Origin of the sequence: Clavibacter sp. CT19, from assembly GCF_027858075.1 — a bacterium.
In the GTDB taxonomy this organism is placed as follows: Bacteria; Actinomycetota; Actinomycetes; order Actinomycetales; family Microbacteriaceae; genus Clavibacter; species Clavibacter tessellarius_A.
The window spans coordinates 57,672-169,480 of record NZ_JAQHYR010000007.1 but is presented as its reverse complement, the minus strand read 5'-3'; the positions used below and the strand labels follow the sequence as shown (position 1 = coordinate 169,480).

Below are 111,809 nucleotides of genomic sequence, written 5' to 3'. Positions count from 1 at the left end.
AGCGGCGGATGCCCAGGCGCGCGATCAGGGCGCGGTAGCGCTCGATGTCGACGTTGGACAGGTAGCCGAGGAGACGACGACGCTGGCCGACCAGGAGGAGCAGGCCACGACGCGTGTGGTGGTCGTGCTTGTGCTCCTTGAGGTGCTCGGTGAGGCCCGTGATCCGCTTGGTGAGGAGCGCGATCTGCACCTCGGGGGATCCGGTGTCACCGGGGTGGGTCGCGTACTCGTCGATGATCGCCTTCTTGACGTCTGCTTCCAGAGCCATGTGATGATCCCCTCTCGTGTTCGTTGCGCGGCGCCCGTCACAGGATGTGCGAGCTCTCTTGATCCGCGGCCGTTCAGACGGCAACCGCACGAGCATACCAGAGGGCGGGGAGCCGATCCGCGGCCGGACGGCCCACGACGGGGCGGCGTCGGCGATCTCGGCTAGCGTGGAAATCCACCCTACAGAGACGACGCAGCGACACGTGAGCATCCCGCCCGAGACCTCCCCCATCCCGATCCCCGACGAACGGCAGGTCCGCGGCAGCCACTTCGTCGACCTGACGCCGCTGAGGGAGAGCCCCGCCTTCGCACGGCTCTGGGCGGGCAACGCGATCGCCGGCATCGGCAGCCAGATGACCATCGTCGCGATCGGGCTGCACGTGTACGAGCTCACGGGATCCACGGGCGCCGTCGCGCTCGTGGGCGTGCTGTCGCTCGTGCCGATGATCCTCGCGGGCCTCTACGGCGGCATGCTCGCCGACGCGTTCGACCGACGGAAGGTCGCGCTCATCGCGTCGTGCGCCGCGTGGGGCTCGACCATCGCGCTGGCGGCGCTCGCGTGGACGCACGCGGAGACGGTGTGGTCGCTGTACGCGCTGAGCATCCTCAACGCGGTCGCGGCGACGGTGATCGGCACGAGCCGGCAGGCGATCCTCCCCCGCATCCTCCCGCCGCACCTCCTGCCCGCGGCCAGCGCGCTGGGCGGGATCAGCCTCGGCGTGATGGTGACGGTGGGCCCGGCGCTCGCGGGCGTGCTCGTCGCGTCGGTCGGGTTCCAGTGGACCTACACGGTCGACGCCGTGCTCTTCCTGGCGGCGTTCACGGGCGTGCTCGCGCTGCCGCGGATCGCGCCGGAGGGCGAGGTGCAGCGGCCGGGGCTGGCGTCCATCAGGTACGGGCTCGGGTTCCTCAAGACCGCGCCGAACATCCGGATGTCGTTCATCGTCGACATCATCGCGATGACCCTCGGCCAGCCGCGCGTGCTCTTCCCCGCGGTGGGGGCCGTGGTGCTCGGCGGCGGGCCGGTGACCGTCGGGATCCTCACGGCGGCCGGCGCCGTCGGCAGCCTCGTGAGCAGCGTGCTGAGCGGATCCGTCGGGCGCGTCACGCGGCACGGGCGGGCGATCCGCCTGGCCATCGTCGCGTACGGGCTCTCGACGGCCGGGTTCGGGCTGGTGCTGCTGTTCGCGTCGCGGCCGGGGGTGCTGCACGGCATGGGGTCGCGGATCGAGGACGCGAGCGTGCCCGGCATCGTCGCCGCCTCCGTTCTGCTCGCCTGCACGGGCGCGGCCGACAACATCTCCTCGATCTTCCGCAACACCATGCTGCAGACCGCGGTGCCCGACAACATGCGCGGGCGGTTGCAGGGCATCTTCATCGTCGTCGTCACGGGCGGGCCTCGGCTCGGCGACGCGTACGTCGGCATCGTCACCGCGTTCGCGGCGCTGTGGGTGCCGTCGCTGGTGGGCGGGCTGCTGATCGCGGTGGTGGTGTGGATCCTCATCCGCGCGCTGCCGTCCTTCGAGCTCTACGACTCCCGGAACCCCACCCCGTGACGCGGCGGAGGAGGCGGCGGACGCCGGTGCTCGTGACCCTGGCGGCGCTCGTGATCGTGATCGTCGCGGGTCTCGTGCAGTGGCACGGGGATCCGGGGACGGGCGCCGGGAACGCGGAGGACGCCGGGAGAGCCGAGGACGCCGGGCGTGGATCCGGGACCGGGCCCGGCGCGGAGCCGGCCGCGCCCGGATCCGCGCGGCTCGCCCTCGAGGGGCTCGAGGTGCGGACGGAGGAGCGGGTCGCCGGCTACGACCGCGAGTCGTTCGCCTGGCGCACGGACGTGGACCGCAACGGCTGCGACACCCGCAACGACGTTCTGCGACGCGACCTCGCCGAGACCATGATCCGCGGCGGGACGCGCGGGTGCGTCGTGCAGTCCGGCGTGCTGACCGACCCGTACTCGGGCGAGCGCATCCCCTTCGACCGGTCGCGGGACCCCGAGGCGGTGCAGATCGACCACGTCGTGTCGCTGTCCGACGCGTGGTCCTCCGGCGCGTGGCGCTGGGACCCCGCCTACCGGGCGGCGTTCGCGAACGACCCGCTGGAGCTCGTCGCCGCGTCCGCCGCGGAGAACTCGGCGAAGTCGGACGCGACCGTCGACGAGTGGCTGCCCGAGCATCCGGACGACGCGTGCGCCCTCGTGGTGCGGCAGGTGTCGATCAAGGTGCGCACGGAGCTCAGCGTGACGCGCGCGGAGCACGACGCGATGGCGCGCGTGCTCGACGGCTGCGGGGACCTGCCGCTGCTGTCGTCCGACGACGTGCCGTGGCCGCCGCCCGTGCGATGACGCCGGGTGGTGCGGCCGGGTGGTGACACCGGGCGGTGACGCCGGATCTGCATCGTGGGCGAACCGATCGTTCGCTCGCTCCGAAGAGACCGCAATGCGCCGGACCCCAGAGACGCGATGCACCACGGGTCCGGATGTCATGGGGAGAGCGGTCGCACGGACGGCGCATGGAGAGGGGTCTCGGCGCCGGGACCACGACCGCAGGGCCGGCCCGTCATCGGGTCGGCCCATCTCCATGCCGGGGTGCTGTGCGCCGAGGCGACGAGCGACCGTCAGCCGGTGTCAGGATCCCCGTCATGGCCGTCTTCCCGCCCCGGACGCCGGAACGCGACAGGGTCGGGCCCGTCGTCTTCTCGCAGCTCCGGACCTCCTTCCTCCTCGCCGACAGGGGGACCGTGCAGATCACCGGCGAGATCGCGGACATCAGCACGAGCCGTACGCGCTTCGACCTCGTGGACACCTCCGGGGTCCTCGACGCCAGGACCCGTTCCATCCCCGTGATCTGCCGGCCGGAGACCGTCCGGGGGCTGCTCGTCGGCGATGTCGTCGAGCTCCGAGGCGCGTTCGACCTCCTCGAGCAGGACTGCCTGCTGGTGCTGCGACCGATGCGGGTGACCAAGAAGGAGCGCAGGGGCCGGCTGCCTGCCGCCGAGCAGCGGGCCGGCATCGCCCGTGATCCGCGGACGTGCGCCGCAGCGCGGGACCGGCTGCGACGCCGCACCACCCCGCCGCCCCGGCTGCCGGTCCGCGCGGGGGCGCCGGGTTCCCTTCGAGTGACGTTCATCGGTCCGCTCGGCGATGTCGCGCAGGCGGACATCACGGCGGGCCTCCGGCTCGACAGGCTGGAGCCCCGATGGCGTGGCATCCCGTTCCACGACAGCCAGGCGATCGCGGACGTGATCAGGTCGGTGTCCCCGGAGGACACCGACCTGATCGTCGTGTACCGAGGCGGCGGCAGATGGCGGGACGGGGTCGCCCTCAACGACGTGCGGGTCGTCAATGCCGTCGCCGAGGCGGCCGTCCCCGTCGTCACGGCCATCGGCCCCACCGCGACGGAGGCAGCGGTCGCGTGGGTGGCCGACGGCGCCTTCCGGACGCCGACCGACGTGCGGAAGGCCCTCAACGCGCATCAGCACGTGGGCAACCCCGATCCCGACCACGTGCGCCGACCGCGACACGGCGCGCGAGGCAGGGGCTCCTCGACGACGGTGGCGTCCGCGTGCGCCGCGGAGGGTCCGTCCGACCCGGAGTCGTCGTCCGCGCATCCGGACGCGCACGTGGTGGCCGCCCGGGCGGAGGCGGCCTCCGCTCGACGGGCGCTGGTCGAGGCCGAGCGGACCTTCGCCCTCCACCGCATCCGGGTCCGGGCCGTGGTCCTCGGCTCCACCGCCGCGATGGCGACGATCCTCGCGACGGTCAGCCTCCGCGCGTGGATGGCCGGCGCGCCCTGGTACGCGGTCGTCGGCAGCGGCCTCGGCCTCCTGATCGCCGGGTCGGCAGGGTCGGTGTTCCTCTTCCGCGGACGCTCACGTGCGCTGCGTCCTCCTCGACGCGTCCGCGTGGGCACGCCCCAGGTGGGCGAGGACGCCTGGTTGTCCGCGATGCGCCACGCCTCCGCTCCCCGGCGGTACCGCCGCCTCCACGGAACCGCGGACGGAGGATGACGGTCAGGAGAGCAGCCCGAGCACGCCCATCCACGCCGTGCCGACGACGCCCCAGATGACGATGAGCACCACGGCCATCACGAAGCCGACGCGGAACCACTCCCTGGTCGTGACGTAGCCGGATCCGAAGACCACGCCCGACGGCCCCGACGCGTAGTGCGAGATGCCGCCGAACAGGTTGCCGATGAAGCCGAGCACGAGGGCCGCGAACAGCGGCGGCGTGCCGGTCGCGACCGCGGCGCCGAGGAACACCGCGTACATCGCGACGATGTGCGCCGTGTTCGACGCGAACAGGTAGTGCGAGAAGAAGTAGACGAGCGCGAGCACCGCGAACGCCCACGGCCAGGGCAGGCCGCCGACGGATCCGGAGACGGCGCCGCCCACGAGGTCGATGACGCCGAGCGCGTCGAGCTGGTCGGCCATGCCGACGAGCACCGCGAAGAAGATGAGCGTCGACCACGCGGACGCGTTGGCCGCGAGGTGCGACCACTTGAGCACGCCCGTGACGAGCAGCACGGCGATGCCGCCGAAGGCCGCGGCGGTCGCGGGGATGCCGAGGAGGGATCCGCCGCACCACAGCACGAGCAGCAGCACGAAGGTCGCGGCCATGATGCGCTCGTGGCCCGACAGCGGCCCGAGCCCGCGCAGCTCCTCGCGGGCGTGCGCCGGCGCCTCGGGCGTGCGGGTGAGGGTCGGCGGGTACACGCGCGACATGGCCCACGGCACGACGATGAGGCTGAGGAGACCGGGCACGAGCGCCGCGAGCGCCCAGCCGCCCCAGGTGACCTCGATGCCGAGGTCGGCGGCGGCCTTCTGCGCGACCGGGTTGCCCGCCATGGCCGTGACGAACATGGCCGACGTGACCGTGTTGACCTGCACGCTCGTGAGGGCGAGGTAGGAGCCGAGGCGCCGGCGCGACGCGTCGGAGTCGGGGGTGGATCCCTGCACGCGGCTGAGCGACGCGACGATCGGGTACACGACCCCGCCCGCCCGCGCGGTGTTCGACGGGGTCGCGGGCGCGAGCACGAGGTCGGTGAGCGCCATGCCGTACGCGAGCCCGAGGCTGGATCCGCCGAGCCGCGATACGAAGGCCAGCGCGATGCGGCGCCCGAGGCCCGTGACGAGGAAGCCGTCGGCGATGAAGAACGACGCGACGATGAGCCAGATGGTGGGGTTCGCGAAGCCGACGAGCGCCTCGCCGTCGGTGGTCATGGTGCCCGTGAGCATCGCGACCGCGAGGCCGACCAGCGCGACGGGCGCGGTGGGCAGCGGCTGGAGGATGAGCGCGAGGACCGTGCCGACGAAGATCCCGGCCATGTGCATGCCGCGCGGGTCGACGCCCGCGGGCGGCGGCACGAGCGCGATGCCGACCGTGACCGCGACGATGACGAGGACCTGGATCAGCCGGGTGCGGCGCGCGGCGCGGGCGGCGCCGTGCGCCTCGGCGGCCGGGTCCACGTCCTCCGCGACCGAGGCCACGCCGTCGGGCGCGGGATCCGCGTCGTCGCGCCCCGCTCCCCCGGGCGCCGGATCCGTCCCGGTTCCGGGGGCGGACGAGGGGCCGGGGGCTGCGGGAGGAGGGGTCATGACCGGCCCATCCTCCGCGCGTGCGGGGCCCGATGCCACTTGTCTTCATAGTGTTCACGCGCGCGCCGCCCGCCGGCCGGAGAGGCGACGGGCGGCGTCCGCGGGTCAGGCGGGTCAGGCGGGTCAGGCGGGTCAGGCGGCGAAGCCCGTGGAGGTGACGACGTGCAGGCGCTGCGTGGGCCGGGTCATCGCGACGTACAGGCCGGCCGCGCCGCGGGACGTGTGCGCGAGGACCTCGTCGGGCTCCGCGATGACGACCACGTCGAACTCGAGGCCCTTCGCCTCCTGCGAGCCGAGCACCGCGATGGGCCGGCCGAGGCCGCCCACGCCGATGCCGACCGCGGATCCGAACCGCTCGGCGAGCGCCCGGTGCAGCTCCACGACGCGGTCGTCGCGGGCGATGACCGCGAGCGTGCCCGCCTCGCCGCCCTCGCGCTCCTCGTCGACCACGTCGACGACGGCGGCCACGACCTCGTCGGCCTGGACCTCCACCGTGTCGATGGGGTGCTCGCCCTCGCGCACGGCGCGCGAGCGGGTGACCGGGAGGCCGTGCGCGAGGGCCATGCGCTCGGCGGCCTCGGCGATCCGCGCGGGCGTGCGGTAGTTGACGGTGAGCTCCTCGAGGCGCCACTCGCGGCCGAGCACCGGGCCGAGCGCGTCCTGCCAGCTGGTGACGCCCACGGCGGAGCTCGCCTGCGCGACGTCGCCGACGATCGTGAACGAGCGCAGCGGGCAGCGGCGGAGGAGCACGCGCCACTGCATGGGGCTGAGCTCCTGCGCCTCGTCGACCACGATGTGGCCGTAGGTCCAGGTGCGGTCGGACGCGGCGCGCTCGGCGGTGGTGCGGCGCGCGGCCTGCTCGGCGAAGCCCTCCGCGAGGCGCTCGGCCGTGACCATGCCGCCGACCCCCATGTTCTCGATGGCCTGCTCGGCGTTCTCGATGTCGCGGAGCCGCTGCTGCTCCCGCTCGCGGGCGCTGGCGTCGGCCTGCGCGCTGAACTCGCCGAGGAGCTCGGCGGCCTCGTCGAGCAGCGGCACGTCGGCCACGGTGAAGGGCGCGTCGCGGTCGCGGCGGAGGAGCGCGCGCTTCTCGGGGCTCCAGCGCGGGGTGAGCGAGGCGAGCCAGTTCGGGCGCGCGTAGAGGTCCTGGACCAGCTTCTCGGGGGTGAGCGGCATCCACGCGGTGTTGAGCGCGACCTTCACGTCGTACGAGGTGCGGAGGTCCTCGCGGAGCATGGCGAGGTCGCTGTCGTCGAGGGCGCTGCCGTTGCGGCGCATCTGCGACGCGAGGACCTGCGCGAGGGAGCCGAGGGCCGCCTTGTTAAAGACGACGCGGGCCTCGTTGTGCGGCTTCCGGCTGTCCTGCGCGCGGCGCAGCGCGTTCGCCACGAGCGACGGCTCGAGCACGATGCGCTCGCCGTTCACGTCCAGCGTGACGGCCTCGGTGGGGACGACCTGGCGCGAGCGCACGGCGCGCTGCAGCAGGCCGGCCATCTCGGATCCGCCCTTCACGGCCGCGACCTCGGGCGCGTCCTCCGCGGCGGCGTCGATGCCCGGGTAGAGCTGCCCGACGCTCGCGAGCACGACGCCCGTCTCCCCGAGGGACGGCAGCACCGCCTCGATGTACTGCAGGAACGAGCGGCTCGGCCCCACGACCAGCACGCCCGAGGACGCGAGGCGGTCGCGGTGCGAGTAGAGGAGGTACGCCGCGCGGTGCAGGGCGACGGCGGTCTTCCCCGTCCCCGGCCCGCCCTGCACGACGAGCACGCCGCGGAGGTCGGAGCGGATGATGCGGTCCTGCTCGGCCTGGATGGTGGCGACGATGTCGTTCATCCGGCCGGTGCGTCCCGCGGCGAGCGCGGCGAGCAGCGCACCCTCGCCCTGGAGGCTCGTGCGGCCCTCGTCGAGCAACGTCGGGTCGAACACCTCGTCCTCGACGTGCACCACCTCGCGGCCGTGCGTCGTGAGGTGGCGGCGGGCCCGGGCGCCGAGCGGGGTGGCGGCGGTGGCCTGGTAGAAGGCGCTCGCCTGGGGCACGCGCCAGTCGAGGAGGAGCGGCTGCAGGTCGTCGTCGCGGAGGCCGATGCGGCCGATGTACCGGTAGACCGGATCGCCGGCCCCCGTCGTGGGCGCCGGCGCGCCGTCGCGCGGCTCGTCCTCCGGCAGGTGCCCCGCCTCGAACTCGAGCCGGCCGAACACGAGGCGCTCGTCGACCTCGCGGAGCGTCTGCAGGCGGTCCTCGTAGATGCGCGCGAACGCGTCGCGCTCGGAGCGGTTCTGGTGCGTGCCGCCGGTGGGGCTGTCGCGCACCATGACCAGCTGATCCCGGGTCTCCGCGCGCACCGCGTCGAGTCGTCCGTAGAGGCGGCCGACGTACGCCCGCTCGCGATCCAGCTCCGTACCGGTCACCTGCACACACCCCTCGGGAATCCGGCGTCAATCCTACCGAGACGAGGGGGTCGTCCCGGACCGCGGGTGCCCCCGACGGGAGCGGCGGACGACGGCCGGCGGAGGGGTCAGCGGCGCGTGCCGACCAGGCTCTGCGTGCCCGTCGGGCTCGGCCGCGCGCGCCGGCGGAGGGCGCGACGGCGGGCGTTCTCGGAGCGAGCCGTGAGGATCAGGGCCACCACCACGCCGATGAGGGCGCCGAGCCCGTTGTGCACGACGTCGCGGACGTCGGAGACCCGCGTCGGGAGGAACGCCTGCGCGGTCTCGATGAGCGCCGAGAGGCCCACCCCGAGCACGATCGCGAGCCACCAGCGCGGACGGCCGAGCAGCAGCACGAGGAACATGCCCACCGGCACGAACATCACGACGTTCGCGGCGCCCTCCACGACGGAGTAGGTGATCCACGAGGTGCCGTCGTGCCGGTGCAGGGCCCGCAGCCCCCGGAAGAGGAAGCCGTCGATGCGGCGGTCGTCGGGCTCCGGCGACAGCGTGATCCACGCGACGAGCCCGAGGTACAGGCCCGTGGCGGTGCCGAGGAGGGGGTGGCGGAGGAGCATCCGTCCATCATCCGGGCATTCCCCTGGGTGCCGGATCCGCCGCAGGTGCCGGTTCCATGACGTCGTGTGGCGATCTCCCCCTCCTCGGGGATGAGGCCGTGGCACCCTGTGCGTGCAGCGCACCCGCGAAGCCTCGCGTCCCGTCCGCATCCGCGACCGGGACACGCCTGCGATCCTCACCCGCTCGCCGCGGACGGTCGTGCAGGCCGTCCGACGGCACGAGAGACCCGCGGAGGTCCCCATGCTCGACAGCACCGATCGGATCCTGACGTCGCACGCCGGCAGCCTGCCGCGCACGGACGCGCTCATCGCCGCGAACGCCGCCCGCGCCGCGGCGCGGAAGGCCGCCGTGCCGCCATCGGACGCGGACGGCGCCGGGCCGGACGCCGGGCCGGACGCCCCGCCCGCCGACGGCCTCGACGAGGTCCTCGCCGACGCGGTCGACGGCCTCGTCTCCCGCCAGCGCGAGGTCGGGATCGCCCTCCCCGGCGACGGCGAGTACGGCAAGGCCATGTCGAGCGCGATCGACTACGGCGCCTGGTGGTCGTACTCGTTCCAGCGGCTCAGCGGCCTGGAGCTCGTGCCCGGCGGCCCGTTCTCCTCCGAGCCCGTGCGCAGCTCACCCGGCGACGTGCGGTTGACGACGTTCCCCGACCGCCGCGACTGGACGATCTTCGCCGACGCCTACGGGGACCCGTCGAGCGGCATCACGGTGGGCGACGCGCCCCTCGACTTCCCGAGCGCCACCGGCCCGGTCGCCTACACGGGCCACGCGGCGATCCAGGCGGACATCGCGCACCTGCGCCACGCGCTCGACGAGAACGGGTACGAGCAGGGGTTCATCACGTCCCTCTCCCCCGGCAGCGCGTCGCGCATCGGGAACCAGCACTACGCGACCGAGGAGGAGTTCATCTGGGCGTGCGCGGACGCGATGCGCGAGGAGTACGTCGCGATCATCGACGCGGGGCTCGTGCTGCAGATCGACGACCCGTCCATCGCGGAGAACTGGGACCAGATCAACCCGGAGCCGAGCGTGGAGGACTACCTGGCGTTCACGCGCATCCGCGTGGAGGCGCTCAACCACGCGCTGCGGGGGCTTCCGCAGGAGCGGATCCGCTTCCACCTGTGTTGGGGCTCGTGGCACGGGCCGCACACGACGGACATCGAGTTCCGGCACATCGTGCGGACGATGCTCGACATCGACGCGGGCGCGTACTCGTTCGAGGGCGCGAACGCGCGGCACGAGCACGAGTGGCGCGTGTGGGAGGACGTGGAGCTGCCGGACGGGAAGGTCATCGTGCCGGGCGTGGTGGGGCACGCGACCAACGTGGTCGAGCACCCGGAGCTCGTGGCCGACCGGATCGAGCGCTACGCGCGGCTCGTGGGGCGGGAGCGCGTGATCGCGTCGACTGACTGCGGGCTCGGCGGCCGGATCCACCCGCAGATCGCGTGGGCGAAGCTGGAGAGCCTGGCGCAGGGGGCGGAGATCGCGACCCGGCGGCTCTGGCGCTGAGCGTCGCGGGACGACGGGAGGCCGGACGCGTGGTGCGCCCGGCCCTCCGTCGTCGCGTGTCGCGTGTCACGTGGCGCGCGACTCGAGGGGCGCGACTCGTGGCGTCGCGTCAGAGCGTGAGGATGGCGTGCACGTCGTGGCCGACCAACCGCTCCCTGCCGCCGAGGCCGTCGAGCTCGAGAACCACGCCGATGCCGGCGACCTCGTAGCCGGCGCGCTCCAGCAGGCGGGCGGCGGCCTGGAGCGTGCCGCCCGTCGCGAGGACGTCGTCGAGGAGCAGCACGCGGGATCCCGGCATGAGCTGGCCCGGGTGCAGCTCGATGGCCGCCTCGCCGTACTCCAGGTCGTAGGACTCGCGCAGCACCTCGCCGGGGAGCTTGCCGGCCTTGCGCACCGCCAGGGTGCCGACGCCGGAGGCGTAGGCGGCGGCCGCGGCGAGCAGGAAGCCGCGCGCCTCGACGCCCGCGACCGCATCGACGGGGCCGCCGACGGCCACGAGGTCGTCGACCACGGCGCGGAGGGCGGTGCCGTCGGCGAGCACGGGAGTGAGGTCGCGGAAGAGGATCCCCGACTGGGGGAAGTCCGGGACGGTGAGCAGCAGGGACGCGACGAGGTCGGAGACGGGGGTGTCAGGCACCCGACAACGGTAGTCGGTGGCGGGGCAGCGGCCGTCCGCCAGGTGGATGTGGTGGGCTGGGCGCGCCCCGACCGCCCGCACCCGCATCGACCCGAGGAGCCCATGGACCCCGTCGAGATCCTGCGCGACCTCGTCGCGCGCGCGACCGCCGTCGAGGCGCCGCTCGAGGCGGGACCGGCGCTCGTCGCCGTCGCGCTCGCCGCGGCGCTCGTCCTCGTGCCGCCGGCCTGGCGGATCACGCGGCACGCCGTGACGATCGTGCACGAGGGCGGCCACGGGCTCGCGGCGACGCTGAGCGGGAGGCGGCTCGCCGGGATCCGGCTGCACTCCGACACCTCTGGCCTCACCGTGAGCGTCGGCCGACCGCGCGGGCCGGGCATGGTCGTGACGCTGCTCGCGGGGTACCCGGCGCCCGCGCTCGCGGGCCTCGGCGCCGCCTGGCTCGCCGGCCAGGGGCGCTCCGCCGCCGTGCTCTGGCTGTGGCTCGTGCTGCTGGCGCTCGTCGTGATCCAGGTGCGCAACTGGTTCGGCCTGTGGTCGTGCCTGGTGGCGGGCGTGGTGGTCGGGGTGATCGCCGGGGTCGCGCCGGTCGTCGTGCAGGGCGTCGCGGCGCACGCGCTCGCGTCGTTCCTGCTGCTCGGCGCGCTCCGGGCGACCCTCGAGCTGCAGCGCGCCCGCTCCCGGCGGGGTGGCGACGCGTCCGACGCCGACCAGCTCGGGCGGCTGACGCACCTGCCCGGGATCCTGTGGGTCGGCGTGCTCCTCGTCGTCGCGGCCGCCTGCCTCGTCGGCGGGGTGCTGCTGCTCGGGATCCCGGCGCTCCTCGGCGCCTGACGCGATCCGCCCGCCCCGCACGCGACGCGGCCGCCGCGCCCCGGGGACGCGGCGGCCGCGGGAGGACGGGACCTACATCTCCTCGTGCGTGTCCGGGTCGCCGTCCCAGAGGCGCGACTGCGGGCCGGATCCGATGAGACGCACCTCCTCCTCGCTCAGCTCGAAGCCGAAGACGTCGAGGTTGGTGCGCTGGCGCTCGGGGTCCGTGGACCGCGGGATGGGCAGGGCGCCGGACTGGATGTGCCAGCGGAGCACCGCCTGCGCGGGCGTCACGCCGTGCGCTTCGGCGGCGGCGACCACGTGCGGGTCCCGCATGAGCTGCTCTCGCGTGCCGAACGGCGACCAGCTCTCGGTCACGATGCCGCGGCGCGCGTGCTCGGCGCGGAGGTCGGCCTGGGTGAAGGTCGGGTGCAGCTCGACCTGGTTGACGACCGGCAGCACGCCCGTCTCGTCCTCGAGGCGCTGCAGGTGCGCGGGCGTGAAGTTCGAGACGCCGATGGAGCGGACGAGGCCGCGCTCCTTCAGCTCGACGAACGCGCGCCAGCTGTCGACGTACCTGTCCACGCTGGGGTTCGGCCAGTGGATGAGGTACAGGTCCACGTAGTCGACGCCGAGCGTCGCGCGCGACTGTTCGAAGGACGCGAGCGTCTCCTCGTAGCCGTGGTGGCGGCCGGGCAGCTTGGTGGTGAGGAAGAGCTCCTCCCGCGGGACGCCCGAGCGGCGCATCCCCTCGCCCACGGCGGCCTCGTTGCCGTAGTTGAGGGCCGTGTCGAGCAGGCGGTAGCCGGCGCCGATCGCGCCGGAGACGAGGTCGGCACCCGCGTCGTCGTTGAGCCCGTACGTGCCGAGGCCGATGGCGGGGATGCGGTTCCCGTCGGACAGTTCCAGTGTGGGGATCGTGGTCATCCCCTCACGCTACGCCCGGGTCAGGCGCGGTCGGCGGGGGCGGATCCGGCACCGGCCGCGGCGTCGTCGGCGGACGCGTCGTCCGCCTCGTCCTGTTCCCCGGCCTCACGGGCATCGGCCGCGGGATCGCGCCCGAAGACGGTGCCAAGGGCCCACGCGATCATGCCGCAGACGGTGAGGATGTCGGCCACGTTGAAGACGGCGAACCACTCGACGGCGATGAAGTCGACGACGTGCCCCGACAGCGGCCCGTCCTCGGCGCGCGTGATCCGGTCGAACAGGTTGCCGAGCGCGCCGGCGAGCACCGCGGAGAGCAGCAGCACCTGGAGCGTCGAGGCGCGGTGGCGGATCTGCCAGCCGACCCAGACGGCGAGGCCGAGCGCGAGCCCGATGATGCCGACGGTGAGCAGCGGCCCCACCTCGGCGCCCATGCCGAAGGAGACGCCGGGGTTGTAGACGAGGGCGAACCGCACCGTCGGGACGAGCTCGATCTGCCGGCCGCCGCCGAGGGAGTCCACGGCCCAGCGCTTGCTGATCTGGTCGAGCACGAAGCCCACGACCACGACGACCGCCGCGAGCGCCACGACGACGGGGCGGGAGATGCGCGGACGGCGTGCGGCGGGGGGTGCGGTGGTCACGCGACGAGCCTAGGCGGTGGTCGCGGCCGGATCCTCCGGGCTGCCGTCCGCGTCGGCGACGGGCGCGGCGGCGGCGCGGTCGCGGATCCGCGTGGCCGCCTCCCGCGGGAACGTGCTGCGGACGAGGTGGCGCGTGCCGTCGGCCGACTCGATCGACACGGCGGGGCCGGCGTCCAGCAGGACCGCGGCTCCCCCGCCCGGGAGGGCGCGGACGCCGATGCCGCGGACGGACCGCGGCCGGAGGTGGTCGACGACCGTGCAGTCCGCGATGGCCGCGTACGGGATCCGGATGCGCTTCACCGGCACCAGCGCGACCTCGACCTCGTCGGGATCCAGCGTGATGCGGATGCGGAACGACCCGACCACCGCGCCCGCCGCCAGCAGCACGAGACCCGCGACGATCCCGAGGACGCCTCCGCCGGTGGCGACGACGACCACGAGACCCAGCGCCGCGACCGCGAGCCCGACGACGCGGATCGCGCGCGGGGCGGGTGTGGTCTGGCGGAAGCGCGCGTCGGGCGAGGGCGTGGTCACGCCCTCACCCTAGGTGCGCGGCGGTTCGCCCGGGTCGGGCAGACCGGTCCGGCCGACGGGTCAGGCGTGCTGCTCGTCGTGCTCGCCCTCGGCGATCTCCTCGATCAGCTTCGCGTTGAAGGCGGGCAGGTCGTCGGGGTTGCGGCTCGTGACGAAGCCGCTGTCGACCACGACCTCCTCGTCGACCCACTCGGCGCCCGCGTTGCGCAGGTCGGTGGCGAGGGTCGAGTACGAGGTCATGCGGCGGCCGTCGACCACGCCGGCCTCGATGAGGATCCACGGCGCGTGGCAGATGGACGCGACGGGCTTGCCCGCCGTGAAGAAGGCCTTGGCGAACGCGACCGAGTTGGCGTCGACGCGGAGGTCGTCCGCGTTCACGACGCCGCCGGGCAGCACGAGGCCGTCGTACTCGGACGCGTCGGCGTCCTTCACCTGGACGTCCACGTCGAACGTGTCCGCCTTGTCGATGTGGTTCAGGCCCTGCACGGTGTCCGACTTCGGGGACACCAGCACGGGCGTGCCGCCGGCCTCCTGCACGGCCTTCCACGGCTCCGTCAACTCGACCTGCTCGAAGCCGTCCGTCAGCAGGAAGGCCACCTTGCGGCCCTGGATGCTCTCTCCGGTCATGTGCGTTCCTCCTCGTGAGAGTGGTGCCGCCCGGTCGGACGGCGCGTTCGACGCTACGCTCGCGCGCCGCCGGCGACCGCGGTGCGGAAGACGTTCACAGGGCGTCCGGAGACGGCGGTGTCGATCGCGAAGACGCCGCCCGAGAGCGGGTGCTCCTCGAGCTGCTCCTCCGTGAGGTTCTCCCGTGCGGTGCCGATCACGAGGGTGCGGAGGTCGGGGCCGGCGAAGGCCACGGACGTGACGTTCGGCGCCGGGATCTGGATCTCCAGGTCCTTCGTGCCGTCGGGCGCCCAGCGGACGACCTTGCCCGCGCCGTAGATCCCGTTCCACGCGTAGCCGTCGACGTCAAGGGTGAGGCCGTCGCTCATCTCGCCGTGGATCCAGCGCTCCGGCTCCCCCAGCTCGCCGTCGGCGGAGTAGGGCGCGCGGTAGACCGTCTTCTCGGACGTGTCGGTGAGGATCATCGTGCGGCCACCGTCCGTCCACTCGAAGCCGTTGGTGATGGCGAAGCCGCCGAGGAGCGTGCGCAGGGTGCCGGAGCCGTCGATCGAGTAGATCGCCGCGTCGGGCTCGCCCTCGGTGACGTCCATGGATCCGATGACGAAGCGGCCGCGGGGATCGACCTTGCCCTCGTTCATCCGGATGCCGTCGTGCGCGTGCCGCACGTGCGCGAGCTCGCGCGTGATGCGGCCCTCCCGGTCGACGAGCACGATGCGGTCGCCGAGCCCCGCGACGTAGCCGCCGTCGTCGGCCGGCTGGAAGGACGCCAGCGGCGGCGGCAGCTCGAGGACCGTGTCGTCGGATCCGTCGACCGCGCCCGTCCACGGGCTCCGGTGCAGCGTGCCGGCCGTGATGTCGTTCCACATCACGTCGCCGGCGGGATCCCACCAGAGGCTCTCGACGAGGATCGCGCGGGCGTCGCGGAGGACGCGGAGGTCGGAGGTGAGGGCGCTCATGGATCCAGCCAAGCACCCGGGGGGCCGCTCGTCCGTCGAGCGAAGCGCCGGCCGCCCTGGCTGGACGCGCACTGTGAGCGCACTCACCGTTCGTGCGACACGGATCCGGCGGGCGTACCGTCGAAGGCAGGCCGGACGTCGCGCGAACGCGCGCCCGGCCCACGCGGGCCCGTCCCACCGGACGCCGCGCCGCACGGATCGGGAGACCCCCGACCCCACGAGAACGAGAACCGAGGAGTCGCACATGACCACGACCGTCGAACGCCCCACCAGCGCATCCGCGAAGGCCACCCAGCCCGAGGGCTCCAAGCCCACCAAGCGCCAGAACGCCGAGCGCGGCTTCAAGGCCAGCGAGCAGCTGCACGAGAACATGCAGAAGGTGCTCGTCGACCTGATCGAGCTGCACATCCAGGGCAAGCAGGCGCACTGGAACGTCGTGGGCAAGAACTTCCGCGACCTGCACCTCCAGCTCGACGAGATCATCGAGTCGGCGCGCGAGTTCAGCGACGACCTGGCCGAGCGCATGCGCGCCCTGCACGCCACGCCCGACGGCCGCAGCGACACCGTCGCCGAGACCACGACGCTCCCCGAGTACCCGCAGGGCGAGGTGGACACCGCCGAGACCGTCGACCTCGTGACCCAGCGCCTCGAGGCCGCCGTGCACACCATGCGCGAGGTCCACGACGACGTCGACGAGGAGGACCCGACCACCGCGGACCTGCTCCACGGCTTCATCACCGCGCTCGAGCAGTACGCGTGGATGGTCTCCGCGGAGAACCGCCGCGTCGGATCCGCCGCCGAGTAGCGCGAGCAGCACGCACATCACGATCCGAGGGCCGCGCCACCAGGTGCGGCCCTCGTCATGTCCGCACGCATCACGATGACGCCCCTCCCGAGGGGCAGTGAGGAGACCGAGATGGATCTCGGCATCACAGGGAAGACCGCGCTCGTCACGGGCGCCGACTCGGGGATCGGGTGGGAGACCGCCCGCATCCTCCTCGCGGAGGGCGCCACCGTCGTCCTCAGCGACCAGGACCAGGGCGCGCTCGACGAGGCCGCTGCGAAGCTCGACGGCGGCGACCGCGTGCACGCGTTCGCGGCCGACGTGACGAGCGTCGCCTCGCTCGACGCGCTGCACGAGAAGGTGCAGGAGGCCGTCGGCGACATCGACATCCTCGTGCAGTCCGCGGGCATCACCGGCGCGCAGGGGCTCTTCCACGAGATCGATGACGAGGGCTGGACGAACACCATCGAGGTGGATCTCCTCGGACCCGTACGCCTCGTGAAGCGGTTCCTCCCGTCGCTCCGGAAGGGCGGCTGGGGCCGGATCGTGTTCCTCGCCTCCGAGGACGCCGTGCAGCCGTACGACGACGAGCTCCCCTACTGCGCCGCCAAGGCCGGGATCCTCGCGCTGTCGAAGGGCCTGTCGCGCAGCTACGCGAAGGAGGGCCTGCTCGTGAACGCGGTGTCGCCCGCCTTCATCCACACGCCCATGACCGACGCGATGATGGAGAAGCGCGCCGACCAGCTGGGCACCTCGACGGAGGACGCGATCGAGTCGTTCCTCGACGAGGAGCGCCCCTACATGGAGCTGAAGCGCCGCGGCGAGCCCGCCGAGGTCGCGAACGTCGTCGCGTTCCTCTGCTCCGACCTCGCGTCGTTCGTGAACGGATCCAACTACCGCGTCGACTCCGGATCGGTGGCGACGATCTGATGGCCGGCCTGTCGAAGGGCGACCGCGTCACCTGGAACACGCCCCAGGGCGAGACGCACGGGAAGGTCGTCGAGGAGAAGACGAAGGACTTCCAGCACGACGGGCAGCACTTCACAGCATCGGGCGACGAGCCCGCGTACATCGTGGAGAGCGACAAGTCCGGCACGACCGCGGCCCACAAGGGCTCCGCGCTGACGAAGAGGAAGTAGGCGCGGCCTCCCCCGCGGGTACCGGCGACCGGTACCCGCGAGGGGCGACCCGGCCGGATCCCCGCGCCTAGGCTGTGGCCGATGGACACCGGGATCGCCGACGCGACGCGCGCACGCACGCCGCGCGCACCCCGGCACCGCGACGGCGTGGAGCTGTTCGTGGACGTGGTCGTCGGCCTCGTGCTCGCGGGCATCGCCGTGAACCCGCCGGTGGACGTCCAGGAGGCGGGTCTCCACGTCGCCGTCCTCATGCTCCTGGCGGTCGTCGTGCGCTCCGTGTACCCCGGCGCGGCGCTCGCGCTGGCCTGGGTCATGGCGCTGGCGCAGTGGCACGTGGGTGAGCGCCCCGGCTTCGCGGACCTCGCCCTCCTCCTCGTGCTGTACTCGACCGCTCGGCGCGGGTCGCGTGCGACGGCCGTGCTGGGCGCCGCCTCCGCCGTCGTCGGGGGTGCCATGGCCACGGTGTACCTGCTGCACACGGGCGCCCGCTACTCGCTCCTCATCAGCCCGGGCGGCCTCGGCGCCATGCTCTTCGTCGCGGCCCCGGTCCTGATGCTGCTGCTCGCGTGGCTGACGGGTCTCGTGATCCGTGTGGTCCGCGCCCGCAGTTCGGAGTCGCGCCTCCGCGTGCAGGCCGAGGACACCGCCGTGAAGGCCGTCGACCTCGCGCAGGCCGAGACGCTGCGGGCGAGCATGGCGCGCGACGTGCACGACATCGTCGGGCACTCGCTCGCGGTGATCATCGCGCAGGCCGACTCGGTGCAGTTCCTCGACGACGAGGAGCGGATCCGCGGCGTCTCCGCCACCATCGCCGACACCGCGCGGCGCTCGCTCGCGGAGGTGCGCGAGGTGCTGAGCGGCACGAGCACGGCCGACGGCGACGACGGGCCCGAGGACCTCGACGCGGTCGCGGCGCAGGTGCGGGCCGCCGGCGTCGACCTCGTGCACGAGGTGCGCGGGCAGCGCCGGGCCGTGGATCCGGCGCGCCAGGTCGTCCTGCGCCGCGTCGCGCAGGAGATGACCACCAACGCGATGCGGCACGGCGCCGCCGGCGGCCGCATCCGCCTCCGCGAGACGTGGCGCGCGGCCGACGTGGTGCTCGAGGTCGAGAACCCCGTCGTCCCGCCGGGTGCCGTACCCGACCGCGCCGGCCCGCTCGGCCTCGAGTCGCTGCGGCTCGGCACCGGCGTCGAGGGCATGCGCGCCCGGCTCGCGGCCGTCGGCGGCGACCTCGAGGCCGAGGCCGTCGACTACCTGTTCACCGCCCGCGCGCGCATCCCCCTGCCATCCGCCCATTCCATGCCCGTGCCGGGAGGCCGCCCGTGATCCGCATCGTGCTCGTCGACGACCAGGAGCTGTTCCGCGGCGGCGTGCGCGTCGCCCTCGACGCCCAGCCCGACCTCGAGGTCGTCGGCGAGGCCGGCGACGGACGGGAGGGCCTCGCGGTGATCGACGAGCTACGACCCGACGTCGTGCTGCTCGACATGCGGATGCCCGTGATGGACGGCCTCGAGACCGTGCGCGCGCTGTTCGACGGCTCGCGCGCCGAGCCGCCGCGGGTCATCGTGCTGACCACGTTCGCGCTCGACCGCGCGTCCGCCACGGCCATCCGCGGCGGCGCGAGCGGCTTCCTCCTCAAGGACGCGACGCCCGCCTTCCTCGCCGCGGCCATCCGCGCCGTGCACGCGGGCAGCGCCGTGCTCGCGCCCGACGAGCTCACGCAGCTGTTCACGTCGGACGCCGCCGCGGCGCCCGCTCCCCCGGCGCCGCCCGCGTTCCGGTCGCTGAGCGCGCGCGAGAAGGACGTCTTCGGGCACGTGGCGCGCGGCCTCTCGAACGCGGAGGTCGCCGCGCTCGAGTTCGTGAGCGAGTCGACCGTGAAGACGCACGTGAGCAGCATCCTCGCGAAGCTGGCGCTCCGGGATCGCGTGCAACTCGTCGTGTACGCGCACGACCACCGGCTCGTGGAGCGGTCGGGGGCGTAGCGGATCAGCCGCCGAGCGCGCCGCCGCAGCGGTGGACCTCGGTCGCGAGGGCGTCGATCTCGGCGCGCGCGGTCTCCGCCGGGACCGACGGGTCCACGTCCTCCGCCCAGATCGTGAAGGCGACCTCGGTGCCGTCCTCGGCGTCCGCGATGCCGGTGAGACCGTGCATCCGCTCGAGCGTGCCGGTCTTGCCGCGGATGCGCCCTGCCGCCGCGTCGGCCTCCCCCGTGAACCGGCCGCCCTCCGCGAGGGTGCCGGTGCGGCCGGCAACGGCGAGACCGGCGTCGACGATCGCGAGGTCGTCGACGTGCTGCGCGATCCGCACCATGAGCCGCGTGAGGAGGAGCGCGGGAACCCGGTTCCCGTCGGACAGGCCGGAGCCGTCGATGAGCACCACGCCGGCCATCGGCAGGTCGAGCGCGGCGAGGGCGGTGGGCGTGCCGCTCCGGATGTCCGTCGCGGCGCTCCCGGCGCCCGTCTCGATCGCGACGAGCCGCGCCAGGGTCTCGGCGAGCGTGTCGTCGGAGTGGGTGAGCATGTGGCCCACGAGGTCGCGCACGGGCGCGGACTCGACGGTGCCGAGCACGGCGGCTCCGGCGGGCGCGGTCACGAGCGGGCCGTCGGTCGCGACGCCGTCGCCGAGCAGCTCCGCGAACGCGTCCGCCGCGCGCGCGACGGCCGCGTCGCCCCGGCGCGAGTAGGGCTCGGCCGGGTCGTCGCGGTCACCGTCGACCATGAGCGCGGTGATGTTCGACATGGATCCGCCGCGCCGGGCCTCCAGCGGCCACTCCGGCAGCCAGGCGGGACCGGTGAAGAGGCTGCTGTCGACCTGGAGGCGGCGGACGGGCACGCCGGCGGTGTCGGGGTCGGCGCGCCGGGCGTCGAGCACCTGCCGCGCCAGGTCGTCGAGGTGCGGGGCGCCCGGGTAGACGCCGTCGGTGCCCGACGGCAGACGGCTGAGCGTGGGGTCGCCGCCGCCCACGAGGACGACCGTGTCGGCGCGCGCGCCCTGCACGACGCGCGTGGCGATGCGCCGGTCCGGGCCGAGCGCCTCGACGGCCGCCGCCGCCGTGAGGACCTTCATGGTGCTGGCGGTGGGGGCGGGCACGTCGCCGCGCACGTCCGCCAGGGTCGCACCCGCGCCGCGGTCGACCTCCGCCGCGGAGAGGTGCAGCGTGCCGGCGGACCAGCCGCCGGTCAGCGCCTCGACCGTGCAGCCGGCGGGATCCGCGGAGGCGCCGCCGACCGGCGACGGGATGATCCCCGTGGCGACGCCGGCGCCCACGACGGCGGTCGCGACCACGGCCGCGAGGAGCGCCCGCCGTCGCCGGGCGACGCGCGAGCTGGGGCGCGGCGACCGTCGCACGGGCGCGGGCTGGGATCCGGTCATGTCCCCAGGGTAGGAAATGCGGAGGCTGCCCGCCTCCGCCGCGCGGACGATTCGCGTGGGCGGACACGCGGCATCAGCGCAGCAGCCCGCCCTGCCGCCCCGACTCCGCCCAGGCGAGCGCACGCGTGACGACGCGCTCGCTCACGTCGAGCACGCGCGCGATCTCGGCGGTGTCGCGGCCCTTGGAGCGCTCCTCGACGGCGATCATGAGCTTCCGCCGCGTGATGCCCTTGGGCAGCGATGGCGGGGCGGGTGCCGTCGGCGCGGGTGCCGCGGCGGGCTCGGCCGGTCGGCGGCGGTGCTTCTCCTCAGCTGCGGTCGCATCCACGGTGGCCAACGCGAGCGTGACCGCGAAGAGGCCGCGCCCGGCGGCGGTGCCGGCCTCCAGCCCGTCGCGGATGGCGCGGAAGGCTATGCCGCGCGCCTCGAGCCCGTTGAGGATCCGCACGACGTCGGCTGATCCCGGCCCCAGCCGATCGAGGCTCACGACGAGCAGCTCGTCGTTCTCGCGGAGGTAGTCGAGGGCGTCCTGCAGGCTCGGACGCGCGGCCTTCGGGCCCGCGGCGACGTCGACGAAGATGCGCTCGCAGCCCGCGGCGTCGAGGGCGTCGACCTGGTCCTGGTACGACTCGTCGGCGCGCGCGACGCGCGCGTATCCCACCAGCGTGGTCATGCGCCGTCCCTCACGATGCTCTCCCCCTGCTCCTGCCTCCCCCTCAGCCGAGCGCGCGACGGGCGGACGCCTCTGAGGCGCCCGCCCGTCCGCTCACGCGTGGATCAGCTCGCGTCGTCGGGCTGCGGCGAGGCCGTGTCCTTCTTCTCCTGCAGGCGCTCGATCTGCTCGCTCGCCTCCGCCTTGTTGAGGTCGGCAGGGATCTCCTCGCCTGCCTGCGTGGCGAGCGAATCGAGGTAGCTGCGCTGCGCACCCGTCATCGGCTCGTCGCCCGTGACCCACGTGCTCGGGTCCTTCTCGGCGCTCTGGGGCGGCGTGGGCGTGGAGGAGCCGAGCATCTCCTTGTCGCCGGTGGTGTCCTGGTTGGCATCGCTCATGGTCGTGTCTCCTCGTGGTCGTGGCTCTGACGCTACTCGCGACCCCCGACGCTCGACCGGCCGCGCGGCAGACGATCGACACCGAGCGGCTAGCGCCCGCGACGGGCGGGGCGCGCCGAGGCCGACCAGCTCGATCCACCGGCGAGGCGGGCCGATCTCGCGCGCCTCACCGGGTGAGGCGCACCGTGTCCTGGAAGAGCTCGACGATGTTGTACATGAGGCGCACCGAGTTGATGGGGACCAGACGGACGAGCCCGACCGAGGTCGGCTCCGGGCGCAACCAGCCGACGTCCCCCGTGCGGATCTGCTCCGCCTTCTTCGCGAGCGCCGGCGAGACGACCGCGTAGCGCGTCCACTCCCCCGCCGCCCAGGCGCGTCTCGTGACCCAGCTCGCGTCTGCCGGCACCGCGGGCTCCTGCCCGGGCGCGGCATCGACGCGGCGCTGGATGAGGTCGGCGTCGTGCTCGTCGACCTCGTCCCCGTGGGCGAGCGACCAGGCGGGTCCCAGGCGCAGCCACGAGGTGAGGAGCCCGAGCGAGGCGGACCGCGTGGTGCGGTGGAGGGACACGACCGTCGACCCGGCGTCGTCGATCCGCTGGGCGGCGACGACCGCGTCCGCTCCCGCGTACCAGCTGTTGAAGGTCGTGTGGCGACCCCCGGTGTCGGCCGTGGCGCCGAAGAGCGTCTTCGCCTGGGACCGCACCGCGAGCAGCGACTCCCCCTCGGGCGTCATGCCGCCGGAGGCGGAGACCAGGCCGAGCTCGCGGAGCTCGACCATCTGCGCGGAGCCGCTGTCGACACGCGCGAACACCCCGCGGGTGCGGAGGGTCGCGAGCTGCTCCCAGGCGGCAGCGCTCATGGTCAGCTCGCTCGGGGGGAAGGGCTGGGATGCGCCGACGCCGGTGAGCAGCTCGAGCTGCACGCCGTGACCGATGCGTTCCATGGCCGCGAGGTCGAGCGGTGTCCCGGTCATGCGTGCACCCTCATCTCGGTCGAGCTGGCGATCATGTTGAACATCTCGTCGTACGCCAGGAGATCGACCACGTCGCAGCTCCCCGTGACCTCGATCGAGCGCGACCCGGTCGAGAACACGTACTGGGCGACCGCCACGCACACGCCGGACGCCTCGTAGAGGTAGTGCACGACGCGGCCCATGGCGTCGTCGCGGTTCCACTCCATGTCGGAGTAGACGTGCGACCAGCCGGAGTACGCGTGCGCCTGGGCGATGCAGCGGGCGCCGAGCTCGACGATCGTCTCGGTCGACTCCCGCACGAGGACCACGGCGTTCGCTCGGAAGGTGGCGTCCTTCCTCTGCGGTTCGGCGATGACGACCACGCGGTCGTCGCCCGTCTCGAGGATCTCCCACGTGGTGGGCATCCCCATCGTGATCAGTGGCGCCTCGACCGGTATCCAGTTCGTCGTCATGTGCGCTCTTCCCGTCTATTCGTCATCTCGGCATCAGTGGTCACGAGTCCGCCTTATCCATCGCAGATCCGGCGATGTCCCCTCCGATCTCGCCGCCGATGGCCCCGCCGAGGACGCCGCCGACGAACCCGCCGATCAAGCCCCCTCCGAGCGGGAATATCGCCTCCCCGACAGCGATGCCCACAGCCTGCCCGACGCCAGAGCCGATTTCTGCGCCCACGGCAGCGCCGGCGGTCTTCACAACAGCGTGTAGACCCGCACGGGCCACACGCGTCCCCTCATTCCAATCGGGATGCCGTGCCTCGTCTTTGCTCATCTCGTCCGCGAAGGTGGTCACGCCGGATACGACGGTCCCCGCTACCCCCAGCCTTCGACCCCAATCGCCAGCCGTGCTCTCAACGGCATGGTCAGGCCCCCCCCGCCGAAGGGGTTCAACGCCTTCACCACGTCGCGACCCAATTGCTTCAGGTCGGGCGGCGAGACCTTGAACAGCGCCTGACCGGAGGCCTTCGCCTCCAGGATGGCTTGGAAGGTGGGCTTGATCTCCGTCGACACGTAGAGACCCTTCGTCACGATCCCCTGCCCGAAGACCACACGGGGATCGTCCATTACCATGCCGACCTGCTGAGCGGCGTTGGTCACCTGCGTCTCGGTATCCCGGCCCAGTTTGACCAGCGCGATGGCGCAGTCCACGTCCGCCTGCTCCACCGCTTCGTTGAATTGCGTCACGCGCGCATCGAGGTCGAATTGCTGCTGGAGCGGCTTCGAGCGATAGCTGTCGCTAGCCGGTGTCCCTGCGGACGCAGCGGGGACGGGGCCAGCCAGCAGCATGAGATCCAACAAGGCATGTTCCTCGACGAGAGCACTCCTTCGCCTCTCCAGGTCGGCGAGAGCCGAGGCGTAGTCATTCAGCGCCTTCTTCACAGCGGCTGCGTCCTGACCTATCGTCGACGAGAGAGTCGTGGGGCCGGACAGGGCGCTGAAAGCGTGATCGGAGTCGGGCGTCTCGAACACGTCGGCTACGGACAACCGAGACCAGGCCCCCTTCACCGTGTTCATGACGTCGTCCACCGCCGGACCGAGCTTGTCGAAGCCCGCGGCTGCTGACTCGATTGCGGCCGAGCTCGGCACAATTGCGATGTCGGGGCGGGTCACCGTCCTATCCCCTCTGCGGAGTGGGACGCCATCTCCTCGTCTCCCTGGACATACGCATCGAGGGCGAGCTTCGTCTGGTCGGCCGCCTGCTCGACGCCACTCCTGACCTTCTGGATCTGCGAGAGGAAGGGGTTGCGGGCGAGCCTCGCGAGCGCGGCCGCGGTCTTCGGCCCCGCGATCGCTGAGGCCGCGTCGATCGCCGCCTGAGCAGCCGTCGCCACATCATCCAGACCCGAGATGCCCATCTTGGCGTCGGCGATGGCTGACCCCGCGGCTGCGGGGTCGATGCGCCAGCCGTTGCCGCTCACTGGCGGCGTCATGCCGTCACCCCCTGCTGGCGCACGCCACCGGGGCCGAAGGAGCGCACGCGCGACTGGTGGGAGCGTTGGGGCAGCTGATGGACGTTCACCAGGGGCCGGCCGCTCGGCGCCGCGCGGCGCGCGCGCTGGACTGCAGCGCAGGCGACGCGCCTGGCGACGGGAGCAGGGTTCGTGAACGTTCCGATGCGGACGGTGACATGCGATGGATCGAGCGTGGAGGACACGGGCAGATCCCCACAGGTGTTAGAAATCCGCGCGCCTATTCCCCGCAGGTGCGTCAGAGCCCGATGCTCATGTGTTCAGCGGCCGGATGCCCGGACGCAGCGATGAACCCGCGTGCGGTCTAGCCCCGAGATCCTCGCCAACTGGACCGCGCGACCGGAGCTTCCGGGCTGAGACTCATGAAGAGCGCGCCCAGCAGCGCGCTACCTGCGGAACAGGAGACCCCCGGGCCGGGAGAGGCTGTCGCCGACGAGAGGTGAGGAGCGGAGAGCGCGGCGACCAGGACAGGAGCGACGACGCGCAAAGCGTGCATCCGCGTCGAATTCCGATGTCCGAGCGCGAACACCATCCGCCGACCGAGCGCCGTCACATCCGAGTCACGAATGCGCGTCCTCGCCGGACTTGCATTCGCGAGCCTCACCGTTCGGTGGCGTCGGGCGGGAGGCCGCGTCCGCGGCGCCGTCCGACGGACCCACGTGACTGGCCGGGGCCTCGCGTACCGCCCCTCCGACGACCCCGCCCAGCCGCGACGCCGCCGCGAATCCCTTCTCCTCGCCGCCGCCGAGATCCTCACCGAGCGGGCCACTCAACGGCGGCGTGCCTTTCTCCGCCACGGAGGCGACGATCCTCTTCCGCGACGCTCCGGGGTCCAGCCCCATCTGGACCTTGTACCACCGCGGCAGGAACGGACGCGGCAACCAGGCCATCCCCACAAAGCTGAGGCCCGCGAACGCGAGACCCGCGTACAACACGGGATCAGAGACCGGCTGCGGCAGAACTCCTCCCACGCCGGTCACCAAAAACCCCACGCCCATCCAGCCGAACGCCACAGGCAATACCCGGTAGATCCGGAACCTCCCTGCCCACCCCCGCCAGACGCCGGAGAAGGCCAGAGCCCCGATTGCGGCGAAGATCCCGCCCACGACGAAGAAAATCACGAAGTCGGAGGGGTCACGGTGCCCATCAGCGACCACCGCGCCAGCCGCGGCGCTGGAGGACAAGGGATGCGCGACGAGCAAGACGAGTGACTTCACCCGCGAAGCCTTCCATCCCTTCGGGGTTCGTGCGTGCGACCGTGCACACCCTTCTCCGCGTCACCGCCGAGAACCTCCCCGAGCGGCCCCCGCGACGGAGGATGCCCCATCCTGGACCCGGAGATGGCGGCCTTCTTCCGCGTCGAGCCGCACTCCAATCCCATCTGGGCGATGTACCACCGCGGCAGGAACGGACGCGGCAACCACACCATGCCCAGCAGGCTCAGACCCGCGAACCCCAGAGCAGGGAACACCACGAAATCGGACAACGGCTCCGGCAAGCCCCCCCCACACCGCTCAGATCGCCCGCGGCGGTCGGCGCGGCGGGAGGGCGGGTCAGCGCCGCCCGCCGCGCAGCAGCGCCTCCCGGTGGTCGGTGACCGCGCGCAGCAGCCGCCGCTCGTCGTCGAGGTGCCCCGCCTCGGAGCGGCCGGATGCCGCGGGCCGCTCGGAGAGCATCCGCTGCCGCGCGAAGGCGAGCCGCGTCGCGTCGCGCGTGAAGAGGCTCATGGCCCGGCCGGCGTCGCCGCCGCGCGTGCGGGCCCAGAGCCGCGCGCGGCGCCGGCCCTGCCAGGTGCTGAGCATCTCGACCTCGGCGGGCGTGAACCAGCCGACGGCCGCGTACTCGCGGAGGCGGCGGCGGGTGAGGTGGATCTCGTAGCGGCGCAGCAGGATCACGACCGCCACGAGGAAGGCGAAGATCGGCACCTGGAGAAGCACGTAGAAGGAGAGGAAGTCGCCCGTGATGGTGACGCCCGTGTTCCAGAGCGCGTGCAGCACGATGGCGCCGACCAGCCCGATCGCGCCGAAGCCGAGGGCGGCGCCCGGGCCGCGGCGGGCGCCGTAGCCGATGGCGATGCCGGTGATCATGGTGAAGGTCACGTGGGCGAACGGCGAGAACAGGCCGCGCATGACGAAGGTGCCCACGAGGGTGCCGGTCGTGCCGGAGACGAGCGGACCGCCGAAGTACACGATGTTCTCCGTGAAGGCGAAGCCGGCCGCGATGGTGGCGCCGTAGACGACGCCGTCGACCGGCCCGTCGAAGTGGCGGCGGGCCACCCAGAAGATGAGGAGCAGGCCGACGGCCTTCGCCGACTCCTCCACGAGCGGCGCCTGCACCGACAGCTGCAGGAACTCCGTATAGCGCGTGGGCACGCCGATCGCCAGGCGCGCGTACTGCGCGACGAGGTCGAAGACGAGCGCGATGGCGACCGACGCGGCGGCGCCCCAGAGCAGCGCGAACAGGAGCGCGAGGCGCGGCTCGGGCTCCCAGCGGTCGACCCAGCGGATCGCGAGCAGCACGCCGGCGAGCGGGACGAGGGCGAGGAGGGCGCAGATCGCGACGGCCTGGATCCCGAGGCTCAGCACGAGGTAGGCGGCGACGACGAAGCCGACGAGCAGCAGCACGGCCACGCCCACGACGCCGAGCAGAGCCGACGCGGTGATGCGGCGCGGCCCATGCGGCGCGGGGAGCTCCATGTGGCGCGGCGGCGAGGAGGGCGACGGGCGGTGGACGGTCACGGGGACGGACGGGTCGGTCACGACGGCCCTCTCTTCGGCGGATCGGCGTCGCCAGCCTACCGACGGGATCGGCGGCCGCCCGGGGCCACGACGCCCGCGGACATGCGGCCGTCGCGGGCTCGCGGATCTCGCGATCAGGCCGCCTTGCCGGGGTTGAGGATCCCCTGCGGGTCGAACACCCGGCGGATCCCGGCGGCCAGCCCCATGACGTCGTCGCCCAGCTCGTCGGCGAGCCAGCGCCGCTTGAGGAGGCCCACGCCGTGCTCCCCCGTGAGCGTGCCGCCGAGGTCGACGGCCGCGCGGAAGAGGAGGTCGGCCGCGCGCCAGACGTCGTCCGGGATGCCGGTCGCGTCGCCGTCGGGCGTGGTCGGGTCCTCCGGGATGCAGAAGTTCGGGTGGAGGTTGCCGTCGCCGGCGTGCGCGACGGTGGGGATGGCGAGGCAGGTCTCACGCTCGATCTCGCGGATCCGCGTGAGCATGTCGGCGAGGCGCGACCGCGGCACGGCCACGTCCTCGATGAGCACGCGCCCGCGGGCGGCCAGCGCCGGGTGGAACGCGCGGCGGATCGCGAGGAGGCGCTCGCCCTCGTCGGCGTCGTCGGTCACGTCGGCCGTGCCGCCGCCCGCGACGACGACCTCGACCACGCGCGCGGCCTCGTCGGCGGCGTCCGGGCCGTCGCAGCGGACGAGGAGGTGCGCGGATCCGCGGGAGGAGTGGTCGGTGCCGAGGAACGCGTCGATGGCCTCGAGCGCACCGGCGTCGATCAGCTCCATGGCGGCCGGGCGGATCCGGGCGGCCGTGATGGCGGATGACGCGGCCGCCGCCTGGGTCGCGTCGGGGAAGAAGGCGGCGACGGTCGACGGCGTCGCGGTCGGCAGGGGTCGGAGGCGCACGGTCGCGCGGACGATGACGCCGAGCGTGCCCTCCGAGCCGATCATCAGCGCCGTGAGGTCGTAGCCCGTGACGCCCTTCACGGTGCGGTGCCCGGTCTCGATGACGCGGCCGTCGGCGAGCACGACCGTGAGGGCGAGCACCGCCTCACGCGTCACGCCGTACTTGGCGCAGAGCAGGCCGCCGGCGTTGGTGGCGATGTTGCCGCCGATGGTGGAGATGGCCTTGCTCGCGGGATCCGGCGAGTACCAGAGGCCGAGCGGGGCCAGCCGGGCGTTGAGGTCGTCGTTGAGGACGCCGGGCTCCACGACGGCGAGCTCGTCGGCCTCGCTCACCTCGAGGATCCGGTCCATGCCCCGCACCGACAGCACGATCTCGCCCGCGGTGGCCGTCGCCCCGCCCGCGAGGCCCGTGCCCGCGCCGCGCGTGACGACGGACGTGCCGGTGGCGCTCGCGATGCGGAGGGTCGCGACGACGTGGTCCACCTCCGTCGCGCGGACGACGGCGATCGGATCCGCGGGGCTGCGGTAGCCCGACCGGTCGGAGCGCGCCTCCTCGAGGGACGCGGCGTCGGTGGCGACGACGTCGCCGAGGGCGGCGACGAGCTCGGCGCGGACGGCGTCTGCGGGCGCCGACTCGGACGCAGGGGCGGTGCGGATCACGGCGTCGTCGATCATGCGATCCACCCTAGGTCGCGCGCCGGCCGCGGTCGGCGGCGTCGGGCAGGCTGGGCGCATGGACTCCCCCGGCGCCGCCGCGCCCGCCGCCAGCCGCGGACCGGTCGCGCCGGCGCACGTCGCCCGCACGACGATCGCCGTGCCCGCGCCCTTCGACGGTGGCGGCGTGATCCGCTTCCTCTCCTGGCACGCCGTCGCGGGCGCCGAGGAGGGCGACGACACGTCGTTCACGCAGTCGGCCCGGCTCGCGCACGGCTCGGGGACGGTGACGGTGCGGCTGCTCGACGCCGAGCCGCGCGACGACGCGACCGACGCGACCACCCGCCTGGACGTGACCACCCGCGTCGAGCATCCGGCCGACGCCGCCGAGCTCCTTGCCGGAACGCGCCGCCTCCTCGGCCTCGACGTGGACTCCGCACGCATCGACGCCGACCTCGCCCGCGACCCGGCGCTCGCCGCGGCCGTCCGCGCGACGCCCGGCCTCCGCATCCCCGGCACGCTGGATCCGCGCTCCACCCTGTTCCGCACCATCGTCGGCCAGCAGATCTCCGTCGCCAGCGCCCGCGCCACCCACGGCCGCATGACGGCGGACCTCGGCGAGGACCTGCCCGCGTCGGTGGCGCACGGATCCGTCACGCGCCTCATGCCGTCGGCCGCCCGCATCGCGCGCGACGGCGCGGAGCTCCTGCGCGGACCCGCGCGGCGCACGGCGACGCTGATCCGACTCGCCGAGGCCCTCGAGACGGGAGAGCTGGTGATCGCGCACGGCATGCCGCGCGCCGAGCTCCGGGCCGCCCTCGTCGCGTTCCATGGCGTGGGCCCCTGGACCGCCGACTACGTCGCGATGCGCGCGCTCGGCTCCCCCGACGTGCTCCTGTCGGGCGACCTCATCGTCCGCCGCGGCGCGGCCGCCCTCGGCCTGCCCGACGAGGCACGCGCCCTCGACGCGCGCGCGGCCGCGTGGTCGCCGTGGCGCTCCTACGCGACCCTGCACCTCTGGCGCGTCATGACCGACGGGATGCCGGCGGCGGGCTGATCGCCCGATCCGTCAGCGTGCGCGACGGCGGCCCGACGCCCCCAGCCCGCCGATGACGACGAGGAGCACGAGGGCCATCGCGATGACGCTCCCGATCGCGACGACGGATGCGCCGCCAGCCGCCAGACCTGCGGCGAGCGCTCCGAGCGACGCGACCAGCGCCCCCAGGAGCACGATGAGGATCGTTCGGGATGCGCTCTTCGCGTCGGACATGCGGCTCCTCGTGGCGTCGTCGCCGCGTGCGGGGCAGCGGTCGCCTCCACCGTATGCCCGGCAGTGCCCGGCCGCTCCCCGGTCGCTCCCCGGTCGCAGGGTCCCCCACCGCGTGCTGTGCCTAGGCGCTCTTCCTCTCGGCGGACTTCCTCGGGGCGGACTTCGCCGCCTGGGACTTCCTCGGAACGGACTTCGCCGCCTGGGACTTCTTCGCGGCGGGCTCCTTGGCGGCGGGCTCCTCGGCCGCGGACTTCTTCGCGGCGGCCTGCTTCCCGCTGGATCCCTTCGCCGCCGGTTCCTTCGCGGCGGTCCCCTTCCCCGACGCCTTCGCGGCGGTCCCCTTCCCCGACGCCTTCGCCCCCGCCTTGCGCGCCGGCGCCTTCCCCCCGCCGGATCCCCCACCCCGGCTCCGCTCGATGCTCCGCTTGAGCGCGTCCATGAGGTCGAGCACCTCGCCGCCCGCGTCCTCCTCGTCGGAGTCACCCTCCCCGAAGGTCGCGTCGGTGTCGAGGGAGTCGCCCTGCGCGAGCTTCGCGTCGATGAGCACGCGCAGCTGCTCCTGGTACTCGTCGCTGAACCTCGACGGGTCGAAGTCCTCCGCGAACCCCTCCACGAGCTGCGCCGACATCTTGAGCTCCCGCGGCGAGACCTTGGGCGCGGCGTCGAGCGACGGGAAGTCGGCCTCGCGCACCTCGTCGTCCCAGAGCAGCGTCTGCAGCATGAGCACGTCGCCGCGCACCCGCAGCGCCGCGAGCCGGGTGCGCTGGCGGAGGGTCACGTGCACGATCGCCGTGCGGTCCGTCTCCTGCAGCGTTCGGCGCAGGAGCGCGTACGACTTCGGACTCGACGAATCCGGCTCCAGGAAGTAGCTGCGGTCGAGCATCACCGGGTCCACCTGGTCGCTCGGCACGAACTCGACGACGTCGATCTCCCTGCTCTTCTCCTCGGGCAGCGCGGAGAGGTCCTCCTCCGTGATCACGACCGTGCGGTCGCCGTCGTCGAAGGCCTTGTCGATGTGGGCGTAGTCGACGACCTTGCCGCACACCTCGCAGCGGCGCTGGTAGCGGATCCGCCCGCCGTCGGCGTCGTGCACCTGGTGCAGCGGGACGTCGTGGTCCTGCGTCGCGCTGTAGACCTTCACGGGCACGTTGACGAGGCCGAAGGTGACGGCGCCCTTCCAGATGGCTCTCATGGGTCGAGTGAACACCCGCGGGGCCATGCTGGAGCGATGGCGGGCGCGAAGCAGCAGGTGGAGGTCGAGGGGCGGCGGATCACGCTGTCGAACCTCGACAAGGTGCTGTACCCCGCGACGGGCACGACCAAGGGCGACGTGATCGCGTACTACGCCGCCATCGCGCCGCACATGCTCCCGCACCTCCGCGACCGGCCCGTGACCCGCAAGCGCTGGGTCGACGGCGTCGGCACCGACGAGCACCCGGGGAAGATGTTCTTCCAGAAGGACCTCGACGCGCACACGCCCGAGTGGGTGCTGCGGCGGGCGATCCAGCACCGCGACCACCAGAACGACTACCCGCTGGCGAACGACGTGGCGACCCTCACCTGGCTCGGCCAGATCGCCGCGCTCGAGCTGCACGTGCCCCAGTGGCGGTTCGGCCGGACGGGCGACGAGCGTCGGCCCGACCGGCTCGTGCTCGACCTCGACCCGGGTCCGGGCGCCGGCCTCCCCGAGTGCGTGGAGGTCGCGAAGGCGGCCCGCGCGATCCTCCGCGACATGGGCCTCGAGCCCCACCCGGTGACGAGCGGATCCAAGGGCATCCACCTCTACGCCGCGCTCGACGGCAGCCACGACGCCTCTCACGTCTCCGAGGTCGCGCACGAGCTCGCCCGCGCGCTCGAGGCCGACCACCCGGATCTCGTCGTCAGCGACATGAAGAAGGCGCTGCGGACCGGCAAGGTGCTCGTCGACTGGAGCCAGAACAACCCCGCCAAGACGACGATCGCGCCGTACTCGCTGCGGGGGCGCTCCCGGCCGACCGTCGCGGTGCCGCGCACCTGGCGGGAGCTCGCGTCGCCCGGCCTGCGGCACCTGGAGATGGACGAGGTGATCGCGCGGATGCGGAGGCGCCGGGATCCGCTCGCCCCCGTCGAGGAGGGCCACCGCGAGAGCCTGGAGCCGACGCCCGAGCGGCTCGCGTCCTTCGCGCGGAAGGAGCCCGACGCCGCCGACGACCGGCTCGCGACGTACCGCGCCAAGCGCGATGCCGCCAAGACGAGCGAGCCCGTCCCCGCCGACGCGCCCGCGCCATCCGAGGGCCGCTCCTTCGTGATCCAGGAGCACCACGCCCGCGCGCTGCACTGGGACTTCCGGCTGGAGCACGACGGCGTGCTGGTGAGCTGGGCCCTCCCCAAGGGCGTGCCCACGGAGCACGGCACGAACCACCTGGCGGTGCAGACCGAGGACCACCCCGTCGAGTACGGGTCCTTCGAGGGCACCATCCCCGCGGGCGAGTACGGCGGCGGCGAGGTGACCATCTGGGACGCGGGCACCTACGAGCTGGAGAAGTGGCGCGACGGCAAGGAGGTCATCGCGACGCTGCACGGCCGGGGCGCGGGCACCGGCATCGACGGGCCGCGGCGGTACGCGCTCATCCACACGGGCGGGCACGGCAAGGCCGACGCGAACTGGCTGATCCACCTGATGGAGCCCGCCGGCGCGCCCGCGAAGACGCCCGGGAAGCAGGCGCGGGCCGCGGGGCTCGAGAAGGCGGCGGGCCGCACGCGCGTCGGCGCGCGACGGAAGGGGGGCACCGCGTCCGCCCCCGCGCCCATGCTCGCGACCGCGGCGACCGGCGCCGGTCTCGACCCCGACGAGGAGTGGGCCGTCGAGATGAAGTGGGACGGCTACCGCGCGATCGCCGTCGTCGCGGACGGCCGCGCCACGATCACGAGCCGCAACGGCGTCGACCTCACGGCCGCCTTCCCCGAGCTCGCCGAGCTGCCCGACGCGCTCGACGTCGACGACGCGGTGCTCGACGGCGAGATCGTCGTGCTGGGCGAGGGCGGCCGCCCCGACTTCGGCCTCCTGCAGACGCGCCTCGGCCTCACGGGAGAGAAGGAGGTCGCCCGCGCCCGGAAGGCCGCGCCCGTGCACCTCATGCTGTTCGACGCGCTCGCGATCGGCGACCGCGTGCTCGTGGAGGAGCCGTACCGCGAGCGCCGCGCCGCGCTCCTCGACGCCGTGCGGTCGCCGGGTCTCGGCCGGATCCAGGTCCCGCCCGCCTTCGACGGAGACCTCGACGGAGCGCTCGCCACCAGCCGCGAGCTCGGCCTCGAGGGCGTCGTCGCCAAGCGCGTCGACGCGCCCTACGAGTCGGGCCGTCGCTCCAGCGCCTGGATCAAGGTCAAGCACCACCGGGCGCAGGAGGTCGTGGTCGGCGGCTGGCGGCCCCGATCCGGCAGCCGCGCGTCCGGCATCGGCTCGCTGCTCGTCGGCGTCCCCGGCCCCGACGGCCTGGCGTACGCGGGCCGCGTGGGCACGGGGTTCACCGAGCGGGACCTCGCCGACGCCCTCCGCCGCTTCCGCCCGCTCGCCCGGAAGACGAGCCCGTTCGCCGACGTGCCGGCCGCCGATGCCCGCGACGCGCACTGGATCACGCCGCGCCTCGTCGGCGAGGTCGAGTTCGCCGAGTGGACCTCCACCGGCCGCCTCCGCCAGGCGTCGTGGCGCGGCTGGCGGCACGACAAGTCGCCCGACGAGGTCGTCCGCGAGGACTGATCCGCGCACGGGCGGGCGCGTGCACGCGGGGTGGACCGTCCATGCACGTTATGACCGCAACCGCGCCCGTCCGCGCGCGCCCGATACGCTCGGGGTCATGAAGTTCGCCCACCTGCTCGCCGACGACGGCGTGACCCCCCGACTGGCCGCGATCGTCTCGGAGGGCCAGGCGCTCTTCCTCGATGAGGTGCTCGACGACTCCCCCCGCGACCTCCAGGACCTCATCGAGCGCGGCGACGACGAGATGGCCCGCGTGCGCGCCACCGTCGAGCGCGCCGTGGCGAGCCGCACCAGCACCACGCCGGTCGACGGCCTCACGCACGCGTCCGCCGTGCTCCGCCCGCCGGCCGTCTACGCCGTGGGCCTCAACTACTCCGCGCACGCCGAGGAGCTCAACATCACGAGCGCCTCCGCCCCCACCGTCTTCGCGCTCTGGCCGAACTCGCTCGCGGGCCACGAGGGCACCACCAGCTGGCCGCGCTCGCTCAGCGAGGAGGTCGACTACGAGGTCGAGCTCGGCGTCGTCATCGGCCGCGCCGCCCGCGACGTGTCCGAGGCCGACGCGCTCGACCACGTCTTCGGCTACACGGTCGTCAACGACATCACGGCCCGCAACCTCCAGTTCTCGGAGCAGCAGTGGAGCCGCTGCAAGAGCTTCGACGGCTTCTCCCCCACGGGTCCCGTCGTCGTCACGCGCGACGAGGTGCCGGATCCGCAGGACCTCCGCATCACGACGGTCCTCGACGGCGAGACGGTGCAGGACGGCAACACCCGCGGCATGGTCCGCACGGTCGCGCGTCTCGTCTCCTACCTCTCCACCTCGTCCACACTCCAGCCGGGCACGCTCATCTCCACGGGCACCACGAGCGGCGCCGGCTACTCGCGCGACCCGCAGATCTTCCTGAAGGACGGCAGCACGGTCACCGTCTCCGTCGAGGGCGTGGGCACGCTCACGACGCACACGCGCATCCTCTGACGCGACCCGGGCGGCCGGCGGATCCGCGCGTACGCTCGATCGCATGACCGACCGCGCGCAGGACCCCATCCACGACCACTCCATCCCGGAGGACGCCGACATCTCCGCGCCCGACGCGGCGGATCCCGAGACGGACGAACTGCACGACGCCACGGGCCGCCGGGACGACGCGGACGCGTAGCCCTCCCGGCCGACGCACGCCCGCCGCGTCTAGGCTCGACGCATGATCAACCGTCTCCTCTTCCTCGCCGGCATCGGCACCGGCTACGTCCTGGGCGCACGCGCCGGGCGCACGCGCTACGAGCGCATCGCCCGCACCTCGCGGTCCGTGTGGTCGAGCGAGCCCGTGCAGCGCGGCGTCCGCCAGGCCCAGACCGTGCTCGATGAGAAGGGGCCGGTCGTCGTCGAGCGCACGGTGGAGACCGCGCGCGAGGTCGCGGACTTCGTCGGTCACGCCGTGCAGGGCGCCGCGGTCGCCGTCGGCCGCACCGCGCACACCGTGGGCGAGCGGATCGGCGCCACCACGCAGGACATCGCGGGCCGCGTCGGCAGCACCACCCAGGACATCGCGGGCCGCGTCGGCAGCACTACCCAGGACATCGCGGGCCGCGTCGGCGACACGGCCAAGGACCTCGGCACCCGCACCGCCGGCCAGACCAAGCACGTCGTCGACCGCGTCGGCCAGCAGGCCACGGAGGTCGGCCACCGCGTCGCGGAGACCGCCGAGGACGTGCGCGACCGCGTCGTCGGGGGCGCCGAGGAGGCGCGGACGCGCGTCCAGGCGACGGCGGACGACCTGCGCGAGCGTGGCGAGGAGGCCGGCCGCCGTGCCGTCTTCACGGCCGCCGAGGCGCGCGACGAGGCGCTCGCGTCGTTCGACGACGAGGACGAGACGGGTCCCGTCGTGATCCCCGCCACCGGCGCCGCCCTCGCGGGCGAGCAGGACGCGTCGGCCGACGGCGCCGAGGACGAGGCCGACGAGGACCTCGACACGCTCGGCCCGGACGACCTGGGCGAGCCCGCCGACGCCGACGAGGAGCAGCCCACCGGGGGCGCTCCTGCCCCCGTGCCCGCGCCCGCGAAGCCGAAGGCGTCCGCGTCGGCGAAGAAGACCGCGCCGAAGCCGAAGGCGTCCCCGAAGCCGTCGGACGCCCCGCACGTCCCCACCCCGGCCGACATCGCCGGATCCGTGCACCGCGAGGAGCCCGCGCACCCCGCCCCCGCGGACGACGCGACCGGCACCACCGCGGCCCGCACCACGTCCGAACCGGACGCGTAGCGCCCGCCCCGCCGACCGACCCCGCGAGCGCGGCGGACGGGTACGTCGAGGCGTGGGCGACGGGTCAGTCGCGGCGTGCGCGACGGGTCAGGACGCCGGCGGGATGATGCCCACCGCGGGTGCCGCGCCCGCCTCGACCTCGGCGAGGAACAGGTCCGCCGCCTCCCTGTCGACCGGCGACTCCCCACCGCAGTACGCGCAGCTCACGACGCGGCGGATGAGGAACGGGAACACCGGGATGAAGAAGAGGGTGAACCACCGCGCGCGCCGCACCAGCCGCTGCGCCGCCTCGTGCCTGCACAGCAGGCACACGAAGAAGAGCTGGCCGAGGATGCGCACCATGCCCCGCGTCCCGAAGATGATCATGATCGATTCCCGTCCTGTCCCGGCGCCGCGGAGAGCGGATCGCCGGTCCAGAGTAGGGGCGCCCCGCGGCGGTGCGGGCCGGTCGCCGGCTGTGGTATGCGAGCCGACGCCGGGCTCGGCTCAGTTCAGGGCTCCGCCCTCCTCGGCCGCATGGGCCGCGAGCATCTCCGGCGTGATCACGGACATCGCCGCCGTCACGGGCTCGAGCCCGGAGAGCCGGTCGGGCGCGAGGATCTTCTCCACCTGGCTCCGCGTCATCAGCCCCGCCTCCACCACGAGGTCCGGGATCGAGGCGCTCGTCATGAGCGCCGTCTTGGCGAGGCTGGAGGAGGCCGCGTAGCCGATGTACGGCGTCAGCGCCGTGACGACGCCCACCGACGACTCCACCTGCGCGGCGAGCCGCTCGGTGTTGGCCGTGATCCCGTCGATGCAGTTCACCCGCAGCGTCTTCGCCGCGTTCCGCAGCCAGCTCAGCGACTGGAGCAGCGAGTGCGCGATGACCGGCTCGAACGCGTTGAGCTGCAGCTGCCCGCCCTCGGCCGCCATGGTCACCGTCACGTCGGCGCCCGCGATGGAGAACGCGACCTGGTTGACGACCTCGGGGATCACCGGGTTGACCTTGCCGGGCATGATGCTGGATCCCGCCTGCCGCGGCGGCAGGTTGATCTCGCCCAGCCCCGCCTGCGGCCCCGACGACAGCAGCCGCAGGTCGTTGCAGATCTTGGACAGCTTGATGGCGCCGCGCTTGAGCGTGGAGGACAGGGTCATGAAGACGCCCGCGTCGCTCGTCGCCTCGATGAGGTCGCTCGCGGTGACGAGCGTGTAGCCCGTGATGGCGCTGAGGTGCCCGCGCACGGCGGCCGCGTAGTTCGGGTCCGCGGTGATGCCCGTGCCGATCGCCGTCGCCCCGAGGTTGATCTCCGAGAGCAGCGGCACCAGCTCGCCGAGCCGCGCGTGGTCCTCGCCGAGCGTGGTGGCGAAGCCGTGGAACTCCTGGCCGAGCGTCATGGGCACGGCGTCCTGCAGCTGCGTGCGCCCCACCTTCAGCACCTGCGAGAACTGGGCGCCCTTCGCGAGGAACGACCGGCGCAGCAGGTCGAGCTCGTCGAGCGTCTGCAGCAGCGAGTGGATGAGCGCGACCTTGAGCGCGGTCGGGTACGTGTCGTTCGTCGACTGGCTGCGGTTCACGTCGTCGAGCGGGTGCATGTGCTGGTAGTCGCCGAGCGCGTGGCCCGCCTTCTCGAGGGCGCGGTTCGCGATGACCTCGTTGGTGTTCATGTTGGTGCTCGTGCCGGCGCCGCCCTGGATCACGCCGACCACGAACTGGTCGTGCAGGTGCCCCGCGATGATCTCGGAGCAGACCTCGTCGATCTGCTTGGCCTTCCGCGCGTCGAGCACGCCGATCTGCACGTTGGCGCGGGCCGCCGCCTGCTTCACCTGCGCGAGCGCGATGACGAACTCCGGGTAGACGCTCAACGGCCTGAGGCTGATGGGGAAGTTCTCGAGGGCCCGGGCCGTGTGGATGCCCCAGTAGGCGTCCGCGGGGACCTCGAGGCTCCCCAGGCTGTCGGTCTCGATGCGGACGGGGTGGCCGTCCGGGTGCGGGATGCGGTCGTCGTTCGGGCTCACTGGTGTCATGGGAGGCTCCATCGTCTCGTCGCTCGTGGCAGGAGGATCCCCCGACCCTACTAGCGGCGCGCGGCCCGCCCGAGGGCGCCCGGGCACGCGGATAGGCTCGGCGGATGCGCCGCTTCCTCGGGATCGACCTCGCCTGGGCGGAGGGCACCGCGACCCGCCAAGCGCGCGAGACGGGGCTCGCCTGCATCGACGCCTCCGGCCGGGTGCTCGACCTCGCCACCGCGCGCGGCATCGACGAGGTGGTCGCCTGGGTCGCCCGATGGGACGGACCCGGCGCGGTCGCCGCGGTCGACGGCCCGCTCGTCGTCGCCAACGCCACGGGCAGCCGCCTCGCCGAGAAGGAGGTCGCGTCGCGCTACGGCCGGTTCGGCATCTCGGCGTACCCGTCGAACAGGGGCCTGCCCGCCCAGGGCGCGGTCGCGCTCCGGCGGCGGCTGGAGGACGCGGGCTGGGAGTACGACGACGGCTCCCCCGCCGATCGCGACGTCGACGCCCGCACGATGCTCGAGTGCTACCCGTACACGACGCTCGTCGGCGCCCCCGAGCTCGGCTTCGACGGGATGAAGCCGCGGTACAAGCGCCTCGCGCCGCTGCTCGCCACCGCCGAGCGCCGGCCCGCCCGCGCCGCCGAGTTCCGCGTCGTGCTCGACCGCGTCGCGGGGCTGGCGCAGGCGGATCCGCCCCTCGACGTGACGACGCACCCCGGCTCCGCGGCGCTCGTCGCTGACGGCCCGGCGCTCGTCGAGCGGCAGCACAAGCACCTCGAGGACCTGCTCGACGGGCTGATCTGCGCGTGGACCGCCGCGTACTGGGCACGGTACGGCACGACCCGCTCGCAGGTGCTCGGCGCGACCGACCCGGTGGTCGACGAGCTCGGGCGGCGCGGCACCATCATCGCGCCGGCACGGCCGCACCAGCGGGCGCCGCACGATCCGCTGCACGCGCCCGCGGTCTGAGCCGGACGGTGAGCCCGTCGGCTGGGCCCGACGGGCCGCCGGACAGCCGGTGCGGATCAGCCCCGGCGCCGCCCGAAGCGCAGCTGGAGCACGAGGAGGAGGTTCTTCACGAGCGTGTCGCTCGGGATCTTCGACTCGCCCTCGGTGCGGTCCATGAACACGATGGCCACCTCGGTCGGCTGCGTCGCCTCGCGGAGCGCGCGCTGCTTCATCTCGATCTGGAAGCCGTAGCCCGTGGTCGTGATGGTGGACGGCCGGATCCGCCGCAGCAGCCCGGTCTCGTAGAGGTTGAAGCCGCCCGTGTAGTCGGTGATGCGGGAGCCGAGGAACAGTCGCGTGTAGAGGTTGCCGCCCACGCTGAGGAAGCGGCGCTTGAGGTCCCAGTCGGGCGTCGCGCCGCCGCGGATGTAGCGCGAGGCGACCACGAGGTCGGCGCCGCCGCGGACGCGGCGCAGCATCTCGGTGATGTAGGCCGGGTCGTGCGAGAGGTCGGCGTCCATCTGGAGGATGTGGGTGGGCGGCTCGTCGGATCCGAGCAGGAGCTCGAACGCCCAGATGTACGCGGCGCCGAGGCCGGCCTTCTCCGCGCGGGTCTCGACGCGCACCGAGAACGTGTCGGTCTCGACGCTCGCCGCGAGGTCGCGGACGAGGGCGGCGGTGCCGTCCGGCGAGGAGTCGTCGACGATCATGGCGGTGATCGCGAAGTCGCGGTTCTCCGCCGCCATGGCCGCGAGCCGGGGCAGCAGCTCCCCGACGTTGCGCGCCTCCTCGTAGGTGGGGATGACGATCGTGAGACTGCTCAAGCTGGTGGTTCCGTCTCCGAGTCGAGGGGTCGACCCGTTCTCGGGCCCCGACGAGTCTAGCCAGCCACCGCGCATCCGCCCGCGAGCCCCTGCGCGCGCCCGTTATGCGCTTGTTACACTCATCACGGCTCGGCGCCCTGACGCCGTGAGCGTCCGCCGAACCGAACGGCGACGACGCCGGATGCCGGGAGGACGCGCGTGACCAAGCTCCTCGCCGACCGCCGCGTCCGCTTCCTCATCGCCGGGCTCCTCAACACGGGGCTCGACTTCGTGCTGCTCAACTGCCTCATCCTCTTCGCCGGCATGCCCGTCCTCGCGGCGAACCTCGTGTCGGTCACGGTCGGCATCACCATCTCCTACTTCCTCAACCACTTCTTCGTGTTCCGCCACGGCGAGCCCGTCACGCTGGGGCGCTTCCTGCGGTTCCTCGCCATCACGGGGTTCAGCTCGCTGCTGCTGCAGAGCGGCGTCATCTGGCTGTTCGAGCAGGGCTTCGACACGACCTTCGGCCGGTCGCTCCTCACGTTCGGGACGATCGCGGAGATGGAGTTCCTCGAGGTCAACGTGGCCAAGGCCACGGCCGTGCTCATCGGCCTGGTGTGGAACTTCACGCTGTACCGGCTCGTCGTCTTCAAGACGTCGGCGACGGACGGCCACGACGCCGCCGGCCCCGCGGGCGCACCCGCCGTCGGAGGCGCCCCCGCGGTCCGCGCCGGCGCCTCCGCCGACTGAGCCGCCTCCCGGCTAGAGCAGCTTCCCGACCTCGGTCACGAGCTGCTGCACGCCGAGCACCACGAACAGGAGCGCGGAGACGCCCATCACCGTGTTGCTGAGCGGACGGTTCCGCCACGCCCGCGGGGTGCGGTCGGTGTTGAGGAGCACGAGCAGGGTGATCGCGAGGAACGGCATGAACAGCGCGCCCAGCACGCCGTACGCGATGATCAACCCGATCGGCTGGTCGAGGAACAGCAGGCCGATGGGCGGGATCGTGAGCCACACGATGAACCCCCGGTAGTAGCTGCCGCCGAGGCGACGGCGCGGGTCGTCGACGTCGAGGCCGCGGACGTTCCCGAGGAAGTCCGCGAACATGAGCGAGACGCCGTTCCACACGCCGAGGATCGACGAGAACGACGTGGCGAAGAACCCGAGCAAGAAGAACCACGTCATGAAGGCGCCGTACCGCTCCCCCAGCACGTCGGCGAGCTGCACGAGCCCGCCCTCGCCGTCGGCCAGCGCGATGTCGGCCGAGTGGAGCAGCTCCGCGCCCACCACGAGCATGGAGAGCACGAAGACGCCGCTCATCACGTAGGCGACGGAGTTGTCGATGCGCATGACCTTCATCCAGCCGGGCGCGACCCAGCCCTTCTCGCGCAGCCAGTAGCCGTAGGCGGCGAGGGTGATGGTGCCGCCGACGCCGCCCGCGATGCTGAGCGCGACGACGAGGCCGCCCTCGGGGATCGTGGGGACGAGGCCGGTGAGGAGCGCCGGCACGTTCGGCAGCGTGACGATCGCGGCGCCCACGACGGTCACGAACATCAGCCCGACGAACACCGCGATGATCCTCTCGAACGCGGAGTAGCGGCCGAACCAGACGACCACCGCGCCGACGAGGCCGCACGCGATCGCGAACACCTTGAGGTCGACGCCGGGGAACAGCGCGGCCAGCGGGAGCGCGGAGGAGCTCATGGCCGCGGCGCCGTACACGAGGCCCCAGATGAGGATGTACGGCCCGAAGTACCACGTGGTCCAGCGGCCGACGCTGCGCCAGCCCTCGAAGATCGTGCGGCCCGTCGCGAGCGAGTACCGGCCGGCGCCCTCCACGAGGAAGATCTTGATGATGACGCCGAGGACCGCGGCCCAGAGCAGGGCGTAGCCGAAGCGGGACCCGGCCACGAGCGTCGCGACGAGGTCGCCCGCCCCGATGCCGGTGGCCGCGACCACGAGGCCGGGTCCGACGATGCGCCAGCGCTTCGCGGACTCCTGGGGTTCGCGGACGTCGCCGCGGGTGTCGAGGTCGGTCATGTGCGGGCTCCCGTGCGTCGTCGAAAGGGGGTCCCGTCCCACCTTACGCACGGCTGGGCGCGTCGCGACGGCGGGGGCCGCCGCGACGGGCCCGGATCAGACGCCCAGCAGCTGCTCGATCGGCCCGCGCGCGAAGAAGACCAGGAAGCCCGCGGAGACGACCCAGAGCAGCGGGGACACCTCGCGCGCGCGGCCCGAGAACGACCGCACCAGCACCCAGGAGAGGAAGCCGACGCCGATGCCGTTGGCGATCGAGTACGTGAGCGGCATGACCAGCACCGTGAGAAACACGGGCAGCGCCACCGAGAAGTCGGTCCAGGAGATGTCGCGGATCTGCGACGCCATGAGCGTGCCCACGATCACCAGCGCGGCGGCGGCGACCTCGAGCGGCACGACCTGCGTGAGCGGCGTGAAGAACATCGCGAGGAGGAACAGCACGCCCGTGACCATCGACGCGAGGCCCGTGCGGGCGCCCTCGCCGATGCCGGAGGCCGACTCGATGAAGACCGTGTTCGACGAGCTCGACGTGGCGCCGCCCGCGACCGCGCCGAAGCCCTCGACGACCAGCGCGCCCTTGAGGCGGGGGAAGTCGCCGCGCTCGTCGGAGAGGTCGGCCGCCTTGGCGAGGCCGGTCATGGTGCCCATCGCGTCGAAGAAGTTCGTGAAGACCAGGGTGAAGACGAGCATCAGGCTCGAGATGATCCCGATGCGGCCGAAGGCGCCGAAGTCGAAGGCGCCCACGAGGCCGAGGTCGGGCAGCGACACGGGCGCGCCCGGCAGCACGGGCGCGTTGAGGTTCCACCCCGTGGCGCCCGAGGTGTTCGACGGGCCGATGTGGAAGACCTGCTCCACGACGATCGCGATCAGCGTGGTCGCGACGATGCCGATGAGGAGCGCGCCCGGCACCCGGCGGGCCATGAGCACGCCCATGATCACGAGGCCGACGATGAACACGACCGTGGGCAGCGACGCGATGGAGCCGTCGATCCCGAGCGCGAGCGGCGAGGCCGGCACACCCGTGCCGCGCACGAAGCCGGAGTCGACGAAGCCGATGAACGCGATGAACAGGCCGATGCCCACGGTGATGGCGGTCTTGAGCTCGCGCGGGACGGCCCGGAAGATCATCGTGCGGAGGCCCGTGGTGGCGAGCAGCACGATCACGAGGCCGTTGATGACGACCAGCCCCATCGCCTCCGACCAGGTGACCTGGCCGACCACGCTGACCGCGAGGAACGAGTTGATGCCGAGTCCCGCGGCGAACGCGAACGGCAGGCGCGCGACGAGTCCGAAGAGGATGGTCATGACGCCCGCGGTGAGGGCCGTCGCGGCGCCCACCTGCGTGGCGCGGAGCCAGTTCCCCTCGACGTCGAGCGTGGCCGCGTCCGCGCTGAAGCCGCCGAGGATCAGCGGGTTGAGCACCACGATGTACGCCATCGTCACGAAGGTGAGGACGCCGCCGCGCACCTCGCGGGCGTAGGTCGAGCCCCGCTTCGTGATCTCGAAGAACCGGTCGAGCGCACCGCGCGCTCCGGAGGTGTCGGGGGCGGGGGACGACGTGCGCGCTTCGGTCATGGCTTCTTCCGCGAGGGGTCGGGTCGGGCGACGGGGAGAGGAGAGGAGCCGACGACCTTGTCGGACGGGATCGAGCCTAGGGGCGGGCGCGCGGACGGGACCAGCCCGGATGCGCGCCGCCGGTCAGGAGTGCAGGGCCGGGATGATGAGGTACACGCCGTAGAGCACGGCCAGGCCGCTCAGCGCGAAGCAGACGTAGCCGCCCACGGTCGCGGCCTGCGGGCGGATGCCGGTGACCGAGACCTTGTCGCCCTCGTCGTCGTACTCGGTGCCGACGGCGAGCAGCCGCACGCCGAGGGAGAAGAGGCACACCACCGCGACGGCGCCCACGAGGGCCGCCACGGCGACGACGAGGAACGCGCTCCAGTCGATCATGCGGCCTCCCTGGCCTTCCGGGCGGCCTTGGTGGCCTTGCGACCGCGCACGGCGAAGCCCGCCGCGTCGACCTCGACGATGGCGTTGCGGGCGTGCACCGCGTTCCGACGCGAACGCCAGAAGATCCAGACGATGACCGCGACGCCGACGACCGCGTCGATGACGAACCCGACCGTGCCGGTGCTCGCGACGAACGCGGCGACCGCGCCCACGATGGCGGCCGACGGCAGCGTGAGCAGCCAGCCGAGCGCGATCTTCCCGACCGTGTTCCAGCGCACGGACGCGCCGCGGCGGCCGAGGCCCGAGCCGATGACGGAGCCGGACGCGACCTGCGTGGTCGAGAGCGCGAAGCCGAGGTGGCTAGAGGCGAGGATCGTCGCGGCGGTGGAGGCCTCCGCGCTGAAGCCCTGCGCGGGCTTGACCTCGGTGAGGCCGGATCCCATCGTGCGGATGATGCGCCAGCCGCCCATGTAGGTGCCGAGCGCGATGGCTACGGCGCACACCGCGATGACCCAGAACTCGGGGCCGGAGCCCGCCGCCTGGAAGCCGCCCGCGATGAGCGTGAGCGTGATGATGCCCATCGTCTTCTGCGCGTCGTTCGTGCCGTGCGCGAGGGCGACCAGCGAGGACGTGAAGATCTGGCCGTAGCGGAAGCCGCCGCGCTCGTTCGGGCCGCTCGAGCGGCGCGTGATCGAGTAGGCGAGCTTCGTGGTCGTGTACGCGATGAGGCCCGCGATGGCCGGGGCGAGGAGCGCCGGGAGGATGACCTTCGACATCACGACGCCGAAGTCGACCGACCCGAGGCCCGCCCCCACGACGGCCGCGCCGATGAGGCCCCCGAACAGCGCGTGGCTGGAGCTCGACGGGAGGCCGCGGAGCCAGGTGACGAGGTTCCAGACGATGGCGCCCATGAGGCCCGCGAAGATCATCGTCGGCGTGATCTGCACGCCGCCGTCGCCCTCGCGGATGATGCCGCCGGAGACGGTCTTCGCCACCTCGGTGCTGAGGAACGCGCCCACGAGGTTGAGCACCGCGGCGATCGCGACCGCCACGCGGGGCTTCAGCGCGCCGGTGGCGATGGGGGTGGCCATCGCGTTGGCCGTGTCGTGGAAGCCGTTGGTGAAGTCGAAGAACAGCGCCAGGACGATGACCAGGACGACGATGAGGGTGAGATCCACTACCGGATCCCTCGAGCGGATGTCACAGTCCTCGATCCTAACGGCTTGCACACGGGCGGCCGGGACGGGCGACCGCGCGATGACGGTCGGGTGAACGTCCGGGGCCGGGCGCCGGTCAGATGTGCGGCACGAAGTCGCGCCACGCGACCCGGCGGTCGGCGTGCGGGTCGTGCTCCACGCGGTCGACGACGTCGAACACGTAGGTCGCCCGGCGGCGCGGGCCGCTGTCGCGGATGCCGCCCGGGCGGATGCGGGCGCGCACGCCGACGCCCCGGCGCGACGGGCCGCGCTCCCCCGCCGCCCCGGTGCCCGCGGTGACGTCGTCGGCCTCGGCGAGGTCGCGCAGCGCGTCCTCCTCGTCGCCCACGTACGCCGGCCACGACTCGTCGACCGTGCCGTCCTGCGCGAAGCGGAGCCAGGCGAGGCGCATGCGCTCGCCCGCCGCGACGAACGCGCGCCGGCCGCCCAGGAGGGTCATGCCGCGGCCGAGCAGGGAGTCCATCCGGTCGAAGAGGGCGAACAGCTCCAGGCCGTGGGTCGCGTCGAGGCCCATCAGGCGCACGAGTCGCGGCGCGACGTCGAAGCGGTAGAAGTGCACGGGCGCGTGGCGGGCGTGGCGCTCGGCGACCTTGATCGACGGGAACCAGAACGCGTAGTCGCCGCCGAAGTCGAGCGCGGCCCGGCGCTTCGGGAGGCCGGGGTACAGCGCGGCGAGCTCGTCGCGGTGCTCCTCGTCGGTCTTCGCGAACACGGCCTCGATGCGCGACGGCGTGGTCGCGAGGATGTCGAGCCGTCCGGTGAACAGCGAGCCCTCGCGCTCGTTGGTGCCGATGATGAGCGGCACGCGCGCGGCCCGGCCGTGCTTGAACGCGTCGAGCGGGCGCTCGGGCAGCACGTCGCCGTCGATGACCGGGCTGAACGTGATCGTGCCGGGCTCCTGGTCGGGCGTGCGGACCATGAGCTCGTTCGCGGCGGTCGCCAGCGTGGACGAGCTCGCGGTGGTGAGGAGACGGACGGCCTCCGCGTCGTCGGGCGCGCGACCGGCGCGATCGGCGAGGATCCCCACGAACTGCTCCGCCCACCGCGCGGTCTGCTCGGCGGGGTAGACGGCGTTCGTGGGCGAGCTCTGCGCGATGGCGCGGGCGAAGAGGCCGTGCGCCGACGGCGTCGCCATGAGCGTCGTGACGGCGTTGCCGCCCGCGCTCTCGCCGAAGACCGTGACGTTCGCGGGATCGCCGCCGAACGCGCGGATGTTGTCGCGCACCCACTCGAGCGCGCGCACCTGGTCGCGGAGGCCGAGGTTCGACTCGATGGGCCGCTCGGGCGTCGAGTAGCGGCTGAAGTCGAGGTAGCCGAGGGCGCCGAGCCGGTAGTTGAAGCTGACGTAGACGATGCCGCCCTGGCGCACGAGGCCCTCGCCCTGCACGGGGACCTCGCGCGAGGATCCGACGACGTAGGCGCCGCCGTGGATGAAGACCATGACGGGCCGCAACTGCGACTCCCGGTTGACGCGCGCGGCGTCGGGGCTCAGGCCGGACGGCGCGATGACGTTGATCGTGAGGCAGTCCTCGCCCATCGGCGTGCCCTGCGGCGCGCCCATGAACGCGCCCGCGCTGACCTGCGGCGCCACCCGGCCGAAGTGCTGCGCGAAGCGCGCGCCCTCCCAGCCGACGACGGGCTGCGGGGCCCGGAAGCGGAGGTCGCCGCGGGGCGGCGCCGCGTACGGGATGCCGCGCCAGGCCTCGACGCCGCGCTGGCGCACGCCGCGCACGGTGCCGCCGGTGACCGCGACGTCCAGCTCCGACGGGTCGTACGCCGGCATCGGCGGATCGGCGTCGGGGGTCACCCGACGAGCTTACGTGCCCGCCTCAGGCTCCCGGGACGGGCGTCGCGAGCAGCCGCTCGATCGCCCGCTGCGCCCGCCAGAGCGCCGACTCCGTGCGGAGGCGCTCCGCCTCGTGCAGCACGCCGAGCGCGAAGGAGCCCTCGCCGCGGGCGGCGAGGCGGCGGGCCTCGTCGCGGAGCACGCGCTGCATGGCGAGGCCGTCGCGGTGCTCGCCGAGCTCGTCGTGGACCTCCTCGGCGGCCGCGGCGAGGCGCATGGTCTTCCGGCCGAGGATCGGCGCGGTGCGGCCGCTGACCTCCTCCGCCGCGTAGCGCAGGCGCTTCGCGGCCTTGCGGACCTCGTGCAGCGCCTCCACGCGCGCGGCCTCGCCGGGCGCCTCCTGGGCGACGGCGGCGCGGCGGCCGACCCGCTCGGCGTCCCGGCGGAGGGCGGCGTGCAGGGCGGGACCGGCGGGCGCGCTCGCGTCGTGCGTGAGCGGCGGATCCGCCACGAGCCGGTCGAGGTCATCGAGCAGCGCGACGTAGCGCGCGGACGAGAGCGCCCGGATCACGCGCTCGCGGGCCCGGCGGTACCGCTCGTCGAGGACGTCGTGCAGGGCGTCGCCCACGTGGTCCGGCACCGTGTCGGCGTCGTGCTCGACCACGGACCAGACGACGCGGTCGCGCAGCACCTCCATGTCGCGGGCATCGCCGAGCACGACGCCGAGCGCCGTGAGCTCGGCGCGCAGGGGCGCGGTGGCGGCGGGGTCGATCACGTCCTGGTGGGTGCGCAGGGCGCTGCGGAGGCGGCGGACGGCGACGCGCATCCGGTGCACGGAGTCGGGCTCGTCGGCGCGCACGTGCGGGTCGGCGGCGACGAGGTCGCGGACGCCGCGGGCGAGCACGGCGCGGGCGACGTCGGACGCGGGGCTCTCCCTCGTGAGCGTCGCGGGATCCGGCAGCGCGGGACCCGCGGGCGCCGACCGGCCGAGCGCGTCGGCCCCCAGCGCCCGGGCGAGCTTCGAGGCGCTGCCCGAGGGGCGGGCCCCCGCGTCGAGGACGTGCCGCTCGATCCGATCGAGGAGCGCCGTGCGCTGCTTCCGCTTGGCGGGAGCGTCCGGCAGCAGCTCCACCTCCCACTCGTGCCAGGCCCGCACCGTGCCGCCGCGGACGTCGGATCCGGTGACCCGGTCGTCCGCGAACTCCGCGACCGCGCAGCCGTCGTCGTCGTGCAGCGTGACGGTGGTGCGCACGGTCTCGAGGCGCGCGAGCGGCGTGAGCTCCCGGCCGCGCACGTGGACGGCCACCTGGTCGAGCACGGGGCCGGGGATCGCGCCGTCGTCGTCGTCGCCCTCCGCGAGCGGCCAGCCGAGCTCGGTGCGGCCCTCTCCCCCGTCGGCCGGCAGCTTCACGTGCCAGCCGGCGTCGTGCCCGCCCTCGCGGCGGCGGAGGATCATGCGGCGGTCGGCGAGCGCGTGGTCGGCGGTGTCGAGGTAGACCGCCACGAGGGTGACCGGATCCGCGGCCCGGGCCTCGGCGACCCCCTCGATCCCCGTGAAGTCCGGGACGGGGACGCCGTCCGGCACGTCGTACTTGCGCTCGATCTCGACGGACTCCGTGTGCACCATCCCCCCTGTGTAGCGCACCCGCGTGGACGCGACCAGCCGCCGCGCGTCGAGGGCGCGGCGGAGTCCGGGCCGTGGGTCAGACTGGCAGGCATGCCCGTCCGCCCGACCGCCGCCGCCACGCGCGCCGCCGACCTCGCGCGCGGACGCGTCGCCGCGCTCGGGGTCGCCGGGCGCACGGGGCCCGACGCCGCGGCAGCCGTGCGCCCCGACGGCGACGCCGACGAGCGCGCCCTGCACCGCCGCCAGCGGATCGGCCGCGAGCTCGGCTGGTACGCCTGCCGTCGGGCGGTCTACGGCGTCATGAAGCACCGCGGCATCGACATGGCCGCGAGCCTCACCTTCTACTCCACGCTCTCGCTCGTCCCCGCCGCGGTCGCCGTGCTCAGCCTCATCGGGCTCGTGGGCGACACGCGCGCCGGGGTCGAGGGCGTGCTCGGCGTGCTCACCGCCGTGCTGGGCGGCTCCGCGGTCGACGTGATCCGCGACCCCGTCGAGCAGCTCGCCGACGGCCCCAGCTCCGGCATCGCATTCACGGTCGGCTTCCTCGGCGCGCTCTGGACCTCGGCCGCCTACGTGACGGCGTTCGGCCGCGCGATGAACCGCGTGCAGGAGACGGAGGAGGGGCGTCCGCTCGTCAAGTACCGGGCGCTGATGCTCGCGGTGACGATCGTGCTGCTGGTCGTGAGCGTCGTGATGGTCGGCATGCTGCTGCTCACCGACGAGGGCGCCCGGGCGCTCGGGCAGCACCTCGGCCTCGGCGACACGACGCTCGTGGTGTGGGCCGTGGTGAAGTGGCCGCTGCTCGTGGTGCTGCTCACGGGGATCATCGGGGTGCTGTACGCGGCCACGCCGAACCTGCGCCGCCGGCGGGTGGACCTGCTCACCTGGGGCAGCCTCGTGGCCATCGTCGCGTGGGGCCTGGGCACCGCCGGGTTCGTCGCGTACGTGACGCACGTCGCGACCTACGAGTCGACCTACGGGGTGCTCGGCGCGGTGATCGTGCTGCTGCTGTGGCTCTACATCGGGAACCTGTCGCTCGTGCTGGGCGGCGAGCTCGACGTGGAGATCATCCGCGCCCGGCAGCTGCAGGCGGGGATCCCCGCGGAGCACGCGCTGCGCCTGGCGGTGCGGGACACGACCCGGACCGAGCGCCTCGCCCGCCGCCGCGCGCTCCTCGAGGACGAGGGGCGGCGGCTGCGGGAGGCGCGCAACCCGGTGGATGCGCCCGCGGACGACGACGGGGAGCGCCGGGCGGACGCGCCGCCGACGCTCCCCGAGGACGGCACGAGGGAGGTGCGGGTCAGGAGGCGCTGGTCCGCACGACCATCTTCCCGACGTTCTCGCCGCGCATGAGGCCGGTGAAGGCCTCGAACGCGCGGTCGATGCCGTCGATCACGGTCTCGTCGGCCGTGATGCGGCCCTCGGACAGCCACGGGCCCATCTTCGCCGCGAACTCGGGCGCGAGGTCCTGGTGGTTGCCGAGGGTGAAGCCGCGGAGCGTGAGGCCGCGCGTGACGATGCGGCCCGTGTTGCGGATCGCGATCTCCTCGCCCGTGGAGTTGTAGGTCGAGATCGACCCGCAGTTGGCGACGCGGCCGCCGTCCTTGAGCGCGCCCAGCGCGGCGGAGAGGTGGTCGCCGCCGACGTTGTCGAAGTAGAGGTCGATGCCGTCGGGCGCTGCCTCGGCGAGCTTCCCCTCGAGGTCGCCGCCGTGGTAGTCGAACGCGGCGTCGAAGCCGAGCTGCGACGTGAGGCGCTCGACCTTCTCCGGCGTCCCGGCGCTGCCGACGACGCGCGAGGCGCCCAGCAGGCGGGCGATCTGGCCGACCATCGAGCCGACGGCGCCGGCCGCGCCCGAGACGAAGACGACGTCGCCTTCCTTGATGGACGCGATGCGCGTGAGGCCGACGTAGGCGGTGAGGCCCGTGAGGCCGAGCACGCCGAGGTGCGCGGAGGATGCCACGCCCGGGACCTCGGGGACGGGGCGGAAGCCGCCTGCCTGGCCCTGGGCGACGTCGCGCCAGCCGAGCATGTGGCTGACGAGCGTGCCGACGGCGAGGTCGTCGGAGCGGGACTCGACGACGCGGCCGACCGCGGATCCGGTCATGGTCTCGTCGAGCTGGAACGGCGGCACGTAGGACGGCACGTCGTTCATGCGGCCGCGCATGTAGGGGTCGACGGAGATGTACTCGTTCTCGACGCGGACCTCGCCGTCCTGCAGGTCGGGGAGGTCGACCTCGACGCGGCGGACGTCGTCGGGGGTGGGCTCACCGGTGGGGCGCTTCGCCAGCTGCCACTGGATGCTGCGTGCAGTCATGGGTCTCCTTGCGTTCTCGGGGTGCGGGCGGTCGGACGGCCGGCCCGCGGCGCTCGTGGCGCGGCCCCACCCAACCACCGCCGTCTGGGTGCGGCACCCAGCGAGCCGTGGCCTCGTGACGTGACGGCCGGGCGCGTCGCCGCGTCCGTCCGCCCCGCCGCCCTTCGTCCCGTCCCGCCCGAGTCCCCGCCCGGGTCGCGCTACGCGGCCGTCGTCGCCGCGCGCTCCTCGACGTGCGCGGCGAGCACGTCCCGCACGCCCGTCCACGTGTGGGCGCCGAACCGCTCGCGGTCGACGTGGCGCAGCTCCGCCTCGCCGCTGTACATGCTCACGAGGTACTGCATCCCCTGCCAGGCGGGGAAGGCCTCCTGCTCGTCGCGGCCGAGGCGGCGCATCGCCTTGCTCGCGGTGGCGAGGACGCCCGTGGATCCCGCCCACTGCAGCGCGAACGGCGTGCCGGTGACCTCGGTCATGATGCGCGCGAGGTCGCGCGCCGTGACCCGGTCGCCCGCGACCTCGACCGCGCGGGGCGCGTCGTCGTCGAGGGCGACGAGCGCGACCACGCGCGCCGTGTCGTCCTTGGTCGTGAAGTCGAGCACCTGGTCGGCGGACGACCAGTAGAGGACGCGGCGCCGGTCGAACAGCACGATGGGCGCCTGGCCGGTGAGCATGTCGGCGAAGGCGCCGATGAACACCGAGGTCGCGCGCACGGGCGCCGCGTCGAGGTCGGCCGAGAACTCGCGCCGCAGCTCGAAGTTGCGGTTGCTGCCGGGGGTGACGCGGCGGTAGTCGGCGGAGTAGTCCGACGGGATGAAGCGCGGGACCCCGGCGGCGACGGTCGCGGCCAGCAGCGCGCGCTGCGCCCCGACGATCACGGCACGGGCGCCGCTCACGGCGGAGACGACGACGCGCGCGCCGGCGACCCCGCGGATCAGCGCGGCCCGGTCCGTGTACGCCGCCTCGACGACCTCGACGCGCGGGTCATCGCCCCACGCGTCCCGGGCGGCGTTGCTGCCGGGGCGGGTGAGCACGCGGACGCGCGCGCCCGCCGCGAGGAGCTCGCGGACGATGCGGCGGCCGATGTCGCCGGTGGCGCCAGCCACGACGACGGCGCCGGATGCGGATGCGGGGGAAGAGGTGGTCACGAGTGTTCTCCGTCTCGGGGGGTGCGGCGCGCCGGTCGGCGCGAACGATGGGGGGCCGCGACGGGCTGCTCGAGGCGCGCCACGTCCGACTGCTCGGCGGCGGGGCCCGCGGCCTCGCCGATGCCGACGGCTACGCGGGCGAGGAGGCGCCGGAAGGCCGTGCGCTCGGCCGGGGCGAGGTCGCGCATCAGGCCGTCCTCGACCTCGCCGAGCGCGACGCGGGCCGTCGCCAGCAGGGCGCGTCCGGCGTCTGTCGCGACGACCTGGCGGACCCTCCGGTCGCGCGGGTGCGGCTGCCGCTCGACGTGCCCGCCCGCGGCGAGCGCGTCGATCACGTACGTCATCTGAGTCTTGTCGATGCCGAGGCGCTGCGCGAGCGCGAGCTGCGACGACGGCTCCTCCGTGGTGATCGCGACGAGCACCTGGTACCCGCGCGGGCCGCCCGGCACATCCGCGACGGCGGTCTGCGCCGTGCGCACGAAGCCCTGGTAGACGGCCTGGATGGACCAGCCGAACTGCGTCTCGATGCCGCCGGAGCCCCAGTCGATGCCGGACGCGTCCACGTCGGGGTCGTGGTCGGCGCGGTCGCGGGTCGCGGCGGAGGAGGAGGTCATGGGGAGAACGTATCCCGAGAAGATCGTCTTTTGCAAATACGATCTTCGCGCGCGATGGATGGCCGGCGCGCAGCACCGCCCCCCGCTCAGCCGCCGAACGGCCGCAGCGACACCGACTCGAGCGTGCCGTCGCGCGTCTGGTCGACCACGAGGCGCACGGCGCGCGCGACCGACGCCGGCTCGAGGTACCGCGCCTCGTCGTACTCCCCGCCCTCCTTGGCGCGGAGCTCGCGCTGCATGTCGGTGGCGACGCGTCCGGGGTGCACGCTCGAGACGCGCACGCCGTGCGGTCGCTCCTCCTCGCGCAGGGCGTCGCCGAGCGCGCGGAGGGCGAACTTGGATCCCGCGTACACGCCGCCCGTGGGGTTGGCCGTGAAGCCGGATCCGGAGTTGACGAGCACGACCTGCCCGCGGGCCACCCGGAGCGCGGGCAGCAGCACGCGCGTCACCTCCGCGACGGCGAAGACGTTGACCTCGAAGACGCGGCGCCACTCGTCGACGGGCGTCTCGGCCACGGCGTCGCCGCCGATGACGCCGGCGGAGTGCACGAGCACGTCGAGGCGGTCGAGGGCCGGCACGAGGCCGGCGAGGCCGCCCGCGGCGAGGTCGGCCGGCCAGCCGACGGCGTCGGGCAGGGAGGCGGCGAGTGCGTCGACGGCAGCGCGGTCGCGGCCGTGCACGATCACGCGGTGGGTGCGGGCGAGGTCCTCCGCGACGGCGCGGCCGATGCCGCGGGTGGCTCCCGTGACGAGGGCGACGGGGCGGGCGTGGTCGGTCATGGATCCTCCTGGGTCGCGGTCCTCCAGGCTACCGACGGCATCCGGCCACCCGTCGGGCGCCGCGGGGAGCATGACGTAGCGTGAAGGGACGGCGGCCGCGTGGCGCGTCGGCCCGCCCCCTGAGAGGATCCGCCCGTGCACGCCCGCTTCCCCGCCAGCCTCGAGGTGCTGCGCCAGGAGGCCCGCGACGAGCTGGACGCCGTGATCGAGCACCGCTGCCGGAACGGCGACGACCCCTGGGAGGTCATCCCGCAGCTGCCGACCGTGGACGAGCACGTGGTCGCGACCCTCCGCCAGGACGCGCTCGAGGCCGACGGGATGGCCGAGGAGCTCGCCCGCGTGCGGCACCCGTCGGCCGAGCTGGGCGTGGTCGCGCGCTTCGAGTACGGGCTGCTGCGCGCCATCGCGCTCGAGCACCCGGACCTCTCGCGTGCGGTCTGGACGCTCATCGGCCGCATGGAGCGCGACCTGCGCCGACGCGCCTGAACCGGTGATGAGAGCGGTATTCGCCCTCGGCGAACGCCTTGGCACTCCCCCACTCCGAGTGCTAATCTGAACGCAGTTGAGCCGAGGGGGCTCAACCCCGGAGATCATCACCGCAGATCATCAGAGGAGTCGAGCATGAACATGACCTTCGATCCGTTCCGCGAGCTGGACCGCGCGATGGGCGCGCTGGCCGAGACCCGCCAGGCGAACCGGCCGATGCCCATCGACCTGCACCGCGAGGGCGACACCTACGTGCTGGCCGCCGACCTCCCGGGCATCGACCCGGGCTCGGTCGACATCGACGTGGACGGCCAGCTGCTGACCATCCGCGCCGAGCGCACGCTCGCCGGCGACCAGAACGTCCGCTGGCTGACGCGCGAGCGCGTGGCCGGCACGTTCCTCCGCCAGCTCACGCTCGGCCAGGGCATCGACACCGAGCGCATCTCGGCGCACTACGCCAACGGCGTGCTCAGCGTCACCATCCCGGTGAGCGAGCGGGCGAAGCCGCGCAAGATCGCGGTCACGTCCGACGAGCCGCAGGGCCAGGAGGGCCGCACGCTGACGGTGGAGCAGGGCGCGCACGCCGCGAGCTGATCCGCCCGGGCGCGTGAGGCGCCGCACACGACGAGGAGCCGTCGTCCGCACCCGCGGGCGGCGGCTCCTCGCATGAGCGGGCCGGCGACCTCAGCCGATGCGCGGCCGCAGCCCCGCGTGGATCGCGAGCGGATTGCGCAGCGAGCCGTGGATCTGCATCACCGGCGCCTGGAGGTCCACCATCCGCCGGTTGTCGCGCAGCTGCAGCCGGTTCAGGCACGAGCGGTCGAACGACGGCGTGAACAGGTCGAACCGGGAGAAGCGCTCCGCGAGCTCCGGGTGCGCACGCTCGTGGTCGGCGAGCGCCTCCGCCGCCACCCGCCACAGGCCGTCGGGGCCGAGGTCGTCGCGGTCCTCGACGAGCGCGGCGGCGAACCGCAGGAACCCGTCCATCACGTCGGTGAAGACCGTGAGGGTGCGCTCGTCCTCGGGGATCTCCATGCGGATCCGCCGCACGTCCTCCGGCAGCTCGCGCTCCATGTCGAAGAGGGCGACCTCCTCGGCGATGTCCTTCATCAGCACGCGGACGACGACGTGGTCGCGGAGCACGAGGATCACGTTCTCGCCGTGCGGCATGAACGCGAGGTCGTGCGCGATCAGCGCGTGCGCGAGCGGCACGAGGTAGGCGTCGAGCCAGCGGCGGATCCATGCCGCGGCGCCGATCCCGGACGCGTCGATGAGCGCGCCCAGCACCGTGTCGCCGTGGGCGTCGACGTGCAGGAGGCTCGTCATGCTCATCAGCCGCTCGCCCTCGGCGAGACCCGGCACGGGCGACTCGCGCCAGAGCGCGGACAGCATCTTGCCGTGGGAGTGCCCGGGCGGCAGCGCCGAGTCGACCCGGGCGTCGCGCACGCCGACGGACGCGACCTCGCGGAGGATCCCGAAGCCGAGGCGCGCGAACTCGTCGTCGCCCGTCACGAGCGCGTGCACCCAGTCGTTGATCGCCGGGGTGACCGCCATGTAGGCCGGCGACAGCCCGCGCGTGAACCCCATGTTGAGGATCGACAGCGACGTCTTCACGTAGCAGCGCTCCGGCGTCGTGCGGTTCGCCCAGGTGCGGATCGACTGTTGGGCGCCGTACTCGTCGTCGCCCGTGCCGAGGAGCACGATGTCGCGCGTCGCGATCAGGCCGGCGAAGGTGACCGTGACGACGTTCTCCCACTGCCAGGGGTGCACGGGCACGAGGACGCGCTCCGCCGGGTCGATGCCGTGGTCCGCCATCCGGGCGCGGAACCGCCCGCGGACGACCGGGCCGAGCTCCGCGTCGAGGAACGCCTCCCGGTCGAGGCCGTCGACCGAGGCGAAGTGCGCGAGGCGCTCGTGCACGGCGAGCCAGAGGATCCGCACGTCCTCCCCCGCCTCGGGCGCGTACCGGTCGTGGTCGTCGAGGTCGAAGCCGATGCGGCCGTTGGTCGCGACGAAGCAGGGGTGGCCCTCGTCCATCGTCGACTCGACCTCGGCGTAGGACGCGGTGAGGAGGCCGCGGGCGTCGGGCACGTCGCGGAGTCTCGAGAACGCGGCGGCCGAGAGCGTGCTCTGGATCTCGTCGAGGTAGACCGGCAGCACCTCGTCGGTGATGCCGAGGCGGTCGCGGAGGTCGAGCACCAGGTCGATGGCGTCGAGAGCCGCGGGCTCGCCGTCGACCGTGCGGCGGATGCTCGCCTCGTCGACGTCCCAGTGGTCGAGCTCGAGGATCCTGGCCCGGTACGCGTAGGCGCTGCGGCCGTCGGCGCTCGCGACGCGGTAGTCGGCCCAGGCGCGCGGGTCGTGCGGCGTGCGGGGTGCGCCGGGTGCACGCTCCGGATCCACGCGCTCGGGCTCGACGAGCAGCTCGTGCGCGAACTCGGCGAGCGCCTTGCGCACGAGGTGGCGCGTGGCGGCGGCCCAGGCGTCGGGGCGGAGGTGGTCGGCGCGGTGGACGCGCGGATCCGGCTCGGAGGTCCTCGACGCGGCAGCCGGCCGGGACTCGGGGTGGGTGTCGAGGGAGCGGTCGTGGGTGAGGGTCATGGCGTGTCCGTCCGTGGGGGTGGCGTGCGGGAGGGCGTCGTCGCGCGTGGCGACGCTGAGGAGCGCGTGCTTGGCGCCGAGGTCGACGACCCGGAGCGGCCGGAAGCCGACGAGCTCGTTGAGGCGCTGGATCCGGGTGTTCCGGACGTCGGGCTCGACGACGAGGCGCTCCACGGCCGGGTCCCGGAGCAGGTGCGCGACGACGTGCCGCATGACCGCGGTCGTGAACCCCGGCAGCGGATCGCCGGCCGGCGGCGCCACGAGCAGGTGCATGCCGCGGTCGCCGGGCAGCGGATCCAGGTGCGCGCCGATGGGGTCGTCGGCCGGGTCGTACGCCTCCACGAGGAACGCGGGGACGCCGTCGTGGAGGCCGATCCAGGCCTCGCGCCGCGGATCCGCCGCGATGGACCGGTACTCGGCCCGCACGTCGTCGAGGGTCGCGTGCTCCATCTGCCAGAAGCGGGCGCGCGGTGCGGTGACCCAGGCGTGCACGAGGGCGGCGTCGCCGTCGGGATCGAGCGGGCGCATGTCGAGCCCGTTGCGGGGCTCGGCCCCGAGGTCCGCTCCGGCCGCGGCGTCCGCGTCGGGTGCGGCGGTCGAGGCGGGCGCGGGCGCGGGCGCGCTCACGCGAGCACCCCCGATCCGGCCGTGGGCGCGTCGTCCGGCAGCCCGAACTCCTGGAACGCGATCCGCTCCTCCACCGCGTACGTCTCGCGGCCCGTGATGGCGCGCAGGATCCGCGAGTTGCGGTGCGCCGTCATCCCGAGGTCGGGCGCCACGAAGCCGTGCGTGTGCACCTCCGCGTTCTGCACGAAGAGCGTGCCGGCGTCGTCGACCGTGTGCTCGCGTGCCACGTCGAGCCGGCCGCGCGCGTCACGGTGCACGCGGTCGCCGAGCCCGTCGAGGATCCGCGGGGCCTGTGCGTCGTACCCGCTCGCCATGATCACCGCGCCCGTCGGCCACTCGCGCTCGGCGCCCGTCTCCGCATGCCGGAGCCCGAGGACCGCGCCGCCGTCCGGCGTCGCCCGGGACGAGACGACCTCCGCGTTGGTGAGCAGCCGCGTCGGCACGCCGGATCCTGCGTCGCCGCCGTGCGCCAGCCGCCCCTCCGCCCGCAGCGCGTCGAAGGCGAGCCGCTTCCGGTAGAGCGTGTGGAAGACGTCGTCGATGAGCTCGGAGTCGATCCCCTTGTAGAGGTTCCGCTGCTCGCGCAGGAGCACGTCGCGGGCCTCCGCGGGCAGGCCGAAGAAGTGGTCGCTGTACTCCGGGCTCGTCATCTCGAGCGTGAGCCGCGTGTACTCGAGCGGGAAGAACCGGGGCGAGCGCGTGATCCAGTCGAGCCGGTACCCGCGGGAGTCCACGTCCTCGAGGAGGTCGCGGTAGATCTCGGCGGCGCTCTGCCCGCTGCCGACGACCGTGATCGCATCCCGCTCCTGCAGCGCGTCCTTGGCGCCGAGGTAGCCGGAGCTGTGCACGACGCCCGGGAGGTCGCGCACGGCCTCGGGCAGCCACGGCGGGGTGCCCACGCCGACCACGAGGTTCCGTCCGCGGTGCACGTGCGCGCCGCCCGCGGAGTCGACCGACTCGACGACGTACGCGCCCGCGGCCTCGTCGTAGCGGATCGCCCGCACGTCGCGATCGAGCTCGATCCCCCGCGCGCGCTCCGCCGCCCACCGGCAGTACGCGACGTACTCGCTGCGGAGCACGAAGAAGTCCTCGCGGATGTAGAAGGAGTAGAGCCGCCCGGTGTCCTTGAGGTAGGCGAGGAACGAGAAGCGCGAGGTCGGATCCGCGAGCGTCACGAGGTCGGCCAGGAACGGCGTCTGCAGGTGCGCGCTCGGCAGCATCATGCCGGGGTGCCAGTCGAAGCGCGGCTTCCGCTCCAGCACGACGAGGTCGAGGTCGAGCGGATCCGCGAGGCACGCGAGCCCGAGGTTCGCCGGGCCGAGGCCCACGGCGACGACGTCGCGGATGCGGTCGGGCGCGCCGACCGATGTCGCGGCGCTCATCGGGCGACCTCCGCCACTGCGTCGACGGCACGGGCGGCGTCGGCGGCGTGGCCGGCCTCCGCAGCCACGGTGACGTCGCCCAACCCCGCGTCGAGCGCGTCCCCCGCCGCCACGACCATCCCGAGGATCTCGCGGATGTGCGCGTCCGTGGTCGCGGGGTTCAGCAGCGTGAGCTTCAGGTGCGCGCGCCCGCCGACGCGCGTCGCCGCGACCATCGCCCGGCCCGAGTCCTGGATCGCCTGCCGGATGCCGCGGTTCACGGCGTCCGAGCGGGCGCCCGCGTCGGGCCCCGCGGATCCGTCCCGCTCCCCCGCCGGCACGTACCGGAACACGAGCGCGCTGATCTCCGGGCGCACCACCACCTCGAGCGCCGGATCCCGCCGCATCGCGAGCCAGGTGCGGTCGGCGAGCGCGATGACGTCGTCGAGCATCCGCCCCACCCCGTCGGCGCCCACCGTGCGGAGCGTGAGCCAGAGCTTGAGCGCGTCGAAGCGCCGCGTGGTCTGCAGCGACTTGTCGACCTGGTTCGGGATCTCCTCGTGGGCCCGGTCGGCGGGGTTCAGGTAGTCCGCGTGCAGGGTCGCGTGCCGGAGCGTGCGGCCGTCGCGCACGATCAGCGCGCTGGAGCTCACGGGCTGGAAGAAGGTCTTGTGGTAGTCGACCGTCACGGAGTCGGCGCGCTCGATCCCGTCGAGGAGCCGCCGGTGCCGGAGCGACGTGAGGAGGCCGCCGCCGTAGGCCGCGTCGACGTGCAGCCAGATGCCCTCGCGGCGGCAGACGTCTCCGATCACGGGGAGCGGGTCGACGCTGCCGAAGTCGGTCGTGCCCGCGGTGGCGACCACGGCGATCGGCAGGAGGCCGGCCGCGTAGCAGCGCGCGAGCTCGCGCTCGAGGGCGTCGACGCGCATCCGCATGGCGTCGTCGGCGGGCACGCGGATGACCGCGTCGGGCGCGAGCCCGAGGATGCGGGCGCTCTTCTCCACGCTGAAGTGGCCGACCTCGCTCACGAGGATCCGCATCCGCTGCCGGTCGGCCATCGACAGCCCGTGCACGGCCGCCGCCTCGTCGCGCGCGAGCAGCAGCGCCTGGAGGTTCGACTGGCTGCCGCCGCTCGTGAAGACGCCGTCCGCGTCGTCGCCGAGGCCGATGCGGCCCGCCGTCCAGTCGATGAGCGACCGCTCGATGAGGGTCGCGCCCGCGCTCTGGTCCCACGTGTCCATCGACGTGTTGACGCTCGAGAGGATGAGCTCCCCCGCGAGGGCCGGGATGAGGATCGGGCAGTTGAGGTGCGCGACGTACGACGGGTCGTGGAACCAGACGGCGTCGCGGAGGTAGAGGTCGTCGAGCTCGTCGAGCGCGGCGTCGAGGCCGCCGAGCGGGCGGTCGAGGTCGAGGCCCGCGAAGGAGCGGCGGAGGCGGTCGGGCGTGATCCCGGTGAACGGGCCGTCGGCGCGCCGGGCGGCGGAGCGCACGTGGTCGGCGGCGGCGCGGAGCGCGGCGTCCCAGCCGGGGAGCGAGCGGTCGGAGAACAGCGCGGCGGCGGGGTCCGCCTCCGATCCGGCAGTCACGGGGCGGTCGTCGAGGAGGGTGGAGGACAGGGGGACGGGGGCGTGCGGAGTGGGAGGCATGGGTCCTTCACGGTCGAGGTGGAGCCGTGTCCGGGTCACGAGCTGGCGTGCGAGTTAGGTAAGGCTCACCTACTATCGAGGTGCTCGGGCGAGAACGCAACCCGGCCGACGACGACCCGCGGGGACCCTCCGCGGGGCGGTCGCGCGACCCCGGATCGGGGGCGCCCGGGCCGCACGGCGTGGCAGAGGCACCTGGTGACCGATGGGTCCGTGCCGTGCGTCCCTCCTCGCGGCGAGCCGCCTCAGTGGTGGAACAGCCGCAGGCCGGTCCGGACATGGACGATCCCGTGCTCCGCGCACGCGGCCGCGACCTCGTCGGCGCGCACGGATCCGCCGGGCTCCGCGATCCAGCACACACCGTGCCGCCGGGCGTGGTCGACGTTGTCGCGGAAGGGCAGGAACCCGTCGGAGACGAAGGCCACGGCATCGAGCCCCGCCAGCCATGCGCGTCGTCGGGCGGCGTCGATCACCGGGACTCCGCCGAGGAGCACGCGGGACAGTCGGGATGCCTCGTCTGGCGTCATGTCGCCCTCGAGGCAGCGGATCCGCCCGTTGATCCGCTCCTGTCGCCCGACCCCGGAGCGGAACGCCATGTCCCGCACCTCCGGGAGGCGCCGCAGCCACCAGGCATCGGCCTTCGCGCCGGCGAGACGCGTGCAGTCGACCCGCGACTGCTGCCCCGCGCCGATCCCCAGGGTGACGCCGTCGCGGACGTACGCGACGGAGTTCGACTGTGTGTAGCGGAGCGCGACCATTCCGAGGAGCAGGTCGTCCACGGCGCCATCCGGCAGCGGCCCCCCGTCCGCGGGCGCGAGCAGCCGCCGGTCGATCACCATGTCGTCCCGCGGCTGCGTGAGACGCACCCCGTGCACGTCCCGTGACTCCTCGGCAGGAGGCACGACGCGCTCGTCGGCCTCGAGCACGACGAAGGCGCCGCCCTTCTTCCGTCGCAGGATGTCGACGGCGCCGGGCTCGAAGGCCGGGGCGATGATCCCGTCGGACACCACGGACGACACGCGGGTCGCCAGATCGAGGGTGACCGCGTGGCTGACGGCGATGAAGTCGCCGTAGGACGACTTGGGGTCGGCATCCCGGGCCCGCAGGTACGCGCTCGTCACGTCGTCGACCTCCTCCGCGGCGTCGAGCCCGGCGTCGGCGCGGAGCACGGCATCCAGCCCGCCCGACCGGGCGACGCCCGCCGGGGACACGTGCTTGAACGACGCGGCCACCACCGCGCCGAGTGCGACGCCGGCCTCGCGCACGAGCTGCCACGCGTTCAGGGCGTCCAGGACGTTCACGTAGGAGAGCTCGCCGTTGACGACGGAGAAGGGCATGGCGTCCGGGAGGACGGGTGCGAGCCGCGCAGGGTCCCGGTGCGGGTTGATCCCGTATCGCATGTCCATGTCGCCATCGCCTCCTGCGGTCGTCGTGACGCGTCGCATCCGCGCGTCGGGAGCGGTCGGGATCGTGCCGCGGGACGCCAGTACATCGAGGATCCGCCCGGCGCCCGCTGCTCCGTGCACAGTCCGGGACCGGGTCGCCGCCCGCCCCCGCTCGTAGGGTGGGGGCATGAGCGATCGCGACGAGCACGCAGACGGCATCCGCACCGGGCGCGGCCCCGGCGATCCCGACGGGCTGGTGACCGTGGACGACGTGGTCGCGGCCGACGGCGGCCCCGCCGGCGTGGGAGACGCGGTCCGCGAGCCGGAGGGCACCGACTACGGGCACGCGGAGGAGGACGCCCTCGAGGTGGAGGACGCGGATCCCGCGAGCGCCGAGTACCCGGAGGTGCCGGACAACCGCTCCGTCACCGCGGCCGACTCGCACATGAGCGCGCCCGCCGACGACGCCGCCGGCCACGTCGACCCCGAAGGCCGCTGACGTGACGGATCCGACGGCCGACGGCGCCGCGCGCCACCCGCTCGCCGAGCCCGCAGCCATCGACGCCGACTCGATGGAGGAGCTGGCCGAGGCCGCCGAGGAGGACGCCCGCGAGGACGCCCCCGACCCGTTCGGCGAGGGTCCCGACGACATGTGATGCGGCTCGGGATCCCCGGCGACGCCCCGCCCGGATCCCGTGCATGGGCGTTGCCTGAACGCCACCACACGCCGCGGGAGGCCGAGCGTAGCGTCGGCCGCATGGACACCGACGACCCGCGCCTCCAGCCCGCGGACACCTCAGACACCAATCAGGACAAGGACTTCATCTCGCCCAGCGAGGACGACACGCAGGTGAAGCAGGAGCAGCAGATCGTCGAGAGCGAGGGCGTCTCCGACGACGTGCCCGCCGCCGCGGACGACGTGCAGGTGCTGCCCGGATCGGGCGGACCCGACGACGTCGGCGAGATCGACGTGGATCCCGACGAGCTCAACCTCAGCGGCGACTCGATCCCCGGCCACCCCAAGCCCGAGGCGGGTGAGTGACCGTGACGGACGCCACCTCCTCCACCCCCGGTGACGACGCCACCGGCGACGACACGGCCCTCGACGCGGTCGGCATGGACCAGGAGACCGTCGTGAACGACGCGGTCGCCGGCGAGACCGTCCTCCCCGACACCGACGAGCCCGTGGAGCAGATCGATGAGGACGACGCCGTCGCGGCGGCCGACGCCGAGCCCGAGGCCGACGCCCTCGGCGTCGACGGCGAGGCCGAGCCGGTCCTCGCCGACAACGACCTCGCCGGCCAGGACATCGACCTCGACGACACCCCGCCGAGCTGACGCCCGGCACCCCACGCACCCGCACGACGCACCAGCCGAAGGAGAGCACATGAGCACCGACCAGTACACGTTCCAGGACCCGACCAAGATGTACGCCGACATCGACCCGACCGCGCAGCAGCAGGACGGGCCCGGCCTCGACGCCGACCTGGACGAGACCGCGGACCGCGGCGAGAAGACCTACCGTGGATCCAGCCGCCTCGAGGGACGCAAGGCCCTCGTCACCGGCGCCGACTCCGGCATCGGCGCGGCCGTCGCCATCGCCTACGCCCGCGAGGGCGCGGACGTCGCGCTCTCCTACCTGCCCGAGGAGGAGGAGGACGCGAAGAAGGTCGTCGCCCTCATCGAGGAGGCGGGACGCACGGCCGTCGCCATCCCCGGCGACATCTCCACCGCGGAGTTCAGCCGCGAGCTCGTCGCGAAGGCGGTCGAGGGCCTCGGCGGCCTCGACATCGTCGTCAACAACGCGGGCAAGCAGCAGAACGTCGACGCGCTCGAGGACATCTCGGACGAGGAGTTCGACCTGACCTTCAAGACCAACGTCTACGCGATGTTCTGGATCACGAAGGCCGCGCTCCCCCACCTCAAGCCCGGCTCGACGATCATCAACACGTCGTCGATCCAGGCCTACGCGCCGTCGCCGAACCTGGTGCACTACGCCACGACCAAGGCGTCGATCAACGCGTTCTCCAAGGGCCTCGCGCAGCAGCTCGCGCCCAAGGGCATCCGCGTGAACGTCGTCGCGCCCGGCCCGATCTGGACGCCACTGCAGACCGCGGGCGGCCAGCCCGCCGACGCGCTGCCCGAGTTCGGCGAGCAGACCCCGCTCGGCCGCGCCGGCCAGCCGGCCGAGCTCGCCCCCGCCTACGTGTTCCTCGCGTCGAACGAGTCGAGCTACGTGATCGGCGAGACGCTCAACGTCAACGGCGGCATGCCGACGCCGTAGCGAGCCGTCGTCCGGCGCAGGCCGGACGCGATCGCGCGAGGGCCGGAGGGGATCACCCCTCCGGCCCTCCGTCGTCCGCGGGGGTGGCCAGCGCGGCGGCGGACGCGCGGCGACCATCGCCGCGCTCGCCCGCGATGCGTCGGGTGATCGTCCGATGCCGTGCGGCGAGCACCGCGGTCCGCGCCACCACCTCCGCCAGGGCCATCGTGATGAGCGCGGTCGACCACGTGCCTGCCGCGTGCAGGTCGAGACGGACGCTCGCCTCGGCGATGATCCGCCCGCCCCCGTGGAGGGCGATCAGGCCGAAGGCGAGGCGCCCGCCCATCCCCGCGATCCACGCGGCCGCCGCGAGCCAGGACGCCCGGGCGACGACGACCCCGGCACGCGCCTCCACCCGGGTGAGGAGCCCGCACGCGACGCCCAGCGTCGCACCCAGCGCGCCGAGGCCCGCGACGAGCGCACGGTCGGATGCGAACGGCGCGACGGCGCCGAGGTACTCGACCCCCGCCCAGGCCACGAGCAGGACCGGCCACAGGAGGCTGAGGAGCGTCAGGCGTCGACCCCGGAGCTGCCGCACCACGAGCAGGATCAGCGCGATGGAGACGAGCGCGTCCGACACGTCCATCCGCGACCCTCCTCCACCTCCGGCATCCGGCCCGTCGGTGCCGGAACAAATACATCTGCATGCGATGCATCTGTGGCAGATGCTATTGTCCATCCAGGGCAGGCGCAAGAGCCCGCGTCGTCAGCGAAGGAGGTGGGCATGGCCGCTCGGGAGCCCGCGATCGACGTCGTCGCGCTGAGCCGGCTCGCCCGGATCCTGCGCGAGATCGCCCTCGAGGCCAGCCAGGGCGGGCGCGACCTCCCGGTGACCGGCGGCGAGCTGACGCTCATCGAGGCCGTCGCCCGGCAGCCCGGCAGCACCATCCGCCAGCTCTGCGAGACGACCGGGCTCGCGCAGAGCTGGGTCTCGACGCTGGCCCGGCAGCTGGCCGACAAGGGCGTGCTGCGGCTCGAGGCGGATCCGGCCGACGGGAGACGCACCCTCGTGCGGCTCGCGCCGGAGACCGCTCGGCGCGCCCTGCACGAGGAGGGGCGCCGACCGATCGGCGACGCCCTGACACGCGCGCTCCCCCATCTCGACGCGGCCGACGCGGCGGAGCTGGAGCGCCTCCTCACGAGGGCCCATGCGCTGATCGCACCCGGACGCATCCGGGACGCCGAGCGCGCACCGGAATAGGGTCGGGGGATGTCCGGCACCACGGCCCGCGTCGGCGGGAACGTCCTCGCGGGGCTCGTCTCCGCCGTCCGCCTCGTGCGTCGGCCGCGGCCGCTGCATCCGCACGGCGTCGCGCTCTCCGGGACGCTGACGCCCGTCGCGGGCCGTGCCGCATCCGGGCTCGCGTGGCTCGACAGGCTCGACGCGCCGCTCGCCGTCGACGCCCGCTTCTCCCGCGGCGGCGGCCTCCCGCCAGCGCTCCCCGACGTGCTCGGGCTGGCACTGCGGATCCCGGACGGCGGCGGCACCACGGTCGACCTGCTGCTCGCGACCACGGGCCTCTCGCCGCTCGGCCGATTCCTCCTCGCACCGCGGCGCGCGCTCTCCGGCGCGCGACTCACCACGCTGATGCCGTACCGCGGATCCGCGGGACCGGTGCTCGTCGGCGTGCTGGTGGACGCGGATCCGCCGCTGCCGGCCGGCGCCGCCGACCTCGGGCGGGCGCTCGCGACCCGGCCCGCCGGGATGCGGCTCGTGCACGCGACGCCGCGCGGGCGGTGGCACGTGGCGGCGCGCATCGAGCTGGGCCACGACGCGAGCGGGCCGCTCGACACGGCGACGCGCGCGGATCCGGTGCTCGCGGCGCCGCCCGGGGACACCACCTATCCGTGGACGCGGCGGCTGCGGGCGCCGGGCTACCGGGCCGCGCGACGCGGCCGACCCGTCGCGTCCCGGCATGCGGCGCAGGATCCGGACGCCTGAGAGCCCGCGAGGAACCTGGGGGCAGGTGATGGAGCGGCAGGCGTCAGGCGCCCCACGTGCAGAACGGGCCGGAGGAGATCCCCCGGCCCGCCCGATGCATCGGATCCGTCAGGACTTGCGGCAGTGCGAGTACTGGATGTAGGGAATCACCGCGTCCGCGCCATGTTCCTGGCAGTCGTCTTCCCCGGCCATGTCGCTCATGAACAGCTTCTGCAGGCTCCTGTAGCACTGTTCGCCGAGGCGATAGGAGTCGCACACGTCATGTGCGGCGACGATGACGCTGTACGACTCGTCGAAGTACTTGGGCGCGATGTACAGCCGCCCCGTCGGCTGACGGCGGTCGCTCGCGGCCACGGCCCCGGCGTCGGCCGGGCGGCTCTCCGAGGAGTGCGTCCACGTGGTCGTGCTCGCGGCCGACGCCGCATCCGTCGGCGAGGCGACGGAGACCCCGAGGGTCACGACGGCGGCGAGCGCCAGGGCGGCGGCAAGGCGGCGGGCGGCGCTGCTGATCTGAGATGACATGGGTGTTCCTTCTGCGCGCGAGAAAGGGGGGATCGCGGCGGATCGAGACGCTAGCGGGTCCTCGGGGCCGGGCCGTGCGCGCGGCCCGCGCCTGTGCACTCGGCCTCTGACCTCCGGCCCCGGTCCGCCGGCCTCCGGACGACCCGCTGCGCATCCGAACGAGTCCGGACGTGCATGCCGAGCGGGACGGAGGCAGGACCCGGGGACGACGAGACGGGCCGGAGGTGGAGACCTCCGGCCCGTCGGGCCGTGCGGAGAGCGCGGGTGCGCTCAGGAGGGGCCGGAGGGGTCCCGGCCGGGTGCGTGCCGCTCGACCGTCAGCGGCCGCAGCGCGACTGGAAGGCGTCGGGGAACACGATGGTGTAGCCGCCGGTGATGTTGCAGGTGCGCCAATCCACCATGCCCTGTCCACGCCGGAGGACGTAGGAGGCGATCGTCACGCAGGCCCTCCCCGTGTGATTCGCCGTGCAGATCTGGACCGCGAGCTTGTCGGGGTCGGTCTGGCCGTACGCGAGTCGCGCGAGGTCGTACGGCGTGACGAAGAAGGGGCGGTTGACCAGTCCCGCCTGGCTCGCCGTGATCGAGCCGGCGTCCGCGGTGGAGGACGAGGTCGGCGCGGCGGGGGCGGCGGATGCCGAGCCGGCCGGAGTGGAGACGGAGACACCGAGACCGACGACCGCCGCGAGGGCGGCCGTCGCCAGGAGGCGGCGAGAGGTGCGTCGCGGGGTGGTTCCGAGGTGAGAGGGCATGTGGACTCCTTGTGGTCCGCGGCGACCGTCGCCGGGGAGCGATCGAACCGTAGCGATGCGCTGCGCCGCGCCGGACCGCCTGTGGACGGGTGCCGCCGTGCCGGTGGCGCACCGGAGCGGGGACGGACGCGTGACGCGGACCCAGCCCGCGTCGACGCGCGGAACGGGCCGGAGGAGATCCTCCGGCCCGTTCCCTCCGTCATCGCGCCGGCAGCGTGAGCGCCGGATGCCGCCGACGATCGCCCCCGCGACGCGGGCCCGGCGGTCGTCGTGGTCCGGCACCGGCCGGATGTGCCTCCGTCACCGGCCGCAGTGCGACCGGTGCGTCGAGAAGTACGAGATGGTGAAGCCCTGACCGCGCTGGCACGTGCGCGGGTCGGTCGTCCCCGGCCCGCCCCGGAGCACCAGGGTGAGCGACTCGACGCAGCCCAGGCCCGAGTGGAACCGGGTGCAGATCAGGCCCGCGAGCGCGCGGGGCTGGAGTGTCCCCGACTTGATGTTGTCGACCGCTCGCGGGCTGACGTAGAACGTGCGCTCGATGGGATCCGCCTGGCTCGCCGCGATCGGGTCCGCCTGCGCCGCGGAGGACGAGGTCGACGCGGCGGGGGCTGCGGATGCGGAGCCGGCCGGGGCGGACATCGACACGCCGAGACCGAGGACCGCCGCCAGGGCGGCCGTCGCGAGCAGGCGTCGGGTGGTGGACGGCGGGGTGGTCGTGAGGCGAGAGGACATGGGGCCCCTGATGGTCCACGACGACCATCGCCGCGGAGCAGTCGAACCGTAGCGACGCGCCGCCTCCCGGCGGGCCGCCTGTGCACGTGCGGGCGAGGGCGCGCCGCAGACGGCGGGTGCGTGCCACGCGCACCCGCCGCGGGAGCGGCCCCGGCTCCGGCCCGTTCGGCATCCGGCTACCGAGGCAGAGGGCACCGCTCCGCCCAGGAGGGTCCGGAGCGGTTCCGCGCAGGGGCTCGGCGCGCGTGGATCAGCGGCCGCAGTGCGATTTCCCGAACGAGGGGACGACCACGGTGTAGCCGCTCAAGCCCCCGCAGGTGAACACGGTCACCCGACCGAGGAGGCGCAGGCCGGCCTCCACGAGCGGCACGCACGTCCTCCCCGATCCATGTGCCGTGCAGGTCTTCACCGCGAGTCCCGCGAGGGAGATCTGTTGGCTTGCCAGCATGGAGAGGTCGGTCGAACTAACGAAGTAGGTGCGAGAGGAGATGTGCAGCCATTCGCTCGCCGCGATCGGATCGGCTACCGGGGACGAAGATGCGGACGAGGAGGCCACGACGGGCGTCGCGGTCGCCGGACCGGCCGGCGTGGCGACCGAGACGCCGAGAGCGATGACCGCCGCGAGGGCGGCCGTCGCCAGCATGCGCCGTGGGGTGAGACGCGCGGCGGCGCCGAGGGAAGAGGACATGAGGACTCCTGGTGGTCCGCGGCGACCGTCGCCGGGGAGCAGTCGAACCCTATTGACGCGCCGCGAGCCGTGCCGGGCATCCACAGGAGCGGACGTGAACTCCAGACGGACGACTGGGGTGCGCCGGTCGCACCCGCCGCGTCAGCGGATCCGCTGGCCCGGCCTCCGCTGAGGAGGACGAGGACGAGGACGAGGTCGGAGCGGCGGGGGCCGCGCTCGTCGTGGCCGCTGAGGATCGACCCGCCCGGCCTTGTCACTGCTCGCCCGCGGGCGTTCCCTGGGGAGAGAGCGCCGACGGCGGCGCCGGAACCGGCAGGAGACCCCATGAGGGAGCTGAAGCTCGTCGCGGCCATCACGAGGATCGAGGACGCCGAGGCGCTGGATCCGATCGTCGACCGGGTGAAGGGCGTCGTCACCGCGCTGCTGAAGCCGCGGGCGCTGGCCGACCTGCTGCACGGCGTGCCGTTCGGGCACCCGCTGCACCCGGTCGCCGTGCTGATCCCGACCGGCGCGTGGGTCTCCTCCGCCGTGCTGGACTTCCTGCCCGGCAACGAGAAGGCCAGCCAGGCGCTCGTGGGCGTCGGGATCCTCAGCGCCGCGCCGTCCATCGTCTCCGGCTACGCCGACTGGTCGCAGCTGCACGAGCAGCAGATGCGCGTCGGCATCGTGCACTCCGCGGCCAACGCGCTCGCGACGGGCCTCTACGGGCTCTCCTGGATCCAGCGGGCGCGCGGCAAGCAGACGAGCGGCCGGCTGCTCGGTCTCGCGGGCCTCGGGCTCGTGTCGGCCGGCGGCTTCCTCGGCGGCCACCTCGCCTACCGCCAGGCGGCGGGCGCGAACCACGCGGAGGACGTGCCGCACCGCTTCCCGGTGGGCTGGCAGGAGCTCGGCCAGCTCGACGACCTGCCCGACGGCCGCCTCACGAAGCGCGACGTCGCGGGCCTGCCCGTGCTCGTGCGGCGCCACGGCATGACCGTCGACGCCCTCAGCAACGTGTGCAGCCACCTCTCCGCCCCGCTCGACGAGGGCGAGCTCGGCACCGACCCCACGACCGGCGAGGCGTGCGTCACCTGCCCGTGGCACGACAGCGTCTTCAGCCTCGCGACCGGCGCCGTGATCCACGGACCCGCCACCGCGCCACAGCCCCGCTTCGAGACACGCGTCACGGGCGGGCTCGTGGAGGTGCGGCTGCCGAACGCGGGGTGATCCCGACACGTCAACCGGCTGGATCCGGGCCGAGAGGACCCGCGTCGACCCGCGGGCCGGCTCGCAGGAGCACCGCCGCGGCACCCGCGAGGACGACGCACATCACGATGAGCAGCGCTCGGTAGGGCATGTGCGCGACGAGCGAGGCCCCGACCGCGATCGCCGCCGTCTGCGGCACCGTGAGCGCCATGTCGAACGCCGAGTGGACGCGGCCGCGCAGGCGATCGGGTGACCGCCTCTGGATGAGGGTCGTGCAGCCGACGACGAGCGGGGGCAGGGCGGCACCCAGGACGAGGGAGCCGAGCAGGACCGCCGGCGCGTCCGGCAGCATCCAGAGCAGGAAACCCGCGGCGAGCGCGGCGGATGCGCCGCCGGCCACTCGCAGCTCCCCGCGCCACCGGATCAGGCGCGCGGACAGGACGCCGCCGACGAGGGCGCCGGCGCCCTGCAGGCTGGACGTCGCGCCCAGGAACGACGGCTCCAGCCCGAGGCCCTGGCTCACGACGGCGAACACCACGCTCTCCGAGAGGCCGAGCGCGCCCCACACCCCGGCGCAGACGACCACGATCACGCGTAGCGCCGGATCCGTCCGCACGTGCGCGAAGCCCGCGCCGATGTCCGCCCGCACCGACACCGTCCGGTCGCGCGGGGACGGGGTCGGCTCGTCGACCCGTATGACCATCAGCGTGACGACGGCCACGGCGAACGAGACGGCGTCGACGACGGCGACCATGCCGCCCCCGAACGCCGTGAACAGGCCGACGCCCACGACCGGGCTGAGCACGCGGGCACCCTGCTGGACCGTCTGGAGCAGGCCGTTGGCGTCGCCGAGCAGCTCCTCCGGGACGATCGCCGGCAGGAGGGCGGACTGCGCCGAGGAGATGATCGTGGACGCGGCGCCGTAGAGCGTCATGACGGCGTAGACGAGCCGCACGTCGCCGGCATCGCGCACCAGCAGCAGGAGCAGGACCACGGCGCCCGTCATCGCGTTCACGATGATGAGCAGGGGCCGCCGGCGCACCCGGTCGACGAGCACCCCGACGAACGGCGAGGCCAGGGCGGGCGCGGTGAGGAAGAGGAACGTCGCGGCGGCGGCGCCGTCGGATCCGGTCAGCTCCCGCACCCACACCGCCGTCGAGAGGAACAGGGCGGTGTCGCCGAAGATCGAGGCGATCTGCCCGCCCAGGTAGATGCGTGAGCGGCGATCGCCGAACAGTCGCGCGAGGGGCCGGGCGGCGATCCCTGTCACGGGGCAGGGCGCATCGGGTAGCCCAGCACGAGCAGCTCGACGGGCAGCGCCCCCGCGGGCCGGGACGCGGGATCCGTGCGGCGCTCGCCGTGGAGCGGCCGGATCATGTCCTCGATGCGCTGCCGCAGCTCCGCGAGCTCGGCCGGCGTCAGCCAGTACCCGTACTGGTCGTGCACGGCGGCGTCCCGCCACTGCTCCGGGTACGCCGTCGCCGTCTCGCGCCACTCCCCGTACCGCGCGAGCCACCGGTCGACGAGGACGCGGTGGAGGACCTCGCCCGCCCGCCGCTCCTCCGCGCTCCCCTCCGACTCGAGGTGGAGGCCGTCGCTCGTCACCTCCCACGGACGTGCGCGCCCGCCGGGACGCGCGCTCTCGCGGACGAAGCCGTGCTCCGCGAGATGCCGCAGGTGGAAGGAGCAGAGGCTGGGCGACGCTCCCACGCGAGGGGCGAGCTGCGACGCGGTGAGGGGACCGTCGAGCGTCATCTCCTCGAGGATGGCGAGCCGCAGCGGGTTCGCGAGGGCTCGGAGCTCGGCGGCGCCCGTGACGCGTCGCTGTTCGGACCGGGCATCGAAGGACATCCTTCGATGGTCGCGACGCGAGCGACGCCGCGGGCGCGTCCTCCACAGCCGTCGTCGGCGATCAGGCCGTCGCATCCGCCGTCCCGCGCAAGCTCACGACCGCGACCACCGCGCAGCCCGCGAACGCCACGGACCCCGCGATCGTCGGCACCGCGATGCCCGCCGTCGCGAGCGCGCCGCCCAGCGCGGATCCGACCGCCAGGCCGAGCAGGCTGAGCACGCGGCCGGCGGCGCCCACCCGGCCGAGCAGCGGATCCGGCACCAGGCGCTGCCGGAGCGAGGTCGCGCAGACGCTCCAGACCACCGCGTGCAGGATGTAGAGCGCGAGCAGGACGCCCGCGACGACCGGATCCCGCGCGACCGCGAGCCCGGCGAGGCTCGCGCAGCCGAGCGCGAGGGCGGCCGTGATGGTCCATCGGGCGCCGAGGCGGGAGCGCAGGGGCGCGGCGATCGCGGATCCGGCCAGGCCGCCGAGCGCCGACGCCGCGAGGAGCACGCCGTAGCCGGCCGCGTCGAGCCCGAGCCGGTCGCGCGCGAAGAGCACGAGCACCGAGAACGGGAGCATGTAGCCGACGCTGGCCAGGCCGCCGATGAGGGCGAGCGATCCGACCACACGGTGCCGCGCGAGCCAGCGCACGCCCTCCGCAGCCTCGCGCACGACGGAGGCGCGCGGCCCGTCGAGGGGAGCCGCGGCGGGCGAGCGCCGCGGCAGGGCGAGCGCCATCGCGCCGGCCGCGAGCCACAGCCCGCCCGTCGCGTACACGGGCACGGCGGCGGCGAGCGCGAAGAGGATCCCGCCGAGCGGCGGCCCCACGAACTCGTCCGCCACGAGCTGCGTGCCCGAGATGCGCGCGTTGGCCCGGTCGAGGCCGTCCCGCGGCACGAGCGACGGCAGCACGGCGACCGCGGCGCCGTCGGCGGCGCTCTCGAGCACGCCGACCACGGCCATCACCGCGTAGAGCACGACCAGGGAGCCGGCGCCCGTCTGCAGCGACACCGCGAGCGCGAGCACCGCCACGCCGCGGAGCGCGTTCGCGACCACGAGCAGCGTGCGCCGGTCGATCCGGTCGACGTGCACGCCGACCGGCAACGCGACCACGAGCCGCACGAGCGCGTACGTCGTCGCGAGCCCTGCCACGAGCCGCGGGTCGTCCGTGAGCTCTGCCGCGACGAGCGGCATGGCGACGAAGACGAGCCCGTCCGCGAGGTTGGAGAGCGCGTTCGCGCCCCACAACGCCCGGAACGGGCTGGTGGATCTCACGCCGTGCTCCCCGGGGCGGCGTGCGCCCCGAGGAGCCCGGTCATCGGGATCAGATCCCGGCGCCCTCGGACGCGGCCGTCGCGGGGCCGACGTCCGCGGTGGTCGCGCCGGAGCCGGCCGTCGCGCCCGCGGCGGTCGAGCCGAGGAACGAGCTCAGCGCCGTGGCGACGTCGATGCCCGTGGTGTCCTTGAGCAGCTTCGGCAGGGTCGCCATGTTCTCGGCCACCGAGCGGTTGAGCGCGTTCGCGCCGTCCGCCGAGATGATCGTCATGTTGTCGACGTTGGCGAGCGGCGCCGCCATCTCACGGGCGATCTCCGGCATCGACGCGATGATGCGCGCCTGCAGCGCCTCGCGCGACAGCTTGTTCTGCGCCTCGGCGAGCGCGGCGGCCGCCTCGGCCTCCGCCTGGCCGCGGGCCTGGATCGCGTCGGCGTTCGCCTTCCCGAGCGCGGTGATGGACGCGGCCTCATTCACGGCCGCGGTCTTCGCCGCCTCGGCGTTCTGCGTGCGCTGGTAGACCTCCACGTCGACCTTCGCCTTCTCGGCGTCGCGGGCCGCCTGCGCGTCCTGGACGGTCGCGTACTTGCGCGCCTCGGCGGGGAGCTCCACGTCGATGCGCAGGCGCTCCTTCGAGACCTCGGCCTGGGCGGCCACGGCCGTGCGCTCCTGGTCGGCGACCAGGCGGTCCTGCTCGGCCTTCGCGAGCTCGCCGGCCGCGAACGCGGTGGCGTTGGCGCGGTCGGTGTCGGCCTTGATGGCCGCGCGGCGCAGGTCGAGCTCGAGCTGGCGCTCGGCGGTCTGCTGGTCGTTCTCGATCGCGGCGAGCGCGGAGATCCGCTTGTTCTCGGCCTCCGCGACCTCGGCGATCTGGCGGGCGCGCGCGGCGTTCGAGCGGGCCCGGTCGTCGAGGTAGGTGCTGCCCGGCGTCGTGATCTCGCGGACGTTGAGCGTCTCGATCTGGAGGCCCAGCTCCGCGAGGTCGTTCTTCGTCTGGTTCACGGCCTCCTGCGCCACGACGGAGAAGCTCTTCACGAGCTCGTCCACGGGACGGTCGCCGATGAGGCCGCGGATGGCGCCCTCGAGCGACTGCCGGACGATCTCCGGCAGGGCGTCCTGCTGGAGGAGGTAGCGCTGCACGGCGCGGCGCACGCCGTCCTCCGTGCCCGTCACCTTGAAGTTGACGGTCGCGACGACGGCGGTGTTGATGAAGTTAGCGTCGCGCGCCTCGGCCGTGACGCTCGTCTGGTACTGCTCGAGGGAGAGCGTGAAGCCCTCCTGGAAGATCGGCCAGATGAAGGTCCGGCCGCCGATGATGACCTTCTGCGGGCTGGAGAACCCGGCCCCGCCCTCGCTGCGCTCGGCGTTGCGGCCGACGATGACGAGCGCCTGGTTCGGCGGCACGCGGCGCACGCGGGAGGCGATGAACGCCACCAGCGCCACCAGGATGACGATGACGACGATGACGGCGATGGCTGTCGTGCCGCCGGATATCAGGTCCACGGGATGGTTCCTCTCGTTGGGACGGGTGCTGCTAGGTGAGGGGGTCCGCGTCCGCGGGCGCGTCCGGCTCGACGTGCACCCGGAACCCGTCCTCGGAGACGACGCGGATGCGGGTGCCGACGGGGAGGCGCTCGTCGCTCGTGGCGAGCCGGCGCTCCAGCTCGCGGATGTGCTCGAGACGCACCTCACCGCCCGCGGAGGACGTGGGCGAGGTGACGACGCCGACCATCCCGACGGGCGAGTACGTGCCGCCGCTCTCCTGCTTCGCGACGAAGCGGACGGTGAGCTGCACCACGACGAGGGCGACGAGCGCGAGGGCCACGGCGATCGCGATGGCGCCGCCGGAGCCGATGCCCGCCTGGTCGGCGAGCACGCCGCCGACCCCGTAGATGGCGAGGGCCGCACCGAGCGCGACGCCCGAGACGAGGCCGTCGCCGCCGCCGATCGCGTCGAGCAGGTCGCCGAGCACGATGCTGGAGAGGAGGAGCAGGAGGCCGACGGCGCCGACGACCACGAAGACGATCACGCGGGGGCTCCGGGGCAGGCCGCCGCGGGCGAGACGTGCGCGCCGTCGTGGTGCGTGGTCATGCGGGGCCGATCTGCCGTGTGCGTGTCCCTCGAACGTACCGGGTGATCCGCTCCGCGTCGCGTCCTCGTCCGGGGGCCGCTCGACGCCCTATGCTCCGCGTCGCCGCGCGTAGCCTCGGGAGGTGATCCTCCTGTTCGGCACCCGCGCCCGCGACGCCCTCATCGTGATCGTCACGTTCGCGTGCCTCCGCTGCGGCGTGGCGAACCCCCAGCGCGTGCTGCACCGCACCGTCCGGCTCACGGCGTTCCTCGTGCCGCTGATCCGCCTCCGCTCCACCTACCGCGTGGTCTGCCCGCACTGCGGCCTCGAGACACGGCTCACGAAGGACCAGGCGATGCACGCGCTCGAGTGGGCCGTGCGGAACCGCGGCGCGCGGCGCTGACGCGCGCCGTCGACCCGCCGTCCGCCGCGAGCACCCGAGCGCCCGCGCCCCCGGACGGGGTGCTCCCGGACACCGCCCGCCGCGCTCCCAGGAATCCCGACCACGGGTTAGGAATAAGTTTCGCCCGCCGCCTAGAGTGGCGAGTGGCGCCACGCGCCGATTCCATCGACGACGACGGAGGGGATGCGACGATGCATTCGATCAGCAGGAGACAGGCTCTGGGGGTGGGGGCCGCCGCCGCGGGCACGCTGGCCCTCGCGTCCTGCTCGGCACCGGGCGGGAGGCTGGTCAACTCCGACCCGCCGATCCCGGCAGCCGCACCGGGCGAGAAGGTCACGCTCACGTACTGGGCGTGGCTGAAGGACCTGCAGAAGGTCGCCGACGTGTGGAACGCGCAGAACCCGGACATCCAGGTCGAGGCCGTGTGGATCCCCGGCGGCAACGCCGGCGGCTACAACAAGATGTACTCGGCCATCACCGCGGGCGGTGGCCCCGACATCGGCCAGGTCGAGCTCCGGCAGCTCCCCGAGTTCCTCCTCGCGAACGGGCTCGTCGACCTCACCCGCTACGGCGTCGAGGAGTACGAGGACCGCTACGACGAGGCGCTGTGGAAGCAGGTCAGCTTCCAGGACGGCGTCTTCGGGATCCCGCAGGACTCCGGCCCCATGGCCTTCTACTACCAGCCCGAGCTCCTCGACCAGGTGGGCGGCCAGCCGCCCGCCACGTGGGACGACTGGGCCGCCATCAGCGCCGAGGTCCGCAAGACCGGCGCCGGCAACTACCTCGACTGCTTCCCCGTCTCGGACGCCAGCGTCTTCACCTCCTACGCGACGCAGGCCGGCGCGAACTGGTTCCGGATCGACGGCGAGCGCTGGGTCGTCGATATGCTCGACGACCGCACGAAGGAGGTCGCCGCGTTCTTCGACAAGGCGATCGACGACGACGTCGTCAACACGACGTACACGGCGTACTCGCCGCCCTGGTACGCGGCCGCGGCCGACGCGAAGATCTTCGGCGCCACGAGCGCCAGCTGGGGCGACGCCCTCATCCAGTCGGTCTCCGGCGCGGAGGGCAAGTGGCGCGTGGCGCCCATGCAGACGTGGTCCTTCGACGGGGCGTACGGGTCGAGCTACCTCGGCGGATCCACCGCGGCCGTGCTCGCGAACAGCAAGCACCCGGTGGAGGCGCTCAAGTTCATGACCTGGATGACGACCTCGCCCGAGGGCATCGACGCGATGATCGAGAACTCCGGCATCGGCTGGTCCCCGGCGACCGACTACATCGGTGCGGCCCGGCAGGAGCCCAGCGCGTTCTTCGGCGGCCAGAGCTACAACCAGGAGGTCTTCGTCCCCGCGGCGAAGGAGCAGAACCTCGACTGGACCTGGTGCCCGCTCACGCAGTTCACGCTGAACACGCTGCAGGACGAGTTCCGCCGCAAGCTCACGAGCGGCCAGACCCTCGTCGAGTCCCTGCCTCTCGCGCAGGAGGCCGTGATCGAGGCCTTCCGCAACAAGGGGCTCACGGTCGAGGCGGCGTCCGCATGAGCGTCGACACGCGGCCCGCGGGCTCGCGCACCGCCGTCCGTCCCACCCGCGCCCCGCGCTCGGGGGTCAGCCGGGGCCAGCTGAAGAAGTCGCAGACCATCGCACCGTGGGTGCTGCTCGCGCCGTTCCTCGCGGTCTTCCTGCTGACCTTCGTGCTCCCGATCCTCTACGCCGTGTTCCAGTCGTTCACGACCGTGCGCCGCGAGGGCCTCTTCGGCGAGCAGGGCGTGACCACCGCGTTCGCGGGGCTGGAGAACTACGTGCTCGCGCTCCAGAACGACGCCTTCACGGCGTCCATCGGTCGGGTGCTGCTGTTCGGCATCGTGCAGGTGCCGGTGATGATCATCCTCTGCACGATCCTCGCGCTCCTGCTCGAGTCGGCGTCGGCGAAGTGGCCCCAGTTCTTCCGGGCGGCCTACTTCATGCCGTACGGCGTCCCGGGCGTCATCGCGACGATCCTGTGGGGCTTCCTCTACATCCCGGGCCTGTCGCCCATCATCGACATCGGCGAGATGTTCGGGGTCCAGCTCGACTTCCTCGGCGCCGGCACCGTGCTGTGGTCCATCGCGAACATCGTGACCTGGACCTACACGGGCTACAACATGCTCATCATCATCGCCCAGCTGAAGTCGATCCCCGGGGACGTGTACGAGGCCGCGCGCATCGACGGGGCGGGCGCCTGGCGCACGGCCTTCTCGATCCAGCTGCCGCTCATCCGGCCGGCGCTCGTGCTCGCGAGCGTCTTCTCGATCATCGGCACGCTGCAGCTGTTCGCGGAGCCGCAGGTGCTCAGCACCTCGGCGCCCGCGATCGACTCGCAGTACACGCCGAACCTGTCGGCCTACACGACGGCGTTCGCGTACAACGACTACGGCGTGGCCGCGGCGCAGGCCGTCATCATCGCGCTGGCCGCGTTCGTGCTGTCGTTCGTGTTCCTCGGCATCACGAACCGGAAGCCCAAGGAGGAGCGGGAAGCCGCCGCCGCGAAGAAGAAGGAGGCGCGCGCATGACCGCCACGGAGATCCGACCGACCACCGGCGAGGGCGCCGGGGACAAGGCGGAGCAGAAGCGCCTCGCGCAGGCCGCCGAGGCGAAGGTGAGCCGGCCCTCCAAGGTCGGGAAGACGAACGGGGCGGGCACGAAGCCGGCCACGCGGATCCTCGTCACGGCGATCCTCACGCTCGTCGCGCTGTACTTCCTCGTCCCCGTCTACTACATCGTGGTCGCGGCCACGAAGACGACGGCCGACCTGTTCAGCACCAACGGGTTCCTGTTCGCGAACATGAACCTCTGGCAGAACCTCACGATGGTGTTCACGTACGACGACGGCATCTTCGTGCGCTGGTTCATGAACTCGGTGCTCTACGCGGGGGTGGGTGCGCTCATCGCGACGTACTTCGCCGCCGCCGGCGGGTACGCGCTCGCGAAGTACAGGTTCAGGGGATCGAACATCGTGTTCGGCACCATCCTCGGCGGCGTGCTCGTGCCGGGCACCGCCACCGCGCTGCCGCTGTTCCTGCTCTTCAGCAGCATGGGGATCGCGAACACGTACTGGTCGGTGCTCATCCCGTCGCTCGTCTCGCCGTTCGGCCTGTTCCTCTGCCGGATCTACGCGCAGGCGTCGGTGGAGGACGCGGTGATCGAGTCGGGCCGGATCGACGGCGCCAGCGAGCTGCGGATCTTCCACACGCTCGCGCTCCGCTCGATGACGCCCGCGCTCGTGACGGTGTTCCTCTTCCAGCTCGTCGGCATCTGGAACAACTACTTCCTGCCGCTGATCATGCTGGCCGACGACAAGCTGTACCCGATCACGCTCGGCCTCAACAACTGGCGCAGCCAGGTCGACCGGCTGCCGGAGTTCTACCAGCTGACGACGGGCGGTGTCCTCGTCTCGATCATCCCGCTCATCATCGCGATGATCGTGCTGCAGAAGTTCTGGCGGGGCGGTCTGACGGACGGCGCGGTGAAGGGCTGACCCACCCGCGCACGGATCCGGGCGGCCGGGCAGGGCGACCTCCCCGGCCGCCCGCGCATTCGGCGCGGCGCCCCCGGACCCACGATGATGGATGAGCGGCACGTCGCCGCCCCCGCCCACGCGCAAGGAAGCCCATGACGCACGCCCTCCCCTACTTCGAGGACTTCGCCCCCACGACGGGCCCCGCCCGACGTCCCCGTTCCTGCCTGCACTCCGACGCCCCGCGGATCGTGCTGAACGGCGACTGGCGGTTCCGCCTCTCCCCCACGCCGCGCGGCCTCTCCGACGAGATGGCCGACCCGGCGTTCGACGACTCCGGCTGGGACGAGATCCCCGTGCCGAGCCACTGGGTGCTCGGCCAGGACGGCCGCTTCGGCCTCCCCGCCTACACGAACGTGCAGTACCCGTTCCCGGTCGAGCCGCCCTACGTGCCGGACGAGAACCCCACCGGCGACTACCGCGTCGAGGTCGACGTGCCCACCGACTGGGAGTCGCTCGAGCGCGTCGTGCTCCGCTTCGAGGGCGTCGAGTCGGCCTTCAAGGTGTGGCTGAACGGCGACGAGGTGGGCACCGCGATGGGCTCGCGCCTCTCGCACGAGTTCGACGTCACGCAGTTCCTCCGCCCGGGCGTCAACGTGCTCGCCGTGCGCGTGCACCAGTGGTCCATCGCCAGCTACCTCGAGGACCAGGACCAGTGGTGGCTGCCCGGCATCTTCCGCGACGTCACCCTCCTCGGCCGCCCCCAGGGCGGGATCGACGACGCGTGGACCCGCGCCGAGTACGACCACGAGACGGGCGCGGGCACCGTGCACGTCGAGGTCGACGCCGAGCCCGCCGCGTTCCCCGTCACGTTCGAGGTGGAGGACCTCGGGATCCACGTCACCTGGGACACGCCCGACGACGTCGCCCCCGTGCACGTCGACCGCGTCGAGCCGTGGAGCGCCGAGAGCCCCACGCAGTACCAGGGCTTCCTCCGCACCAACGTGGAGGCGCTCTCCATCCGCCTCGGCTTCCGCACCGTGCGCATCGAGGGCGACCGCTTCCTCGTCAACGGCCGCCGCGTGGTCTTCCACGGCGTCAACCGTCACGAGGCCCACCCCGAGCGCGGCCGCGTCTTCGACGAGGAGCACGCGCGCGCCGACATGCTGCTGATGAAGCAGCACAACGTCAACGCGATCCGCACCAGCCACTACCCGCCGCATCCGCGCGTGCTCGACCTCGCCGACGAGCTCGGCTTCTGGGTCATCGACGAGTGCGACCTCGAGACGCACGGCTTCGAGTTCGGTGGCTGGGTCGGCAACCCCAGCGACGACCCGCGCTTCGCCGACCACTACCTCGACCGCATCGAGCGCACGATCGAGCGCGACAAGAACCACCCCTCCATCGTCATGTGGTCCCTCGGCAACGAGGCGGGCACCGGCCGGAACCTCGCCGCCATGTCGGCCTGGGTGCACCGCCGCGACCCCGGCCGCCCCGTGCACTACGAGGGCGACTACACGGGCGAGTACACCGACGTCTACTCGCGCATGTACTCGAACCTGCAGGAGACCGAGTCCATCGGCAGCGACGCGATCCCGGGCGACCTCCTCGGCTGCACGCCCGGCGAGGGCATGCGCCAGCGCACCAAGCCCTTCATCCTCTGCGAGTACGTGCACGCCATGGGCAACGGCCCCGGCCAGATCGGCGAGTACGAGGACCTCGTGCTGCGGTACCCGCGCCTCCACGGCGGGTTCGTGTGGGAGTGGCGCGACCACGGCATCCTCACCGAGACCGCGGACGGCGAGGCGTTCTACGCGTACGGCGGCGACTTCGGCGAGGTCGTGCACGACGGCAACTTCGTGATGGACGGCATGGTCCTGCCCGACGACACCCCGACGCCCGGCCTCGCCGAGTACAAGGCCGTCGTGCAGCCCATCGCGTTCCGGCTCGAGCGGGAGGGCGGATCCGCGTCCCTCGTCGTGGAGAGCCGGTACCACTCGATCTCCACGGCGCACACGAGCCTCGTCTGGGTGCTCGCGGTCGACGGCGACGACATCGCCACGGGCGTCCTGGACGCCGAGCCCGTCGCGGCCGGCGACACCGTCCGGATCCCGCTGCCGGCCGACGCGCTCGACGCCGGCGACCCCGCGGCCGGCGGCACCGAGGGCTCTGCGCCCGAGGTGTGGCTCACCGTGCAGGCGATCCTCCGCGACGACGAGCCGTGGGCCGAGGCCGGCCATGTGGTCGCCGTCGACCAGTTCGACCTCACGCCCGCGCCGCGCCCCGCCGTGCCCGCCCGCTGGCTCGACGCCGACGAGGAGACGTACCCCGCGTCCGGTGCCACGCGCCTCACCCTCGGCGACGGCGAGTTCGACCTCGCCACCGGCCGCCTCGTGCGGCTCGGCGGCCTCGAGGTCGACGGCCCGCGCCTCGAGCTGTGGCGCGCGCCCACCGACAACGACCGCAGCGACAGCAGCGGCTCCTACGAGCTGGCGGATCCGCGCCTCACCTTCGGGAAGGGCGTCCCCGGTCCGTCGAGCGAGGCGCGCTGGCGCCAGGCCGGCCTCGACCGGTTGACCCACCGGGTCCGCTCGGTGAAGGTCGGATCCGGCTCGCTCACGGTCGTCGTGCGCACGAGCGCGGCGCAGTCGTTCGACTCGGTCGACACGACGTACTGCTGGACCGAGGGCGCCGACGGCGCGCTGGACGTGCGCGTCGACATCGTGCCGAGCGCCGGCTGGGCCATCACCTGGCCGCGCGTCGGGATCCGCATCGACCTGCCCGCGAGCGTCACGAACGCGGAGTGGTTCGGCACCGGCCCGTTCGAGTCGTACCCCGACTCGCGCCGCGCGGCGCTCGTCGGCCGGTTCTCGTCGCTCGTCGACGACCTGGGCGCCGTGTACTCGCGGCCGCAGGAGACCGGCCACCGCAGCGACCTGCGCGAGCTCGAGCTCGGCACGTTCGACGGCGAGCGCGGCATCGTGATCGAGGCCCGGCCCGACACCGCGGGCCGCCGCCCCGGCTTCACGGCCTCGCGGCACACGCCGCAGGAGCTCGACCGGGCGGCGCACCCGCACGAGCTGCCCGCCAGCGAGGCGGTGCACCTGTACATCGACGCCGCGCAGCACGGGCTCGGCTCGCGCGCGTGCGGACTCGACGTGCTGCCCGAGCACCAGCTGTGGCCCTCGGCCCGCACGCTGGAGCTCACCCTCCGCAGCCGCTGACGCGGGAGCGGGACCGGGTCGCCCGTCCGGGCGGCCCGGCGCACGCCCTCCTCCCCCGAGGGCGAGCAAGCTGGAGACGACGGCGTCCGATGGCGGGCGCGAGGAGGACGCATGACCGACACCACCGAGCAGGGCACCGCGGGCACCAACTGGGCCGGCAACTACGCGTACCGGGCCCGGGAGGTCCGCACGCCGACGAGCGTCGAGGAGCTGCGGACGATCGTCCGCGAGGCGACGCGCATCCGCGTCCTCGGCTCCCGCCACTCGTTCAACGACATCGCCGACTCCGAGGTGCTGGTCTCGCTCGCCGAGCTGCCGGCCGACCTCGTGATCGACCGCGACGCCAGCACCGTCACGTTCTCCGCGGGCCTCGCGTACGGGAAGCTCGCGGAGCTCCTCGGCGAGGAGGGCCTGGCGATCCACAACCTCGCGTCGCTGCCGCACATCTCGGTCGGCGGCGCCATCGCGACGGCGACCCACGGATCCGGCATCGGCAACGGCAACCTCGGCACGGCCGTCACGGCGCTCGAGATGATCACGGCCGACGGCGAGACGGTCACGTACCGCCGCGGGGACGACGACTTCGACGGCGTCGTGGTGGGCCTCGGCGCGCTCGGCGTGGTCACGCGCGTGACGCTCGACGTGGAGCCCGCCTACCTCGTGCGCCAGCGCGTCTTCGAGGGGCTCAGCTGGGACGCGTTCGACGAGAACCTCGAGGACGTGTTCGGCGGCGCGTACAGCGTCAGCGTCTTCACGCGCTTCGGCGAGGCCACCGACCAGGTGTGGCTGAAGAGCCGCGTGCAGCTCGGCGTCGACGGCCAGCCCGAGGACGAGGTCGTCATGGCCGACTACTTCGGGGCGCCCGCCGCGACGGAGGAGCGCCACCCGATCCTCGGCATCGATCCGGTGAACAGCACGTCGCAGCTCGGGGTCGTCGGCCTCTGGTCCGACCGCCTCTCGCACTTCAAGATGGGCTTCACGCCGAGCGACGGCGAGGAGATCCAGTCGGAGTTCCACGTGCCGCTCGACCGGGCGGTCGAGGCCGTGCGGGCGCTGCGCGACATGGGCGACCGGATCCGGCCGATCCTCCTCGTCTGCGAGCTGCGCGCCGTCGCCGAGGACAGCCTCTGGCTGAGCCCCCAGAACGGGCAGGCGACCATCGGCCTGCACTTCACGTGGAAGCGCGACCAGGAGGCCGTCGAGGCGCTGCTCGTGGAGCTCGAGGCGGCCATCCGGCCCTTCGGCGCCCGCCCGCACTGGGGCAAGGTCTTCACCGCGACCGCGGCCGACATCGCCCCGCTGTACCCGCGATCGGGCGACTTCCTGGCCCTCGCCGAGCGCCTGGATCCGACGGGCAAGTTCCGCAACGCCTGGTTCGAGCGCTCGCTCCTCGGCTGATCCGCATCCGCCGCTGACCGGGACCGCACCCGGGATCCGCGACGCGCCGACGCCCGCGTCCGCGCGCCGCGGATCCCGGGTCGGCGCGGAGAACGGCGCGTAGGGTGAGCAGCATGTCGCCCGAGACCTCCTCCTACGTACCTGCCCCCGGGCGGATCACGATGTTCTCCACCACCTGGTGCGGCTACTGCCGCCGGCTGAAGTCGCAGCTCGACCGCGCGGGCATCGGCTACGACGAGGTGGACATCGAGCAGGTGCCCGGCACCGCGGAGCTCGTGGCCGCCATCAACGGCGGCAACCAGACCGTCCCCACGGTCCTCTTCCCGGACGGCTCGTCCGCCACCAACCCGTCGCTCGCCGACGTGACCGCGAAGGTGGCCTGACATGCAGCACCACGACCTCAGCGAGATCCCCGACTTCCTGGCCGCGTGGATGCGCGAGCAGCGCTGGTTCGCCTCCAAGGGCACCGAGCCGCGCCTCGAGCGCATCGGCGGCTGGAGCTTCAGCGACGAGGGCTGGTTCGCCCGCATCGAGACGCACCTGATCATCGACCACGGCAGCGCGAAGCCCGTGCTGTACCAGGTGCCGCTCACCTACCGGCAGGCGCCGCTGGAGGAGCTGAAGCCCTTCCACATCGGCACCACCGTCGAGGACGACGGCGTCGAGCTGCACGTCTACGACGGCCCGCACGACCCCGCGTACGCGTCGCACGATCCTCGACGACCGCGAGGCCGACGTCGACGAGACCTCGCTCGGCGCGACCGCGCGCGGCCAGCGCCAGCCGGGCGTGGAGATCGCGACCGTCGTCGGATCGCACGTGCTCTCGGGCGAGCAGTCGAACACGTCGATCATCTACGACATGGTCTCGGCCGACGGCCAGGCCATCAACCCGATGATCGTCAAGGTGTTCCGGGCGCTGCACCACGGCGAGAACCCGGACGTCGTGCTCCAGTCGGCCATCGCGGGTGCCGGATCCCGGCTCGTGCCGCAGACCATGGGCAGCGTGCTCGCCGAGTGGAGCGACTCCGGCCGCGAGGAGGGGCGCGCCATCGGGCACGTCGCCTTCGCGCAGGAGTTCCTGCCCGGCGTCACCGACGCCTGGCGCGTCGCGCTCCGCGCCGCCGAGGCCGACGCCGACTTCCAGGCCGAGGCCCGTGCTCTCGGCGAGGCGACCGCCGACGTGCACGCCACGCTCGCCGCCGCGCTCCCCACCGTCGAGGCCACGCCCGACGTCATCGAGGGGATCATGGTCAGCTTCCGCCGCCGTCACGCGACGGCCGAGCGCGAGGTCCCCGAGATCGTCGCCTTCCACGACGCCATCGCGAGCGTGTACGACGCCGCCGAGAAGGGCGTGTGGCCGAAGCTGCAGCGCATCCACGGCGACTACCACCTCGGCCAGGTGCTCTCGGTGCCGAACCGCGGCTGGGTCCTCCTCGACTTCGAGGGCGAGCCGCTCCGGCCGATGCACGAGCGCTCGCTGCCCGACGTCACGCTCCGCGACGTCGCCGGCATGCTCCGCTCGTTCGACTACGTCGCCGGCTCCTACGCGCTCGCGCACCCCGGCAAGTCGGCGGCCGCATGGGCGTCCGCCGCCCGCCGCGCGTTCGTCGACGGCTACATCGCCCGCTCGGGCACCGACCTCCGCGCGAACCGGGCCCTGCTCGACGCGTTCGAGATCGACAAGGCCGTCTACGAGGCGATCTACGAGGTCCGCAACCGGCCGGGCTGGCTGTCGATCCCGCTGCAGGCCGTCGCGCGCCTCGCCACCCGCTCGAGCACGCTCGGGGCGGCGACCACGCCGGGCTCGACCGGGCCGCGCGAGGCCGGGCCGATCAGCTCCTGATCCGCGGGGACGGCCGGGCTCCGGTCGTCCCCCGTCGGTAGGCTGGCGGGATGACCGACCCCGCCGTCCCGGCCGTCTCCTCCCCCGCATCCGACTCCCCCTCCAGCCCTCCCGTCGCGGACCAGCGCCCCCTCGAGCGCACCTTCCACGGCGACACGTTCGTCGACCGGTACGAGTGGCTGCGCGACAAGGACGACGCCGACGTGATCGCGCACCTCGAAGCCGAGAACGCGTACACGGACGCGGCGACCGCGCACCTGGAGCCGCTGCGCGAGGCGCTCTTCACGGAGATCAAGGACCGCACGCAGGAGACCGACCTCTCCGTCCCCGTCCGCGAGGGCGACTGGTGGTACTACGCGCGGACGGTCGAGGGCTCGCAGTACGCGATCCGCTGCCGCCGTCCCGTCGCCGGTCCCGACGACTGGACCCCGCCCGTCATCGAGCCCGCGGCCGATGGCGCCGCGACGCCGGGCGAGCAGATCCTGCTCGACTCCAACGTGGAGGCCGACGGCCACGACTTCTTCTCGCTCGGTGCGTTCGAGGTGAGCCCCGACGGATCGCTGCTCGCCTACTCGACCGACACCGAGGGCGACGAGCGCTTCACGCTCAGGATCCGCGACCTCGCGACCGGCGAGGACCTCGCCGACGAGATCCCCGGCACCAGCCACGGCGCCACCTTCTCGGCGCACGGCGACCACCTCTTCTACGTCACGGTCGACGACGCCTGGCGCCCCGACACCGTGTGGCGCCACCGCGTCGGCACGCCCGCGACGCAGGACGTCAAGGTGTTCACCGAGCCCGACGAGAGCTTCTTCGTGGGCTTCGGCATGACCCGGAGCCGCCAGTACCTCGTGATCGAGGTCGGGTCGAAGATCACCACCGAGGTGCTGCTGCTCGACGCCGGCGATCCCACGGGCACGTTCCGGCCGGTCTGGCCGCGCCGCCACGGCGTCGAGTACGACGTCGACCACGCGGTCATCGACGGATCCGACCGGCTCCTCATCCTGCACAACGACGGCGCCACCAACTTCGAGCTGATCGACGTGCCGGCCGACGACCCGACCTCCACCACCGACCGCCAGGTCGTCATCCCCCACGACGACGAGGTGCGCCTCGAGGACGCCAGCGCGTTCGCCGACCACGTCGTCGTCTCCTACCGCCGCGAGGGGCTCACGCGCGTCGGCGTGATCCCCTTCGACCGCGTCCTCGACGGCGAGCAGCTGCACGAGATCGCGTTCGACGAGCCGATCTACACGGTCGGCACGGCGGGCAACCCCGAGTTCGCGCAGCCCACGATCCGCCTCGGCTACACGAGCCTCGCGACCCCGGCCACGACCTACGACTACGTGCTCGCGACCCGGGAGCTGCGCCTCCTCAAGCAGCAGCCCGTGCGCGGCGGGTACGACCCCGACGACTACGTGCAGACCCGCGAGTGGGCGACCGCGGAGGACGGCACGGAGATCCCGCTGTCGGTCGTCTACAAGCGCGGCCTCGTGCACCCGGGCACGCCCGCGCCGCTCCTGCTCTACGGCTACGGCTCCTACGAGGCGAGCATCGACCCGTCGTTCTCCATCGCACGGCTGTCGCTGCTCGACCGGGGCATGGCGTTCGTCATCGCGCACGTGCGCGGCGGCGGCGAGATGGGCCGCCGCTGGTACGACGAGGGCAAGACGCTCACCAAGCGGAACACCTTCACCGACTTCGTGGCATCCGCCGACCACCTCATCGCGCGCGGGTGGACGAGCCCGGAGAAGCTGGTGGCCGAGGGCCGCAGCGCCGGCGGCCTGCTGATGGGCGCGGTCGCGAACATCGCGCCGGACCGGTTCGCCGGGATCCTCGCGGGCGTGCCGTTCGTGGACGCGCTGACGAGCATCCTCGACCCGTCGCTGCCGCTCACCGTGATCGAGTGGGACGAGTGGGGCGACCCGCTGCACGACCCCGAGGTGTACGCGTACATGAAGTCGTACACGCCGTACGAGAACGTGCGCGAGGGCGTGGAGTACCCACGCATCCTCGCGGTCACGAGCCTCAACGACACGCGCGTGCTCTACGTCGAGCCCGCCAAGTGGACGGCCCGCCTCCGCGAGGTCGGCGCGCCCGTGCTGCTGCGCACCGAGATGCAGGCCGGCCACGGCGGCAAGTCGGGCCGCTACGACGCGTGGCGCGAGCGCGCGTCCGACTACGCGTGGGTGCTCGACGTGGCGGGGCTGGCGTAGGGCTGGACTCCGCGAGATCTCCGCGGCCGCGCTGCCCGCTGTCGGGGCGCGCAGCGCGGCAGCGTCGCAGCGCTTCACGTCGCTGGGGTCACCGCTACTTCCCGCGCTCGGAAAGGGACGCGATGAGGCACCTCTGTGGAGTCCCCAGTCTGATCCGACGGGCTCGTTCCGGCCCAGGAATCGGCTACCATTGAGGCAATCGACCCCCTCCCAAGCCTCTCCACGATGCTCAAATGGGAGGGGCCTTTTTCTTTCCGAGGGGTGCGATGAAGCCCTACCTGTCCTGGCACGATCAGACCGCTCTGATGGTAGGCCGTGGCCTGATCGTGCCCGACGAATCGGACTGCGCCCGGTTCCTGGCGGCGCACAACTACTACCGCTTCTCGGGGTAAGCGCGGTACTTCCAGACGGCTCCCCATCTCGGCGACGACGACTTCGTGAGCGGGACGGCGTTCGACGACGTCCGAGGGGTCTACGTCGCCGACGACGCACTGCGCGATTCTCTCGTCCGGCCGCTCGCTCAGGTCGAGCTCCTGCTGCGGTCGCATGTCGCACATGTCATCGGTCGCGAGCACGGCCCCTATCAGGCGTATCTCGAGCAGGACTTCTACACGGATGTCGGAGGTCGAGAGGCCACCGTCGAGTCCTGTCTCCGGGACATCGACCGCAGCAAGGACCGGCACATCCTCCGCTACCGCGGGCACGCAGGAGAGGACTCCGACTACAGCCGGCTGCCGGTGTGGTCCGCTGTCGAGGCATGGTCGTTCGGGACCCTGTCCAAGGCGATCGAGCGGGGAGCACAAGGAACCCTCGCCGACTCCGTCGCGACCAGCATCGGTGTGGCGAAGGCCGGATTCGCCTATCGCGTGAGGGCCTTCGTCTACCTCCGCAATCGCTGCGCGCATCACAACAGGCTGTGGAATCACTCCATCGTCGATGCCGGACCGACGCCGAACAACGTGCGGACCAAGGCCAAACGGATCGCGGGCCAGTTCGGCCCTCGATCGGTGCTCGACGTGATCGCGTCGCTGGATGACATGATCACCCGCGCCGACGTCGCCGTTCCTCTCCTACCGATGCTGGTCGAGACCCACGAGCGGGAGGGCCGATTCTGGCGGGGTCTGGCTGCGCCCGAAGGGCCGACAGATCACGCAGACGGTCCGAGATGACCGTCTGATTCGTCGTCCCCCGACCGTGGGCTCGCATGACGCATCGACCTCATCGTCGCCTCGGGACGTCTCGGCCTCGCTGCTCGACCCGGCGGGTGCGACGCGTCTCCCCTAGGGTGGATCCCTGACACGGGGTGCCCACGAGGGCTGAGATGAGACCCGTCGCACCTGATCCGGTTCGCACCGGCGGAGGGATGTCACCATGAGCGCTGCGCGCCCATCCATCGACGAGATCACCGGGACGGGGACCGCCTCGGCGGACCTCCTCCACCTGCTGCGGGAGCGCACGCCGCTCGTGCAGTGCATCACGAACGCCGTGGTCACCGGCTTCACCGCGAACGTCCTCCTCGCGCTGGGCGCCGCGCCCGCGATGACGGACGTGCCGACCGAGGCGGGGCCGTTCGCGCGGATCGCGTCGGGGCTGCTCGTGAACCTCGGCACGCCGCACGCGGAGCAGCGGGAGGCGGCCGTCGAGGCGGCCCACGCAGCGCGCGAGGCGGGCACGCCGTGGGCGCTGGATCCGGTCGCGGTCGGCGTCCTGCCGGTGCGCACGCGGCTCGCGCACGAGCTCGTGGCGCTGTCGCCGACCATCGTGCGCGGCAACGCGTCCGAGATCATCGCGCTCGCGACCGGCGGCGCGGGCGGCCGCGGGGTGGACGCCACCGACGAGGTGGAGGCGGCGCTCGACGCCGCGACGCTCCTCGCGCGCACCTACGGCACGGTCGTCGCGGTGTCCGGGCCGGTCGACCACCTCACGGACGGGACCCGCCTCGTGCGCGTGCACACGGGTGACGCGCTCCTCACGAAGATGACCGGCGGCGGCTGCGCGCTCGGCGCGGTGATGGCGGCGTTCGCGTCGACGGATCCGGATCCGCTGCGGGCCGCCGTCGCCGCGACGAGCGTCTACACGATCGCCGCGGAGATCGCCGCGGAGGGGACGCGCGGGCCCGGGTCGTTCGCCGTCGCGCTGCTCGACGCGCTCGATGCCGTCACGCCCGAGCTCGTCGCGCAGCGCGAGCGCCTCTCGTGAGCGCGCTCGACCTCTCCGTCTACCTCGTCACCGACCCCGCCCTGTGCGGCGCGCGCAGCGTGCCCGCGGTCGTGTCCGCGGCTGTGGCAGGCGGGGCGACGGCCGTGCAGATCCGCGACAAGCACGCGAGCGCGGCCGAGCTGCTGGCGACCGTGTTGGCCGCGGCGGACGCGATCGACGCGCACGCGGCCGCGCATCCGTCCGCGCCCCGACCGGTGCTGCTCGTGGACGACCGCGTCGACGTCGTCCTCGCGGCCCTCGCCCGCGGCGCGCGGGTGGACGGCGTGCACGTCGGCCAGTCCGACGTGCCGGCCGACCTCGTGCGCCGGATGCTCGACGCCGCGAGCCCCGACCACCGCCTCGTCGTGGGCCTCACCGCGAACACGCCAGCGCACGTAGAGGCGGTCCGCGCGCTCCCCGCGGGCACGGTCGACTACCTCGGCGTCGGCGTGATCCGCCCCACGAGCACCAAGCCCGACCATCCGGCGCCGCTCGGGCACGACGGGTTCGGGATCATCGCGGGCCTCTCCCCCGTGCCGTGCGTCGCGATCGGCGGCGTCGACGTGGGCGACGTGGCCGCGATCGCGGCGGCGGGCGGCGCGGGCACGTCCGTCGTGTCGGCGATCTGCGCGGCCGAGGATCCGGAGGCGGCGGCGCGCGAGCTGGCGGAGGCGTGGGAGCGGGTGCGGGCGGGCGCGAGCGCGGGATCCGCTGGAGACGCGCGCGCGGCGGAGTCCGACGCGGCGGAGTCCGACGCGGCAGAGCCCGACGCCCCGGCCGCGGATCCCGCCGACGCGGCGAGCGCCGAGCCGGCCGAGGACCCCGCGGCGGGCGACCCGACCCGCGTCCCCCGCGTCCTCAGCATCGCCGGCACGGATCCGACGGGCGGCGCGGGCATCCAGGCAGACCTCAAGTCCATCGCGGCGAACGGCGGCTACGGCATGGCCGTGGTCACGGCGCTCGTGGCGCAGAACACCAGGGGCGTGCGGGAGATCCACGTGCCGCCCGTCGCGTTCCTCCGCGCGCAGCTCGACGCGGTGTCCGACGACGTCGTGATCGACGCCGTGAAGATCGGCATGCTCGGCTCGGCCGCGGTGGTCGACGAGGTGGCCGACTGGCTGCGCGCGGTGCGTCCGCCGGTGGTGGTGCTGGATCCGGTGATGGTCGCGCAGTCCGGCGACGCCCTCCTCGACGCCGACGCGACCGAGGCCCTCCGCCGCCTGCTGCCGCTCGCCGACGTCGTCACCCCGAACCTGCCCGAGCTCGCGGCGCTCCTCGGCGCGCCCGAGGCCGAGGGCTGGGACGAGGCGCTCGCGCAGGGCCGCGACCTCGCGGGTCGCCACGGGGTCCGCGTGGTCGTGAAGGGCGGGCACCTCCGCGCCGACGACTGCCCGGACGCGCTCGTGACGCCGGGCGCGACGTCCGCGGATCCGGCGGTGGACGTCGTCGCCGGGCCGCGCATCGCCACCACCAGCACGCACGGCACGGGCTGCTCCCTCTCGAGCGCGCTCGCGACCCTGCACCCGCGGCGCGGCGACTGGCTGGTCGCGCTCACGGAGGCGAAGGGCTGGCTCACGGGATCGCTCGCGCACGCGGACGACCTCGACGTCGGATCCGGCGCCGGCCCGCTCGACCACCTGCGCGCGCTGTGGGACGCGGCCGGCACGCACGCGGGATCGGTCGCCGCGGAGATGTGGGCGGGATCCGCCGACCTCCGCCGCGAGATCGACGAGCTCGCCTTCGTCCGCCGCCTCGGCGACGGCACCCTGCCCGAGGCGTGGTTCTCCCACTACCTCGCGCAGGACGCGATCTACCTCCGTGCCTACTCGCGCGTGCTCGCGCGGGCGAGCCAGCTCGCACCCACGCCCGACGCGCAGGTCGTGTGGGCGCGGGCGGCTGCCGACGCGATCGCCGCGGAGTCGGCGCTGCACGCGGAGTGGCTGTCGCGGCACCCGGCGCCGATGGTCGCCGGGCCGGTGACGCGCGCCTACGTCGACCACCTGCTCGCGCACGCCGCGTCGAGCGACTACGCGGTGCTGGTCGCGGCGCTGCTGCCCTGCTACACGATCTACGCCGACGTCGGCACGCGGCTCCGCGCGGCGGGCGCGGCGGCGACGGCGTCCGGCGACGCGCATCCGTACGGCGCCTGGCTCGCGACGTACGCGGATCCGGCCTTCGCGGAGGCGACCCGCCGCGCGGGCGAGCTGGTGGACGAGGCGGCCGTGCTCGCGGGTCCCGCCCGGCGCCCGGCGATGCTCACGGCGTCCCTCCTGTCTTCCGCCTACGAGCGCGACTTCTTCCGCGCCCCGGAGGCCCTCGGCTGATCGTCCACCGCACGGGCGCCCGGAGCCTGGGGACGCCCGGCCGCGTTCCCAGCCGCCCCCGCGGGAGGATGCCCGTGCCCCGACGCGACACCGCGCCGGGGCTCCCCGTTCCACGACCCGGGCACCCGCGTGCCCGACAGAGAGGACACCGCATGCGCGTCCAGGCCGAGACCCCCGCCATCACGATGCCCGCCCACCAGTTCACGGGCGAGGTCCACCTCCGCTGGCTCTCCACCCCGCAGACCGCCGACCAGCGCGCGGTTGTCGCGGCCGTCACCTTCGCGCCCGGCGCCCGCAGCGTCTGGCACACGCACGTCCTCGGGCAGACCCTGCACATCACGTCCGGCATCGCCCGGGTGGGCACGCGCGGCGGCGGCGTCGTCGAGGTCGCGCCGGGCGGATCCGTGTACATCGAGGCCGGCGAGGAGCACTGGCACGGCGCCACGGCCCACGCGCCGATGGAGCACATCGCGGTGCTGGAGGACGGCGACGACCCCGTCGCCGCCGTCGGCTGGGGCGAGCACGTGACCGACGAGGAGTTCCTGCAGCCGGCCGTGCCGGCGTCCGTCGCGACGCCGACCGCCACGCCCGCGGCCGGGCACCACGTGCCGCTCGGCACCCCGGTGCTCGTGCACGCGCTGCACTACACGGCGATGTTCGGCCCGAAGCCGTTCGACGAGGCGCTGCTCGTGTACCTCGACAACGGCTCGTACAAGATCCTCTCGCCCGGCGAGGAGCACTACGGCAGCTACGTCTCGGCGGCGGAGACGGGCGTGGAGCCCCGCCACGTGGCGTTCCTGTCCTGGCCGTCGGACGACTGGGAGCGCAACGTCGCGAGCCACACGCTCACGTTCTCGGACGACACGGGCGCCTTCATCCAGTCGCTCGTGCTGCCGGGCGACGCGGTGCCGCGGGCGCAGCACGGCTTCGCCGAGGTGGTCGCGGATCCCGAGCGCGTCGACATGACGGCCTCGTGGGAGCAGCTGCGCGTCACGCACGCCGAGGTGTTCGACCGCCTGCGGGAGCGCGCGCACCGCTGATCGGGTGCTGCCCGCGGAGGCGGGAGGCAGGCGGGTGGCGCGTCCTCGGGGACGCGCCACCCGTGCGTCTACTCGGCGGCGGTCGCGGGATCCGCAGCGGCGCCGGCGACGCATCCGCCCGCCCGGCTACGCTCGGTCCGTCCTCCCGAGGAGACCATGCGCGCCGCCCGGCCGCCGTCGCTGCTCCGGACCCGTCCCTCCCGAGAGCCGAGAACATGACCACGACCACCTCGCAGCCCACCCGCGCCCAGCGCCTCGACGGACTCCCCTGGACCCGCGCGCACTCGCGCATCCTCGGCGGCAGCGGCGTCGGCTGGGCGCTCGACGCGATGGACGTCGGCCTCATCTCGTTCGTCATCGCGCAGCTCGCGGTCGTCTGGAAGGCGGATGCGGGGCAGCTCGGCCTCGTCGCGTCCGCCGGGTTCCTCGGCATGGCGATCGGCGCGAGCGTCGGCGGCCTGGTCGCCGACCGGATCGGCCGCCGGCAGGTCTTCGCCCTCACGCTGCTGGTCTACGGCGTGGCCACGGGCGTCTCGGCGCTCGCGATGTCGGTGGGCGCGCTCATCGCGCTCCGCTTCGTGGTGGGCCTCGGGCTCGGCGCGGAGCTGCCGGTCGCGTCCACGCTCGTGAGCGAGTTCTCGCCCGCGCGGATCCGCGGCCGCGTCATCGTGATCCTCGAGTCGTCGTGGGCGGTCGGCTGGACCGCCGCCGCGCTCATCGGCTACCTCGTGATCCCCACGAGCGACGACGGCTGGCGGTGGGCGCTCGCGCTCGGCGCCGTGCCCGCGGTGTGGGCGATCGTCGTGCGGCTGCGCCTGCCGGAGTCGGTGCGGTTCCTCGAGGGGCGAGGGCGGCACGCGGAGGCGGAGCGCGTGGTGCGGGCGCTGGAGGCGGCGGCCGGGAGGGCGCCCGCGCCCGACGCCGACCGCCCGGCGAGCCCCGCGTCGGATCCGGCCGACGGCCCCGAAGCCGCTGCCGCCTCCGACGGCGCGCCTCGCGAGCGCCTCTTCGGCGCCCGCCTCCGCCGCCGCACGCTCTCCCTCTGGATCGTGTGGTTCTGCGTCAACTTCGCCTACTACGGCGCCTTCATCTGGCTGCCGACGCTGCTCGTCGCGCAGGGCTTCTCGCTCGTGCGGTCGTTCGGGTACACGCTGCTCATCACGCTCGCGCAGCTGCCGGGGTACGCGGTCTCCGCCTGGCTGGTCGAGCGGTGGGGGCGACGGGTGACGCTCGCGGTGTTCCTCGCGGGATCCGCGGTGTCGGCCGGCCTCTTCGGCACCGCCGACGACGTCACCACGATCCTCGTGTTCGGCGCCCTCATGTCGTTCTCGAACCTCGGTGCGTGGGGCGCCCTCTACGCCGTGACGCCGGAGCTCTACCCGACCCGCGTGCGCGCGACGGGCGCCGGCAGCGCGGCGGGCTTCGGGCGCCTGGCCTCGATCGTCGCGCCGCTGTGCGTGCCGCCGCTGCTCGCGCTCGGCGGCGTCGCGCTGCCGTTCGGCGTCTTCGCCGCGGTGTTCGCGCTGGCCGCGGCTGCCGCGCTCACCCTGCCGGACCTCCGCGGCGCGACGCTGGAGGACTGAGCGGGCGGATCCGGTCGGTACGCTCGGAGTCCCGATCCGAGGAGCCGCCGTGATCCTGTCTGTCGTGATGCCCGCCGTGATGGTGGTCGTGGTGATCCTCATCGTCTTCGCCGTCATCGGCACCAAGCGCTCCAACCCGACGCAGGACGCCCAGGACGCCGTCGCCCGCGCGCGCCGCGCGGCGCGGAAGGCCGAGCGCGAACGCCGGAAGGCCGAGCGCGGCTAGCGCCTTCCCGCATGACGACGCCCCCGCGACCTGCTGGTCGCGGGGGCGTCGTCGTGTGGAGCGGATCAGCCCGCGGCCAGCGCCTCCTCGAGCAGGTGCGAGAGCGCGTCGAGCTGCACGGACGTGGATCCGGCCTCGTCGAAGTCCTCGCCGTCGAGCGCGCGCGCCGCGAGGCCCGCCTTGCTGTCGATGAGCTCCGCGATCTTCGCGTCGATGGTCTGCGCCGCGATGATCCGCCACGCGGTCACGGGCTCCTCCTGGCCGATGCGGTGCACGCGGTCGATGGCCTGCGTCTGCTCCGCGCTCGTCCAGCTGAGCTCGGCCAGCACCACGTTCGACGCGGCCTGCAGGTTGAGGCCCACGCCCGCCGCGGTGAGCGAGCAGACGACGACCTGCACCTCGGGGTCGTTCTGGAAGGAGTCGATCGCGTTCTGGCGCGCCGCCGGGGACTGGTCGCCGCGGATCGACACGGAGCGGATGTCCCGCTTGGCGAACGTGGCCTCGGCCTGGTCCATCACGTCGACGTGCTTCGCGAAGAACACGACCTTGCCGACCGAACGCGCGAGCTGCGCGGCGTAGTCGGCCGCGAGCACGGCCTTGGCCTGGCCGATGCGCCGCACCATGGTGAAGACGTTCTCGCCGGTCTTCTGCGCCTTGGCCTCGTCGAGCTCCGACTGGGCCACGAGCCGCACGAGGCTCGCGCGCTCGGACGCGGGCCCCTCCATGACGTCGGGGACGGTCGTGCCGCGGGCGCCCACGAGCGCCGTGAAGCGCTTCACGAGGCGCGCCGCGAGCTCGCGCTCCGCCTGGCGGATCGAGCGGCCCAGGTCGTCGTCGAGCTCGACCGGCAGATCCGCGATGCGCTTGGAGGGCAGGTCGGTGGCCACGTCGATCTTGCGGCGCCGCACGATGCCGAGGTCGATGACCGCGCGGCGGGCCTCGGCGAAGAAGCCGGGATCCGCGGGCGTGAGGCCCGCTTCCTCGAGCTCCGCCATGAGGCGGGACGAGGGCTTGTCGCCGTCGATCCAGCCGAGGAGCTGCCAGATGGCGCGGAAGTCGTCGATGTCGTTGATGAGCGGCGTGCCCGTGAGCGCCATGAGCAGCGGCGCCGACTGGCGCTGGCGGATGCTCTCCGCGAGCGCGAGCACGAACTTCGAGCGCTGCGACTGCAGGTTCTTGATGAAGTGCGCCTCGTCGACGACCATGCCGCGGAACCCGAGGGTGCGCAGCCAGCCGATGTGCCGGTCGAGCACCTCGTAGTTGACGATGACCACGTCGGCGAACGCGTCGAGCGCGGCGCCGTCGCCGTGGATGACGGTGGCCCGGCGGTGGGGCGTCCAGCGCTCCACCTCGCGCTTCCAGTTCATCTTCACGACGTTCGGCACGACGACGAGCAGCGGGTACGCGTCGGCGACGGACGCGGCGAGCAGCGCCTGCGCGGTCTTGCCGAGGCCCGGCTCGTCGGCGAGCAGGAACTCGCGGTGGCCGAGGCGCACGCTCTCGAGGAAGCGGGCCTGGTGGCGCATCAGCTCGAGGCCGTGCGGCGACAGGCGGTCGATGCGGGGGCTCTCCGGCAGGTCCATGCTCGCGATGCCGCCGCCGGCGCCGTACTCGAACGACTTGAACAGCGGGCCGAGCAGCTCCCAGTTGGCGAGCAGGCGCGCGGGCGGCGCGGCGGGCGCGGGCCGGTCGAGGTCGGGCTCGAGGAACGGGTTCGCGAGCACGCGCGCCTTCACCGACGGCGGGACGACCTGGCGCTCCACGAGCTTGGCGAGCGCCGGATCCTCGGGCTCGGGCTCGGGCTCGTCCTCCACGACCATCTCCACGCCGCCGTCGAAGAGCATGTGCTTGCGGAGGGCGCGGGCGGCCTCGGAGAGCTTGGCGTCCGGATCCAGCAGCGGCAGCACCGAGGTGTCGCGCGCCGCCGTGCGGGCGAGGATGCTCGCGATGCCGTCGAGGCGCTTCAGCGTCTCGGCGCGCTCGGGGTCGCTGAGCGGGGTGGCAGGGTCCTTCGCGTGCGTGCGCTCCTCGCGCATCAGCACCGCGATGACCTGGAACTTCGTGCGGTTGACGGGCTTGAGCTTGCCGCGCTGGGCGGCCTGCTCGATCTCGCGCACGGCGCGCGCCAGGACGGGGATCAGCCCCTCGTTGTCGATCGTGCGCGTGCGGGCGGAGGACCGCCGCTGGCCGGTGCGAGCCATGCAACTCCTTGTTCACTGCCGGGGCCAGGCGCTGCCTGCGCTCCCGGATCGGAAGGACTCAGCGTCCGTCGCGCACGGTGACGCGTGCGGTCGGACGGCGGCGAGGGGACCTTCCTCGAGCAACCGGGTTCACCGGGTCGGGGGTGGGATGCGGGTCCGCCGCCTGCGCCCGGCCGCCTCGGGGAGGACGGGCACAGGGAGAGTTTAGGGTACGCCGCGGCCCCCGCGCGCCGGTGTGCGCGGGGCGGCTCGGCGGGGTCCGGGGAGCCGTCGGCCGCCCGCGCTCGCGCCGCATCCGGCCCGGTCGCCGCGGATGGCCCGGCCTAGGGTGGATGCATGACGGATCAGGCGACACCCACCGGCACCAACGAGGCGGGCGCCCCCGGCCGCTACGTCGAGGAGGGTGAGTTCACCCGCGACACGAACTACATCGAGGACCGCATCCTCCGCGACGGATCCCAGGGCTGGCCCGTCGAGGCCGGCCGCTACCGTCTCGTCGCGGCGCGCGCGTGCCCGTGGGCGAACCGCTCGGTGATCGTCCGCCGCCTGCTCGGCCTCGAGGACGCCATCTCGCTCGGCCTCCCCGGCCCCACGCACGACGCGCGCAGCTGGACCTTCGACCTCGACCCCGACGGCCGCGACCCGGTCCTCGGCACCGAGCGCCTCCAGGAGTCGTTCCTCGCGCGCTTCCCCGACTACCCGCGCGGGATCACGGTCCCCGCCCTCGTCGACGTCCCCTCCGGCCAGGTCGTCACGAACGACTACCCCCAGATCACGCTCGACCTCTCCACCGAGTGGACCGAGCATCACCGGGAGGGCGCGCCCGACCTCTATCCCGAGCACCTCCGGGCGGAGATCGACGAGGTCGCCGACCTCGTCTTCCGCGACGTGAACAACGGCGTGTACCGCTGCGGCTTCGCGGGCTCCCAGGAGGCGTACGAGAAGGCGTACGACCGCCTCTTCTCCCGCCTCGACTGGCTGAGCGACCGGCTCCGGACGCAGCGCTACCTCGTGGGCGACACGATCACCGAGGCCGACGTGCGCCTGTTCACCACGCTCGCCCGCTTCGACGCCGTCTACCACGGGCACTTCAAGTGCAACCGGCAGAAGCTCGACGAGATGCCGGTGCTGTGGGCGTACGCGCGGGACCTGTTCCAGACGCCCGGGTTCGGCGACACCATCGACTTCGTGCAGATCAAGCAGCACTACTACCTGACGCACACCGACATCAACCCGACGCGCGTCGTGCCGGTCGGCCCCGAGACCTGGGGCTGGCTCGAACCGCACGGGCGCGAGGAGCTGGGCGGCCGGCCGTTCGGCGACGGCACCCCTCCCGGCCCGGTCCGCGAGGACGAGCGCGTGCCCGAGGGCCACGGCGCCGTGCCGCGCGGCGGACGCGTGACCCGCCCGTCGGAGGCGCGTGCCTCCGTCTCCGGCCAGCCCGTGCCCGGATCGGCCGACGCCACGGCGGACCGCTCCTGATGGCGGCACGCACGCCCGCGACCTCGCTCACCCCGCGTCGCCGCATCCTCGGCCTCGCCATCCGCCACGTCCCCGCCGTCGCGCGCTCCCTCCGCGGCACACCCGCGGCGGGAACGCGCGTCGTCCGGCACCGGGCCGGCACGCAGGGCCTCCCCCTCGACGTGGCCGTGTGGACGCCGCCCGGGCACGACCGCTCGGCGACCGGATCCCCCGTTCTCGTCGTCCTCGCCCGGCACGACGGCGACTGGCTGCCCTCGACGCTCGCGAGGGACCTGCGCGCGGTCGTCGTCACGATGGCCCCGGACGACGACGCGCAGGCGCTCGCCGGCTTGTCCTGGATCGCCTCGCACGCCGCCGGCTGGAACGGCACGCCCGAGCGCCTCGGCATCCTCGGCGACGGCCCGGGCGCCGACCGCGCGCTGCGGATCACGGCCCTCGCGCGCGACGCCGACGGGCCGGCCGTGCTGCGGCTGGTGCTCATCAGCCCGTCGGGCGACGTGCCCACCGGGCAGGCGTCCGACCGGCAGGGCCACGGGCTCGACCGGCTGCCGGACGCGCTCGTGCACGTGGGCGCCGCGGATCCGCGGCTCGACCACGTGGTCGAGGGCGTCGCCGCGCTCAAGGCGGCGGGCGCGAAGGCGCGGCTCGTGCGCATCCCGCGCGCGGAGCAGGGCTGGCTCGCCTACCCGGCGGCGGATCCCGCGCTCGCCCGCCGCTCGCTCGACGAGATCGTCGCCTACCTGCGCCGCGGCCTCACCGAGGAGCGCGCGTTCGGGGTCGGCCCGGCGTAGGCGCGTCCTCCACCGGCACCTTCACGAGGATCCCGGCGGCGATGAACACGATCGCGGCCACGTACTGCAGCGACTGCCAGGTGACGGCCTCCACCGGGATCACCGCGACCGGGTTCCACATCACCGCGACGGCCGCGAGCAGCGCCGCGCTCCACCAGCTGCGGGCGCGCACCGAGAACACGATCATGATGAGCGCGAGGATCGCCACCGCGAACCGCACGACCGTGAACAGGTCGCCGTCGATCACCGCGAACCCGGCCAGCAGCACGATGGCGCCGAGCAGGCCCGGTGCGAGGGACGGTCGGGTGAACGCGGGGGCGGCGGGGGTGCGGGTCACGCGCCCAGTCTGCCAGGGGGCGCCGGGCGCGAGCCGCGCCGCCGGACGCACGGACGCCCCGTCTCGACATGCGTCGAGGCGGGGCGTCCGTCGTGCGGGTCGTGCTACTTGATGGACTCGACCGCGGTCTTCACCTGCGCGGCGACCGTCTCGGAGAGCGGCGCGGCGCCGGCCTTCTCGGCGGCGACCTGCTGGCCGTCGGTGCTGGTCACGTAGCCGAGGTACGCCTTGACCAGCTCGCCGACGGCGGGGTCCTTGTACTCCTGGCACGCGATGAGGTAGCTCACGAGCACGATCGGGTACACGCCCGCCTCGGTGGTCGTGTAGTCGAGGTCGAAGACGACGTCGTTCTCCTCGCGGCCCTCGGCCTCGGGCGAGGCCTCGACGACGGCCGCGGCCGCCTCCGGGGAGAAGCCGACGAAGTCGTCGCCGACCTTGATCTTCGCGGTGCCGAGCTCGCCGGCGCGCGACGCGTCCGCGTAGCCGATGACGTTGGTGCCGCCCTTGACGGCGTCGACGACGCCCGACGTGCCCTGGGCCGCCTCGCCGCCCTCATAGGGCCAGACGCCCTTGGGCTCGGCGTCCCAGACGGACTCGGCCGTGGTGTTGAGGTACTTCGCGAAGTTCTCGGTGGTGCCCGAGTCGTCCGAGCGGTGCACCGCGGTGATCGCGGCGTCGGGCATCGTGGCGTCGGGGTTCAGCGCGGTGACGGCCGGGTCGTTCCACTTCGTGATGGTGCCCTTGAAGATGCCCGCGGCCGTGGCCGGGTCGAGGTTCAGCTCCTCGACGCCGTCGATCTGGAAGATCATCGCGATGGGCGAGATGTAGGCCGGGATGTCGATGGGCTTCGTGCCGTCGGCGCACTGGCCGAAGGTGCCGGTGAGCTCGTCGGTCTTGAGCGCGCGGTCGGAGCCGGCGAAGGCGGCGTTCTGACCGCCGGCCATGAAGGCCTCGCGTCCGGCGCCGGATCCGTCGGGCGAGTAGTTGATGGTGGTGCCGGTGTTGGCCGTCTGGAAGGCCGTGGTCCAGGCCTCCTGGGCGGAGCCCTGCGACGAGGCGCCGATGCCGTTGAGCGTGCCCTCGAGGGTCGACGCGGATGCGGCGCCGCCCTCGGCGGGGGCCTCGTTGGACGCGCAGGAGGAGAGGGACAGGGCGACGACGGCGGCGAGGGCCGCGGCGCCGGTGAGGCGGGTGCTGTTCACGGGGGTGGAGCCTTCCAGGTGGATCGGGTGGTGGTCGCTCGGCCGGTGCAGGGCCGTGGGCGACGCTATGCACGCGGAGCCCCGGGGCGGGGTACGGGAGGTGGACGCGAGGTGGACGCGAGCTTTCCCCCAGGTGCGGGAAATCGGATCCGGCCCGTGATCCCGGGGCTCGCCCCTCGAACTGGGGGCGTCGCCGGTGGCCCTCGGCACGAGATCGCGGGCCGGCCTCCGTCGCGAGGATGAAGTCCGCCGCCCGGGCGCCCTCCGGCCGCGACGCGCTCCTAGCCTGAGCCCATGACCCCACCCCGTCTCCTCGCCGCCGTCGCCGCGCCGCTCGCCGGCGTCGCGTACGCCGCCGTCTGGATCGTCGCCGAGTCCGGGCGCTCCGGCCTCGCCGGCGTCGCGACCCTCGCCGTCGCGTACGGCGCGGCCGTCGCCCTCGCCGTGTGGCTGCCCGCCGCGTCCCTCGCGATCGTCGTCGCGATGCCCGTGCTGCAGCTCGCCGGGTACGCGCCGCCCGTCGACTCCACCACCTGGCCGATGCTCGCGGCGATCGGCGTGGTCGCGTTCGTCGTCGGCGCCACCGGCACCCGGCGGATGCGCGTCGCGTCCGCGGCGGCAGCCGTGGTCGGCGCGGCGGTCGCGGCGCTCGGCCTCGGCAGGGGCACCGCATCCGGCCCGACCGCGTGGGTCGGCGTCTCCTCCGCGCCGGACGCGACCGCCCTGCTCGTGCTCGGCGCGGTCGGCGCCGTCGGCGTCTGCGCGGCGCTCGGCGCGGGCCTCGGCGCGGCCGTCCGCCTCGGTCGCCTCGACCGCGTGCTCGCGGACGCCGAGGACCGCCTCGCGCAGACCGACCTGGAGCTGCGCCTCGGCCTCGAGCGCGCCCGCATCTCCCGCGACGTGCACGACTCCGTCGCCCACGCGCTCACCATCGTCGTGGCGCAGTCCGAGGGCGCGACCGCGATGTCCGACCGCCAGCCGCAGGTGGTCCGCGGAGCCCTGACCGCGATCTCCGGCGTCGCCCGCGACGCGCTGTCCGACGTGCGCGGCCTCGTCGAGCGGATCACCGAGGCCGGCGACGAGCTGCTGTCGCTCCAGGACGTGCCACTGCTGGTCGAGCGCATGCGCGAGGTCGGCATGGAGGTGGCGGTCGACGAGCTCGGCGAGCGCCCCGCCCTCCGGCCCGCGCAGCAGCTCGCGGTCTACCGCATCGTGCAGGAGAGCCTGACGAACGCGCTCAAGCACGGCGGATCCCGGAGCCGCGCGTCCGTCGTCCTCGACTGGCGGGGGCCCGGCCTCGCGCTCCTGATCCGCTCCTCGGGCACCGCGCCCCTCGTCGGTCGGGGCTCGCTCCCGGGCCCCGGCGCGGGGATCGCCGGGATGCGCGAGCGGGCCCGGATCGGCGGCGGCTGGCTGACGGCCGAGCCCGACGGCGCCGACGGGTTCGTCGTCACGGCCTTCCTGCCCGCGGACGACGCCGTGGTGCCGGATGCCGCCGACGCCGACGCGACCACCGCCCAGCCCGCCGCGGTGCCCCGTGGCTGACCGCGTGCGCGTCGCCGTGGTCGACGACCAGCGGCTGTTCGCCGAGGGGCTCCGGATGCAGATCGACGCCGCGGACGACCTCGAGTGCGTCGGCATCGCGGACGACGGGCGCGCCGGGATCGACCTGGTGCGCCGCGAGCAGCCCGACGTCGTGCTGATGGACCTCCGCATGCCCGTGCTCGACGGCCTCGCCGCGACCGCGTCGCTCCGCGACGGCGCCGACCGGGCCCCTCGCGTGGTCGTGCTCACGACCCTGCGCGACGACCGCGCCGTGCACGCGGCCGCCCGCGCCGGCGCCTCCGCGTTCCTCACCAAGGACGCCCGCCCCGAGGTGCTGCTCGCCACCGTGCGGGCGGCCGCGGCGGGCGACGTCACGGGCGACCCCGAGGAGCTGCTCCGCGACTTCGGCGCCCCGCCGCCCCGCGCCGACGTGGGCGCGCTCGACCGCCTGACCCCGCGCGAGCGCGAGACCTTCCTGCTGGTCGCGCGCGGACTCACCAACAGCCAGATCGCCGAGGCGGCCTTCGTCTCGGAGTCGACCGTGAAGACGCACGTGCAGGGGGTGCTCGCGAAGCTCGGCCTCCGCAGCCGCCTGCAGGTCGTCGTCTTCGCCCATGAGAGAGGACTGGTGCGCTCGTGAACGCATCCCCCATCCGCGCGTCCGCCGGGCGCCTGATCCGCCGGATCCGCACCCCGCGCGGCGTCGTCGCCACCCTGGTCGCCGCGGGTCTCGTCGGCGTCGCCGTCGTGAACGCGCCGGCGCCCCGCACCGAGCCCGTCCCGGATCCGCCCGCGCAGGACGCCGCGGCGTGGACCATGCCGCTCGACGCGGCCGTGGGCGTCTCGATGGACGCCGGCGACGTGGCCGAGGACATCCGCCTGCGCCCGTGCCTCACCGCCCAGGGCATCGCGGACGAGGCGCCCGCGCTCGACCCGGCGGTGCTCCTCGCGCCGGAGTCGCACGCGGACGGTCGCCTCGTCGCGCCGCCGCTCGACGAGGCCCGCGCCGCCCGGTACGGCCACGGTCCGGTGGTGGATCCCGCGCGCGCCGAGCTGCGGGAGTGGCGGATGGCGCGCAACGACGACGACGCGCGCGGCCGCGCGCTCGATGCCTGCCTCCCCGGTGTCCGCGCGGGAGTCTGGGCGCACCCGGGCGCGAACCAGGACATCCAGATGCGCGCGCTCGAGCTGCGCGCCGACGCCCGGGAGCGCGCCCTGGGCGACCCCGCGGTCGTCGCGGCGGCCGACGCGTGGCGCGGTTGCCTGGCCGAGTCCTCCGCCGACGAGCTCCGCGACCGGGGCCGCCCGCTGCCCGCGGATCCGATGACGCTGCTCGAGCCCGGCGACGACGCGCCCGCGGCGGACACCGCGCTCGCCCGCGCCGACGCCTCCTGCCAGGCGTCGTCGGGCTACCGCGCCGCCCTGTACGACGCGCAGTGGCGCGAGGAGTCGCTCGTGACCGCGGCCGACGCCGCCATGCTCTCCTCCGCGCGTGCCCGCCAGGTGGTCGCGACGACCGCCGCTGTGCGCGAGGTGCTGCTCGGCGACGGCGCGGAGGCGGACGACCGCGGCTGAACGGGATGCCGCGCAGCTGACCCGGACGGCGCCCGGCGGACGGGATCCGCTCGGGCGCCGCACGGCCCGTGGCAGGCTGGCGCCCTCCCCCTCCACCCCGACGAGAGGCGCTCCATGCCCGAGACCCTCGACGCCCAGCTCGACCGCATCGTCGCCGCGCGCGACCGCGACGACATGGGCCCGACCATCGCCGCCCTCCTCCCCCTCCTGGAGCGGCACCCGGACGACGCCCGCGTGCTTTACGAGGTCGGCGGCGCCTACGACACCGCGGGCGAGGAGGCCCGGGCGCTCGAGCTCTACGAGCGCGCGGAGGCGCAGGGTCTCACGGGCGACATCCGCCGCCGCTGCTACCTCCAGCACGGCAGCACGCTGCGGAACCTCGGGCGCGTCGACGAGTCGCTCGCGCTGTTCGCGCGGGTGCGGGCCGAGTTCCCGGACTCGTCGTCGCTCGCCGTGTTCGAGGCGCTGACGCTGCACGCGGCGGGGCGGGCGGATGCGGCGCTCGCGCGGATCCTCCTGGTCGTCGCCGACCGCGTGCCCGACCCGGAGCTGCAGCGCTACCTGCCCGCCATCCGCGGCAACGCGGAGCACCTCGCGTCCCTCGACGCGGCGGAGCCCGCGTAGCCGACGCGGCCGGGCCAGCGGAGCAGGGACCGCCCGTCCCGCGACGGGCACCGCCCGCGCCGTCGGATACCGTGGACGGGCCCGTCCGCCCGACCCCGTCGGGCCCCGCCTGCCCCGAGGAGCCCCCATGCGCGCCGTCGTCTACGAGGAGTTCGGCACGACCCCGGTCGTCCGCGAGCTGCCCGACCCCGTCCCCTCCCCCGCCGGCGTCGTCGTCCGCGTCGAGGCCACGGGCGTCTGCCGCAGCGACGCGCACGGCTGGCTCGGGCACGACGACGGCATCGCCCTCCCGCAGGTGCCGGGGCACGAGCTGGTGGGGCGGATCCACGCGGTCGGCCCCGAGGTCACCCGCTTCCACGTCGGCGATCGCGTCACGGTCCCCTTCGTCTGCGCCTGCGGCCGCTGCGAGGAGTGCCGCGCCGGCAACGGCCAGGTGTGCCGGGACCAGACGCAGCCGGGCTTCACGCACTGGGGCTCGTTCGCCGAGCTGGTGGCGCTGCACGACGCCGACGTCAACCTGATCCCCGTGCCCGAGGGCCTCGACGCCGGCGCCGCCGCGCTCCTCGGCTGCCGCTTCGCCACCGCCTTCCGCGGCCTCGTGCACCGCGCCCGGCTGCAGCGCGGCGAGCGCCTGCTCGTCGTCGGCTGCGGGGGCGTCGGCCTCAGCGCCGTGATGATCGGGGTCGCGGTCGGCGCGGAGGTCATCGCCGTCGACATCGACCCGGCGGCCCTCTCGCGCGCCTCCGAGCTGGGGGCCGAGTACACGATCGACTCGTCGGGCCTCGCGGAGCTCGACGTGCTCGACGCGATCTGCGCCGTCTCCCCCGACGGCGTGCAGGTCTCCGTCGAGGCGCTGGGCCGTGAGTCCACGCTGCGGATCAGCCTGCTCGCGCTCGCGCCGACCGGCCGGCAGGTGCAGATCGGGCTGTTCGCGAGCGAGCCGGCGGTGCCGGTGCCGTTCGTCATCAGCCAGGAGCTGAGCCTGCACGGCAGCCACGGCATGCCCGCGCACGACTACCCGGAGCTGATGGCGCTCGTGGCGTCGGGCGCGCTCCGCCCCGAGCTGCTCATCGAGCACCGGATCCCGCTCGACGACGCCCCGGCCGCGCTCGAGGCGCTCGCGTCGGGCGACCGCTCGGCCGGCATCACGCTGGTCGAGGTGGGCTGAGCCCGGTCCCGCCCGGCCCGACTACCGCGGCGCGTCGAACCAGGCGTCGACCGCGGCGGTGATCCCCGCGTCGTCGACCACGACGTCCGGGACGATGGGCACGCCGTAGCGCTTCCCCGTGCGATCCGCGTCCACGGCGTTCGTGAGGTTCACGATCGCGCCGTCGAACAGGGTCCGCGGCTCGTTCGCCGTGCTGAACCCGTAGGTCGGCTGCCCGAACGAGCGGACCCCCGCCTGGCCGACGAACGCGAGGGCGGCGGCCTCGCCGGAGCTCCCGGTCATGCCGTCGGTGAGCACGGCGATCGGCAGGCTCCCGGGCACCCGGCCCGCGGCGCTCGTCTCGATGACCTTCCCGTCGTCGGCGACGGCGCCGCCCTGCACCGTGACGGGGAGGGACGTGTCGGAGGACTCGAAGGACATGACCTCGCCCTCGTCGAGGAGCGGCGACAGGGCGGCGAGCATGGGCCACATGTCCCCGCCGCGATTCCCGCGGAGATCCACGACCCACCCGCGGGTCGTCGTGGGCGCGGCGGCCACGAGCGCCTGGGCGCCCGCGTCGATGTAGCGCTGGTGCGCCGCGTCGTCCCCGCCGACGAGGGTCGGGACGACGATCGTCGTGATCCCGTCGGCCGTCGTCACGGTGGGCCGAGGCTCGGGGCCGCCGGTCGTCGGCGGCGCTCCCCGGAACTCGACCGCCGCCTCGTCCGGCGTGAGGAACGCGCTGTGGTCCCCGCCGAGCTGCGTGACCGCCTTCCTCAGCGCCGGGTAGGTGGCGCCGTAGCTGCGGGCGTCGGCGACCTTCGCGGCGACGCGGGCCCGCACCTCGGCGACCGTGGCCGGATCCGCCGCGAGGCCGTCCTCCATCCGGTCGACCGCGATGTCGGCGTAGCGCTGCGGCGACGGCGGGATGACGTAGATGCCGTGCTTCTCGAGGAGCGGCGCGGCGGCGAGGGTCCCGCCGACGAGGAGGACGACCGCCGCGGCGAGCGCGACGGCGAGGCGGCGGAGCAGGCGGGAGCGGCGGGAGCGCGTCGTGGGCACCGGATCACCCTGCCCGAAGCGCGCGCGGGCCGACGCGTCGTCTCCCCCGCCGCCGGGCTGCGATGCTGGCGGGGTGACCCGATCCCCCTCGCGACGGCCCGCGCGCACCGCGTCGGCCGGCGGCGACCTCCCGCGCGGCGTGCGGATCGGGTACGGCGTCGCCCTCGGCGGCCTGCTGCTCCTCGACGCCGCGGTGTCCGGATCCGTCGGCCAGTGCCTGTACCTCGTGGCCGTGGTGGCGCTGGCGGCGCTCGTCGCCCGCGGGCGGGTCCCCGTGTGGACGGTCGGCGCCGTCGCGGCTGCGGCGACGCTCGCGACCGTGCCGCTCGCCGCGTCCGGCATCGCCGCGCCCTTCGCGCTCAGCGAGGGGCTCGTGCTGCTCGTCGCGGTCGTCGCGACCACGCGTCGGGCCGTCGGCGCGCGCGGCGCGGCGGCGGTCGCGCTCGTGGCGCTCGCGACCGTGACCCTCCCGGTGCGGCTGCTGTCGGCGGACACCGCCACCTTCGGGATCCTGCTGGTCGCCGTCGTCGCGTGCGCGCTCGCCGTGGGCGCGACGCTGCGGAACGCCGACGCCGAGCGCCGCCTCGCCCTCGCGGTCGCCACCCAGCGCGAGCGCGACGGCCTGGCCCGCGACCTGCACGACGACTTCACGAACCGCGTGACCGGCATGATCCTCCTGGCCCAGGCCGCCCGCCGCCGCGTCGACGCTCCCGGCACCGAGCTCGACGCGGAGCTCGCGCGCATGGAGGAGTCCGGCGGCGAGGCGCTCGCGAGCATGCGGCGCTGGGTGCGGACGCTGCGCGACACGGGCGTGGAGCGCGATCCCGAGCTGGCCGACGGCATCGACGGGCCCGACGACGCGATCCGCGCGCTCCTCGACACGTGGGAGGCCGCGGCCCCCGGCCGCCGCGCGGAGCTCCGGGACACCACCGCCGCGCCCCTGCCCGCCGAGGTGCGGGCGACGGCGACGCGCATCGTGCAGGAGTCGGTCACGAACGCTACCAGGCACGCGCCCGGCGCCGACCGGATCCGGGTGACGCTCGCCGAGGATCCGCACGCCGACGCCGTGGTCCTCACCGTCGTCAGCCCGCTCGAGGGCACCGGCCGGCCGGGCGCCGACCCCGTGCCCGGTTCCGCGGGCCTCGGCCTCGTCGGCATGCGCGAGCGCGCCGCGATCCTCGGCGGCCGCCTCGACGCCGGGCCCGTCGCGGGCACCTGGACCGTCCGGGCCGTCCTCCCCCGGGACGCCGGCGCATGACGATCCGCGTGCTCCTCGCCGACGACCACCCCTCCGTGCTGCGCGGCCTCGAGGGGATCCTCGCGGGCGAGCCCGACATCGCGGTGGTCGCGTCGTGCGGCGACGGCCTCGCCGCGCTCGAGGCCGCGCAGCGCCTGCGGCCGGATGTGGCGGTCGTCGACATCCGCATGCCGCGCATGGACGGGCTCGAGCTCACGCGGCTGCTCGCCGGATCCCGCGCGCGCGTGCCCGTGAAGGTGGTCGTCGCGACGACCTTCGACCTCGACGAGTACGTCTACGGCGCCCTCCGCGCCGGCGCCTCCGGGTTCCTCCTCAAGGACGCGGGGGCGGGCCTCCTCGTCGAGGCCGTGCGGGCGGCCCACTCGGGCGACCAGCTGATCAGCCCGTCCGTCACGGTGCGCCTGCTGCGGCACCTCGCGCCGCGCTCCGCCGCCACGCTGCACCCGGACCTCACCGCCCGCGAGCTCGAGGTCGCCGCGCTCGTCGGGCGCGGCCGCACGAACGCGGAGGTGGGCGCGGAGCTCGTGATCTCGCTGGGCACCGTGAAGTCGCACCTCGGATCCCTGCAGGCGAAGCTCGACGCCCGCAACCGCGTGGAGATCGCGGCGTGGGCGTGGAGCTCGGGGCTGCTGCGGCCCTGAGGCGCGGAGCCGGACGCGCCGGTCGGCGCCGGGCGCGCGGGCATCGGGAACGATCCGCGGAGACCGGCCGAACGGCCGATGCCGCACCGCGCGCCCGGCCCGAGCATGGATCACGGCGGTCGGCCCGAGACGCGGGCCCCGCCGACGAGAGGCCCGCATGACCACCGCCCCGACGCATCCCGCCACGACCGGAAACAGCCGCGGCCCCCACCCCCGCCCCGGCTCCGGCTCCGAAGACGGCGGCGCCGCCCCGCGCTCCGGCATCACCCGCCGCGTCGCCGCGCTCGACGTGATCCGCGGCGTCGCCCTCTGCGGCATCATGCTCGTGAACATCGGCCCGCAGACGCGCTTCGGCACGGCCGCCGGCTTCTACGAGATGGCCGCGCTCGGATCCACGAGCGGCTGGCTCCAGCTCCTCGTGCAGCAGCGCTTCTTCCCTGTGTTCGCGCTGCTGTTCGGGATCGGCTTCGCGCTCATCGTCGAGTCCGCCGAGCGCCGCTCGGCCCGGCCGCGGCTCGTGCTGCTCCGCCGCCTGCTGATCCTGCTCGCGATCGCGATCCCGTTCGAGTTCCTGCAGCACGGATCGGCGCTCCTGCCGTACGCGCTCGCCGGCCTCGTCGTCCTGCTGCCGAGCACGTGGCTGCCGCGGTCGCTCACGGCCGTGGCCGCCGTCGCGCTCGTCGTGGTCAGCGTGGTCGTGGCCGGCGGCGGGCTGACGCTCATCCCGGGGATGCTCCTCGCGGGGTCCGCGCTGACCCGGTACGGCGTCGTGCCGGCGATCGGCCGCTCGCGCCGCGGATCCGCCGTCGTGCTCGTCATCGCCCTCGCCGCCGCCGCGCCGCTCGTCGCGTGGCAGGTCACGACCATCGCCGACTCCGGCTTCAGCACGGAGTCCGCCGCGGCCGGCCTCGCCCTCGCCGCCGCGTACGTGGCGCTCCTGTCGCTACTCATGACGACGCGCGCGGCCCGCGCCCTCGAGGTCGCGTTCGCGCCGCTCGGCCGGATGGCCCTCACCAACTACGTGACCGGCGCCCCGCTGATGCTCGCCGCGGGCGCCCTGCTCGACCTGCCGCACGCGACCTCGTGGACGCCGATGCTGCTCGCGGTCGTCGTGATCCTCGCGGTGCAGGCCGTCGCGAGCGCCCTCTGGCTGCGCGCGTTCGCGCAGGGGCCGCTCGAGTGGCTCTGGCGGTGGGGCACGTGGGGCACACGCGCGCCGTTCCGACTCGCGCGCTGATCGGCTGCCCGCGGATCCCGGGCTCCGGCGACATGAGCGGGACCCGGGCGCCACGACGCCCGGCTCCCGCGCTCACGCGCCGGTCAGAGCGCGCCCTGGAGCTCGTCCCCGGCCGGGATCGGCACCAGCTCCGTCACGACGGGCGGCGCCTGCAGCAGGCCCGCGAGCGACGCGTTCATCCGCGCGACGACCTCGCCCGCGCCGTGGGCCGCGAGCTCCTCGCCGGAGGACCACTTCTCGAGCATGACGATGGTGCCGTCGGGCGCGTCGTGGATCGCGTACAGCTCGCAGCCGGGCTCGCCGTGCACCTCGGCGATGCCGCGGGACAGCGCCGCGACGGCCTCGTCCCGCCTCCCCTCGACGGGCGTGAAGACGGCGGTGACGACGACGGGCTGGGACATGGGATCTCCTCGGTGCGGGTGGTGCGGGTGGTGGATGGATGGACGGGGCGTCAGCGCGCCGGCGGCGCCGCGCTGCTCGACCGGGGCACGAAGTCGGCCTGCACCTCGATGCGCTGCGGCTCCGACGGGATCCGGCCCTGCATGCGCGCGAGCACCAGCTCGACGCTGTGGCGGGCGAGCATGTCGATGGGCTGCCGCACGACGCTGAGCGGCGGCGAGACGAGCTCGCTCCACGGGTTGTCGTCGAAGACCACGAGCGAGAGGTCCTCCGGCACGCGGATGCCGAGCTGCTGGATCCGCCGCACGGCCACCCCGACCTGCGCCGTGTTGGCCACCACGAGCGCGGTCGGCGGCTCCGGCAGGGCGAGGAGCGCGGTGACCGCGTCGGCCCCGAGGTCGCCGCGGAACGGCACGTCCCGCACGAGCGCCGGGTCGGCATCGATGCCCGCCGCCCGGAGCGACGCGCGGTAGCCGGCGACGCGCGCCCGCCCCGTGGACGTGTCCGCCGGCCCCGAGATGATCGCGATGCGCGTGTGACCGAGGGCGACCAGGTGGTCCGTGGCACGCGCGGCGGACGCGTCGTTCTGGATGCTGACCACGTCGATGTCGTCGAGCCCGTCGAGCGTCCGGTCGACGAACACCATGTCGACGCCCGCCCGGCGGAGGCGCTCCCACTTCTCGAGGTTGTCGCCCGCTGGGGTCGCGATGACGCCGCCCACGGAGCGGTCGAGGAGGCTCGTCAGCGACTCCCCCTCGACGTGCGCGTCCTCCTGCGTGGTCATGAGGAGCACCTGCGCGCCGCGCGCCCGGGCCTCCCACACGATGCGGTCGGCGAGCCGCGCGAAGAACGGGTTCGTGAGGTCCGGGAGGACCAGGCCGATCGCGAGGGCCTGCCCGTGGCTGAGCTCGCGGGCCGCGGCGCGGGGCCGGAAGTCGAGCTCGGCGATGGCCTCCACGACGCGCCGGCGGGTGTCGACCGCGACGGGACCGGATCCGTCGTTGAGCACTCGGGAGACGACGGAGACGGACACGCCTGCCGTGCGCGCGACGTCGCGGATCGTGGCGGGCTTCCTCACGCGACCTCCTCCGGTCGGGCCTCGCTCGTGCCCGGGCAGGCGGATCGAGTCCTCGTTGACACAGCCTACGCCCGGTGGTACAAAACTGGTACCGGTTCCACCGTGACCGGTCGACACACCCACATCGCATGCGACGACGACGTCCTCCGCCCCGGCGGCCGACGTCCCCCGCCTGCCCGGACCCGGAGGTCTCAGTGAACCTGCACAAGCTGCTCGGCGATCGCGAACGCGAGGGCCGCCCCATCCGCATCGGGCTGATCGGCGCCGGCCGGTACGGCACCATGTA

110 protein-coding genes, 2 pseudogenes and 1 riboswitch (2 of these 113 cut by a window edge) are annotated in these 111,809 nt (G+C 73.8%); of the genes and pseudogenes, 56 read left to right on the top strand and 56 right to left on the bottom strand.

Annotated elements, in window-relative coordinates; genetic code table 11:
- Positions 1–268 carry the 5' portion of a 30S ribosomal protein S15 gene (gene rpsO, locus PED38_RS10285; RefSeq protein WP_012038735.1) on the bottom strand. It extends 2 nt beyond the left edge of the window, so only the first 268 of its 270 coding nucleotides appear in the window; its start codon is at positions 266–268; the stop codon is cut by the window's left edge — 1 of its three bases falls inside, at position 1.
- Between the two features lie 202 nt (positions 269–470).
- Here rpsO and PED38_RS10280 point away from each other — a divergent pair, with 202 nt between their 5' ends.
- The 3 genes from PED38_RS10280 to PED38_RS10270 all read left to right on the top strand — a co-directional run bounded on the left by PED38_RS10280 (position 471) and on the right by PED38_RS10270 (position 4,275).
- Complete coding sequence (locus tag PED38_RS10280; protein ID WP_270981115.1) at positions 471–1,823, top strand: MFS transporter; 1,353 nt, start codon at positions 471–473, stop codon at positions 1,821–1,823.
- Positions 1,824–1,849: 26 nt separating this feature from the next.
- Positions 1,850–2,611, top strand: coding sequence for an HNH endonuclease family protein (locus tag PED38_RS10275; protein ID WP_063070556.1), 762 nt, complete (start codon positions 1,850–1,852; stop codon positions 2,609–2,611).
- A gap of 296 nt (positions 2,612–2,907) precedes the next feature.
- Positions 2,908–4,275 (top strand): exodeoxyribonuclease VII large subunit, encoded by a 1,368-nt coding sequence (locus PED38_RS10270; protein ID WP_270981113.1) that lies wholly within the window; start codon positions 2,908–2,910, stop codon positions 4,273–4,275.
- 3 nt (positions 4,276–4,278) lie between these two features.
- Here the strand turns inward: PED38_RS10270 and PED38_RS10265 are convergent, their stop codons facing one another.
- The 3 genes from PED38_RS10265 to PED38_RS10255 all read right to left on the bottom strand — a co-directional run bounded on the left by PED38_RS10265 (position 4,279) and on the right by PED38_RS10255 (position 8,867).
- Positions 4,279–5,862: a DASS family sodium-coupled anion symporter gene (locus tag PED38_RS10265; protein WP_270981112.1), complete on the bottom strand. Its 1,584-nt coding sequence runs from the start codon at positions 5,860–5,862 to the stop codon at positions 4,279–4,281.
- Between the two features lie 132 nt (positions 5,863–5,994).
- Positions 5,995–8,271, bottom strand: coding sequence for a HelD family protein (locus PED38_RS10260; RefSeq protein ID WP_270981110.1), 2,277 nt, complete (start codon positions 8,269–8,271; stop codon positions 5,995–5,997).
- A 107-nt stretch (positions 8,272–8,378) separates the two neighbouring features.
- Complete coding sequence (locus tag PED38_RS10255) at positions 8,379–8,867, bottom strand: VanZ family protein (protein ID WP_270981109.1); 489 nt, start codon at positions 8,865–8,867, stop codon at positions 8,379–8,381.
- Positions 8,868–9,108: 241 nt separating this feature from the next.
- Here PED38_RS10255 and PED38_RS10250 point away from each other — a divergent pair, with 241 nt between their 5' ends.
- Complete coding sequence (locus tag PED38_RS10250; RefSeq protein ID WP_063070698.1) at positions 9,109–10,380, top strand: cobalamin-independent methionine synthase II family protein; 1,272 nt, start codon at positions 9,109–9,111, stop codon at positions 10,378–10,380.
- Between the two features lie 109 nt (positions 10,381–10,489).
- Here the strand turns inward: PED38_RS10250 and PED38_RS10245 are convergent, their stop codons facing one another.
- Entirely contained in the window at positions 10,490–11,017 is a 528-nt protein-coding gene (locus tag PED38_RS10245; protein WP_063070561.1) for an adenine phosphoribosyltransferase, read from the bottom strand.
- A 102-nt stretch (positions 11,018–11,119) separates the two neighbouring features.
- Between PED38_RS10245 and PED38_RS10240 the strand changes: the two genes are divergently transcribed.
- Complete coding sequence (locus PED38_RS10240) at positions 11,120–11,851, top strand: M50 family metallopeptidase (protein ID WP_063070562.1); 732 nt, start codon at positions 11,120–11,122, stop codon at positions 11,849–11,851.
- Between the two features lie 72 nt (positions 11,852–11,923).
- Here PED38_RS10240 and PED38_RS10235 read toward each other — a convergent pair whose 3' ends face one another.
- The 5 genes from PED38_RS10235 to PED38_RS10215 are packed head-to-tail and all read right to left on the bottom strand — an operon-like array spanning position 11,924 to position 15,512.
- Positions 11,924–12,757 (bottom strand): aldo/keto reductase, encoded by an 834-nt coding sequence (locus PED38_RS10235; protein ID WP_270981107.1) that lies wholly within the window; start codon positions 12,755–12,757, stop codon positions 11,924–11,926.
- 20 nt (positions 12,758–12,777) lie between these two features.
- The gene (locus tag PED38_RS10230; protein ID WP_270981106.1) at positions 12,778–13,395 is read right to left on the bottom strand and encodes a signal peptidase II; all 618 of its coding nucleotides are present in this window, start codon (positions 13,393–13,395) and stop codon (positions 12,778–12,780) included.
- Between the two features lie 9 nt (positions 13,396–13,404).
- Positions 13,405–13,929 carry a hypothetical protein gene (locus PED38_RS10225; protein ID WP_063070565.1) on the bottom strand — a complete coding sequence of 175 codons (525 nt, stop codon included), beginning with the start codon at positions 13,927–13,929 and terminating at the stop codon, positions 13,405–13,407.
- 60 nt (positions 13,930–13,989) lie between these two features.
- A complete protein-coding gene (locus PED38_RS10220) occupies positions 13,990–14,556 on the bottom strand; it encodes a type 1 glutamine amidotransferase domain-containing protein (RefSeq protein ID WP_270981104.1) in 567 nt (188 codons plus the stop codon).
- 53 nt (positions 14,557–14,609) lie between these two features.
- On the bottom strand, positions 14,610–15,512 hold the full coding sequence (locus tag PED38_RS10215) for an SMP-30/gluconolactonase/LRE family protein (RefSeq protein ID WP_063070567.1): 903 nt from the start codon (positions 15,510–15,512) through the stop codon (positions 14,610–14,612).
- A gap of 244 nt (positions 15,513–15,756) precedes the next feature.
- Here PED38_RS10215 and PED38_RS10210 point away from each other — a divergent pair, with 244 nt between their 5' ends.
- The 5 genes from PED38_RS10210 (at position 15,757) to PED38_RS10190 (ending at position 19,420) form a co-directional block, all read left to right on the top strand.
- Positions 15,757–16,317 (top strand): Dps family protein, encoded by a 561-nt coding sequence (locus PED38_RS10210; protein ID WP_063070568.1) that lies wholly within the window; start codon positions 15,757–15,759, stop codon positions 16,315–16,317.
- Between the two features lie 111 nt (positions 16,318–16,428).
- Positions 16,429–17,226 (top strand): SDR family NAD(P)-dependent oxidoreductase, encoded by a 798-nt coding sequence (locus PED38_RS10205; RefSeq protein WP_270981101.1) that lies wholly within the window; start codon positions 16,429–16,431, stop codon positions 17,224–17,226.
- A complete protein-coding gene (locus tag PED38_RS10200; protein WP_063070570.1) occupies positions 17,226–17,435 on the top strand; it encodes a DUF2945 domain-containing protein in 210 nt (69 codons plus the stop codon). The genes PED38_RS10205 and PED38_RS10200 overlap by 1 nt, the downstream gene beginning before the upstream one ends.
- An 81-nt stretch (positions 17,436–17,516) precedes the next feature.
- Positions 17,517–18,761 (top strand): sensor histidine kinase, encoded by a 1,245-nt coding sequence (locus PED38_RS10195; RefSeq protein ID WP_270981100.1) that lies wholly within the window; start codon positions 17,517–17,519, stop codon positions 18,759–18,761.
- On the top strand, positions 18,758–19,420 hold the full coding sequence (locus PED38_RS10190; RefSeq protein ID WP_270981099.1) for a response regulator: 663 nt from the start codon (positions 18,758–18,760) through the stop codon (positions 19,418–19,420). The genes PED38_RS10195 and PED38_RS10190 overlap by 4 nt, the downstream gene beginning before the upstream one ends.
- A 4-nt stretch (positions 19,421–19,424) precedes the next feature.
- On the opposite strand, the gene PED38_RS10185 is transcribed toward PED38_RS10190, so the two are convergent.
- From PED38_RS10185 to PED38_RS10135, 11 genes are all read right to left on the bottom strand, one after another.
- Positions 19,425–20,810: a D-alanyl-D-alanine carboxypeptidase/D-alanyl-D-alanine-endopeptidase gene (locus PED38_RS10185; protein ID WP_270981098.1), complete on the bottom strand. Its 1,386-nt coding sequence runs from the start codon at positions 20,808–20,810 to the stop codon at positions 19,425–19,427.
- 73 nt (positions 20,811–20,883) lie between these two features.
- The gene (locus PED38_RS10180) at positions 20,884–21,483 is read right to left on the bottom strand and encodes a recombinase family protein (protein ID WP_063070574.1); all 600 of its coding nucleotides are present in this window, start codon (positions 21,481–21,483) and stop codon (positions 20,884–20,886) included.
- Between the two features lie 104 nt (positions 21,484–21,587).
- Positions 21,588–21,860 carry a DUF3072 domain-containing protein gene (locus tag PED38_RS10175; RefSeq protein WP_270981096.1) on the bottom strand — a complete coding sequence of 91 codons (273 nt, stop codon included), beginning with the start codon at positions 21,858–21,860 and terminating at the stop codon, positions 21,588–21,590.
- 166 nt (positions 21,861–22,026) lie between these two features.
- Positions 22,027–22,833 carry a hypothetical protein gene (locus tag PED38_RS10170; protein ID WP_270981095.1) on the bottom strand — a complete coding sequence of 269 codons (807 nt, stop codon included), beginning with the start codon at positions 22,831–22,833 and terminating at the stop codon, positions 22,027–22,029.
- Positions 22,830–23,285 (bottom strand): hypothetical protein, encoded by a 456-nt coding sequence (locus tag PED38_RS10165; protein WP_270981094.1) that lies wholly within the window; start codon positions 23,283–23,285, stop codon positions 22,830–22,832. Before PED38_RS10165 ends, PED38_RS10170 begins: the two co-directional genes overlap by 4 nt.
- 40 nt (positions 23,286–23,325) lie before the next feature.
- A complete protein-coding gene (locus PED38_RS10160) occupies positions 23,326–23,622 on the bottom strand; it encodes a hypothetical protein (RefSeq protein WP_063070578.1) in 297 nt (98 codons plus the stop codon).
- Between the two features lie 20 nt (positions 23,623–23,642).
- Positions 23,643–24,440 carry a hypothetical protein gene (locus PED38_RS10155; RefSeq protein WP_270981093.1) on the bottom strand — a complete coding sequence of 266 codons (798 nt, stop codon included), beginning with the start codon at positions 24,438–24,440 and terminating at the stop codon, positions 23,643–23,645.
- A complete protein-coding gene (locus tag PED38_RS10150) occupies positions 24,437–24,760 on the bottom strand; it encodes a DUF6507 family protein (protein WP_131798096.1) in 324 nt (107 codons plus the stop codon). The genes PED38_RS10155 and PED38_RS10150 overlap by 4 nt, the downstream gene beginning before the upstream one ends.
- 599 nt (positions 24,761–25,359) lie before the next feature.
- Positions 25,360–26,016, bottom strand: coding sequence for a hypothetical protein (locus PED38_RS10145; RefSeq protein WP_063070581.1), 657 nt, complete (start codon positions 26,014–26,016; stop codon positions 25,360–25,362).
- Positions 26,017–26,352: 336 nt separating this feature from the next.
- The gene (locus PED38_RS10140) at positions 26,353–27,558 is read right to left on the bottom strand and encodes a PrsW family intramembrane metalloprotease (protein WP_270981092.1); all 1,206 of its coding nucleotides are present in this window, start codon (positions 27,556–27,558) and stop codon (positions 26,353–26,355) included.
- A 113-nt stretch (positions 27,559–27,671) separates the two neighbouring features.
- A complete protein-coding gene (locus PED38_RS10135) occupies positions 27,672–29,105 on the bottom strand; it encodes an FAD-binding oxidoreductase (RefSeq protein ID WP_270981091.1) in 1,434 nt (477 codons plus the stop codon).
- Positions 29,106–29,163: 58 nt separating this feature from the next.
- Here PED38_RS10135 and PED38_RS10130 point away from each other — a divergent pair, with 58 nt between their 5' ends.
- On the top strand, positions 29,164–30,141 hold the full coding sequence (locus PED38_RS10130; RefSeq protein WP_270981090.1) for a DNA-3-methyladenine glycosylase family protein: 978 nt from the start codon (positions 29,164–29,166) through the stop codon (positions 30,139–30,141).
- A 12-nt stretch (positions 30,142–30,153) separates the two neighbouring features.
- Here PED38_RS10130 and PED38_RS10125 read toward each other — a convergent pair whose 3' ends face one another.
- Together PED38_RS10125 and ku are read right to left on the bottom strand one after the other, a co-directional pair.
- Complete coding sequence (locus PED38_RS10125; protein ID WP_063070586.1) at positions 30,154–30,354, bottom strand: hypothetical protein; 201 nt, start codon at positions 30,352–30,354, stop codon at positions 30,154–30,156.
- Positions 30,355–30,475: 121 nt separating this feature from the next.
- Positions 30,476–31,546 (bottom strand): non-homologous end joining protein Ku, encoded by a 1,071-nt coding sequence (ku, locus tag PED38_RS10120; protein ID WP_270981089.1) that lies wholly within the window; start codon positions 31,544–31,546, stop codon positions 30,476–30,478.
- Positions 31,547–31,582: 36 nt separating this feature from the next.
- Here ku and PED38_RS10115 point away from each other — a divergent pair, with 36 nt between their 5' ends.
- The 4 genes from PED38_RS10115 (at position 31,583) to PED38_RS10100 (ending at position 36,345) form a co-directional block, all read left to right on the top strand.
- Positions 31,583–34,090 (top strand): ATP-dependent DNA ligase, encoded by a 2,508-nt coding sequence (locus tag PED38_RS10115; protein ID WP_270981088.1) that lies wholly within the window; start codon positions 31,583–31,585, stop codon positions 34,088–34,090.
- A 97-nt stretch (positions 34,091–34,187) separates the two neighbouring features.
- Positions 34,188–35,066 (top strand): fumarylacetoacetate hydrolase family protein, encoded by an 879-nt coding sequence (locus PED38_RS10110; RefSeq protein WP_063070589.1) that lies wholly within the window; start codon positions 34,188–34,190, stop codon positions 35,064–35,066.
- A 43-nt stretch (positions 35,067–35,109) separates the two neighbouring features.
- Complete coding sequence (locus PED38_RS10105; protein ID WP_165771393.1) at positions 35,110–35,247, top strand: hypothetical protein; 138 nt, start codon at positions 35,110–35,112, stop codon at positions 35,245–35,247.
- Positions 35,248–35,289: 42 nt separating this feature from the next.
- The gene (locus PED38_RS10100; RefSeq protein WP_063070590.1) at positions 35,290–36,345 is read left to right on the top strand and encodes a hypothetical protein; all 1,056 of its coding nucleotides are present in this window, start codon (positions 35,290–35,292) and stop codon (positions 36,343–36,345) included.
- Between the two features lie 87 nt (positions 36,346–36,432).
- Here PED38_RS10100 and PED38_RS10095 read toward each other — a convergent pair whose 3' ends face one another.
- Together PED38_RS10095 and PED38_RS10090 are read right to left on the bottom strand one after the other, a co-directional pair.
- A complete protein-coding gene (locus PED38_RS10095; RefSeq protein ID WP_063070591.1) occupies positions 36,433–36,711 on the bottom strand; it encodes a zinc-ribbon domain-containing protein in 279 nt (92 codons plus the stop codon).
- 120 nt (positions 36,712–36,831) lie between these two features.
- Complete coding sequence (locus tag PED38_RS10090) at positions 36,832–38,349, bottom strand: aspartate ammonia-lyase (RefSeq protein WP_063070592.1); 1,518 nt, start codon at positions 38,347–38,349, stop codon at positions 36,832–36,834.
- A 104-nt stretch (positions 38,350–38,453) separates the two neighbouring features.
- On the opposite strand from PED38_RS10090, the gene PED38_RS10085 reads away from it, so the two are divergent.
- Positions 38,454–39,305 (top strand): DUF429 domain-containing protein, encoded by an 852-nt coding sequence (locus PED38_RS10085; RefSeq protein WP_063070593.1) that lies wholly within the window; start codon positions 38,454–38,456, stop codon positions 39,303–39,305.
- A gap of 56 nt (positions 39,306–39,361) precedes the next feature.
- Here PED38_RS10085 and PED38_RS10080 read toward each other — a convergent pair whose 3' ends face one another.
- Positions 39,362–40,108: a polyprenol monophosphomannose synthase gene (locus PED38_RS10080; RefSeq protein ID WP_063070594.1), complete on the bottom strand. Its 747-nt coding sequence runs from the start codon at positions 40,106–40,108 to the stop codon at positions 39,362–39,364.
- 198 nt (positions 40,109–40,306) lie between these two features.
- On the opposite strand from PED38_RS10080, the gene PED38_RS10075 reads away from it, so the two are divergent.
- Positions 40,307–40,840, top strand: a complete 534-nt coding sequence (locus tag PED38_RS10075; protein ID WP_270981084.1) for a GtrA family protein — start codon at positions 40,307–40,309, stop codon at positions 40,838–40,840.
- A 12-nt stretch (positions 40,841–40,852) separates the two neighbouring features.
- Here the strand turns inward: PED38_RS10075 and PED38_RS10070 are convergent, their stop codons facing one another.
- The 6 genes from PED38_RS10070 to PED38_RS10045 form a co-directional block, all read right to left on the bottom strand.
- A complete protein-coding gene (locus PED38_RS10070) occupies positions 40,853–42,130 on the bottom strand; it encodes an Nramp family divalent metal transporter (protein ID WP_270981083.1) in 1,278 nt (425 codons plus the stop codon).
- A 96-nt stretch (positions 42,131–42,226) separates the two neighbouring features.
- Positions 42,227–43,702: an NCS2 family permease gene (locus PED38_RS10065; RefSeq protein ID WP_063070597.1), complete on the bottom strand. Its 1,476-nt coding sequence runs from the start codon at positions 43,700–43,702 to the stop codon at positions 42,227–42,229.
- A gap of 123 nt (positions 43,703–43,825) precedes the next feature.
- Complete coding sequence (locus PED38_RS10060) at positions 43,826–44,077, bottom strand: hypothetical protein (protein WP_012298545.1); 252 nt, start codon at positions 44,075–44,077, stop codon at positions 43,826–43,828.
- Positions 44,074–45,255: an inorganic phosphate transporter gene (locus PED38_RS10055; RefSeq protein WP_063070598.1), complete on the bottom strand. Its 1,182-nt coding sequence runs from the start codon at positions 45,253–45,255 to the stop codon at positions 44,074–44,076. Before PED38_RS10055 ends, PED38_RS10060 begins: the two co-directional genes overlap by 4 nt.
- 115 nt (positions 45,256–45,370) lie before the next feature.
- Positions 45,371–47,101, bottom strand: a complete 1,731-nt coding sequence (locus tag PED38_RS10050) for a carboxylesterase/lipase family protein (protein WP_270981079.1) — start codon at positions 47,099–47,101, stop codon at positions 45,371–45,373.
- A 22-nt stretch (positions 47,102–47,123) separates the two neighbouring features.
- A complete protein-coding gene (locus PED38_RS10045) occupies positions 47,124–48,707 on the bottom strand; it encodes a CYTH and CHAD domain-containing protein (RefSeq protein WP_270981077.1) in 1,584 nt (527 codons plus the stop codon).
- Positions 48,708–48,797: 90 nt separating this feature from the next.
- Between PED38_RS10045 and PED38_RS10040 the strand changes: the two genes are divergently transcribed.
- On the top strand, positions 48,798–50,060 hold the full coding sequence (locus PED38_RS10040; RefSeq protein ID WP_270981076.1) for a YihY/virulence factor BrkB family protein: 1,263 nt from the start codon (positions 48,798–48,800) through the stop codon (positions 50,058–50,060).
- Here the strand turns inward: PED38_RS10040 and PED38_RS10035 are convergent.
- From PED38_RS10035 to PED38_RS10020, 4 genes are all read right to left on the bottom strand, one after another.
- Positions 50,008–51,024 carry an NADP-dependent oxidoreductase gene (locus PED38_RS10035; protein ID WP_270981075.1) on the bottom strand — a complete coding sequence of 339 codons (1,017 nt, stop codon included), beginning with the start codon at positions 51,022–51,024 and terminating at the stop codon, positions 50,008–50,010. The two genes, PED38_RS10040 and PED38_RS10035, sit on opposite strands and share 53 nt — an antisense overlap.
- A gap of 200 nt (positions 51,025–51,224) precedes the next feature.
- On the bottom strand, positions 51,225–52,169 hold the full coding sequence (locus PED38_RS10030; protein WP_270981074.1) for an NmrA family NAD(P)-binding protein: 945 nt from the start codon (positions 52,167–52,169) through the stop codon (positions 51,225–51,227).
- Entirely contained in the window at positions 52,166–52,783 is a 618-nt protein-coding gene (locus tag PED38_RS10025; protein ID WP_270981073.1) for a MarR family winged helix-turn-helix transcriptional regulator, read from the bottom strand. Before PED38_RS10025 ends, PED38_RS10030 begins: the two co-directional genes overlap by 4 nt.
- Before the next feature lie 86 nt (positions 52,784–52,869).
- Entirely contained in the window at positions 52,870–53,562 is a 693-nt protein-coding gene (locus tag PED38_RS10020; RefSeq protein ID WP_270981072.1) for an SDR family oxidoreductase, read from the bottom strand.
- A 135-nt stretch (positions 53,563–53,697) separates the two neighbouring features.
- On the opposite strand from PED38_RS10020, the gene PED38_RS10015 reads away from it, so the two are divergent.
- Together PED38_RS10015 and PED38_RS10010 are read left to right on the top strand one after the other, a co-directional pair.
- Positions 53,698–54,048, top strand: coding sequence for a hypothetical protein (locus PED38_RS10015; RefSeq protein WP_270981071.1), 351 nt, complete (start codon positions 53,698–53,700; stop codon positions 54,046–54,048).
- A gap of 135 nt (positions 54,049–54,183) precedes the next feature.
- Entirely contained in the window at positions 54,184–54,642 is a 459-nt protein-coding gene (locus PED38_RS10010; protein WP_012038780.1) for an Hsp20/alpha crystallin family protein, read from the top strand.
- 90 nt (positions 54,643–54,732) lie between these two features.
- On the opposite strand, the gene PED38_RS10005 is transcribed toward PED38_RS10010, so the two are convergent.
- The 4 genes from PED38_RS10005 to PED38_RS09990 form a co-directional block, all read right to left on the bottom strand.
- Positions 54,733–57,276 carry a GNAT family N-acetyltransferase gene (locus PED38_RS10005; protein ID WP_333720443.1) on the bottom strand — a complete coding sequence of 848 codons (2,544 nt, stop codon included), beginning with the start codon at positions 57,274–57,276 and terminating at the stop codon, positions 54,733–54,735.
- Positions 57,273–58,658: a lysine N(6)-hydroxylase/L-ornithine N(5)-oxygenase family protein gene (locus tag PED38_RS10000; RefSeq protein ID WP_270981066.1), complete on the bottom strand. Its 1,386-nt coding sequence runs from the start codon at positions 58,656–58,658 to the stop codon at positions 57,273–57,275. The genes PED38_RS10005 and PED38_RS10000 overlap by 4 nt, the downstream gene beginning before the upstream one ends.
- Positions 58,655–60,286 (bottom strand): pyridoxal phosphate-dependent decarboxylase family protein, encoded by a 1,632-nt coding sequence (locus PED38_RS09995; protein ID WP_270981065.1) that lies wholly within the window; start codon positions 60,284–60,286, stop codon positions 58,655–58,657. The genes PED38_RS10000 and PED38_RS09995 overlap by 4 nt, the downstream gene beginning before the upstream one ends.
- Positions 60,287–60,528: 242 nt before the next feature.
- A complete protein-coding gene (locus tag PED38_RS09990; protein ID WP_270981064.1) occupies positions 60,529–61,728 on the bottom strand; it encodes a phosphoribosylaminoimidazolecarboxamide formyltransferase in 1,200 nt (399 codons plus the stop codon).
- Positions 61,729–61,855: 127 nt separating this feature from the next.
- On the opposite strand from PED38_RS09990, the gene PED38_RS09985 reads away from it, so the two are divergent.
- From PED38_RS09985 to PED38_RS09965, 5 genes are all read left to right on the top strand, one after another.
- On the top strand, positions 61,856–62,167 hold the full coding sequence (locus PED38_RS09985; protein WP_270981063.1) for a hypothetical protein: 312 nt from the start codon (positions 61,856–61,858) through the stop codon (positions 62,165–62,167).
- Position 62,168: 1 nt separating this feature from the next.
- A complete protein-coding gene (locus tag PED38_RS09980) occupies positions 62,169–62,324 on the top strand; it encodes a hypothetical protein (RefSeq protein WP_270981061.1) in 156 nt (51 codons plus the stop codon).
- A gap of 101 nt (positions 62,325–62,425) precedes the next feature.
- Complete coding sequence (locus tag PED38_RS09975) at positions 62,426–62,710, top strand: hypothetical protein (protein ID WP_063070610.1); 285 nt, start codon at positions 62,426–62,428, stop codon at positions 62,708–62,710.
- Entirely contained in the window at positions 62,707–63,006 is a 300-nt protein-coding gene (locus PED38_RS09970) for a hypothetical protein (RefSeq protein ID WP_270981058.1), read from the top strand. The genes PED38_RS09975 and PED38_RS09970 overlap by 4 nt, the downstream gene beginning before the upstream one ends.
- Positions 63,007–63,055: 49 nt before the next feature.
- A complete protein-coding gene (locus PED38_RS09965; RefSeq protein ID WP_063070612.1) occupies positions 63,056–63,952 on the top strand; it encodes a glucose 1-dehydrogenase in 897 nt (298 codons plus the stop codon).
- A 52-nt stretch (positions 63,953–64,004) separates the two neighbouring features.
- Here the strand turns inward: PED38_RS09965 and PED38_RS09960 are convergent, their stop codons facing one another.
- On the bottom strand, positions 64,005–64,577 hold the full coding sequence (locus PED38_RS09960; RefSeq protein WP_270981057.1) for a DUF1453 domain-containing protein: 573 nt from the start codon (positions 64,575–64,577) through the stop codon (positions 64,005–64,007).
- A 138-nt stretch (positions 64,578–64,715) separates the two neighbouring features.
- On the opposite strand from PED38_RS09960, the gene PED38_RS09955 reads away from it, so the two are divergent.
- Together PED38_RS09955 and PED38_RS09950 are read left to right on the top strand one after the other, a co-directional pair.
- Entirely contained in the window at positions 64,716–65,192 is a 477-nt protein-coding gene (locus PED38_RS09955) for a MarR family winged helix-turn-helix transcriptional regulator (protein ID WP_063070614.1), read from the top strand.
- 9 nt (positions 65,193–65,201) lie between these two features.
- Entirely contained in the window at positions 65,202–65,933 is a 732-nt protein-coding gene (locus PED38_RS09950) for a hypothetical protein (RefSeq protein ID WP_270981049.1), read from the top strand.
- Positions 65,934–66,041: 108 nt separating this feature from the next.
- On the opposite strand, the gene PED38_RS09945 is transcribed toward PED38_RS09950, so the two are convergent.
- From PED38_RS09945 to PED38_RS09930, 4 genes are all read right to left on the bottom strand, one after another.
- On the bottom strand, positions 66,042–66,455 hold the full coding sequence (locus PED38_RS09945) for a hypothetical protein (RefSeq protein ID WP_270981048.1): 414 nt from the start codon (positions 66,453–66,455) through the stop codon (positions 66,042–66,044).
- 317 nt (positions 66,456–66,772) lie between these two features.
- On the bottom strand, positions 66,773–67,204 hold the full coding sequence (locus tag PED38_RS09940) for a hypothetical protein (protein WP_063070617.1): 432 nt from the start codon (positions 67,202–67,204) through the stop codon (positions 66,773–66,775).
- A 300-nt stretch (positions 67,205–67,504) separates the two neighbouring features.
- On the bottom strand, positions 67,505–67,936 hold the full coding sequence (locus PED38_RS09935; RefSeq protein WP_063070618.1) for a hypothetical protein: 432 nt from the start codon (positions 67,934–67,936) through the stop codon (positions 67,505–67,507).
- A gap of 250 nt (positions 67,937–68,186) precedes the next feature.
- On the bottom strand, positions 68,187–68,579 hold the full coding sequence (locus tag PED38_RS09930; RefSeq protein WP_136954252.1) for a hypothetical protein: 393 nt from the start codon (positions 68,577–68,579) through the stop codon (positions 68,187–68,189).
- 369 nt (positions 68,580–68,948) lie between these two features.
- Between PED38_RS09930 and PED38_RS09925 the strand changes: the two genes are divergently transcribed.
- Positions 68,949–69,830, top strand: a complete 882-nt coding sequence (locus tag PED38_RS09925; protein ID WP_270981047.1) for a Rieske (2Fe-2S) protein — start codon at positions 68,949–68,951, stop codon at positions 69,828–69,830.
- A gap of 10 nt (positions 69,831–69,840) precedes the next feature.
- Here PED38_RS09925 and PED38_RS09920 read toward each other — a convergent pair whose 3' ends face one another.
- From PED38_RS09920 to PED38_RS09900, 5 genes are all read right to left on the bottom strand, one after another.
- The gene (locus tag PED38_RS09920) at positions 69,841–71,079 is read right to left on the bottom strand and encodes an MFS transporter (RefSeq protein WP_175345455.1); all 1,239 of its coding nucleotides are present in this window, start codon (positions 71,077–71,079) and stop codon (positions 69,841–69,843) included.
- Positions 71,076–71,660 (bottom strand): ArsR/SmtB family transcription factor, encoded by a 585-nt coding sequence (locus tag PED38_RS09915; RefSeq protein ID WP_063070621.1) that lies wholly within the window; start codon positions 71,658–71,660, stop codon positions 71,076–71,078. The genes PED38_RS09920 and PED38_RS09915 overlap by 4 nt, the downstream gene beginning before the upstream one ends.
- A gap of 61 nt (positions 71,661–71,721) precedes the next feature.
- Positions 71,722–72,921 carry an MFS transporter gene (locus PED38_RS09910; RefSeq protein WP_270981045.1) on the bottom strand — a complete coding sequence of 400 codons (1,200 nt, stop codon included), beginning with the start codon at positions 72,919–72,921 and terminating at the stop codon, positions 71,722–71,724.
- Between the two features lie 49 nt (positions 72,922–72,970).
- Entirely contained in the window at positions 72,971–74,422 is a 1,452-nt protein-coding gene (locus PED38_RS09905) for an SPFH domain-containing protein (RefSeq protein ID WP_270981044.1), read from the bottom strand.
- 31 nt (positions 74,423–74,453) lie between these two features.
- Positions 74,454–74,948: an NfeD family protein gene (locus PED38_RS09900; RefSeq protein ID WP_063070624.1), complete on the bottom strand. Its 495-nt coding sequence runs from the start codon at positions 74,946–74,948 to the stop codon at positions 74,454–74,456.
- A 184-nt stretch (positions 74,949–75,132) separates the two neighbouring features.
- Between PED38_RS09900 and PED38_RS09895 the strand changes: the two genes are divergently transcribed.
- The 17 genes and pseudogenes from PED38_RS09895 (at position 75,133) to PED38_RS09815 (ending at position 94,944) form a co-directional block, all read left to right on the top strand.
- Positions 75,133–75,393 carry a hypothetical protein gene (locus tag PED38_RS09895; RefSeq protein WP_063070625.1) on the top strand — a complete coding sequence of 87 codons (261 nt, stop codon included), beginning with the start codon at positions 75,133–75,135 and terminating at the stop codon, positions 75,391–75,393.
- Between the two features lie 191 nt (positions 75,394–75,584).
- The gene (locus PED38_RS09890) at positions 75,585–76,937 is read left to right on the top strand and encodes an ABC transporter substrate-binding protein (protein WP_063070626.1); all 1,353 of its coding nucleotides are present in this window, start codon (positions 75,585–75,587) and stop codon (positions 76,935–76,937) included.
- Positions 76,934–77,947, top strand: coding sequence for a carbohydrate ABC transporter permease (locus PED38_RS09885; protein WP_270981041.1), 1,014 nt, complete (start codon positions 76,934–76,936; stop codon positions 77,945–77,947). The genes PED38_RS09890 and PED38_RS09885 overlap by 4 nt, the downstream gene beginning before the upstream one ends.
- Complete coding sequence (locus PED38_RS09880; protein WP_063070628.1) at positions 77,944–78,912, top strand: carbohydrate ABC transporter permease; 969 nt, start codon at positions 77,944–77,946, stop codon at positions 78,910–78,912. Before PED38_RS09885 ends, PED38_RS09880 begins: the two co-directional genes overlap by 4 nt.
- Before the next feature lie 134 nt (positions 78,913–79,046).
- Entirely contained in the window at positions 79,047–82,115 is a 3,069-nt protein-coding gene (locus PED38_RS09875) for a glycoside hydrolase family 2 TIM barrel-domain containing protein (protein ID WP_270981040.1), read from the top strand.
- A gap of 111 nt (positions 82,116–82,226) precedes the next feature.
- Positions 82,227–83,513: a D-arabinono-1,4-lactone oxidase gene (locus PED38_RS09870; RefSeq protein WP_063070630.1), complete on the top strand. Its 1,287-nt coding sequence runs from the start codon at positions 82,227–82,229 to the stop codon at positions 83,511–83,513.
- A 113-nt stretch (positions 83,514–83,626) separates the two neighbouring features.
- Entirely contained in the window at positions 83,627–83,896 is a 270-nt protein-coding gene (locus tag PED38_RS09865; RefSeq protein WP_063070631.1) for a mycoredoxin, read from the top strand.
- A gap of 1 nt (position 83,897) precedes the next feature.
- Positions 83,898–84,146, top strand: a pseudogene (locus tag PED38_RS09860) (maltokinase N-terminal cap-like domain-containing protein); the annotation flags it as partial.
- A 154-nt stretch (positions 84,147–84,300) separates the two neighbouring features.
- Positions 84,301–85,356: a phosphotransferase gene (locus PED38_RS09855; protein WP_270981039.1), complete on the top strand. Its 1,056-nt coding sequence runs from the start codon at positions 84,301–84,303 to the stop codon at positions 85,354–85,356.
- 50 nt (positions 85,357–85,406) lie between these two features.
- Positions 85,407–87,572 carry a S9 family peptidase gene (locus PED38_RS09850; RefSeq protein WP_270981038.1) on the top strand — a complete coding sequence of 722 codons (2,166 nt, stop codon included), beginning with the start codon at positions 85,407–85,409 and terminating at the stop codon, positions 87,570–87,572.
- A 266-nt stretch (positions 87,573–87,838) separates the two neighbouring features.
- The gene (locus tag PED38_RS09845; protein WP_270981037.1) at positions 87,839–87,964 is read left to right on the top strand and encodes a hypothetical protein; all 126 of its coding nucleotides are present in this window, start codon (positions 87,839–87,841) and stop codon (positions 87,962–87,964) included.
- Between the two features lie 39 nt (positions 87,965–88,003).
- Positions 88,004–88,741: pseudogene (locus PED38_RS09840) on the top strand (Abi family protein); the annotation flags it as partial.
- 120 nt (positions 88,742–88,861) lie between these two features.
- Positions 88,862–88,953, top strand: a riboswitch (TPP riboswitch).
- Complete coding sequence (gene thiM / locus PED38_RS09835; RefSeq protein ID WP_270981035.1) at positions 88,944–89,771, top strand: hydroxyethylthiazole kinase; 828 nt, start codon at positions 88,944–88,946, stop codon at positions 89,769–89,771. (Overlaps the previous riboswitch by 10 nt.)
- On the top strand, positions 89,768–92,095 hold the full coding sequence (locus PED38_RS09830) for a bifunctional hydroxymethylpyrimidine kinase/phosphomethylpyrimidine kinase (protein WP_270981033.1): 2,328 nt from the start codon (positions 89,768–89,770) through the stop codon (positions 92,093–92,095). Before thiM ends, PED38_RS09830 begins: the two co-directional genes overlap by 4 nt.
- Before the next feature lie 152 nt (positions 92,096–92,247).
- On the top strand, positions 92,248–93,135 hold the full coding sequence (locus tag PED38_RS09825; RefSeq protein WP_063070635.1) for a cupin domain-containing protein: 888 nt from the start codon (positions 92,248–92,250) through the stop codon (positions 93,133–93,135).
- A gap of 215 nt (positions 93,136–93,350) precedes the next feature.
- Entirely contained in the window at positions 93,351–94,718 is a 1,368-nt protein-coding gene (locus PED38_RS09820; RefSeq protein ID WP_063070636.1) for an MFS transporter, read from the top strand.
- Positions 94,719–94,767: 49 nt separating this feature from the next.
- Positions 94,768–94,944, top strand: coding sequence for a hypothetical protein (locus tag PED38_RS09815; protein WP_270981031.1), 177 nt, complete (start codon positions 94,768–94,770; stop codon positions 94,942–94,944).
- Positions 94,945–95,009: 65 nt separating this feature from the next.
- Here the strand turns inward: PED38_RS09815 and PED38_RS09810 are convergent, their stop codons facing one another.
- The gene (locus PED38_RS09810) at positions 95,010–97,145 is read right to left on the bottom strand and encodes a DEAD/DEAH box helicase (protein ID WP_063070637.1); all 2,136 of its coding nucleotides are present in this window, start codon (positions 97,143–97,145) and stop codon (positions 95,010–95,012) included.
- A gap of 336 nt (positions 97,146–97,481) precedes the next feature.
- On the opposite strand from PED38_RS09810, the gene PED38_RS09805 reads away from it, so the two are divergent.
- Positions 97,482–98,627 carry a glutathione S-transferase family protein gene (locus PED38_RS09805; protein WP_270981030.1) on the top strand — a complete coding sequence of 382 codons (1,146 nt, stop codon included), beginning with the start codon at positions 97,482–97,484 and terminating at the stop codon, positions 98,625–98,627.
- Positions 98,627–99,418, top strand: a complete 792-nt coding sequence (locus PED38_RS09800; RefSeq protein WP_270981029.1) for an alpha/beta hydrolase — start codon at positions 98,627–98,629, stop codon at positions 99,416–99,418. The genes PED38_RS09805 and PED38_RS09800 overlap by 1 nt, the downstream gene beginning before the upstream one ends.
- Here PED38_RS09800 and PED38_RS09795 read toward each other — a convergent pair.
- Both PED38_RS09795 and PED38_RS09790 read right to left on the bottom strand, forming a co-directional pair.
- Entirely contained in the window at positions 99,381–99,755 is a 375-nt protein-coding gene (locus tag PED38_RS09795; RefSeq protein ID WP_012038813.1) for a DUF6804 family protein, read from the bottom strand. The genes PED38_RS09800 and PED38_RS09795 overlap by 38 nt on opposite strands.
- Before the next feature lie 104 nt (positions 99,756–99,859).
- Positions 99,860–100,957 (bottom strand): phosphate ABC transporter substrate-binding protein PstS, encoded by a 1,098-nt coding sequence (locus PED38_RS09790; RefSeq protein ID WP_270981028.1) that lies wholly within the window; start codon positions 100,955–100,957, stop codon positions 99,860–99,862.
- Positions 100,958–101,251: 294 nt separating this feature from the next.
- On the opposite strand from PED38_RS09790, the gene PED38_RS09785 reads away from it, so the two are divergent.
- From PED38_RS09785 to PED38_RS09765, 5 genes are all read left to right on the top strand, one after another.
- Positions 101,252–102,502 carry a sensor histidine kinase gene (locus PED38_RS09785; protein WP_063070642.1) on the top strand — a complete coding sequence of 417 codons (1,251 nt, stop codon included), beginning with the start codon at positions 101,252–101,254 and terminating at the stop codon, positions 102,500–102,502.
- Positions 102,495–103,142 carry a response regulator gene (locus PED38_RS09780; RefSeq protein ID WP_270981027.1) on the top strand — a complete coding sequence of 216 codons (648 nt, stop codon included), beginning with the start codon at positions 102,495–102,497 and terminating at the stop codon, positions 103,140–103,142. Before PED38_RS09785 ends, PED38_RS09780 begins: the two co-directional genes overlap by 8 nt.
- The gene (locus PED38_RS09775) at positions 103,139–104,077 is read left to right on the top strand and encodes a hypothetical protein (protein WP_063070644.1); all 939 of its coding nucleotides are present in this window, start codon (positions 103,139–103,141) and stop codon (positions 104,075–104,077) included. The genes PED38_RS09780 and PED38_RS09775 overlap by 4 nt, the downstream gene beginning before the upstream one ends.
- A gap of 114 nt (positions 104,078–104,191) precedes the next feature.
- Complete coding sequence (locus PED38_RS09770; protein ID WP_063070645.1) at positions 104,192–104,701, top strand: tetratricopeptide repeat protein; 510 nt, start codon at positions 104,192–104,194, stop codon at positions 104,699–104,701.
- A gap of 127 nt (positions 104,702–104,828) precedes the next feature.
- Positions 104,829–105,869: a zinc-dependent alcohol dehydrogenase family protein gene (locus PED38_RS09765; protein WP_270981026.1), complete on the top strand. Its 1,041-nt coding sequence runs from the start codon at positions 104,829–104,831 to the stop codon at positions 105,867–105,869.
- A 21-nt stretch (positions 105,870–105,890) separates the two neighbouring features.
- Here PED38_RS09765 and PED38_RS09760 read toward each other — a convergent pair whose 3' ends face one another.
- Positions 105,891–106,910 (bottom strand): S41 family peptidase, encoded by a 1,020-nt coding sequence (locus tag PED38_RS09760; protein ID WP_270981025.1) that lies wholly within the window; start codon positions 106,908–106,910, stop codon positions 105,891–105,893.
- Positions 106,911–106,983: 73 nt separating this feature from the next.
- On the opposite strand from PED38_RS09760, the gene PED38_RS09755 reads away from it, so the two are divergent.
- The 3 genes from PED38_RS09755 (at position 106,984) to PED38_RS09745 (ending at position 110,046) form a co-directional block, all read left to right on the top strand.
- The gene (locus tag PED38_RS09755; protein ID WP_270981024.1) at positions 106,984–108,168 is read left to right on the top strand and encodes a sensor histidine kinase; all 1,185 of its coding nucleotides are present in this window, start codon (positions 106,984–106,986) and stop codon (positions 108,166–108,168) included.
- Positions 108,165–108,809, top strand: coding sequence for a response regulator transcription factor (locus tag PED38_RS09750; protein ID WP_270981023.1), 645 nt, complete (start codon positions 108,165–108,167; stop codon positions 108,807–108,809). Before PED38_RS09755 ends, PED38_RS09750 begins: the two co-directional genes overlap by 4 nt.
- A 157-nt stretch (positions 108,810–108,966) precedes the next feature.
- Positions 108,967–110,046, top strand: coding sequence for a DUF418 domain-containing protein (locus tag PED38_RS09745; protein ID WP_270981022.1), 1,080 nt, complete (start codon positions 108,967–108,969; stop codon positions 110,044–110,046).
- An 83-nt stretch (positions 110,047–110,129) separates the two neighbouring features.
- Here the strand turns inward: PED38_RS09745 and PED38_RS09740 are convergent, their stop codons facing one another.
- Both PED38_RS09740 and PED38_RS09735 read right to left on the bottom strand, forming a co-directional pair.
- Positions 110,130–110,447, bottom strand: coding sequence for a putative quinol monooxygenase (locus PED38_RS09740; protein WP_063070650.1), 318 nt, complete (start codon positions 110,445–110,447; stop codon positions 110,130–110,132).
- Positions 110,448–110,497: 50 nt separating this feature from the next.
- Positions 110,498–111,523 carry a LacI family DNA-binding transcriptional regulator gene (locus PED38_RS09735; RefSeq protein ID WP_063070651.1) on the bottom strand — a complete coding sequence of 342 codons (1,026 nt, stop codon included), beginning with the start codon at positions 111,521–111,523 and terminating at the stop codon, positions 110,498–110,500.
- 194 nt (positions 111,524–111,717) lie between these two features.
- On the opposite strand from PED38_RS09735, the gene PED38_RS09730 reads away from it, so the two are divergent.
- Positions 111,718–111,809: the beginning of an NAD(P)H-dependent oxidoreductase gene (locus tag PED38_RS09730; RefSeq protein WP_063070652.1), read on the top strand. It continues 1,246 nt past the right edge of the window; only the first 92 of its 1,338 coding nucleotides appear in the window; the start codon lies at positions 111,718–111,720; its stop codon lies beyond the right edge, outside the window.

What these genes read in the sequence shown, in the direction of transcription:
- PED38_RS10085 (WP_063070593.1), top strand. Translation starts at nt 38,454, where the DNA reads ATGCGCCGCTTCCTCGGGATCGACCTCGCCTGGGCGGAGGGCACCGCG.
- PED38_RS10115 (WP_270981088.1), top strand. Translation starts at nt 31,583, where the DNA reads ATGGCGGGCGCGAAGCAGCAGGTGGAGGTCGAGGGGCGGCGGATCACG.
- PED38_RS10205 (WP_270981101.1), top strand. Translation starts at nt 16,429, where the DNA reads ATGGATCTCGGCATCACAGGGAAGACCGCGCTCGTCACGGGCGCCGAC.
- PED38_RS10010 (WP_012038780.1), top strand. Translation starts at nt 54,184, where the DNA reads ATGAACATGACCTTCGATCCGTTCCGCGAGCTGGACCGCGCGATGGGC.
- PED38_RS09770 (WP_063070645.1), top strand. Translation starts at nt 104,192, where the DNA reads ATGCCCGAGACCCTCGACGCCCAGCTCGACCGCATCGTCGCCGCGCGC.
- PED38_RS10130 (WP_270981090.1), top strand. Translation starts at nt 29,164, where the DNA reads ATGGACTCCCCCGGCGCCGCCGCGCCCGCCGCCAGCCGCGGACCGGTC.
- PED38_RS09870 (WP_063070630.1), top strand. Translation starts at nt 82,227, where the DNA reads ATGACCGACACCACCGAGCAGGGCACCGCGGGCACCAACTGGGCCGGC.
- PED38_RS10215 (WP_063070567.1), bottom strand. Translation starts at nt 15,512, where the DNA reads ATGAGCGCCCTCACCTCCGACCTCCGCGTCCTCCGCGACGCCCGCGCG.
- PED38_RS10135 (WP_270981091.1), bottom strand. Translation starts at nt 29,105, where the DNA reads ATGATCGACGACGCCGTGATCCGCACCGCCCCTGCGTCCGAGTCGGCG.
- PED38_RS10025 (WP_270981073.1), bottom strand. Translation starts at nt 52,783, where the DNA reads ATGACCTCCTCCTCCGCCGCGACCCGCGACCGCGCCGACCACGACCCC.
- PED38_RS09820 (WP_063070636.1), top strand. Translation starts at nt 93,351, where the DNA reads ATGACCACGACCACCTCGCAGCCCACCCGCGCCCAGCGCCTCGACGGA.
- PED38_RS09865 (WP_063070631.1), top strand. Translation starts at nt 83,627, where the DNA reads ATGTCGCCCGAGACCTCCTCCTACGTACCTGCCCCCGGGCGGATCACG.
- PED38_RS10250 (WP_063070698.1), top strand. Translation starts at nt 9,109, where the DNA reads ATGCTCGACAGCACCGATCGGATCCTGACGTCGCACGCCGGCAGCCTG.
- PED38_RS09750 (WP_270981023.1), top strand. Translation starts at nt 108,165, where the DNA reads ATGACGATCCGCGTGCTCCTCGCCGACGACCACCCCTCCGTGCTGCGC.
- PED38_RS09825 (WP_063070635.1), top strand. Translation starts at nt 92,248, where the DNA reads ATGCGCGTCCAGGCCGAGACCCCCGCCATCACGATGCCCGCCCACCAG.
- PED38_RS09850 (WP_270981038.1), top strand. Translation starts at nt 85,407, where the DNA reads ATGACCGACCCCGCCGTCCCGGCCGTCTCCTCCCCCGCATCCGACTCC.
- PED38_RS10110 (WP_063070589.1), top strand. Translation starts at nt 34,188, where the DNA reads ATGAAGTTCGCCCACCTGCTCGCCGACGACGGCGTGACCCCCCGACTG.
- PED38_RS10165 (WP_270981094.1), bottom strand. Translation starts at nt 23,285, where the DNA reads ATGACGACGAACTGGATACCGGTCGAGGCGCCACTGATCACGATGGGG.
- PED38_RS09765 (WP_270981026.1), top strand. Translation starts at nt 104,829, where the DNA reads ATGCGCGCCGTCGTCTACGAGGAGTTCGGCACGACCCCGGTCGTCCGC.
- PED38_RS10200 (WP_063070570.1), top strand. Translation starts at nt 17,226, where the DNA reads ATGGCCGGCCTGTCGAAGGGCGACCGCGTCACCTGGAACACGCCCCAG.
- PED38_RS09885 (WP_270981041.1), top strand. Translation starts at nt 76,934, where the DNA reads ATGAGCGTCGACACGCGGCCCGCGGGCTCGCGCACCGCCGTCCGTCCC.
- PED38_RS09930 (WP_136954252.1), bottom strand. Translation starts at nt 68,579, where the DNA reads ATGCTGGCGACGGCCGCCCTCGCGGCGGTCATCGCTCTCGGCGTCTCG.
- PED38_RS10180 (WP_063070574.1), bottom strand. Translation starts at nt 21,483, where the DNA reads ATGACCACGCTGGTGGGATACGCGCGCGTCGCGCGCGCCGACGAGTCG.
- PED38_RS10150 (WP_131798096.1), bottom strand. Translation starts at nt 24,760, where the DNA reads ATGACGCCGCCAGTGAGCGGCAACGGCTGGCGCATCGACCCCGCAGCC.
- PED38_RS10060 (WP_012298545.1), bottom strand. Translation starts at nt 44,077, where the DNA reads ATGATCGACTGGAGCGCGTTCCTCGTCGTCGCCGTGGCGGCCCTCGTG.
- PED38_RS09805 (WP_270981030.1), top strand. Translation starts at nt 97,482, where the DNA reads ATGACGGATCAGGCGACACCCACCGGCACCAACGAGGCGGGCGCCCCC.
- PED38_RS09740 (WP_063070650.1), bottom strand. Translation starts at nt 110,447, where the DNA reads ATGTCCCAGCCCGTCGTCGTCACCGCCGTCTTCACGCCCGTCGAGGGG.
- PED38_RS09800 (WP_270981029.1), top strand. Translation starts at nt 98,627, where the DNA reads ATGGCGGCACGCACGCCCGCGACCTCGCTCACCCCGCGTCGCCGCATC.
- PED38_RS09945 (WP_270981048.1), bottom strand. Translation starts at nt 66,455, where the DNA reads ATGTCATCTCAGATCAGCAGCGCCGCCCGCCGCCTTGCCGCCGCCCTG.
- PED38_RS09845 (WP_270981037.1), top strand. Translation starts at nt 87,839, where the DNA reads ATGAAGCCCTACCTGTCCTGGCACGATCAGACCGCTCTGATGGTAGGC.
- PED38_RS10240 (WP_063070562.1), top strand. Translation starts at nt 11,120, where the DNA reads ATGGACCCCGTCGAGATCCTGCGCGACCTCGTCGCGCGCGCGACCGCC.
- PED38_RS09960 (WP_270981057.1), bottom strand. Translation starts at nt 64,577, where the DNA reads ATGGACGTGTCGGACGCGCTCGTCTCCATCGCGCTGATCCTGCTCGTG.
- PED38_RS10070 (WP_270981083.1), bottom strand. Translation starts at nt 42,130, where the DNA reads ATGACCGACCTCGACACCCGCGGCGACGTCCGCGAACCCCAGGAGTCC.
- PED38_RS10125 (WP_063070586.1), bottom strand. Translation starts at nt 30,354, where the DNA reads ATGTCCGACGCGAAGAGCGCATCCCGAACGATCCTCATCGTGCTCCTG.
- PED38_RS09990 (WP_270981064.1), bottom strand. Translation starts at nt 61,728, where the DNA reads ATGCGACGCGTCACGACGACCGCAGGAGGCGATGGCGACATGGACATG.
- PED38_RS10270 (WP_270981113.1), top strand. Translation starts at nt 2,908, where the DNA reads ATGGCCGTCTTCCCGCCCCGGACGCCGGAACGCGACAGGGTCGGGCCC.
- ku (WP_270981089.1), bottom strand. Translation starts at nt 31,546, where the DNA reads ATGAGAGCCATCTGGAAGGGCGCCGTCACCTTCGGCCTCGTCAACGTG.
- PED38_RS10265 (WP_270981112.1), bottom strand. Translation starts at nt 5,862, where the DNA reads ATGACCCCTCCTCCCGCAGCCCCCGGCCCCTCGTCCGCCCCCGGAACC.
- PED38_RS10090 (WP_063070592.1), bottom strand. Translation starts at nt 38,349, where the DNA reads ATGACACCAGTGAGCCCGAACGACGACCGCATCCCGCACCCGGACGGC.
- PED38_RS09955 (WP_063070614.1), top strand. Translation starts at nt 64,716, where the DNA reads ATGGCCGCTCGGGAGCCCGCGATCGACGTCGTCGCGCTGAGCCGGCTC.
- PED38_RS10095 (WP_063070591.1), bottom strand. Translation starts at nt 36,711, where the DNA reads ATGATCATCTTCGGGACGCGGGGCATGGTGCGCATCCTCGGCCAGCTC.
- PED38_RS10100 (WP_063070590.1), top strand. Translation starts at nt 35,290, where the DNA reads ATGATCAACCGTCTCCTCTTCCTCGCCGGCATCGGCACCGGCTACGTC.
- PED38_RS09745 (WP_270981022.1), top strand. Translation starts at nt 108,967, where the DNA reads ATGACCACCGCCCCGACGCATCCCGCCACGACCGGAAACAGCCGCGGC.
- PED38_RS10235 (WP_270981107.1), bottom strand. Translation starts at nt 12,757, where the DNA reads ATGACCACGATCCCCACACTGGAACTGTCCGACGGGAACCGCATCCCC.
- thiM (WP_270981035.1), top strand. Translation starts at nt 88,944, where the DNA reads ATGAGCGCTGCGCGCCCATCCATCGACGAGATCACCGGGACGGGGACC.
- PED38_RS09875 (WP_270981040.1), top strand. Translation starts at nt 79,047, where the DNA reads ATGACGCACGCCCTCCCCTACTTCGAGGACTTCGCCCCCACGACGGGC.
- PED38_RS10065 (WP_063070597.1), bottom strand. Translation starts at nt 43,702, where the DNA reads ATGACCGAAGCGCGCACGTCGTCCCCCGCCCCCGACACCTCCGGAGCG.
- PED38_RS10045 (WP_270981077.1), bottom strand. Translation starts at nt 48,707, where the DNA reads ATGGTGCACACGGAGTCCGTCGAGATCGAGCGCAAGTACGACGTGCCG.
- PED38_RS09880 (WP_063070628.1), top strand. Translation starts at nt 77,944, where the DNA reads ATGACCGCCACGGAGATCCGACCGACCACCGGCGAGGGCGCCGGGGAC.
- PED38_RS09915 (WP_063070621.1), bottom strand. Translation starts at nt 71,660, where the DNA reads ATGTCCTTCGATGCCCGGTCCGAACAGCGACGCGTCACGGGCGCCGCC.
- PED38_RS09925 (WP_270981047.1), top strand. Translation starts at nt 68,949, where the DNA reads ATGAGGGAGCTGAAGCTCGTCGCGGCCATCACGAGGATCGAGGACGCC.
- PED38_RS10035 (WP_270981075.1), bottom strand. Translation starts at nt 51,024, where the DNA reads ATGACTGCACGCAGCATCCAGTGGCAGCTGGCGAAGCGCCCCACCGGT.
- PED38_RS10000 (WP_270981066.1), bottom strand. Translation starts at nt 58,658, where the DNA reads ATGAGCGCCGCGACATCGGTCGGCGCGCCCGACCGCATCCGCGACGTC.
- PED38_RS09935 (WP_063070618.1), bottom strand. Translation starts at nt 67,936, where the DNA reads ATGTCCTCTCGCCTCACGACCACCCCGCCGTCCACCACCCGACGCCTG.
- PED38_RS09785 (WP_063070642.1), top strand. Translation starts at nt 101,252, where the DNA reads ATGACCCCACCCCGTCTCCTCGCCGCCGTCGCCGCGCCGCTCGCCGGC.
- PED38_RS09995 (WP_270981065.1), bottom strand. Translation starts at nt 60,286, where the DNA reads ATGCCTCCCACTCCGCACGCCCCCGTCCCCCTGTCCTCCACCCTCCTC.
- PED38_RS10255 (WP_270981109.1), bottom strand. Translation starts at nt 8,867, where the DNA reads ATGCTCCTCCGCCACCCCCTCCTCGGCACCGCCACGGGCCTGTACCTC.
- PED38_RS09985 (WP_270981063.1), top strand. Translation starts at nt 61,856, where the DNA reads ATGAGCGATCGCGACGAGCACGCAGACGGCATCCGCACCGGGCGCGGC.
- PED38_RS10020 (WP_270981072.1), bottom strand. Translation starts at nt 53,562, where the DNA reads ATGACCGACCACGCCCGCCCCGTCGCCCTCGTCACGGGAGCCACCCGC.
- PED38_RS10175 (WP_270981096.1), bottom strand. Translation starts at nt 21,860, where the DNA reads ATGAGCGATGCCAACCAGGACACCACCGGCGACAAGGAGATGCTCGGC.
- PED38_RS09940 (WP_063070617.1), bottom strand. Translation starts at nt 67,204, where the DNA reads ATGCCCTCTCACCTCGGAACCACCCCGCGACGCACCTCTCGCCGCCTC.
- PED38_RS09890 (WP_063070626.1), top strand. Translation starts at nt 75,585, where the DNA reads ATGCATTCGATCAGCAGGAGACAGGCTCTGGGGGTGGGGGCCGCCGCC.
- PED38_RS10220 (WP_270981104.1), bottom strand. Translation starts at nt 14,556, where the DNA reads ATGACCGGAGAGAGCATCCAGGGCCGCAAGGTGGCCTTCCTGCTGACG.
- PED38_RS10210 (WP_063070568.1), top strand. Translation starts at nt 15,757, where the DNA reads ATGACCACGACCGTCGAACGCCCCACCAGCGCATCCGCGAAGGCCACC.
- PED38_RS09975 (WP_063070610.1), top strand. Translation starts at nt 62,426, where the DNA reads ATGGACACCGACGACCCGCGCCTCCAGCCCGCGGACACCTCAGACACC.
- PED38_RS10195 (WP_270981100.1), top strand. Translation starts at nt 17,517, where the DNA reads ATGGACACCGGGATCGCCGACGCGACGCGCGCACGCACGCCGCGCGCA.
- PED38_RS10040 (WP_270981076.1), top strand. Translation starts at nt 48,798, where the DNA reads ATGCCCGTCCGCCCGACCGCCGCCGCCACGCGCGCCGCCGACCTCGCG.
- PED38_RS09950 (WP_270981049.1), top strand. Translation starts at nt 65,202, where the DNA reads ATGTCCGGCACCACGGCCCGCGTCGGCGGGAACGTCCTCGCGGGGCTC.
- PED38_RS10185 (WP_270981098.1), bottom strand. Translation starts at nt 20,810, where the DNA reads ATGACCGGATCCCAGCCCGCGCCCGTGCGACGGTCGCCGCGCCCCAGC.
- PED38_RS09810 (WP_063070637.1), bottom strand. Translation starts at nt 97,145, where the DNA reads ATGGCTCGCACCGGCCAGCGGCGGTCCTCCGCCCGCACGCGCACGATC.
- PED38_RS09965 (WP_063070612.1), top strand. Translation starts at nt 63,056, where the DNA reads ATGAGCACCGACCAGTACACGTTCCAGGACCCGACCAAGATGTACGCC.
- PED38_RS10105 (WP_165771393.1), top strand. Translation starts at nt 35,110, where the DNA reads ATGACCGACCGCGCGCAGGACCCCATCCACGACCACTCCATCCCGGAG.
- PED38_RS10170 (WP_270981095.1), bottom strand. Translation starts at nt 22,833, where the DNA reads ATGACCGGGACACCGCTCGACCTCGCGGCCATGGAACGCATCGGTCAC.